We start from the raw sequence: 85,180 nt of genomic DNA, 5'->3' as shown, positions 1-85,180 counted from the left end.
GATCAGCTTCAGCTCGTGCAGGCACTCGAAGTAGGCGATCTCCGGCTGGTAACCGGCCTCGGTCAGGGTCTCGAAGCCCGCCTTCACCAGCGCGGCCGTACCACCGCACAGGACGGCCTGCTCGCCGAAGAGGTCGGTCTCGGTCTCCTCGGTGAAGGTCGTCTTGATGACGCCGGCGCGGGTGCCGCCGATGCCCTTGGCGTACGACAGGGCCAGCGCGAAGCCGTTGCCCGTGGCGTCCTGCTCGACGGCGGCGATGCAGGGAACGCCGCGGCCCTCCTCGTACTGACGGCGCACCAGGTGGCCCGGGCCCTTGGGGGCGACCATGCAGACGTCGACGCCGGCCGGGGGCTTGATGAAGCCGTAGCGGATGTTCAGGCCGTGGCCGAAGAACAGCGCGTCGCCGTCCTTCAGGTTGTCCTTGATGTCCTTCTCGTAGACCTCGGCCTGGATCGGGTCCGGGACCAGGATCATGATGACGTCGGCCTCGGCGGCGGCCTCGGCCACCGGCACCACGCGCAGGCCCTGCTCCTCGGCCTTGGCCTTGGACTTGGAGCCCTCGTGCAGACCGACGCGCACGTCGACACCGGAGTCGCGCAGCGACAGGGCGTGGGCGTGGCCCTGGCTGCCGTACCCGATGACCGCGACCTTGCGGCCCTGGATGATGGACAGGTCGGCGTCGGCGTCGTAGAACAGCTCGGCCACTGGGTTATCTCCTTGTGTGCAGGTGTTGCGTCCCACCGTATGCCGGTGGGGGGAAGGGAAGTCTCGGGGTCTCGGAATGCGGGCGGCCGGTGGTGTCCGCGGCCGCCCGTTTCCGTTGTGGTGCGGACCGTTTTCCGTTGTTACGCGGACCGGTCGAGTGCGCGCAGCGAGCGGTCCGTGATCGAACGGGCGCCGCGGCCGATGGCGATCGTGCCGGACTGGACGAGCTCCTTGATGCCGTACGGTTCCAGCATCCGGAGCATGGCGGTCAGCTTGTCGCTGCTCCCGGTGGCCTCGATGGTGACGGCCTCCGGGGAGACGTCGACGGTCTTGGCGCGGAAGAGCTGGACGATCTCGACGATCTGGGAACGTGTCTCGTTGTCGGAGCGCACCTTCACCAGAACGAGTTCGCGCTGGACGGCCTGGGTGGGCTCCAGCTCGACGATCTTGAGCACGTTCACCAGCTTGTTGAGCTGCTTGGTGACCTGCTCCAGCGGGAAGTCCTCGACGCTCACCACGATGGTGATGCGGGAGATGTCGGGGTGCTCGGTGACGCCGACGGCGAGCGAGTCGATGTTGAAGCCGCGGCGGGAGAACAGGGCGGTGATCCGCGCCAGGACGCCGGGGGTGTTCTCCACCAGGACGGAGAGCGTGTGCTTGGACATGGTCTCTTCGGTCTCTCTCGCTCAGTCGTCTTCGTTGTCGCCGAAGTCGGGGCGGACGTCCCGGGCGGCCATGATCTCGTCGTTGGAGGTGCCGGCGGCGACCATCGGCCAGACCATCGCGTCCTCGTGGACGATGAAGTCGACGACGACGGGGCGGTCGTTGACGGAGTTGGCCTCCTCGATCACCTTGTCGAGGTCGGCGGGGTCCTCGCAGCGGATGGCGTAGCAGCCCATCGCCTCCGACAGCTTCACGAAGTCGGGGACGCGGGTGCCGCGGGCCTGAGGGTTGACGTCCTCCGGGCCGGAGTGCAGCACCGTGTTGGAGTACCGCTGGTTGTAGAACAGGGTCTGCCACTGGCGGACCATCCCGAGGGCGCCGTTGTTGATGACGGCGACCTTGATCGGGATGTTGTTCAGGGCGCAGGTGGTCAGTTCCTGGTTGGTCATCTGGAAGCAGCCGTCGCCGTCGATCGCCCAGACGGTGCGGTCGGGCATGCCGGCCTGGGCGCCCATGGCGGCCGGGACGGCGTAGCCCATCGTTCCGGCGCCGCCGGAGTTCAGCCAGGTGGCGGGCTTGTCGTACTGCACGAAGTGAGCGGCCCACATCTGGTGCTGGCCGACGCCGGCCGCGAAGATCGTGCCCTCGGGCGCCAGCTGTCCGACGCGCTCGATGACCTGCTGCGGGGAGAGCGAGCCGTCCTCGGGCTGGTCGTAGCCGAGGGGGTAGGTCTCGCGCCAGCGGCTCAGGTCCTTCCACCAGGCGCTGTAGTCGCCCGTGTTGCCCTCGTCGTGCTCCTTCTGGACGGCCTGCACGAGGTCGGCGATGACCTCGCGGGCGTCGCCGACGATCGGCACGTCGGCGGCGCGGTTCTTGCCGATCTCGGCCGGGTCGATGTCGGCGTGGACGATCTTGGCGTACGGGGCGAAGCTGTCCAGCTTGCCGGTGACGCGGTCGTCGAAGCGGGCTCCGAGGGCGACGATCAGGTCGGCCTTCTGCAGCGCGGTGACGGCGGTGACCGCACCGTGCATGCCCGGCATTCCCACGTGCAGCGGGTGGCTGTCGGGGAACGCGCCGAGCGCCATCAGGGTGGTGGTGACGGGCGCTCCGGTGAGTTCGGCGAGGACCTTCAGCTCGGCGGTGGCCTTCGCCTTGAGGACGCCGCCGCCGACGTAGAGCACGGGCCGCTTCGCCGCGGAGATCAGCTTGGCCGCCTCGCGGATCTGCTTGGCGTGCGGCTTGGTGACGGGGCGGTAGCCGGGCAGGTCCATGACCGGCGGCCAGGAGAAGGTGGTCTTCTTCTGGAGGATGTCCTTGGGGATGTCGACCAGGACGGGGCCGGGGCGGCCGGTGGAGGCGATGTGGAACGCCTGCGCGATCACCCGGGGGATGTCCTCGGCCTTGGTGACCAGGAAGCTGTGCTTGGTGATCGGCATGGTGATGCCGACGATGTCCGCCTCCTGGAAGGCGTCCGTGCCGATCGCGGAGGAGACCACCTGCCCGGTGATCGCGACCAGCGGCACGGAGTCCAGGTTGGCGTCGGCGATCGGGGTGACCAGGTTGGTGGCACCGGGGCCCGAGGTCGCCATGCAGACGCCGACCTTGCCGGTGGCCTGCGCGTAGCCGGTGGCCGCGTGGCCGGCGCCCTGCTCGTGGCGGACCAGGACGTGGCGCACCCTGGTGGAGTCCATCAGCGGGTCGTAGGCCGGAAGGATCGTGCCACCCGGGATGCCGAATACGGTGTCGGCGCCGACCTCCTCGAGAGAGCGAATGAGGGACTGCGCACCCGTGACGTGCTCGGGGGCGGACTGTCCTCCGGATCGGGGCCGGGGCTGCGGGTGAGCCCCGGTGGCCTGCTCGGTCATCGGCGTTCTCTTCTCGATGCTGAGGGTTTTTGCGAGGTTTGGGCGATCTGAGCTGCTGCTCGGCAGGTGCCTGTGCAACAAAAAACCCCTCGTGCCGTAAGGCAAGCGAGGGGAGCGCGTCGGTGTGGGTCGCGGGGAGTCCGGGTCGGTCCGGACGTCACCAGCTTCAGCCGACGCGCTTTCCAAGTACGAGAATTCGGGTGCGCATGGCACTGACCCTCCCTCCGGCGCGCACTCACTGTCAAGTGGGTGGGACAGGAGTCTCATTATGTGAGCGAAGGGCCGTGCCACCACTCAGAACGGCCGGCAGTCCGGAGGGGACACCGCCGGTGACCTGACCCGGACCCGGGCCGCCGACGCTCTTGCCGTAGACCCCGGCACCGCCGCCCGCGAAGGCCGGCTCGGCCGGCCCGTGGGGCACCGGGTAGTGACCGGTCGCGAGCGCTCTGCGCAGCCGGTACTCGTCCAGGGCCCCGGAGAACGCCATGCCCTGTCCGTGGGTGCAGCCCATCGCGCGCAGGGCGACGATCTGCTCGGGCAGGTCGACGCCGTCGGCGACGGACTTCAGTCCGAGGTCGGTGGCGATGCGCAGCAGACCACTGGTGATCTTGTGCAGCCGCGCGGACTCCACGACGCCCTCGACCAGGCCCCGGTCGAGCTTGAGGACGTCCACGGGCAGGCGCCGCAGCGCCGTGATCGCCGCGTAGCCGCTGCCGAAGCCGTCCAGGGCGATCCGGACACCGACCCTGCGCAGGGCGTTCAGCCGGCGGTCCAGCTCGTCGAGGCCGACCCGTGGGTCGATGTCCGACAGCTCGATCACAAGTGAGCCCGGGGGCAGTCCGTGGCGGGTCAGCAGGGCCTCCACGGAGCCCAGCGGCATGGAACGGTCCAGCAGGCGGCGGGCGCCGATGCGTATGGCCACGGTCACGGACAGCCCGGTCGCCGCTCGCTCGGCGGCCTGCTCGACGGCCTCGCGCAGCACCCAGCGGTCGAGTTCGGCGGTCCGGTCGCCCTCCTCGGTCACCCGCAGGAACTCGGCGGGGGTGAACAGCACGCCCTGTGAGGAGCGCCAGCGCGCCTGGGCGCACACCGACGTGATCCGGCCGTCCGTCAGCGAGACCACCGGCTGGTGCAGCAGGGCGAACTCCCCGTCGTGCAGCGCGGCCCGCAGCCGGGTGGCCAGCTCGGCCTTGCGTACCACGTCCTGCTGCATCTGCGGTCGGTACAGCTCGACGCGCCCCTTGCCGCCCGCCTTGGCCCGGTACATGGCGAGGTCGGCGTTGCGCAGCAGCTCACCGGCGCCCAGGCCTGGTTCGGCGAAGGCAACGCCGATGGAGGCGTTGACCCGGACTTCGTTGCCGTCGATGAGGTAGGGCTGGGAGAGGGTCAGTCTGAGCCGGTCGGCCAACTCCCGGATGTGGCCCTCACGGGCGGCCCGGTCCCGGGCGCCGTCCCCGACGATCAGGGCCGCGAACTCGTCACCGCCGAGCCGGGAGGCGGTGTCGCCCTTGCGGACGGCCTCGTGGAGTCTGCGGGCGGCCTGGACGAGCAGCTCGTCCCCGGCCTGGTGCCCGATGGTGTCGTTGACGCCCTTGAAGCCGTCGAGGTCGATGAAGAGCACCGCCGTCCCGCGCAGGGCGGCGCCCCGGTCCGAGGCGCGGCGGCCGGAGAGGGCCTGCTGGACGCGCCGGGTGAACAGCGCGCGGTTGGGCAGGTCGGTGAGCGGGTCGTGTTCGGCGTTGTGCTGGAGCTGCGCCTGGAGGCGCACTCTTTCGGTCACGTCCCGGCTGTTGAAGATGAGGCCGCCGTGGTGCCGGTTGACGGTGGACTCGACGTTGAGCCACCCTCCCCCGCCCCCGGAACGGAAACGGCACTCGATGCGGGTGGTGGGTTCCTCGACCGGGTTGGCGGCCAGGAACCGGCGCACCTCGTGCACCACGCAGCCGAGGTCCTCGGGGTGGATGAGACCGGCCAGCTCGGTGCCCACCAGTTCCTCCGCGGGCCGTCCGTAGACCCCGGCGGCGGCCGGGGAGACGTAGCGGAGGATGCCGTTGGGCGCGGCGATCATGATGACGTCGCTGGAGCCCTGGACCAGGGAGCGGAAGTGGTTCTCCTTCTGGGCCAGTTCCTGGGTGAGGACGATGTTGTCGAGCAGCATGATGCCCTGCCGGACGACGAGCGCGAGCACGACGGTGCCGCCGGTCAGCAGGACCACGCGGTCGACGCTGCGGCCGTTGAGGACGTTGTAGAGGATGCCCAGGGTGCAGACGGCGGCCGCGAGGTACGGCGTGAGCGCGGCCAGGGACCCGGCGATCGGGCGGGCGGCCGGATAGCGGCCCCGTTCGCCGCCCTGCCCGGGTCCGGGCAGGGCGGTGGACGTGGCGGGCGGTACCGAGGGGGGCGTGGGCCGGTGACCGCTGCCGCGCTGGCCGGGCACGTGCTCGCGCACCACGCGGGTGTGGCCGCCGGTCCCCTTCTCTTCCGGCGTCGCACGCCCGCGCCGGGACGCGGCCCAGGGGGCGTACGCGAGCAGCAGGGAGCCGGCGAACCAGCCCGCGTCGAGCAACTGCCCTGAGCGGTAGCTGTTGTGGAGCAGCGGCGAGGTGAACAGGGCGTCGCACACCACGGTCAGGGCGAGGGCGCCGATGGCGGTGTTGACGGCGGATCTGCACACGGGCGACCGCCGGAAATGCAGCGCGAGCACCATGCTGACGAGGGCGATGTCGAGCAGCGGGTAGGCCACCGAGAGCGCCGCGTGCGCCACGCTGGAACCGCCCTCGGCCTTGGCCGCCTGGGCGAGCGCCAGACTCCAGGCCAGGGTCAGCAGCGAACCGCCGATCAGCCAGGCGTCTAGGCCCAGGCAGATCCACCCGGCCTTGGTCACCGGCCGCTTGGCCAGCACCAGCAGTCCCACGATGGCGGGCGGGGCGAAGCACAGGAAGAACAGGTCCGCGTAGCTGGGGCTGGGCACCGGCACCCGCAGCACGACCTCATACCACCCCCAGACCAGGTTGCCCAGGGACGCCATCGCCGAGGAGAGGGCGAAGAGCAGCCAGGCCGGTCGAAAGCGGACGCGGCGTCCGCGGGCGTAGAGGAAGCAGGAGACGGCGGCGGCGGCCGCAGCGGCGCTCAGCCCGAAGTCGCCCATGATCTTGGCGACGTACTGCGAACCCCAGCCGAGCGCGGCACCGACGGCGTAGGCCGCGCAGACCAGGGCGAGCACGAGCTGGCGGACGAGGGGCGGCCCGCCGGCGGCGGCCGACGGCCGGGGCAGCAGCGGTCCGGACGCGGCCTGGCGGCGCAGCGCTCCGTCCAGCGTGGGCACGGGCGGCGGACTCACCGGGGCCTCCCGGTCCGCACCGCTCCCGCGTCCCGCGCGCACCGGTGGACCGGCCGGTCCTGCCTTCTGCGGTCGCCCGGTCGGCGCGGGTGGGGGCAGCGCGGAGCGGGCCGGCCACCATGGTGGCCGTGCCGACCCCGTCGGCGCGCGGTCGTTGTCGTGGTCGTGCGCCAGGGTCGCCGGCGGCGGCTCCGCCGCGTCGGATCGTCGGTCCATAGGCCGTGCATCGCCCGTCGCCCCCCTCCACAGTCTGAGATGTCCATCCCCGGCGCCGTACGGTGCGCGGCGCGTCCCCTGTCGGACGATACACCAGTCTCGTCACTCAGGGACATAGGTTCTCTACGCTCCGTGACGACCAGCGGATATGCGCGCACCCACCGCATCCGGGGAGTCGCGGAGGGTGCCCGAAACCGATTACGAGCCCGTCGTCAGGATCACGTTGCGCAGCGGCTCCCGGTTCACGAACCGGGTCAACTGGTCCACCAGCAGCCGCTCGGCGCGCGGCAGGAAGGCGGAGGTCGGACCGCCTGCGTGCGGGCTGACGACTATGCCGGGAGCATGCCACAGGGGGTGGCCCGGCGGCAGCGGTTCGGGGTCGGTCACGTCGAGGGCCGCGGTGAGGCGTCCGCTCTCCAGTTCGGCGAGCAACGCCTTCGTGTCCACGACCGGTCCGCGCGCCACGTTGACGAGCAGGGCACCGTCCTTCATCCGGGCCAGGAACTCGGCGTCGGCCAGTCCCCGGGTGGCCTCGGTGAGCGGTGTGGACAGGATCACCACATCGGCCTGCGGGAGCAGGCGGGGGAGTTCGGTGAGCGGGTGCACGGGGCCGCGCTCCGTGGTGCGGGCGGAGCGCGCGACGCGCACGACCGGCGCGACCTCGAACGGCACGAGCCGGTCCTCGATCGCGGCGCCGATCGACCCGTACCCGACGATGAGGACCGTCCGGTCCGCGAGCGCGGGCCGGAACCCGCCGAGCCACTCGCCGCGGTCCTGCGCCCGCACGAAGTCCGGGATGCCGCGCAGCGACGCCAGGACCAGGGCCAGGGTCAGCTCCGCGGTGCTGGCCTCGTGCACGCCGCGCGCGTTGCACAGCCGTACCCCGGCGGGCAGGTGCCCGAGACCGGGTTCGACGTGGTCGATGCCCGCGGAGAGGGTCTGGACGACCTGGACGGAGCGCATCTCGGGCAGCGGGCGTACCCCCACCGCGCTGGGCTTCATGTAGGGGACGACGTAGAAGGCGCAGTCGGCCGGGTCGGCGGGGAAGGTCTCCTCGCCGTCCCAGTGGCGGTAGGCGGGACCTTCGGGAAGGCCCTCGATCTCGTCCGGCGGGATGGGCAGCCACACGTCAGCAGTCATGGTCAGGAGGCTATGTCAGGGGGCGGAGAGGCAAAGGTTAGGTTGGGTGGTCCGACAAGGGAGGGTCACGACCGGTGGAGCGCAGGACGATCGGCGCGACGGCACTCGCGGTGGGGGCCGTCGGACTGGGGTGCATGCCGATGAACTGGGCGTACAGCGCCTCGCGGCAGCGTGGCGACGAGTCGCTCAGGGCCGTGCACCGGGCCCTCGACCTCGGTGTCTCCCTGCTGGACACGGCGGACATGTACGGCCCGTTCACCAACGAGCTGCTGTTGGGGCGGGTGTTGAGGGAGCGGCGGTCCGAGGCCTTCGTGTCGACCAAGGTCGGTCTGCTGGTGGGTGAGCAGCACATCGTGGCCAACGGCCGCCCCGGCTATGTGCGGCGTGCCTGCGACGCGTCCCTGCGCCGGCTCCAGACGGACGTCATCGACCTCTACCAACTGCACCGCGCCGACCCCGAGATACCGGTCGAGGAGACCTGGGGCGCGATGGCGGAGCTGGTGCGGGCCGGGAAGGTGCGGGCGCTCGGCCTGTGCGCGGTCGGGGCGCGGTCGGCCCGGCGGCCGGGGGCGCGGCTGCACGACGCGACGATCCGCCAGCTGGAGCGGGTGCAGCAGGTCTTCCCGGTGAGCGCGGTCGAGGCCGAGCTGTCGGTGTGGTCCCCGGAGGCGCTGCGGACCCTGCTGCCGTGGTGCGTCTCGCGCGGCGTGGGTTTCCTGGCCGCGATGCCGCTGGGCAACGGCTACCTGACCGGCACGCTGACGCCCGGCCAGGGCTTCGAACCGGAGGACCTGCGGGCCCGGCACCCCCGCTTCACCGCCGAGATGATGGCGGCCAACCAGCCGATCGTGGCCGCGCTGCGCCGGATCGCCGCCCGGCACGGCGACGGGGTCACCGCGGCGCAGGTGGCGCTGGCCTGGGTGCTGGCCCAGGGGCGGCACGTGGTGCCGGTGCCGGGCACCAAGCAGGAGCGCTGGGTGACGCAGAACGCGGGGGCGGCCCGGCTGCTGCTGACCGAGCGGGACCTGGCGGAGGTGCGGGCGCTGCCGCCGGCGCAGGGTTCCTGGGAGTGAGACCCGCGGCGCCCGGCCGGCCGCCGCCGGATCAGGGGTTCGGGTTCGGGATTCGGCGATCGGGAACTTGGGGAGCCCCTGCGGTGTATGACAGGGAGAACCCGCCGCGTCGAAGGGACCAAGATCGTGCAACGTCGAGCCGTGCCGGCCGTGCTGACCGCCGCTCTCCTGCTGACGGCCGGCTGCTCCTCCGACTCCTCCGACGGCGCGGACCCGTCCGGAACGGACCGCGGCGCCTCCCCCACGAGTACGGCGGCGCAGTCCTCGCCCGCCGGATCACCCACCGAGCAGGCACCGCCCGCGAAGGGCTCGGTCAAGGTGCTCCGCACGGTCGCCACGGGGCTGAACAGCCCTTGGGGCCTGGCCCCGCTGCCGGGCGGCGACCTGCTGGTGTCCTCGCGCGACGAGGCCACGATCACGCGCGTCGACGCGAAGACCGGCAAGAAGACCGAGCTGGGCGAGGTGCCCGGGGTGTCCCCGTCCGGCGAGGGCGGCCTGCTCGGCATCGCGCTCTCCCCCGACTACGCCTCGGACCACATGGTCTACGCGTACTTCACCTCGGCCTCGGACAACCGGATCGTGCGCATGCTGTACGACGAGAAGAAGCCGTCCGGCGAGCAGCTGGGCGCGCCGGACACGGTCTTCCGGGGCATTCCCAAGGGTGTGATCCACAACGGCGGTCGGATCGCCTTCGGCCACGACAAGATGCTCTACGCGGGCACGGGCGAGAGCGGTGACACCGGTCTGTCGCAGGACAAGGAGTCGCTCGGCGGCAAGATCCTGCGGATGACCCCGGACGGCGAACCGGCGCCCGGCAACCCCTTCCCGGACTCCCCCGTGTACTCGTTGGGCCACCGGAACGTGCAGGGGCTCGCCTGGGACGGCAAGCAGCGGCTGTTCGCCTCGGAGTTCGGTCAGGACACCTGGGACGAGCTGAACGCGATCGAGCCGGGTGGCAACTACGGCTGGCCGGAGGCGGAGGGCAAGGGCGGCGGCTCCGGCTTCCACGACCCGGTGGCGCAGTGGAGCACCGACGAGGCCTCCCCCAGCGGCATCGCCTACGTCGAGGGCTCCGTGTGGATGGCGGGGCTGCGCGGTGAGCGGCTGTGGCGGATCCCGCTGAAGGGGACACGGGCCGCGGCCGACCCGCAGGCGTTCCTGGAGGGCGAGTACGGCCGGCTGCGTACGGTGGCCCCGGCGGGCGGCGACAAGCTGTGGCTGGTGACCAGCAACACGGACGGCCGCGGCGACGCGAAGGGCGACGACGACCGGATCCTGGAGCTGGAGGTGAAGTAGGCGGCCGGCTACTCGTCGTCCGGGGACGGGGTCACCGGGGCCTGCGCCTCCTCCTCGGCGCGCGGCCGGTGGACGACGACCTTGCCCGAGGTGAGGTCTATGGGGCCGCGAGCGGGGTCGCCGTCGCCCACGTCCTCGCGGGTCAGTTCGAGGCGGTTCTGCTCGTCGTTGGTGTGTTTGCGGCCGGGCGAGAAAAGTTCCTCGAATGCGTTGAACATCGGGCCTCCGTCGGTCGGCGTCCCTTACAGCGTAAGCCTCACTCCGTCGAACGGGACGTGAGCCGTTCGGCGGGGAAGAGCGCCAGCCGGTGGGCCACCGCCGCCGCCTCGCCGCGGCCGGAGACGCCGAGCTTGGCCAGGATGTTGGAGACGTGGACGCTGGCCGTCTTGGGCGAGATGAAGAGCTCCTCGGCTATCTGCCGGTTGGTGCGGCCGTCGGAGACCAGCCGCAGGACGTCCCGCTCCCGGCCGGTGAGGCCGAGGGCGTCGGCCGGGTCGGCGGGCCCGGAGGCGGGTACGGATTCGCCGGCGCGGCCGAGGGTGAGGCGGGCACGCCGGCCGAGCACGGCGACCGCGTCGGACAGCGGGCGCGCGCCGAGGTGGTCGGCGACGGTGTGGGCCAGGCGCAGCAGTTCCGTGGCCCGGGCGCGCTCGTCGTCGCCGCCGGTGGCCAGGAGGGCATCGGCCAGCCGGTGGCGGACGCGGGCGAGATCGTAGGGGCGCTCCAGGCATTCGAAGGCGGTGACCGCCTCCGACCAGAGCCGCGGGGTGTCGCGGCCCCGGGCGCGGTGGAGTTCGGCGCGGACCCAGCGCTCGTGGGCGACCCAGACCGGGGCGCCCGTCGTCAGGTGCTTCGCGGCCTCGGCGAGGCGGTCGAGGAGGTCGGCGCGGCCCTCTTCGGCGGCCGGCAGGGCGCGCGCGTCGGCCTCCGCCGCGGCGGCGGACAGCAGCAGGGGCCAGCCGAAGCGCTGGGTGCCGGGCGGGAAGCCCGCGTCCAGGACGCGGACCAGTTCGGCGCGGGCGTCCGGGAGGCGTCCCTCGGCCGCGGCGACGCCGATGGCGAGGGCCGCCAGCGGCAGGCGGTGCTGCGGCATCGGATCGTGGGTGCCGTAGGCGGCGCGGGCCTCGGCGAGCAGCCCGGCGGCCTCGGCCCGCTCGCCGCGGGCGAGGGCGACGACGGCGCGTTTGAGTGCGGCGCCACCGCGTGGTGCGGGGCCGCGGCCCGGTGCTCCGGCCCGGTCCGCCGCTTCGAGGGCCTCGTCCCAGCGGCCCAGGGAGATCAGCGACTCGGCGAGGTTGCCCCAGACCCAGGCCTCGGACTCCAGCAGCCCCGTCCGCCGGGTGAGGTCGATGCCCTCGCGCAGGATGCCGAGCGCGTCCCGCGAGCGGCCGACGCCTTCCAGGGACGAGGGCAGGTTGACGTGGCTGCGGGCCACCACCGCGGACCGGTCCTGGGCCACCACCAGATCCCTGACCTGGAACATCTCGGCGAGTCCCGCGTCGATCTGCCCGGCGTCCACCATCAGGCCGCCGAGGGTGAGCCGGGCGTTCAGCTCGATCTCGTCGGCGCCCACCATGCGCGCGTACTCGACGGCCCGTTCGGCCGCCGTCATGGCGTCGGGGCCGGGGCTGTGCAGCATCGACCAGTTGGCGGACATGGCGAGCACCTCGGCGTGCACCTGGGACGGCGGCAGGCCGCGGACCAGTTCCTGGGCGATGCCCAGCTCCCGCCAGCCGTCGCCGCGGCCCTGGGCCTGGACCAGCAGCGAGCGCTGGGTCCAGAACCAGGCCGCGCGCTGCGGGTCCCGGCCGCTCGCGCCCGGCGCGGTGCCCGTGTCCTGTTCGTCCTCCAGGAGGCGCAGCGCCCGCTTGGTGATCTTCATGGCGCGTTCGCGCTCCCCGCACAGCCGCCCGGCTACGGCGGCCTCGGCCATCAGGTCCAGATAGCCCAGGGGCGTGGTGGCGGGGTCGCAGCCGCAGGGAGGGTAGACCTCGGTGTAGTCGACGGGGCGCAGGGTGGCGCGTACGTCGTCGGGGGCGGAGTCCCACAGCTCCATCGCGCGCTCCAGCAGCCGCAGCTGCTCGGAGTAGGCGTGCCTGCGGCGGGCCTCGACCGAGGCGTCCAGGACGGCGGGCAGGGCCTTGGCGGGGGCGTGGGCGTGGTACCAGTAGCTGGCCAGGCGCATCACGCGCTCGGCGGCGGGCACCAGCGTGGGATCGGCGTCCAGGGCTTCGGCGTAGCGCCGGTTGAGGCGGGAGCGTTCGCCGGGGAGCAGGTCGTCGCCGACGGCCTCGCGGACCAGGGAGTGCCGGAAGCGGTAGCCGTCGCCGTCGGGCGCGGGGAGCAGGATGTTGGCGTTGACCGCGGAGCGCAGCGCCTCGATGAGGTCGTCCTCGGCGAGCCGGGCGACGGCGGCGAGCAGCCGGTACTCGACGGTGGAGCCGCCCTCGGCGACGATCCGGGCGACCCGCTGGGCGCTCTCGGGCAGGGCTTCGACTCGGACCAGGAGCAGGTCGCGCAGGGAGTCGGTGAGGCCGGTGCAGCTGCCCTCGTGGGCGGCGGCGGCCAGCTCCTCGACGAAGAAGGCGTTGCCGTCGGAGCGTTCGAAGATCTCGTCGACCTGGAGCGGGTCGGGCTCGTGGGCGAGGATCCCGGCGATCTGGCGGCCCACCTCGTCCCGGGTGAAGCGGCCGAGTTCGACACGGCGGACGGTGCGCAGCCGGTCCAGCTCGGCGAGCAGGGGGCGCAGCGGGTGGCGGCGGTGGATGTCGTCGGAGCGGTAGGTGGCGAGGACGACGAGGCGGCCGGTGCGCAGGGTGCGGAAGAGGTAGGCGATCAGGTGGCGGGTGGAGGCGTCGGCCCAGTGCAGGTCCTCCAGGACGAGGACGACGGTGTGCCGGGCGGCGACGCGCTCCAGCAGGCGGGCGGTGAGTTCGAAGAGCCGGGCCATGCTCTCCTCGTCGTGCCGGCCGCCGCCGGTGGCCGGGGCGCCCTCGGCCAGTTCGGGCAGCAGCCGGGCCAGCTCCTCCTCCTGGCCGGCGGCCGCGGCGGCCAGCTCCTCGGGCAGGTGGCGGCGCAGGGCGCGCAGCGCGGTGGAGAAGGGCGCGAAGGGCAGCCCGTCGGCGCCGATCTCCACGCAGCCGCCCAGCGCGACGACGGCGCCGCGCCGGTCCGCCGCGGCGGCGAACTCCTCGACGAGGCGGGTCTTGCCGACGCCGGCCTCGCCGCCGAGCAGCAGTGCCTGCGGCTCTCCCCCGGCGACGCACGCGCGGGCGAGCGCCTCGTTCAACGTGTCCAGTTCGCCGGTGCGGCCGACGAACACGGGACTGACGGACCTGGTCTCCACGGACCCGAGCATCGCATGGGGGTACGACAGCGGGGCACCGGTTTTCGACGAGTGGACGGCGGCGGGAACGAGGGCGGGGAGGGAGGCCGTGCGGCCTCCCTCCCCGGCTCCCCCGTTCACGCGGCCCGGGCAAACCGGGGCCGGCGCTGTCGCGGCGTATGGCTCTCCGCCTCGTCGGCGCCGTGCCGGGCCTGGCGGCGGGCGGCGCGACGGGCCCGGATCACCTCGCGGGCCAGCCGGGCCTCGTCGGCGCGGCGGATCAGTTCGGCGGAGCGGTACTGCTGGAACTCGTACTCGTACATGGTGTGCCCCTCGGCTTCTCTTCGGTTTCGGTTTCGGTTTCGGCTTCGCTCGCTTGCGATGCCTCAACCTTCGTCTCCAAGGGGGGTAGGCCACATCGGGTAAGTTCCGCATCTTCGGTGCCCCGCGGGGCCTTAGACGCGCGTGAGGGGTCTTAGGGCGCGCGCCACAGGCGGGCGACCGTCCTAAGACCCCTCAGAAGTGCCTGGTCAGCCGGTGGCGGGCAGCCCCAGCAGGACGTCCGTGTACTTCAGCACGGCCAGCAGCAGGCCGATGACGCCGAGGGCGACACCCGCCCAGGCGACCGACTTGATCCACGGGGCCTGCGGGCGGCCGGGCGCGCCGAACGCGGGACGGGCCAGCACGACGACGCCGACGATCAGCGCGACCAGGGCGAAGATGCCGCCCCACATCGCGGTGGCCTGCCAGGCGTTGCCGTAGCCCTTCTCGATCAGCGTGCCGACGTCCGACGACGAGGACGTCTGCAGCTGGCCCATCAGGGACTCGCGCGCGGAGGCCACGGTGCCGACCCAGCTGCCGGTCAGGGAGACGATGCCGAGACCGGCGGAGACCACGGCGCCCGCGCCCTGGCCGACGCCGGTTGGGGCCGCCTCGGTCCCTTCGGTGCCGTCCGTGTCCTCGTCCGTCGCCGTGTCGGCGTCCTCGGGGGTGTCGGTCTCGGCCGCCTCAGGGGCCTCGGGCGCCTTGGTGACCTCAATGGACTCGGCGGCCTCGGTCGCCTCGGCCGCTTCGGCCGCCTCGTCCGTCCTGTGCTCGTCGGTCTTCACGCCGGTCTCGTCCACTGTCTTCGTTCCCATGCCTCGCACCGTACGGACGCTGTCTGAGAGGTCCCTTAATGATCCTTGTGAGCGGCACGCGCGCGTGCTTCGCGTGCCGCACGCCACTCGGGTGCGAGCACGGCCCACACCTCCATGTCCTGGCGCTTGCCCCGGTAGGGGAAGCTCTCGCGCAGCACGCCCTCACGCATCATGCCGAGTCGCCGTGCGGCGTTGACACTCGGGGTGTTCGCCGTCGAGGCGTGCCACTCCACGCGGTGCATGCCGCGCTCGTCGAAGGCCCAGTCGATCAGCACGCGGGCACCGCGGGTGACCAGGCCGCGGCCCGTTCCGGCGGGCTCCAGCCAGCAGCCGATCTCGCAGACGCCGGTGGCGGCGTCGAAGACGCGGTAGAGCAGGCCGCCGACGAGGGTGCCGTCCAGCCACAGCCCGTGCAGGAAACCGCTGTCGGCGGCGTGCCGGTCGGCGTAGGCCTGGAGCACCTCGCGCGCGGAGTCGACGTCGGTGGCTTTCACCCCGAAGGGGATGTGCTCGGTGATGAAGTCCCGGCCCCGGTCCAGGTGGGCCAGGAACTCCTCGGCGTGCCAGGTCTCCAGGGGGCGCAGCTCGGCCCCGTCGTCACCCAGTGGTATCGCGTACATCCCGCTGCCGTTCCTCCTCCGCCAGGACGTCCGCCACCTCGGCGTCCGTCGCCGCGGCCAGCCTCTCATGGGCGGCCCGGCACTCGGGCGGCTCGATGCTGATGCGCGGCAGGAGGGCGTCCAGGCGGCGCGGCAGCCACCAGTTGGCGCGGCCGAGCAGGTGCATCAGGGCGGGCACCAGGAGGGTGCGCAGGACGAAGGCGTCCAGGGCGACCGCGGCGGCCAGCGCGATGCCGAACATGGCGATCACCCGGTCGCCGCTGAGGACGAAGGCGAGGAAGACCGAGATCATGATGACGGCCGCGGAGTTGATCACGCGGCCGGTCTCGGCGAGCCCGACCCGGACGGCCCGGCGGTTGTCTCCGGTCTCCAGCCACTCCTCGTACATCCGGCTGACCAGGAAGACCTGGTAGTCCATGGAGAGCCCGAAGAGCACCGAGACCATGATCACGGGCAGGAAGGGTTCGATCGGCCCCGCGCTGCCGAGGCCGAGCAGTTCGCTTCCCCAGCCCCACTGGAAGATCGCCACGACCACGCCGAAGGCGGCGGCCACCGCGGCCACGTTCATGGCGGCGGCCTTGAGGGGGATGCCGACGGACCGGAAGGCCAGCAGGAGCAGCAGGCAGCCGAGGCCGATGACGACGCCGACGAAGAGGGGCAGCTTGCCGACGATGACGTCGGCGAAGTCGTCGTAGCCGGCCGTCACGCCGCCGACGTGCACGTCGAGCGCGGTGCCGGCCTCGGCGCGCGGCAGCACCTCGGAGCGCAGCCGCTCGACCAGGTCGCTGGTGTCCTCGGACTGCGGTGCCGACTCGGGTACGACGGTGAGGTACGCGGCGTCGCCGCCGGAGTTGTACATCACCGGCGTCACCGAGGAGACGCCCTCGGTGGTGCGCAGGGTGGCGTCCAGGTTGTCCAGGGCGAGGCGGTCCTCGGCGCCGCGGACCTCGGTGACCAGGGTGAGCGGTCCGTTGACGCCGGGACCGAAGCCGTCGGCGAGGAGGTCGTAGGCCTGGCGGGTGGTGGTGCCCTTGGGGTCGTTGCCCTGGTCGGAGGTGCCGAGGCGCAGGCCGAGGGTGGGCAGGGCGACGACGGTGATGACGACGAGGGCGATCGCGCCGAGCAGTTTCGGGTGGCGCTCGACGAAGGCCGACCAGCGGGCGGCGAACCCGGTCGGCACCTCGGGTTCGGGGCCGTGCTCGGCGAGCCGGCGCCGCTCGCGCCGGCTCAGGGCGCGCGGCCCGATGTACGCCAGCAGGGCGGGCAGCAGCGTCACGGAGGCGGCGACGGTGAGGAGCACGGTCAGCGAGGCAGCGACGGCGACGCCGTTGAGGAAGCTCAGCCGGAGGATCAGCATGCCCAGCAGGGCGATGCAGACGGTGGCACCCGCGAACACCACGGCTCGTCCGGTGGTCGCCACGGCGTCGGCGGCGGCTTCCGCCACGGACAGGCCCCGTTTCAGTCCGCGCCGGTGTCTGGTGACGATGAACAGGGCGTAGTCGATGCCGACGCCGAGTCCGATGAGGGTGCCCAGCATGGGCGCGAAGTCGGCGACGGTCATGGCGTGGCCGAGGAGCGTGATGGCGGCGTAGGCGGTGCCGACGGAGACCAGCGCGGTGGCGATGGGCAGCAGTGCCGCGGCGACGGACCCGAAGGCCACGAAGAGCACGACCGCGGCCACGGCCACCCCGACGGCCTCGGCGAGGTGGCTGCCGCCGGACTCGGTGAGCGCTATGGCGCCGCCGCCCAGTTCGATCCGGAGCCCGTCGGTCTCGGCGGCCTCGGCGGTGTCGACCACGGCCCGTGCCTGGCCCGGGTCGAGGTCCTGGGAGGCGGCCTCGAAGGTGACGGTGGCGTACGCGGTGTCGGCGTTCTCGCTGATCAGGGGCGAGTCGGCGTCGTGGTACGGGTTGCTGACCGCGGCCACCCCGGGCAGGTCCGCGATGCGGTCCAGGGTGCGCGTCATGGCCTGTTCGACGTCGGCCGCGCGGACGGTGCCGGACGTGGTGTGCCAGACGATGGTGTCGCTGTCGCCGCCGAGGTCGGGGAAGCGGGATTCGAGCAGCCGGGAGGCGCGGTCGGAGCCGGTGCCGGGGATCCCGTAGTCGTTGGAGTACGCGGAGCCGGCGACCGTGGTGGCGGTGGCCACCCCGCCGAGGGCGAGCAGCCAGAGCAGGACGGTGACGAGGCGACGTTGAACACACCAGCGTGCGAGGGCTGCCACGAACGTGCTCCCAGGGTGTCTGATTGTGGATCTTTGACCGGGAACACCCGTGAAGCCGGGAAGACCGGGAATGGCCGTCCATGGTGTGAACAGACCGCAAAGAACGCATGAGCAATGCGGAATCACTCTTGCAGGCAGAAGTGATCCTTTGCGGACTTAGTGTCCTTATTCACAACAACGGCCCCGGGGGAACCCGCCGTGCTCGGCGCGTCCCCCCAGGGCTCGTCGGGTGTACGAGTGTCAGCCTTCGGCCACGCCCAGCTTCTCCAGGATCAGTTCCTTGACGCGGGCCGCGTCCGCCTGGCCGCGGGTCGCCTTCATGACCGCGCCGACCAGGGCGCCGGCCGCGGCCACCTTGCCGCCGCGGATCTTGTCCGCGATGCCCGGGTTGCCGGCGATGGCCTCGTCGACGGCGGTGGTCAGCGCGCCCTCGTCGGAGACGACCTTCAGGCCGCGCTTGTCGACGACCTCGTCCGGCGTGCCCTCACCGGCGAGGACGCCGAGGATGACCTGGCGGGCCAGCTTGTCGTTCAGCTCGCCCTTGGTCACCAGCTCGGCGACGCGGGCGACCTGGACCGGCGTGATCGCCAGCTCGTCGAGCGTCTTGCCCGACTCGTTGGCGCTGCGGGCCAGCTCGCCCATCCACCACTTGCGGGCGGAGGCAGCGTCGGCACCGGCGTCGATCGTGGCGACGATCGGGTCCAGGGCTCCGGCGTTGAGGATGGACTGCATGTCGTTGCCGGAGATGCCCCACTCCTCGCGGAGGCGGTTGCGGCGCACCAGCGGCAGCTCGGGCAGGCCGGACCGGATCTCCTCGACCCACTCGCGGGACGGGGCGACGGGCACCAGGTCGGGCTCCGGGAAGTACCGGTAGTCCTCGGCCTCCTCCTTCACGCGGCCCGAGGTGGTGGACCCCGTGTCCTCGTGGAAGTGGCGGGTCTCCTGGATGATCGTGCCGCCGTCGTTCAGCACGGCGGCGTGCCGCTGGATCTCGAAGCGGGCGGCGCGCTCGACGGAGCGCAGCGAGTTGACGTTCTTGGTCTCACTGCGGGTGCCGAACTTCTCCCGGCCGTGCGGGCGCAGCGACAGGTTGACGTCGCAGCGCATCTGGCCCATCTCCATGCGGGCCTCGGACACGCCGAGGGCACGGATGAGTTCGCGCAGCTCGCGGACGTACGCCCGGGCGACCTCGGGGGCCCGCTCGCCCGCTCCCTCGATCGGCTTGGTGACGATCTCGATGAGCGGGATGCCTGCGCGGTTGTAGTCGAGCAGGGAGTGCGAGGCGCCGTGGATCCGGCCCGTCGCGCCACCGACGTGCAGCGACTTGCCGGTGTCCTCCTCCATGTGGGCGCGCTCGATCTGGACGCGGAAGGTCTCCCCGTCCTCCAGCTGTACGTCGAGGTAGCCGTCGAAGGCGATCGGCTCGTCGTACTGGGAGGTCTGGAAGTTCTTCGGCATGTCCGGATAGAAGTAGTTCTTCCGGGCGAAGCGGCACCACTCGGCGATCTCGCAGTTCAGCGCGAGACCGATCTTGATGGCCGACTCGACGCCGGTCGCGTTGACGACCGGGAGCGCGCCGGGCATGCCGAGGCAGACGGGACAGGTCTGGGTGTTCGGGTCGGCACCGAGCGCGGTCGAACAGCCGCAGAACATCTTGGTCTTGGTGCCGAGTTCGACATGGACCTCGAGGCCCATGACGGGGTCGTACGACGCGAGTGCGTCCTCGTACGACACCAGGTCGGTCGTGGTGGTCACGGTGAAACTTCCCTCTCAGCCCAGCAGGACGTCGTCGTCGCCGAGACGCTTCAGCTCGCGGTACAGGATGGCGAGGTTGGTGACGACGGCGGCTCCGGTGACGACGGCGTCGAGCAGTCGCAGCGTGTCGCTCTCGCCACGGGCCTTCTTGATCTGCTTGTAGACCCCGACGGCGCCGAACGCCGACGTGGCCATCGAGACGTACAGACCGGACTTGGACTTCTTGAAGCCCTTGGCCTTGGTCAGTGCACTCACAGCGACGGAGCCTCCTCGATCAGCGGGTGGCCCCACTTTTCCACGAAGGCGGCCTCGACGGCGGCGCCGACCCTGTAGAGCCGGTCGTCCTTCATGGCGGGGGCGATGATCTGCAGACCCACCGGCAGGTTGTCCTCGGGCGCGAGGCCGCAGGGCAGCGACATGGCCGCGTTGCCCGCCAGGTTGGTGGGGATGGTGCACAGGTCGGCCAGGTACATCGCCATCGGGTCGTCGGCGCGCTCGCCGATCGCGAAGGCGGTGGTCGGGGTCGTCGGGGAGACGATCACGTCGACCTGCTCGAAGGCCCGCTCGAACTCCTGCTTGATGAGGGTGCGGACCTTCTGGGCGCTGCCGTAGTACGCGTCGTAGTACCCGCTCGACAGGGCGTACGTGCCGAGCATGATGCGGCGCTTGACCTCGGGGCCGAAGCCGGCCTCGCGGGTCAGGGAGGTGACCTCCTCGGCGGAGTGCGTGCCGTCGTCGCCGACGCGCGCGCCGTAGCGCAGGCCGTCGAAGCGGGCCAGGTTGGAGGAGCACTCGGACGGGGCGATCAGGTAGTACGCGGAGAGCGCGAGGTCGAAGGACGGGCAGTCCAGCTCGACGATCTCGGCGCCCAGCGACTTCAGCAGCTCGACGGACTCGTCGAAGCGCTGGACGACACCGGCCTGGTAGCCCTCGCCGCGGAACTGCTTGACGACGCCGACGCGCATGCCGTCGACGCTGCCGTTGCGGGCGGCCTCGACGACCGCGGGGACCGGGGCGTCGATGGAGGTGGAGTCCATCGGGTCGTGCCCGGCGATCACCTCGTGCAGCAGGGCCGCGTCCAGGACCGTGCGGGCGCAGGGGCCGCCCTGGTCGAGGGAGGAGGAGAAGGCGACCATGCCGTAGCGCGAGACGCCGCCGTAGGTCGGCTTGACGCCGACCGTGCCGGTGACGGACGCGGGCTGGCGGATGGAGCCGCCGGTGTCGGTGCCGATGGCGAGCGGGGCCTGGAAGGCGGCGAGGGCCGCCGAGGAGCCACCGCCGGAGCCGCCGGGGATCTTGGTGAGGTCCCAGGGGTTGCCGGTCGGGCCGTAGGCGCTGTTCTCGGTGGAGGAGCCCATGGCGAACTCGTCCATGTTGGTCTTGCCGAGGATGACGACGTCGGCGGCCTTGAGGCGCTGGGTGACCGTCGCGTCGTACGGCGGGATCCAGCCCTCGAGGATCTTGGAGCCGACGGTGGTGGGGATGCCCTCGGTGGTGAAGATGTCCTTGAGCGCGAGGGGGACGCCGGCCAGCGGGCCGAGCTTCTCGCCGCGCTCGCGCTTGGCGTCGACGTCGCGGGCCTGGGCCAGCGCGCCCTCGCGGTCCACGTGCAGGAAGGCGTGCACCTTCTCGTCGACGGCCTCGATGCGGGCCAGGTGGGCCTCGGTGACCTGGACGGCGGTCAGCTCGCCGGAGGCGATCTTCGCGGCGATCTCGGCCGCGGTGAGCTTGATGATGTCGCTCATGGCTTACTCCTCCCCCAGGATCTGCGGCACCTTGAAACGCTGCTGCTCCTGGGCCGGGGCGCCGGAGAGCGCCTGCTCGGGCGTGAGCGACGGACGGACCTCGTCCGGCCGCATGACGTTCGTCAGCGGGAGCGGGTGCGAGGTCGGCGGTACGTCTTGGTCGGCGACCTCGCTGACGCGGGCGACCGCGCCGATGATGTCGTCCAGCTGTCCCGCGAAGTGCTCGAGCTCTTCGGGCTTCAGCTCCAGACGCGCCAGCCGGGCGAGGTGGGCGACCTCCTCGCGCGTGATGCCAGGCATGCAGCGTTCCTCTGGGTGAGTGTGTGGTCGGGGCACCTCGGCCGGGACAAGTCGCTTGTCCCCGTCGATTCGGCCCAATCGGTTTGGCCCAATCCTATGGGGCCGGGCCCCGTGGCCGTTAAACGGTTTCCCCCCGGGGTGGCTCACCCGCGCCGCGCGTCCCGGGCGGCGCTGCTCAGGAAGTGGTTGTCGTACGGCTCCCGGACCTCCAGGAGGAGGAACATCTCGGCGGAGTGGTCGTGCCGGTCCCTCACCGCCGCGGTGAGGGAGGGGCGAGTCGCGCGGCGTGGTCGCCGCGGTCAGGTCACTCGTCGCTCGCCGCCGCGGGCAGGGCGGCGGCGGCCCGGACCCAGCCGCGCGAGCCGCGGGCCAGCAGCCAGGCCGTGGTCTCCTCCGGGGGCATCGCGGCCGCGACCAGCCAGCCCTGTACGGCGTCGCAGCCGAGGTCCCGCAGGCGCTCCCAGGTCTCATCGTCCTCCACGCCCTCGGCGACGACGAGCAGGCCGAGCGAGTGGGCGAGGTCGACGGTGCAGCGCACGATCTCGGCGTCCTCGTTGTCGATGGCCAGCCGGGCCACGAACGAGCGGTCGATCTTCAGCTCGCTGACCGGCAGCCTGCGCAGGTGGACGAGGGAGGAGTACCCCGTGCCGAAGTCGTCCAGGGACATCTTGACGCCGTGACCGGTCAGCGCGTTGAGGGTGTCGGCGGCGCGCTGCGGGTCCTCCAGGAGGACGTGTTCCGTGATCTCCAGTTGGAGCGCTCCCGCGGGGACTCCGTGCCGGGCGAGCCGGGCGGCCACCGAGCCCGCGAAGCCGGGGGTGTGGACGTCGCGCGGGGAGACGTTGACCGCGACCGGCACGAACAGCCCCTGGGCGCGCCACCGGGCGACCTGGCCGAGCGCGGTCTCCAGTACGTACTCGGTGAGGTGGGGCATCAGCCCGGAGGACTCGGCGATCGCTATGAACTCGTCCGGCGGCACCTTGCCCCGCTCGGGGTGCACCCAGCGCACCAGGGCCTCCAGGCCCGCGACCTGCCCGTCGAAGCGGACCTTGGGCTGGTAGTGCAGCTGGACCTCGTGAGCGTCCAGGGCACGGCGCAGGTCGCCGAGGAGGCCGAGCCGGTCCGGGGTGTTGGAGTCCCGCTTGGACTCGTAGACCTCCACCCCGGTGCGGTCCCGCTTCGCCTGGTACATCGCCACGTCCGCGCGGCGCAGCAGCCCCTCGGCGTCCAGCGCGTGGTCGGGGAAGACGGCGACGCCGGCGCTGGCCTCCAGGACGAGGGTGAGCCCGTCCAGGTCCATGGGGGAACTGAGCGCACCCACCAGGCTCCGGGCGACCCGGGTCGCCGACGTGGTGGAGTCGGCGACGGGCAGTAAGACGGCGAACTCGTCACCGCCGAGCCGCGCGGCCTCCGCCCCGCGCGGCAGGGCCTGCCTCAGCCGGTCGGCGGTCTGGAGCAGCAGCCGGTCGCCGGCGAGGTGCCCGAGCGTGTCGTTGACCGACCGGAAACGGTCGAGGTCGATCAGCATCAGGGCGGCGCGGGCGCCGATGCGCTCGGCGTCGTCCAGCGCGGTCCAGGTGCGCTCCAGGAGCCACTGCCGGTTGGGCAGACCGGTGAGCGGGTCGCGCAACTGCTCCTCGGCGCGGGCGCGGGCGATCCACAGGGTGGAGTCGAGGGCGATGAGCGGGATGGCGAACAGCGGCAGCAGCAGCGGCTTGGCGACGGCGACGACGCAGATCAGCGGGGCGATGCCGAGCAGCGCGACCGCGACCAGTCCCTGTCTGACCAGAGCGGTGCGGGCGACGGTGGGCAGACCGGGGCGCGGTGTCTGGAGATACCACAGCAGGGCGCGGGTGACGGCGAGGTAGGCGATGGCGACGAGTGCCACCTTGGGCGCCGCGTACACCCCCCACGTGGCCGGGTCCCAGGGGTGCTCCACGGACGGTACGGAGCCGCAGACGCCGAGGAGCAGGGCACCCGCGGCGATGCCGAGGATGTCCACCGCGCCGTGCAGGACGCCCTGCCGCCAGCGGCCCCGGCGGGCTATCCCGACCAGGACGACGACGGTGAGGCTGACCATGCCGGCCGGGACCCAGCCGTACAGCAGCAGGACGGCGAGGGTGAGGGCGGCGCCCGAACCGGTGCCGCCCCACCAGCGGGAGCGGCCGAGCATGACCAGGTGGCCGACGACGATGCCGGCCAGCACGGCCAGGGACCAGCCGACGGTGCCGGGCGGGAAGAGGGCGTGCCCGTCGCTGAACGCCCGGTAGAAACCGGCGCCCAGGACGAAGGCGGCGATCGCGACGACGGCCGCGGGCAACGCGGGCCAGGACAGGTGCCGTTCACCGTCCGGGTCGGCGAGGCCGTGGGGATGTCCTTGCGCGTGGCCGTGGGTGTGGCCGACGGCCTGCGGCACGCGGGTGCCCGTCGCGGAGGGCGGGACGCCACCATCGCGTTGCCCGAGCCACCGGCTCACGTGCCACGCGCCCACCATGCGACGCAGGCTCAGCCGTGAGCCCGCGGCGGCGCTCTCGGTCGGTTCCATTCCCGTCCCTCTCACAGCCGGCGGTGCCCACGCCACGCGGCCCCCGCCTCGACCACCTTCAACGGCTCCGCGTCGGAGACCCCTCCCCCTGTCACTCGGGGCAGGGGGGTGCCCCGACCGCAGCTGGGCACGGCGGGCGCACACCTCAACAGTAGGCCGCGGAAGGCTTCCAGGGGCACTGGTCGTCGACGGTTGCCCGAATGCCACCCGGCCACCCGTATGCATCTGATATGCGCCGATCGGGTGGCCTTCAACCGCTATTCCTCAGCCGAAAGCGCGACACCCGCCGCCTCTTCGGGTCCTTGTTCGAGCAGAACGGCGAAACCGTCCTCGTTCAGAACCGGCACTTTCAGCTGCATCGCCTTGTCGTACTTCGAACCTGGGTTGTCACCGACCACGACGAACGACGTCTTCTTGGACACCGATCCGGTCACTTTCGCGCCCCGGCTCTGGAGGGCGTCCTTGGCGCCGTCCCGGGTGAAGTTCTCCAGGGTGCCGGTGACGACGACGGTGAGTCCTTCGAGCGGGCGCGGCCCTTCGTCCTCCCCCGTCGACCGGTCCTCCAGGGGGACGCCGGCCGCCTTCCACTTGCGCACGATCTCGCGGTGCCAGTCCACCGCGAACCACTCCTTGACGGCGGTGGCAATGGTGCCGCCCACCCCGTCCGTGCTCGCCAGCTCCTCCTCGGTGGCCTGCTCGATGCGGTCGATGGAGCGGAACTCGCGGGCGAGGGCCTGGGCGGCGACCGGTCCGACGTACCGGATGGAGAGGCCGTTGATGAAGCGGGCCAGCGGGCGGGTCTTGGCCTCCTCGATGTGCCGGAGCAGCGCGAGGGTGTTCTTCTTCGGCTCGCCCGCCTTGTTGGCGAAGACCGTGGCGATCTTCTCCTCCCCGGTCTCGGGGTCGCGCTTGGGCAGCCCGCTGTCGGGGTCGAGGACGTACGCCCTGATGGGCAGCAGCTTCTCGACGGTGAGGTCGAAGAGGTCGCCCTCGTCCACCAGCGGCGGCTCGGACGGCTCCAGGGGCCCGGTCAGCGCGGCCGCCACCACCCCGCCGAAGTGCTCGATGTCCAGGCACTCCCGGCCCGCGAGGTAGGCGACACGCTCGCGCAACTGCGCCGGGCAGGCGCGGGCGTTGGGGCAGCGGAGGTCGATGTCGCCCTCCTTCATCGCCTTCAGCGGCGTCCCGCACTCGGGGCACTTCGCCGGCATCACGAACTCCCGCTCGCTGCCGTCCCTGAGGTCGGCGACCGGCCCGAGGATCTCCGGGATCACGTCACCGGCCTTGCGCAGCACCACGGTGTCGCCGATGAGCACGCCCTTGGCCTTGACGACCTCCTGGTTGTGCAGCGTGGCGAACTCCACCTCGCTGCCCGCCACGGTGACCGGCTCGACCTGCGCGTACGGCGTGACGCGGCCGGTGCGGCCGACGCCCACCTTGATGTCGACCAGCTTGGTGTTGACCTCCTCCGGCGCGTACTTGTAGGCGATGGCCCAGCGGGGCGCGCGGGCGGTGGAGCCGAGCCGGCCCTGGAGGCGGATCTCGTCGAGCTTGACGACGACGCCGTCGATCTCGTGCGCGACGGAGTGCCGGTTCTCGCCGTAGTACGCGATGAAGTCCCGTACGCCGTCCAGGCCGTCGACCACCCGGTTGTGCGGGGAGGTGGGCAGGCCCCAGGTCTTCAGCAGGTCGTACGCCTGGGAGAGCCGGGTCAGGCCCGAGTAGCCCTCCAGGATGCCGATGCCGTGGACGACCATGTGCAGCGGGCGGGAGGCGGTGACGCGCGGGTCCTTCTGGCGCAGCGAACCGGCCGCCGCGTTGCGCGCGTTGGCGAAGGGCTTGTCCCCCGCCTCGTTCAACCGGGCGTTGAGTTCCTGGAACTTCTCCATCGGGAAGTAGACCTCGCCGCGGATCTCCACGAGGTCGGGGACCTTGTCGCCCGCCAGGCGCTCGGGGATCTCGGCGATGGTGCGGACGTTGGGCGTGATGTCCTCGCCGGTGCGGCCGTCGCCGCGGGTGGCGGCGCGGACGAGGCGGCCGCGCTCGTAGGTGAGGTTGACGGCGAGTCCGTCGACCTTCAGCTCGCACAGGAAGTGGTACTCCTGCTCGCCCAGCTCCCGGGCGATGCGGTCGAACCAGGCGGCCAGCTCGTCGTCGTTGAAGGTGTTGTCCAGGGAGAGCATCCGGGTGGGGTGCTGCACGGCCGTGAACTCGGTCGCGTAGGCGCCGGCGACCTTCTGGGTCGGGGACTCGGGGGTGCGCAGCTCCGGGTGGCGCTCCTCCAGCTCCTCCAGGGTGCGCAGCAACCGGTCGAACTCCGCGTCGCTGACGACGGGCGCGTCGTTCACGTAGTACCGGAAGCGGTGCTCCTCGATCTGCTCGGCGAGCTGCGCGTGCCGCTCCCGCGCCTCGGCGGGCACGCTCGTCGTCTCCGCCTGCTTGTCGCCCTGCTTGTCGCCGGCCACCGTATGTCCTCCCGTTACTCTGGGTTGTCCGCGAGAGATTGTGCCGCCCGGACGCAGTGGGCGAGCGCGCGCCGGGCGTAGTCCGGGGAGGCACCCGCGAGTCCGCACGCCGGCGTGACGGTGACCGCCTCCGCGAGCAGCTCCGGACGCAGCCCCAGCCTGCGCCACAGCGTTCTGACACCCATGACGCTACCGGCAGGGTCTGACAATGCGGTGTCCGTGCCCGGCACGACACCGGTGAAGAGCCGGGTGCCGCCCTCGACGGCCTCACCGATCGCGTCGTCGTCACGCTCGGTGAGGAGCGAGAAGTCGAAGGAGACGCCCGCGACGCCGGCCCGCCGCAGCAGGGCGAACGGCACGTCCGGTGCACAGGAGTGGACGACGACGGGGCCGCCGTCGTGCACCCCGGCGACCTCGCGCAGCGCCGCCTCCACGACCTGGCGGTCGACGGCGCGGTGGGTGCGGTAGCCGCTGGCGCTGCGCACCTGGCCACGCAGGACGGCGGTGAGGGAGGGCTCGTCGAGCTGGAGGACGGGGCGGGCTCCCGGGACGCGGCGCCGGATCTCCGCCAGGTGCAGGCGCAGGCCCTCGGCGAGGGAGGCGGCGAGGTCGCGGCAGGCGCCGGGGTCGGAGAGGACCGCCTCGCCGCCTCGCAGTTCCAGGGCGGCGGCGAGCGTCCACGGGCCGACGGCCTGGACCTTGAGCGGGCCCTCGTAGCCCTGGGTGAACTCCTCCAGAGCGTCGAGGTCCTCCCCCAGCCAGGCCCGGGCCCGCTTGGTGTCCCGGCCCGGGCGGTCGCCGAGTCGCCAGCCGCTGGGCTCCACGCGCGCGTACAGCTCGACGAGCATGCCGGCGGTGCGGCCGATCATGTCGGCGCCGGGGCCGCGGGCGGGCAGCTCGGGGAGGAAGGGGAAGTCCTCGAAGCTGCCGGTGGCGGTTTTGGCGGCCTCTCGGGCGTCGTGGCCCGGGAGGCTGCCGATGCCGGTGGCGGGGGCGAAGGTGTCGTTCACGGGGCAAGCGTACGCAGGGGTGCGGGGCTTGATTTCGCCCCCGCCGCCCCTTCCCGTTCCCGACCCCGGGGGCTGCGCCCCCAGACCCCCGCTTTCGGCCTGAACGGCCTCGTCCTCAAACGCCGGACGGGCTGGAGCTACCGCCCCGGGCGTACCGTCAGGTCGTTGACCTCCGCGTCCCTCGGGAGGTCGAGGGCCATCAGGATCGTGGTGGCGACGGACTCGGGGTCGATCCACTTCGCGGGGTCGTAGTCCTTGCCCTCCTGCTGGTGGACCTTGGCCTGCATGGGGCTGGCGGTGCGGCCCGGGTAGACCGAGGTGACGCGGACGCCGTTCGCGTGCTCCTCCTGGCGCAGGGCGTCGGCGAGCGCCTTCAGGCCGTGCTTGGAGGCGCCGTACGCGGCCCAGCCGGCGTGGGCGTTGAGGCCGGAGCCGGAGTTGACGAAGAGGACGTGACCCTGCGCGACGCGGAGCTGGGGCAGCAGGAGGCGGGTCAGCTCGGCGGGGGCGACGAGGTTGACGTTGAGCTGGTTGAGCCAGGTCTTCGGGGTGAGGTCGCCGACCGCACCGAGGTCGACGACCCCGGCGATGTGCAGCAGGGAGTCCACCCGGTCGGGCAGCGACTGGTGCGAGAAGGCCCAGGACAGCTTGCCCGGCTCGGCGAGGTCCCCGACCAGGGTCCTCGCACCGGGGAGCGCGGCGGCCAGTTCCTTGGCGCGGCCCGCGTCGCGCGCGTGGAGCACGATCTCGTCACCGCGTTCGTGCAGGCGGCGGGCGACGGCCGCGCCGATGCCGGAGCCCGCTCCGGTGATCACATGTGTAGCCATGCCCGCCATGCTCGCACCACCGGTGTCCTACTCGATGCCCTGGCTCTCCTCCAGGTAGGCGAGCGCGCCGACCGGCTCCTCGGCGAAGAAGACCAGCTCGGTGAGGGGGCGGGGCAGGAAGCCCTCGTCCTCCATGCGGCGGAACTGCTCCTTGAGTCCGTCGTAGAAGCCCGCGGTGTTGAGCAGGACGACCGGCTTGTCGGTGTGCCCGTGCTTCTTCAGCTCCAGGATCTCGGTGGCCTCGTCGAGCGTGCCGGTGCCGCCCACCATGATGACCACGGCGTCGGCCTTCTCCAGCAGCAGCCGCTTGCGTTCGGCCAGGTCCTTCGCGATCACCATCTCGTCGGCGCCCTCGCGCGCCTTGGCCGCCAGGAAGTCCACCGAGACCCCGAGCAGCCGTCCGCCGGACTCCTGCACGCCGTCGGCGACCACCTTCATCAGACCGACGTCGGAGCCGCCCCAGACGAGGGTGTGCCCGCCCTTGCCGAGCAGTTCGGCGAACTCCTTCGCGGGGCGCGTGTAGCGCTCGTCGAGGTCGGCGGCGGAGAGGAAGACGCAGATGTTCATGGCCTCCACCGTACGGCCCGGTCCGGAGGGGAAGAACCCGCCCTGCGAGGACGCTGTAGTACGTGACGCAGACCACTGCCACCAGGAGGACGACCGTGACCAAGGGACTCAAGGGACACGTCATCACCGTCGAGCCGAGCGACCGGCACGTGCGCGTGGTGCACGGCGGGCAGGTGCTGGCGGAGAGCGACGGAGCGCTGGTGCTGCACGAGACGGGCTGCCCCGACCGGTACTACATCCCGGCCGACGACGTGCGCCTCGACCTGCTGACGCCGTCCGGCACGACCACCCACTGCCCCTTCAAGGGCGATGCCTCCTACTGGTCGCTGCCGGACGCGGCGGACCTGGTCTGGGCGTACCCGGACCCGAAGCCGGAGGTCGCGGAGATCAAGGACCACCTCTGTTTCTACGCAGTCGAAGTGTCCTGAGCGATGAATCCGGTGCCGTAGGGCAGTCTGCACAGGCATGGAGATGACGACTGTTTCGCGTGACGGCACCCGCATCGCCTACGAACGCTCCGGGCGGGGACCGGCGGTCGTGCTCGTCAGCGGCGCGATGTCGACGGGGGCCACGACGGCGCCCCTGGCCGCCGAGCTGTCGGGCCGTTTCGACGTGACCGTGTACGACCGCCGGGGGCGCGGCGAGAGCGGCGACACGGCGCCCTACGCGGTGGAACGCGAGATCGAGGACCTGGCGGCGCTGATCGAGGCGCTGGGCGGCGAGGTCTCGCTGTACGGGATGTCGTCGGGTGGTGCGCTGGTGCTCCGGGCGGCGGCGAGCGGTCTGCCGGTGCGCCGGGTCGCCGTGTACGAGGTGCCGTACGCCATGGACGACGCCGCCGCGCGGGCCGCGGCCGAGTACACCGAGCGGCTGGGCGAGGCCCTCGGGCAGGGCAGGCGCGGGGACGCGGTGGAGCTGTTCCTGCGTCACACGGGGCTGGGCGAGGAGATGATCCGGGGTGCCCGGCAGTCCCCCATGTGGGCGGGGATGGAGTCGGTGGCGCCGAGCCTCGCGTACGACGACGCCGTGCTGGGCGACGGCCGGGTGCCCCGCTCCGAGATTGCCGCGATCAGCTGCCCCCTGCTGGCCCTCGCGGGCGGCGCGAGCGACGCGTGGTGGCACGAGGCCGCCCGTGCGATCGCGGAGGCGGCTTTGGAGGGCACCTACGGCACCGTGGACCGGCAGACCCACATGGTGGAGCCGGGCGTACTGGCGCCGGTGCTGACGGAGTTCCTCGCCGGATGAGCCGGCGCCGTCGTGCGCCTCCGCGACGGCTCAGGCCGCGCCGGCCGTGGCGCGCGTCGTCGACGCGATCGTCGCCGAGCCCACCACGCGCGTGCCGTCGTACAGCACGATCGCCTGGCCGGGGGCGACGCCGCGGACCGGCTCGGTGAAGGTCACCTCCAGGGTGCCGTCGGCCAGTTCGGCGCGGACCTCGGTCTCGCCGCCGTGGGCGCGGAGCTGGGCGGTGTAGGTGCCGGGGCCGGTGGGGGCGGCGCCGCACCAGCGGGGCTTGATCGCGCGGAGGGCGTCGACGTCGAGGGCCTCGGCCGGGCCGACCGTCACGGTGTTGTTCACCGGGGAGATGTCCAGGACGTAGCGCGGCTTGCCGTCGGGGGCCGGGGTGCCGATGCGCAGGCCCTTGCGCTGGCCGATGGTGTAGCCGTAGGCGCCCTCGTGGGTGCCGAGCCGGTTGCCCGCCTCGTCGACGATGTCGCCCTCGGCCTTGCCGAGGCGGTCGGCGAGGAAGCCCTGGGTGTCGCCGTCGGCGATGAAGCAGATGTCGTGCGAGTCGGGCTTCTTGGCCACCGCGAGGCCCCGGCGCTCGGCCTCCGCGCGGATCTCGTCCTTGGTGGTGACCGTGTCACCGAGCGGGAACATGGCGTGGGCGAGCTGCCGGTCGTCGAGCACCCCGAGGACGTAGCTCTGGTCCTTGGCCATGTCGGAGGCGCGGTGCAGCTCGCGGACGCCGTCCTCGCGCAGGATCACCTGGGCGTAGTGGCCGGTGCAGACGGCGTCGAAGCCCAGCGCGAGAGCCTTGTCGAGGAGGGCCGCGAACTTGATCTTCTCGTTGCAGCGCAGGCACGGGTTGGGGGTGCGGCCGGCCTCGTACTCGGCGACGAAGTCCTCGACCACGTCCTCCCGGAAGCGGTCGGCGAGGTCCCACACGTAGAACGGGATGCCGATGACGTCGGCGGCGCGGCGGGCGTCCCGTGAGTCCTCGATGGTGCAACAGCCCCGGGCGCCCGTGCGGAAGGACTGCGGGTTGGCGGAGAGCGCCAGGTGGACGCCGGTCACGTCGTGCCCCGCCTCGGCCGCGCGGGCGGCGGCGACGGCGGAGTCGACTCCGCCCGACATGGCGGCGAGGACGCGGAGGGGACGGGTGCGCTGCGGGGTCTCAGTCATAACCCCTCCAGAGTACGGGGGAAGCGGGAACCGGAGCGCGCGAGTATGCGTTGAAGATCGCATGGGGGCGAAGCAGGGATCCACGAGCGGGTCCACACCGGGCGGGCCGGCCGGCGGCGGGTCCGCGGACGGCGACCGGCGCATCGGCCGCCGCGCGCTGATCGTCGGCGGGGCGGCGGCGGCCGTGGGCACCGGTGTGCTGGCCCGCGACGAGCTGTCCCGCCTGTGGTGGCGGATACCGGGCGTCGAGCGGCCCCGCGAGGACGGTGTGGTCGACTACGCGGGCGCGCGCTGGGTGGCGGCGTCGGACGCGAACTGGCGGCGCGCGGACCGGCCGGACGACTTCGGCATCGACATGGTGATCGTCCATGTCACGCAGGGCAGCTTCGACAGCGCGGTGCGGGCCTTCCAGGACCCGGGGCACAAGGCGGCCGCGCACTACATCGTGGGGCAGGACGGGCGCGTCACCCAGATGATCCGCGAGCTGGACGTGGCGTACCACGCGGGCAACCGCGACTACAACGAACGCAGTGTCGGCATCGAGCACGAGGGCTTCGTGGACCGCCCGCAGGACTTCACCGACGCGATGTACGCCGCCTCCGCGCGGCTGACGGCGGGGATCTGCGCCCGGTACGGCATACCCGTGGACCGCAAGCACATCCTGGGCCACGTGGAGGTGCCGGGCACCGACCACACCGACCCGGGGCCGCACTGGGACTGGGACCGGTATCTGAAGCTGGTGCGGCGGGCGGCCACGAGCGGTCCGTCGAAGCCGCCGACCAAGGCCTGACCCCTACGGCGCCCGTAGGGCAGGCCGTACGACAGCTCTTACGACAGTCCCGCCGCCCGGGCGCGTTCCACCGCGGGCCCGATCGCCTTGGCGACCGCCTCCACGTCGGCCTGGGTCGAGGTGTGCCCCAGGGAGAAGCGCAGGGTGCCGCGGGCCAGGTCGGGGTCGGTCCCGGTGGCCAGCAGGACGTGGCTGGGCTGGGCGACGCCCGCGGTGCAGGCGGAGCCGGTGGAGCACTCGATGCCCTGGGCGTCGAGCAGCAGGAGGAGGGAGTCGCCCTCGCAGCCCGGGAAGGTGAAGTGGGCGTTGGCCGGCAGGCGGCCCCCGGGCGACGGGTCGCCGCCGAGGATCGCGTCCGGGACGGCCGTACGGACGGCGTCGACCAGGTCGTCGCGCAGGGCGCCGATCTCGCGGGCGAACGACTCGCGCTGCTCGGCGGCGAGACGCCCGGCGACCGCGAAGGAGGCGACGGCGGGGACGTCGAGGGTGCCGGAGCGCACATGGCGTTCCTGTCCGCCGCCGTGCAGGACGGGCACCGGGGTGTACTCCCGGCCGAGCAGCAGCGCGCCGATGCCGTAGGGGCCGCCGATCTTGTGGCCGGAAACGGTCATGGCGGCGAGCCCGGAGGCGGCGAAGTCGACCGGCAGCTGGCCGAAGGCCTGGACCGCGTCGGCGTGCAGCGGCACGTCGAACTCGGCGGCCGCGTCGGCGAGTTCCCGGACCGGCATGATGGTGCCGATCTCGTTGTTGGCCCACATCACGGTGGCGAGCGCGACGTCCCCGGGGTCGCGGGCGATGGCCTCGCGCAGCGCCTCGGGGTGGACCCGGCCCTGGGCGTCGACCGGCAGGTACTCGACGGTGGCGCCCTCGTGCTCGCCGAGCCAGTGGACGGCGTCGAGGACCGCGTGGTGCTCGACGGGGCTGGCCAGGACCCGGGTGCGGGCCGGGTCGGCGTCGCGTCGGGCCCAGTACAGGCCCTTGACGGCGAGGTTGTCGGCCTCCGTGCCGCCGGAGGTGAGGACCACCTCGCTGGGACGGGCGCCGAGCGCCTCGGCGAGGGTCTCGCGGGCCTCCTCGACGGTGCGCCGAGCCCGGCGGCCGGACGCGTGCAGGGAGGAGGCGTTGCCGGTGGCGCTCAGGTGCGCGGTGAGCGCCTCGACCGCCTCGGGAAGCATCGGGGTGGTCGCGGCGTGGTCGAGGTAAGCCATGGTGCGGCCGATTCTACGGGGCGGTTCCGCGCGGTCTCAGACCAAGGTTGGCCTCGTCGGGCAGCGGCCGGCACGAGACGGTGAGGTGCTTCACAGGCTCCAGGACATGGTGCTGTCGGCGGACATGAAGGCGACCAGGACCAGCAGGTCGGCGACGCCCAGGCCGAGACCGAGGAGGGCCCGGCCGCGGCGGGCGGTGCCGCGCCACAGGGCGACGCCGGCCAGGGCGATCGCGATCGGGCCGAGGAATACGTTGAGGACCAGCAGGCCGAGGAGACCGAGGACGAAGGAGGCGACGGCCATGCCGTCGGTGTCGTGGATGCCGGTACGACGGGTGGTGCGGGGGCTTTCGGTGGTGCGGTCGGCCGGTGCGGTGAGCTGCATGGTGTTCTCCCTGCCGTGCGTCGGTGGAGGTGCGTCAGTGGGCGGAGGTGCTCCGCCGGCGGCCGTGCCGCTCGCGGACCGCGAAGATGCCGAGCCAGACGGCGATGACCAGGCCGGCCGCGACGGAGAAGGTCAGCGGTGCGTGGGCGACGGCGCCCAGGACCACACCGAGGAGCAGAAGGGCGACGACGAGAAACAGCATGGAACGGATCCCCCAACCTTGCGTGGACGCTTCGGTGAACGATTGTGGTTACAGTTGTTCACTGACTTCTCAGTCTAGCGCGCCGCACGGCTTTTCAATTCCAGAGAACAGTTGTTAACTGCATGGCATGAGTCACACCCCCGGCGTTCGGCAGGCGCAGAAGCAGAAGACCCGGCAGGCGCTCCTGGACGCGGCGCTCGGCCTGCTGGAGGAGCAGAGCCTGAGCAGCCTGGGACTGCGCGAGGTCACCCGTGCCGTGGGGGTCGCCCCGACCGCCTTCTACCGACACTTCCACTCCACGGCGGATCTCGGCGTGGCGCTGGTCGAGGAGGCGCTGGGGAGCCTGCACCCGATGATCCGGACCACGATGTCACCGGCCGAGGACGACGACGAACGCATCGCCCGCGCGGTCGAGTTGATCGCCGGTCATGTGGCCGCGCACCCGGCTCACGTCCGTTTCATCGCGCGGGAGCGGCACGGCGGCGTGCAGCCGGTGCGCCGGGCGATACGGGAGCAGTTGGCGCGGTTCGCCGAGGAGGTGCGGGCCGAGCTGGCCACGGACGCGTCGGCGGCGGGCTGGAGCGAGACCGACCTGCGCATGCTGGCGGGCCTCTACGTCGACCAGATGCTGATCACGGCGTCCCTGTTCCTGGAGACGCTGGACGCCCCGGAAGAGGAGCGCCGCCGGGCCGTCGAGACGGCACGGCGGCAACTGCGGCTGATCAGCGTCGGCCGCAGGCACTGGCTGGACTGAGCCCGCCGGGGGTCAGTCGAGCCGAACCCGGGCCAGCTGGCGGGACTGGGCGACCAGGCGGTCGGCGCTGTCCCAGACCTCGGCGTCCTCCTCCAGGAAGCCGCCGGCGAGGTTGCGGGTGGTGATGGAGACCCGCAGCGGGCCCGGCGCCGGGCGGCACCGCACGTGCGCGGTCAGCTCGACCGTCGGCACCCAGCCCTTGAGCCCCAGCTCGAAGGCGGTCGGGGGCAGCGCGTCCACCGCGAGGAGCAGCGAGAGCGGGTCGGCGTCGCGGCCGTCGGCGAGACCGAACCAGGCCCGCATCTCGCCCCGGCCCGAGGGCTGCCCCAGCGCCCAGCCCAGGGTGGCGGGGTCGAGCTTGAGCATCAGCCGGTCGGCGATGGCCGAGCTGCCGTCCACGGGGGCGGGGCCGTCCTCCGGACCGAAGCACTGGTCCATCGGCGGGATCGCGGGCGGCTTCGCCGAGGTGCGGACGTCGTCGGGCAGGGCGCCGAGGTCGCCGTAGGACGCGAGCACGCGGATGCGCTCGACCTCGTTGCCCTCGTCGTCGTACTGGAAGAGGGAGGCCTGGCCGGTGGAGAGGGTGCGGCCGGTGCGGACGGTCTCGGTGCGCACGACCGCCGGGCCCGGCCGGGAGGCGGTGAGGTAGTGCGCCGAGATGGTGAACGGGTCGGGGTGCGGGAGCGCGTCGCCGAGGGCCCGGCCCAGGACGGCCAGCAGGTAGCCGCCGTTGACGGCGTTGATGATCGTCCAGCCGGCCGAGAGGTCGAGGTCGTAGACGCCGGGCGCGCGCGGGGTGACGGCGGTGTCCCGGTCGAACTCGCTGTCGCCGATGGTGGCCCGTACGGCCGCTGCGGAGGCTGCTTCTGGCATGACTGCACGGTACAACAGGGCGCTACTAAGCGGTAGCTTTCTCTTCGTCGCGCTCCCGCGCCCGCAGATACGTCTCCAGCTCCGCCGCCCCGGCCACCATCGCCCGGCCACGGGCCGACACCCGGTCGTGCCACTCGCGCAGGGCGGCCTCCAACGGCTCCACTCCCCCGGCCGAACGCACCTGGGCGATCACGGACGCGATCCGCTCCAGCGGGTAGCCGCCGCGCCTGAGCTGGTGGGCGAGGCGGGCGTCCCGGACGTCGGCCTCGTCGTAGCGGCGGTACCCGGTCACCGGGTCGCGCCGTGGGCGCACCAGGCCGGCCCGCTCCCACTTGCGCAGGGTCGCGGGCCGGATCCCCAGTTCCGCCGCGAGCGCCCCGACGAACCCACCCGTCGGTCCCGGCAGACCCCCGGGGGGCTCGGGCACCAGGTCCCGCAGCGCACCCGTCACGGCCTCCAGCGTCCGCCGGTCGTCGAGCAACTGGGCGTGGCTCTCGTCGATCAGCCGGAACGCCTCGTCGAGCGCGCCCTCGTTCACGCTCCGCATCACCGCGGCCGCCGTCCCGTGGCCGTGGCCCGCCACCAGGGCGAGGAACGCGGCCAGGGCCCACGCGTGCAGCGGGGTGTAGACGCGGTAGCCACTGGCCGTCCGGGCGGCGGCCGGGAGGATGCCGGCCGCCTCGTAGTTCCTGACCGCCTGCGCCGACAGGCCGTGCGCGCGGGCCAGGTCGACGGGTCTGAGTCTTCCCCCGTTTTGAGGGTTTACGACCATCCGACCCACGCTCCTCCAGCAAAGTCTCAACCGAAAGTTCAACGATACCGTTGAAGCCATGGCTGAACGCATCCAGGACATCGCCCTGCCCCTCGACGCCGCCGCCGTCATGCGGCTCTTCCCGGCCCCGCCCCGGCTGCTCGCCCTGGGCGAGCCCACCCACGGCGAGGACCTCCTGCTCGACGTGCGCAACGACGTCTTCCGCCAGCTCGTCGAGCGGCACGGCTACCGCACGATCACGATCGAGAGCGACTGCCTGAAAGGGCTGGTCGTGGACGACTACGTCACCTGGGGCACCGGCACCCTCGACGAGGTGATGGCGCACGGGTTCAGCCACGGATTCGGCGCCGGCGCGGCCAACCGGGAGCTGGTGCGCTGGATGCGCGCCCACAACGAGGACCGGCCCGCGGGCGAGCGGCTCCGCTTCGCCGGTTTCGACGGCCCGTTGGAGATCACCGGCGCCGCGAGTCCCCGGCAGGCCCTCGCCGCGCTCCACGGTTACCTCGCGACCTGGGTGGACCCGGCCCTGCTCCCCTGCACCACCGAGACGCTGGACCGCCTGCTCGGCGCCGACGACCGGTGGACCGAGCCCGGGGCGATGACGGACCCGGCGCGGTCCGTGGGACGGTCGGCCGAGGCCGGTCAGCTGCGGACGCTCGCCCACGACCTGGTGTCGCTGCTCGACGAGCAGGCGCCGCACCTGCTCGCGACGGCCCCGCGCGACGACTGGGACCGGGCGCGCCTGCACGGACGCACCGCCACCGGACTGCTGACGTACCACTACTGGATGGCCGAGGCGTCCCCGGCCCGCATGACCCGGATGCTGGGCGTTCGGGACCGGATGATGGCGGACAACCTCCTCGCGCTCGCCGACCGGGGGCCGACGCTCGTCCACGCCCACAACGCCCACCTCCAGCGCGAGAAGAGCTCGATGCGGATGTGGCAGGGACCGATGGAGTGGTGGAGCGCGGGTGCGCTCGTCGGCGCCCGGCTCGGCGAGGAGTACGCCTTCGTGGCCACGGCACTCGGCACGATCCGGCACCAGGGGGTGGACACTCCGCCGCCGGACACCGTCGAGGGGCTCCTGTACGCGCTTGAGCAGGACCCCTGCCTCGTCGACGCCGGGCGGCTGGCCGACGCCCTCGGCGATCCGCGGCCCGAACCCCGGGTGTCCTCCTGGTTCGGCTACGCCCCGCTCGATCCCGGCCACCTGGACACGGTCGACGGCGTCGCCTTCATCAAAGACATGCCCCGTCCATAGCGGGCCTGGCCCGGGTCAGTCCCCCTCCACCACCGTCGACCGGCGGTTCCAGGCGCGCGGCGCCCGCCAGTGGAAGCGCAGGGCGAGCAGCCGCAGGACGAAGGCCGTGACGACCGCGAGCCCGCTGGTGAACGGGGTGAGCGCCTCGTAACGGATGCACAGGGCGACCATCGCGGAGCCGACGATCGCCGGGACGGCGTACAGGTCGCGGTCCCAGCGCAGCAGTGAGGGCACCTCGTTGGCGAGCACGTCGCGCAGGACGCCGCCGCCCACCGCGGTGGTCAGGCCCAGACAGGCGGAGGCGGTCAGGCCGAGGCCGTAGTCGTACGCCTTGGTGGTGCCGGCGACGCAGAACAGCCCGAGCCCGGCCGCGTCGAAGATGTTCACGCCGGTCTGGAGGCGCTCCACGTGGGGGTGGAGGAAGAAGACCAGCAGCGTCGCCAGCAGCGGGGTGAGGAAGTACCCGAGGTCGGTGAAGGCGGCGGGCGGAACCGCGCCGATCACCAGGTCCCGGAACAACCCGCCGCCCAGCGCGGTGACCTCGGCGAGGACGGCGATGCCGAAGACGTCGAAGTTCTTGCGTACGGCCAGCAGCGCACCGGAGATGGCGAAGACGAAGATGCCGACCAGGTCGAGGGTGTGCTGGACGGTGGGGCTGAAGAGTTGCTCGTACACCCTTCCATTCTTACCTGCCGAAGAGCCCCCGCCTTACAAACGAAGGCGGGGGCTCCCGGGTGGCGCACGGTGAACGAGGTCACTTCTCCTTGGCGGGAGGCTCCTCGTCGGTGCTCTCGACGCTCTCGACCCTCTCGGCACTCTCGGCGTCCTCGGCGGCGGGCTCGTCGCCGTCCGAGGCGGCATCCTCCGACGCGGCATCCTCCGACGCGGCATCGTCCGACGCGGGGCCGTCCGACTCGGGGCCGTCCGACTCGGGGGCCTCCGACGCGGGGGCCTCCGACGCCTCGACCTCCGCGGCCACCGCCGCCGAGGTCGCCGCCGACTCGGCCAGCGCGTCCTCCGACACCAGCTCCGCCGCCTCCTTGGCGGCGGTGAGCAGGACGACGTCCTGCGGGGCCTGGTCCTCGAAGTTCTCCGGGTGGTGGCAGGCCACCTGCTGGCCCGGCCGCAGCTCCTTGAGCGGCGGCTCGGTGGTCGTGCAGATCTGCGTCGCCTTCCAGCACCGGGTGTGGAAGCGGCAGCCGCTCGGCGGGGCGATCGGCGAGGGCACGTCGCCCTTGAGCAGGATGCGCTCGCTCTTCGCGCCGCGCCGCGCCGGGTCGGGGATCGGCACCGCCGACATCAGCGCCTTGGTGTACGGGTGCATCGGCGACTTGTAGAGCAGGTCGCGGTCGGCCAGCTCCATGATCTTGCCGAGGTACATCACCGCGATGCGGTCCGAGACGTGCCGGACCACCGAGAGGTCGTGCGCGATGATCACGTACGTCAGGCCCAGCTCCTGCTGGAGGTCGTCGAGCAGGTTGACGACCTGGGCCTGGATCGACACGTCGAGCGCGGAGACCGGCTCGTCGGCCACGACCAGCCTCGGGTTGAGCGCGAGCGCGCGGGCGATGCCGATGCGCTGGCGCTGGCCGCCGGAGAACTCGTGCGGGTAGCGGTTGTAGTGCTCGGGGTTGAGCCCGACCACCGACAGCAGCCGCTGCACCTCCTTCTTGACCCCGCCCTCGGGCTGGACACCCTGGAGCTTGAAGGGGGCGCTGACGATCGTGCCGATGGTGTGGCGCGGGTTCAGCGAGGAGTACGGGTCCTGGAAGATCATCTGCACGTCGCGGCGCAGCGGACGCATGCCGCCGACCCCGAGGTGGGTGATGTCCTTGCCCTGGAACTCGACCTTGCCCGCGGTCGGTTCGAGGAGCCGGGTGATCAGCCGGCCCATGGTCGACTTGCCGCAGCCGGACTCGCCCACGACGCCGAGGGTTTCACCGGAGCGGACCTCGAAGTCGATGCCGTCGACGGCACGGACGGCGCCGACCTGGCGCTGGAGCAGGCCCTTCCTGATGGGGAAGTGCTTCTGCAGCCCGGTCACCTTGAGCAGGGTGTCGCCGGGGGCCGCGTCCTTGGTGAGGGTGGCGGTCCCGGTCGACTTGCTCTCGGTGCCGTCGCTCTGCGCGGGGATGGACACCGCTTCGTCCTTGGCTTCGTCGCTCACAGCTTCGGCGCAATCTCTTCGATCCAGATACGCTCCCGCTGCTCCTGCGACATGTGGCAGGCGGCCCAGTGCTTGCTGCCGACCTCGGTCAGCTCGGGGCGGACCGTGCGGGTGACGTCGTCCTTGGGCACGTCGGCGTACGGGCAGCGCGGGTTGAAGGCGCAGCCGGACGGGAGGTTGATGAGGGAGGGCGGCGAGCCCTTGACCGGGATGAGGCGTTCCTGCTGGTCGCGGTCGAGCCGCGGCATCGAGCCGAGCAGGCCCCAGGTGTAGGGGTGCCGGGGCTCGTAGAACACCTTCTCGGCCGGACCGCGCTCCACGCACCGGCCGCCGTACATCACCAGGAGGTCGTCGGCCAGCTCGGCGACGACGCCCAGGTCGTGGGTGATGACGATGACCGCGGAGCCGAACTCCTTCTGCAGGTCCCGGATGAGGTCGAGGATCTGCGCCTGGACGGTGACGTCCAGGGCGGTGGTCGGCTCGTCCGCGATCAGCAGCTCGGGGTTGTTCACCAGCGACATCGCGATCATCGCGCGCTGGCGCATACCGCCGGAGAACTCGTGCGGGTAGCTGTCCACCCGCTTGTCCGGCTGCGGGATGCCGACCCGGTCGAGCATCTCGACCGCGCGGCGCTTGGCGGTCTTCTTGTCCACCTTGTGGTGGATGCGGTACGCCTCCACGATCTGCTGGCCGATCGTGTAGTACGGGTGCAGCGCGGACAGCGGGTCCTGGAAGATCATCGCCATCTCCCGGCCGCGCAGCTTGCGCACGTGGTCGGGGTCGGCGGACAGCAGCTCGGTGCCGTCCAGCCAGATCTCGCCGGATATCCGGGCCTTGCGCTTGCCGTACTGGCCGGCGGTGTGCAGGCCCATGATGCCGAGCGAGGTCACCGACTTGCCGGAGCCGGACTCTCCCACGATGCCGAGGGTCTTGCCCTTCTCCAGCTGGAAGGAGAGCCCGTCCACGGACTTGACCAGGCCGTCGTCGGTCGGGAAGTGGACCTTGAGGTCGCGGACTTCCAGGAAGGCGGTCGGCGCGGGCGAGCTGCCGGTGGGCTCGCCCACCGCTGCCCCGCTCTTGCTCAGTTCGGTCATGCGAGCCTCACTCGGGGGTCGATCACGGCGTACAGGATGTCCACCACGAGGTTGGCGATCAGCACCGCGAGAGACGTGATCAGGACGACACCCAGGATGAAGGGCAGGTCGTGGTTCTTGATCGCGTCCAGCACCTTCTGGCCGAGGCCGGGAAGGCTGAACGTGGTCTCGGTCAGGATAGCGCCGCCCATCAGGGCGCCGAGGTCCATGCCGAGCATGGTGAGCAGGGGGGTCAGGGTCGATCGCATCGCGTGCTTGCTGATGACGACCTGTTCCTTGAGGCCCTTGGCCCGCGCGGTGCGGATGTAGTCCTCGCCGAGGATCTCCAGCATGGTGGCGCGGGTGATCCGGGCGTACATCGCGGCGTACAGGAAGGCCAGGGTGATCCAGGGCAGGATCATGCCGCCGAGCCATCCGGTGAGGCTGTCCTCGAGCGGTACGAACTCACCGTCGATCCAGCCGAGACCGTAGGAGAAGATCGCCAGGCTCAGCAGACCGGTGAAGTAGATGGGGAGGGAGACACCCGCCAGGGCGACGACCATCGCGCCGCGGTCCCACAGCGTGCCGCGCTTGAGGGCGGAGAGCACACCGGCGGCCACGCCGAAGATCAGCCACAGCACGGCGGCACCGAGCGCGAGAGCCAGGGTCACCGGGAAACGCTCGGTCAGCACCGGCCAGACCGACTGCTCGGTCTTGAAGGAGTAGCCGAAGCAGGGCGCGGCGCATTGGGTCACGTCGCCGCCGGCCGCGTAGGTGCGACCCGCGAAGATGCCCTTGAAGAACTCCCAGGCCTGGACGAAGACCGGGTCACCCAGACCCAGCTTCTCCCGCACACCCTCGACGGCGGCGGGGTCCGCCTGCTTGCCGACGAAGTTCAGGGCGATGTCGACCCCGGCCCACTTGGGGACGAGGAAGAAGATGCAGAAGACCACCAGGATGATGACCACGAGCATCACTGCGGCGGCGAACAGCCGCCTGATGAGGTAAGCGAGCACGGGTTGCGGCCCGCTGCGTCCCGCGGGCCGCCGGAGGTTTTCCGACGGCCCGCGGTCACGCCGCGCCGGCCTTCACCTGCCTTTCGTGCCGTACGGCGGGTGTACCGGTTACTTCTTCGGGTTCTTCAGACCGATGTTCACGAAGTCGTACATACCGCTGTAGGCGTCGGTGGTGTACACGTTCGCGATGTTGCTGGAGCGCCAGTTGATGAACTTCTCGAAGACGAAGGGCAGGTAGTACGCGCCCTCCATCACCTTGTGGTTGATCTCCGTGGCGATCTGCTTCTTGCCCGCGTCGTCCTTCGCGGTCAGGTAGTCACCGAAGAGCCCGTCGATCTTCGGGTCGTTGATCATCGCGAAGTTGTTGTTCGCGCTGTCGAGGATGTAGTCGCTGTGCCACAGCGGCAGACCGTAGCCCTGCACGGACGGGAAGTCCGGGCCCCAGCCCATGATGATGATGCCGTAGCCCTTCTTCTGCACGTTCGAGGGGCTGCCGATGACGCTGGCGTACTGCGAGCCGTCGTACTGGTCGATCTCGACGTCGATGCCGACCTTCTTCAGCGAGGCCTGGAGGGACTCGGCGGTGGCGACCTCGACCGGCTTGTTGTTGCGGACCGCGATGGTGGTCTTGAAGCCGTCCGGCTTGTTGCAGGCCTTCAGCTCTTCCTTGGCCTTCTCGACGTTGCCCTTCTTGTTGGCACCGGCCATCTCGTACGGGTCGTACTTCTGGCCCTCGGAGCCCGGAACGGCGGGCGGCAGCATGTTGGTGCCGATGTCGCCGCCGGCCACCGGGCCGCCGCGCGCGGTCTGGAGGGAGACGTGGTCGGCCCCGTAGAGCACGGCCTTGCGGCAGTGGATGTTGTCGAACGGCTTCACGTTCTGCGGGAACGCCGCGTACCGGATGTAACCCGAGACCGGGTTGTCCAGGTTGGCCTTGTGCTCCTTCAGGGCGGTGGTGCGGCCCTGCGGGGACAGACCGGTCTGCGCCAGGTCGATGTCGTAGTCGCCGGCGATGAGGCGGGCGTCCATGTCGTTGGCGTTGGTGAAGAACTTGATCGTGATCTTGTCCGGGTACGCCTTGCGGACCGGGTCCGACGCCTGCTTCCACTCGGTGTTGCGGACCAGGGTCAGGTCCTTGCCGGGGTTGTAGGACTCGAACTTGTACGGACCCGAGGAGAACGGGTGCAGGCCGTACTTGGACTTGGTGTCCTTGTCCTGGCGGACCGGGGACGCCGAGGTCAGCGCGAGCATCTCCTCGAAGTCCGAGTTGGCCTCCGGCAGGTGGAAGACGATCGTCTTGTCGTCGGGCGTCTCGATCGCCTTCAGACCCAGCTTGTCCTTGGACTTGTCCTTGTACGGGCCCTGGTACTCGCCCTTGGGGTCGAGCACCTCCTTGAGGTACGTCGGGCCGCCGGACAGCACGTCCTGCGCCCAGACGCGCTCGATGCCGTACTTGACGTCCTTGGAGGTGATCGGCTTGCCGTCCTCCCAGGTGACGCCGTCACGCAGGGTGTACGTGTAGGTCTTGCCGTCGGCCGAGACCTTGGCGACGTCGGTGGCGAGGTCGGGGGTGGTCTCGGCGCCGGCGGCACCCGGCTCGGTCTTGTTCGTGACCAGCTGGCGGCTGTAGTAGCGGGAGAAGTCCCACATGAAGCCGTAGTAGCCGCGCGTGGTGTCCCACGAGTCGGCGTCCTGCGTGCTGGCGAACTTCAGCGTGCCGCCCTTCTTGGCCTCGGAGGCCTGGGCGACCTTGTTGTTGGCTGCGTCGTAGCCGGCCGCGCCGTTCTTCGAACCGCCGCCGCTGTCGTCGTCGCCGCCTCCGCCGCACGCCGCCGTGGTCAGCAGCGCGGCGACCACTGCGGCAGCGGCCAAAGCCTGCTTGCGCCGCCCTGAGGTGCGTTGGGTAGTCACGATCTCGGATCCTCCGGATTAGATGAGAGACCCCGTGCAGGTGCCACGGGTCGCTTTGCGGTACGGCAGGGTCAGCGGGAGCCCTTCGGGTCCAGCGCGTCGCGCACGCCGTCACCGAAGAGGTTGAAGGCAAGAACGGTGATGAAGATCGCCACACCGGGGACCACCATGTACATGGGGTCCGACTTGTAGTAGTCGATCGCGCTCGAGAGCATCTGCCCCCAGGACGACGTGGGCGGCTTGACGCCCACGCCCAGGAAGCTGAGCGCCGCCTCGGTGAGGATGTTGGTGGGGATCATCATCGTCGTGTACACGATGATCGGCGCCACCAGGTTGGGCAGCAGTTCCTTGAAGAGGATGTAGAACCGTCCGGCACCCAGCGACCGGGCCGCCTCGACGTACTCCCGTTCGCGCATCGAGAGTGTCTGACCGCGGACCACGCGACCGATGTAGGGCCAGCCGAAGAAGCCGATGACCACGATCATCATGAGCAGGCGCACGCCCGTGCCGCTCAGTCCGAGCATGTTGTCCGGCATGACGGAGACCAGGGCGATGATGAAGAGCAGCTGCGGGAAGGCCAGCAGGCCGTCCATGACGCGGCAGATGAGGGAGTCGACCCAGCCGCCGAAGAAGCCCGCGAGGACACCGAGGACGGTGCCGAGGACCACGGCGACCATCGCGGACAGGAAGCCGACGAGCAGCGAGATGCGTGCGCCGTGGACGATGCGGGCGAAGATGTCGCGGCCGTTGACCGGCTCCACGCCGAGCCAGTGCTCGCCGCCGAGACCGCCCAGGGAACCCGTGGGGGTACCGAACAGCGGGTCGATCATGTCCTCGTTGTACGCGTTGGGATCCTGCCCGTAGAGGGAGGTGATCAAGGGCGCGAACACGGCGACCACGACGAGGACCAGCACGACGATGCCGCCCGCGAGGGCCAGCTTGTCCCGCTTCAGGCGCTCCCAGGCGATCCGGCCCAGGGAGCGCCCTTGTACCGACTTGGCCTCGGCGCCGGCGACCGCCGCTTCCTCTGCCGCACTCGGGGCCGCTTCCGCGGTCGGCTCGTGCAATGGTGCCGTCATCTGGCAGGGACCCCTCTCAACCGGCGGTAGCCGGCCCGCACTTGCCGCTGTAGCGGCGTGATCAGTCCGTCGTACAAAGAGGCGAGCATCCACCCCTTGTTGCGGGAGTCTTCAACGCTTTGGCGATCTGTAGCCAGACTTGACGGGGAATGGATGCGCAACCGTGATGCTGTTTGAGGTGTTCCGTTATCCGGACAGTGGGTAACGGGGGCCGGACACGGGCGAGTTGGGACATCAGGGACAAGATGGCGTTTTGCGTCGCCATCTACGCGCGAAGATCGCCTCTTCCGCAGGGGGTCCGCGGGGTCTGCGGACCCCGCGGCCGTCAGTACCGGCTACCGGCCGGAGGGTATCCGTACCCGCCCGCCGGCGCCTGGGCGGGGGCCGCCGCGTGGGCCTCACGGTCGTAGAACGGGCGCGCGTTGGCGCGCAGCCACAGGGCGACCGGGTCGTGGGCGTCGGTCATCGCCACCGTCGACACCGGCAGTCCGTCCGGCACCGCGCCGACGGACTGCTGCATCATCGCGCGCACCGCGTCGACGGCCGGCGGGGAGGTGTCGTACACGTCCAGGCCGATGGCGAGGTACGGCGCCCCCAGCGCCGGCTGCACCCAGGCGCGGCGCAGCGCGCGGACCGCCGGGGTGCGGTGGGCGTTCTGTGCGAGCAGGGCGTAGAACTGGGGGATCTCGATGGCCGGTTCGGACAGCCGCAGGGGCCCGGCGGGCTGGCGGTCCAGGCCGGAGGCGATGCGGCGCAGGTCGAGCCAGGGGATGCCGACGCCGCCGCCGGGGGCGTGCGGGTTGAGCCACAGTCCGTAGTGGTCCGGGTAGAGGGCGCGGGCGACCTCCAGGCCGTCGACCACTTCGTACGAACGGTTCCAGCCGCTGGCCGAGAGCTCCTGGGCGGAGGTCACGCAGGGGGCGTAGCCGTAGCCCTCGACCTCCATGTTCCCGTACTGGGCGTCCGGGGAGCCGGCCTGGCCGTGCCACAGCAGCATCCAGACCTGGCCGGAAGTGGGGGCGGCGAGGGCGCGCAGCAGGGCCTCGTAGGCGTCGTAGCGCCCGGGCGTCACCTGGCGCAGCATGTGCTCGACCTGTCCGGTCGTGGTGCCGCTGGCGCTCACGCGTATCGCCCCTTCGAGAAGTTCCCCCGGTGTTGGGACCAGCTTAAGGCTCCGCCGGGTGCGGGGGGCCTAGGGCCTGTCTGACAATTCCCGTCTGCCGTGCGACGCCATGCACGCACTCTCGCCGCACCGGCCCCAGACCCGAGTACGGCCAGTACGCGGGTCTGGGGCCGGCACACCGAGAGCACGCACCTGACGCCGCACGGCCGCCCTTCGGGCGACGACGCGAATTGTCAGACAGGCCCTAGGAGCTCGGGGCTCCTTGCCGTCCGGCGGGTGCGGCGTCACTGTGGCTGGTCGCGCCCACGCGGCGGAGCCGCACATGTCACAGCCCCGCGCCCCTTCAGGGCGCTGTCCCTGCCCGGCGCTTACAAGTCCCGGTTGTAGAAGGGCCTGACCTTCTCCCGCATCCAGTCGCAGACCGGGTCCTGGACCGCTTCCAGGAGGACCAGGTTGACCTGCCACTTCAAGGGGGACTTGGCCAGGGCTCGGCCGAGGGCGTCCAGGGGGAGGGTGCGGGCGTCGTCCTCCCAGTGGGTCAGTTCGACGCCGACGAACAGGACCGGGTCGGCGGTCTCGACGGCGGCCAGGCAGCGGCGCGCGCTGCGGACCACGCCGGTGGCGGCGAACTCGGCGGAGGCCGCGGCCAGGAAGTCCACCGGGTCGTCCTGCCAGTCCGGCTCGAAGAGGCGGACCCGGCCGCCGGAGGAGGGCCCGTCCAGCGGGGTGCGCCCGGCCCGGCACAGCTCGGCCACGGCGGGCGGCGGCAGCGGGATGCCGACCACGCCCTCCGGGTTCACCGCGATGCCGACCTGCGGGGGCAGGCCGCGGGCGAACTCCGCGGCGGGGGCGATGGTGTACGCCATGTGCGCGCCGGCGACCTGGCGCAGCTGCTCCTCCGAGCTGAACACCGGCACGTAGGCCTGGCCGTCGATCTCCAGCGAGGGCAGGTCGAGGGGGCCGCTGTGCGGGCCGCCGCCGTTCGGCAGGGGGACCCACAGGAAGCTGCGGCCCAGGACCTCCACGATCCGGCCGCCGGCCGACGGGACGCCGAGGGAGGCGGACAGCACCTCCTCCAGCTCGTTGCCGGGCCACCCGCCGTGCGGGTGGGGGTGCGCCTGTGCCGGGAAGTCCATCTGCCTACCTACCGCCTGCCTGGTACCGCCGTTCGTGGCTGAAAGGCTAACCCGTTCGGCCCTGGAGCCCTACCGTGCGTCACCCCGTGAAGGCGATCCGCCGCAGGGTGTCGGCCGCCGACCGGTCGAGGACGACCGCCGAGGAGCAGCCCGCGGGCAGGGTGCCCTCGGTCACCGCGCGCAGCAGGCGGGAGTTGGCCGTGCGGTGCCGCAGGAACGCGTACCGCGAGACGCCCCGGCCGCGCTCGCGCTGCCCTGCCAGGGCCTCGCCGGGGGCGACGTCGAGGAGCAGCAGGTGCAGGGTGCCGTCCCGGCGGCGGGCCTCGCGGGCCAGCCAGCCGCGCACCCAGGCCTGGGTGCCGCAGTCGTGCACGACGACGCCCTCGCCGGAGCGCAGCGCGCGGCGCAGTCCGGCGTAGTGGGCGAGGCGGACCAGGGGCCGGTAGAGCGCGTACGGCAGGAGGCGCGGCATGCGGCGCTCCCAGCGGTCGCGGGTGTCCTGGGAGTCGATGCGGCCGCCGCGCACGGTGCGCCGCATCAGCGTGGACTTGCCGCTGCCGGGCAGGCCGGTGATCACCACCAGGTCCCGGGGTCCGAAGAGCAGGGCGTGCGGGCTGCGGCCGTCGCGGTCCCTCAGATCGCGGACGACGGGTGCGGTCAGTGGGGCGCATGCCTCGGGGGCCGGTGCGGCGGGCTGCTTGGGCAGCGCGAGTCCCGAGGTCGTGGCGTACGCCGTGGTCCTGTTCACCGTGATCGTCCTCCCCTGGGGCGGTACACGAGTACCTCCCCGTCGAGTGTAAAGAGAAGGTAATGCGCGGGTCTCGCGTTTTCGTTCGCTTACTGCCACAAGCCGGTTACAGATCACGGTCTGCCACGGATCGCCCGGGCGTGCAATGATGGCGGCGCCAACTGCATACCGGCCGTTTGAATCCGCGCGGGAGAGTCCCCGGCCGCGCCGGGGCGCCGAAGGAGCAAGTCCCTCCCTTGAATCTCTCAGGCCCCGTTACCGCGCGGGCGAGGCACATCTGAAAAGCGGGCCGCCCCCGACGGCGGTCCCACCCAAGGTGCAAGCCCTGATCGCCGTACTCCGGTGGCCGTGGCGAACCTCTCAGGTTCCGATGACAGATGGGGAGGACCGACCTCGCCCCGTCCTGTCCTGGGAGACGACCGACCGATGAGCAGTACCGAACTGCGCCGTACCGCGCTCGATGCCACGCATCGCGCGCTGGGCGCGACGATGACCGACTTCGCCGGCTGGGACATGCCCCTGCGCTACGGCTCCGAGCGCGAGGAGCACGTCGCGGTGCGCACCCGCGCCGGTCTCTTCGACCTGTCGCACATGGGTGAGATCACCGTCACCGGGCCGCAGGCGGCCGAGCTGCTCAACTTCGCGCTGGTCGGCAACATCGGCACCGTGAAGCCGGGCCGGGCCCGCTACACCATGATCTGCCGCGAGGACGGCGGCATCCTGGACGACCTGATCGTCTACCGGCTCGGTGAGACCGAGTACATGGTCGTCGCCAACGCCTCCAACGCCCAGGTCGTGCTGGACGCGCTGACCGGGCGGGCGGCGGGCTTCGACGCCGACGTGCGCGACGACCGCGACGCGTACGCACTGCTCGCCGTGCAGGGCCCGGAGTCCCCGGGCATCCTCGCGTCGCTCACCGACGCCGACCTGGACGGCCTGAAGTACTACGCCGGTCTGCCCGGCACGGTCGCCGGTGTCCCGGCGCTGATCGCGCGCACCGGCTACACCGGCGAGGACGGCTTCGAGCTGTTCGTGAAGCCGGAGCACGCCGTCGAGCTGTGGCGGGCGCTGACCGAGGCGGGCGAGGGCGCGGGGCTGATCCCCTGCGGTCTGTCCTGCCGGGACACGCTCCGCCTGGAGGCGGGCATGCCGCTGTACGGCAACGAGCTGTCGACCGCGCTGACCCCGTTCGACGCCGGTCTGGGCCGGGTGGTGAAGTTCGAGAAGGAGGGCGACTTCGTCGGGCGCGCCGCGCTGGCCGAGGCCGCCGAGCGCGCCGCTTCCCGGCCGCCCCGCGTCCTGGTCGGTCTGGTCGCCGAGGGCCGCCGGGTCCCGCGCTCCGGGTACCAGGTCGTCGCGGGCGGCGAGGTGATCGGCGAGGTCACCTCCGGCGCCCCGTCCCCGACGCTGGGCAAGCCGATCGCCATGGCGTACGTCGACTCCGCGCACGCGGCTCCGGGCACCGAGGGCGTCGGCGTGGACATCCGGGGCAGCCACGAGCCGTACGAGGTCGTGGCGCTGCCGTTCTACAAGCGCCAGAAGTAGACAGTGGACACGGGGCACCGCCCCTCGCGGCAGCCCCCTGAGTCACTCACCCCTCCCTCGTCACCCCCTTCACCAGCCACTTCCCCGCGTACAGGAGAATTCAGGCCATGAGCAACCCCCAGCAGCTGCGCTACAGCAAGGAGCACGAGTGGCTGTCGGGCGCCGAGGACGGCGTCTCGACGGTCGGCATCACGGAGCACGCGGCCAACGCGCTCGGTGACGTCGTCTTCGTGCAGCTCCCCGAGGTCGGCGACTCGGTGACCGCGGGCGAGACCTGCGGCGAACTGGAGTCGACCAAGTCCGTCTCCGACCTGTACTCCCCCGTCTCCGGTGAGATCACCGAGGTCAACGAGGACGTCGTCAACGACCCGTCGCTGGTGAACAGCGCCCCCTTCGAGGGCGGCTGGCTGTTCAAGGTGCGGATCACGGACGAGCCGGCCGACCTGCTCTCCGCCGACGAGTACACCGCCTTCGCCGGCGCCTGAGGAGTCACGATCGCATGTCGCTTCTGAACACACCCCTGCACGAGCTGGACCCGGACGTCGCCGCCGCCGTCGACGCCGAGCTGGACCGCCAGCAGTCCACCCTCGAGATGATCGCCTCGGAGAACTTCGCCCCGGTCGCGGTCATGGAGGCCCAGGGCTCGGTCCTCACCAACAAGTACGCCGAGGGCTACCCCGGCCGCCGCTACTACGGCGGCTGCGAGCACGTCGATGTGATCGAGCAGATCGCCATCGACCGGGTCAAGGCGCTCTTCGGCGCCGAGCACGCCAACGTGCAGCCGCACTCGGGCGCCCAGGCCAACGCGGCCGCGATGTTCGCGCTGCTCAAGCCCGGCGACACCATCATGGGTCTGAACCTCGCCCACGGCGGCCACCTGACCCACGGCATGAAGATCAACTTCTCCGGCAAGCTCTACAACGTCGTGCCCTACCACGTCGGCGACGACGGCCAGGTCGACATGGCCGAGGTGGAGCGCCTGGCCAAGGAGACCAAGCCGAAGCTGATCGTGGCGGGCTGGTCGGCCTACCCGCGTCAGCTGGACTTCGCCGCGTTCCGCAAGGTCGCGGACGAGGTCGGCGCGTACCTGATGGTCGACATGGCGCACTTCGCCGGTCTGGTCGCGGCGGGCCTGCACCCGAACCCGGTCCCGCACGCGCACGTGGTGACGACGACGACCCACAAGACGCTGGGCGGCCCGCGCGGAGGTGTGATCCTCTCCACGGCCGAGCTGGCCAAGAAGATCAACTCCGCCGTCTTCCCCGGTCAGCAGGGTGGTCCGCTGGAGCACGTGGTGGCCGCCAAGGCCGTCGCCTTCAAGGTCGCCGCGAGCGAGGACTTCAAGGAGCGCCAGACCCGTACGCTGGAGGGTGCCCGCATCCTGGCCGAGCGCCTGGTGCGGGACGACGCGAAGGCGGCGGGCGTCTCCGTCCTGACCGGCGGCACGGACGTCCACCTGGTCCTGGTGGACCTGCGCGACTCCGAGCTGGACGGCCAGCAGGCCGAGGACCGGCTCCACGAGGTCGGCATCACGGTCAACCGCAACGCCGTCCCGAACGACCCGCGTCCGCCGATGGTGACCTCCGGTCTGCGCATCGGTACGCCGGCCCTGGCGACCCGCGGCTTCACCGCCGAGGACTTCGCCGAGGTCGCGGACGTGATCGCGGAGGCGCTGAAGCCGTCCTACGACGCGGAGGCCCTCAAGGCCCGGGTGAAGACCCTGGCCGACAAGCACCCGCTGTACCCGGGTCTGAACAAGTAGACACCACACCTCCGGGTGGGGCGCCGCGTCCGCCACAAGCGGCACGTCGCCCCACCCGGAGTGCCCCACCCTCTGCACCACCCCCGTTCTGAGGAGTCCCCGTGGCCATCTCGGTCTTCGACCTGTTCTCGATCGGCATCGGCCCGTCGAGCTCGCACACGGTCGGCCCGATGCGCGCGGCCCGCATGTTCGCCCGCCGCCTGCGCAACGAGGAGCTGCTGGACTCCGTCGCCTCGGTCCGCGCCGAGCTGTACGGCTCGCTCGGCGCCACCGGCCACGGCCACGGCACCCCCAAGGCGGTGCTGCTCGGTCTGGAGGGCGACTCGCCGCGCACGGTGGACGTGGAGAGCGCCGACGACCGCGTCGAGACGATCAAATCCTCCGGCCGGATCAGCCTCCTCGGCGAGCACGAGATCGCCTTCGCCTACGACGACGACATGGTCCTGCACCGCCGCAAGGCCCTCCCCTACCACGCCAACGGCATGACCCTGTGGGCGTACGACGCCGAGGGCGCCGAGGTGCTGACCAAGACCTACTACTCGGTCGGCGGCGGCTTCGTCGTCGACGAGGACGCGGTGGGCGCCGACCGCATAGTCCTGGACGACACCGTCCTGAAGTACCCCTTCCGCACCGGCGACGAGCTGCTGCGCCTGGCCCGGGAGACGGGCCTGTCCATCTCCGCCCTGATGCTGGAGAACGAGCGGGCCTGGCGCGACGAGGACGAGATCCGCGAGGGCCTGCTGGAGATCTGGCGCGTGATGCGGGCGTGCGTGGAGCGCGGCATGACCCGCGAGGGCATCCTGCCGGGCGGCCTGAAGGTCCGCCGCCGGGCCGCGAACACCGCGCGCAAGCTGCGCTCCGAGGGCGACCCGCAGGCCCTGGCCATGGAGTGGATCACGCTCTACGCGATGGCCGTGAACGAGGAGAACGCCGCCGGCGGCCGGGTCGTCACCGCCCCGACCAACGGCGCGGCCGGCATCATCCCCGCGGTCCTGCACTACTACATGAACTTCGTGCCCGGCGCCGACGAGGACGGCGTGGTCCGCTTCCTCCTCGCCGCCGGCGCCATCGGCATGCTCTTCAAGGAGAACGCCTCCATCTCCGGCGCCGAGGTCGGCTGCCAGGGCGAGGTCGGCTCCGCCTGCTCCATGGCGGCCGGCGCCCTCGCCGAGGTGCTCGGCGGCTCCCCGGAGCAGGTGGAGAACGCCGCCGAGATCGGCATGGAGCACAACCTCGGCCTCACCTGCGACCCGGTCGGCGGCCTGGTCCAGATCCCCTGCATCGAGCGCAACGGCATGGCCGCGGTCAAGGCGGTCACCGCGGCCCGGATGGCGATGCGCGGCGACGGCTCCCACAAGGTCTCCCTGGACAAGGTCATCAAGACCATGAAGGAAACCGGCGCCGACATGTCGGTCAAGTACAAGGAGACGGCGCGGGGCGGGCTCGCGGTGAACATCATCGAGTGCTGAGGCTCAATGGTGCGGGCGGAGGGCGTCCTTCATCTCCTTGAGCTTCGCGGCTGCCGCCTCGGTCCACTCCTGCGGCTGCCCGGCGACACGGAGGGCGTCCTCGACCTCGCCGAGCTTCACGGAGGAGAGCACGCCCGCCCGCTCGACCAGGTCGTCCCGGGACACGGTGGTCAGCCACGTGCAGGGGGTGAGGCCCGGGCGCGGGAACGCGAACCGCAGAACACCTTCGAAGGGCAGGCCTTCCGCGGCGCCCACGGGCACCTCCACGCCCAGGCCGCTGATGTCGACGCCCGCCGGAGCCACGACCTGCATCGCCCGGAGCCCGGACGCCTCGTCCCCCGGCAGCAGCACCACCGGCCGTCGCTCGTCGAACTCGACCCACCAGACTTCGCCGTGTCGCACATGTCCTCCTCGCACGCGCGGTGGCCGCGGGTCACAGCGTAGCCCGCGCCGGGTACCGGACTCGGTTCCGACGATGTCTCACATCATGAGACCCGTTTTCCGAAAAACAAGACGGCTGAGATCGTTGCGGCGTACATGTTTCGCACGTGAAAGATCTGGCCATGCCCGCACCAGCTTCCGCCCCGGCACCGCAGACTCCGGTCAATCCGCGGTCGCGGGTCCTCGTCGCCAGCCTCATGGGGACGACGATCGAGTTCTACGACTTCTACATCTACGCGACCGCCGCCGTCCTCGTCTTCCCGAAGCTCTTCTTCCCGAGCAGTGACCCCACCACGGCGCTGCTGTCGTCCTTCGCGGTCTTCGGCGCCGCGATGGTCGCGCGGCCGATCGGGGCCGTCTTCTTCGGGCACCTCGGCGACCGGCTCGGCCGCAAGAAGACGCTGGTCGTCTCGCTGCTCACGATGGGCATCGCCACCTTCCTCATCGGCGCCCTGCCGACCTACGCGCAGGCCGGCTGGGTCGCCACCGCACTGCTCGTGCTGATGCGGCTCGCCCAGGGATTCGCGCTCGGCGGCGAGTGGAGCGGGGCCGCGCTGGTCGCGACCGAGAACGCACCCCGCGGCAAGCGCGCCCTGTACGGGACCTTCCCCCAACTCGGCGCCCCGCTCGGCTTCATCATCGGCAACGGCCTGTTCCTGATCATCGGGGCGCTGCTGCCCTCGGGGAGCGGCGCCGACCCCACGCAGCCGTCCGAGGCCTTCGCGAGCTGGGGCTGGCGCATCCCGTTCCTCTTCTCCGCCGTGATGGTCGCGATCGGCCTGTGGGTGCGCTCGCGGCTCGTGGAGTCGGCGGTGTTCACCCGGACCCGCGAGGCCGGGAAGGTGCGGAAGCTTCCGCTGGCCACGGTGGTCCAGGGACACTGGAAGCAGCTGGTCCTGGGCACGTTCATCATGCTGGCGACCTACGTGCTCTTCTACCTCATGACCACGTTCTCGCTGAGCTACGGGCGCGCCGCGAAGGACGCCGACGTGCCGGGACTGGGGTACAGCTACACCACGTTCGTGCTGATGATGATCTTCGGGGTTCTGTTCTTCGCCGTGTTCACCCTGGTCTCCGGCCCGCTCGCCGACCGGTACGGACGCCGCGCCACCCTGGTCTGGATCACCGCCGCCATCGTGGTCTTCGGTCTGGTCTGGGTGCCGCTGATCGGCCTGGGCACGCTCGGCGTGGTGCTGTGGCTGGTGCTCGGCTTCACGCTGATGGGCATGACCTTCGGCCCGATGGGCGCGTTGCTGCCGGAGCTGTTCCCGACGAGCGTGCGCTACACCGGATCCGGCATCGCGTACAACGTCAGCTCGATCCTCGGCGCGGCCGTCGCCCCGTTCATCGCGGTGGCCCTGTGGGAGGCCGGTGACGGCTCGCCGCTGCTGGTCGGCGTGTACCTCTCCGCGATGGCCGTGCTGACGCTGGCCGCCCTCCTGCTCTCCAAGGAGACCAAGGACGTCTCCCTGGAGGAGCGGGGGCCGGCGCCCGCCGGTGAGGACCCCCGGACGGCCCCGGCGGCGTCGTCGTCCGCGTCCTGATCCGCCCAAGGTCCGTACCGCAGGGTCCGCACCGGATCGGCTCCGGCGGTTCAGATGCCGCAGTTGGGTGCCGACCAGTACGGCGACGGGTCGAAGGCCACGTGGGTGTGGTCGTTGTGGCCGGGGTAGCCCGGGCCGAGGATCTCCGAGAAGCCGTGGGTCCTGGCCTGCTGGGCGAGCCGGCAGAAGCTGGGCGAGCCGGTGAGGTCGGCGGCGTCGCCGTAGAGGTGGCGGCTGGTGGACGAGCCGCCCACCGCGCTGTTGCAGGCGCGGGAGCGGAAGCCGCTGGAGATGGTGATCGGCACGTCGCCGAGGGCGTGCCGCATGGCCTCCAGCTTCCACATGGTCTTCAGCGCGTTCGACTTGGCGGTGGCGGCGGAGACCGCGCCGCCCGACCAGTCCGAGTTGCACTTGTTGAGCTCCGCGTAGGTGAAGTGGACGGGCGTGCAGTCCGCGTCCTGGAGCGCGTAGATCTTACTGAAGGTCGCCGGGCCCGCGACGCCGTCCGCGCCCAGGCCGTAGGCGGCCTGGAACTTCTTGACGGCGGCGGCGGTCCTGGCGCCGTACTGGCCGTCGTAGGAGAGCCGTTCGCCGGAGGTGACCCAGCCGGCGACGCGGATCTGGAGCTGGGTCACGTCGCTGCCGGAGGATCCCTGGGAGAGGGTGCGGTTCCAGGTGTAGCAGGAGTCGGCGTGCGCGGCGCCGGCGGTGGCGCCCACGCCGACCACTGCGCCAGCCATGAGCATGACAAATGAGAGAAGGAGACGTGACACGCGTCTGAACATCCCGGCCTCCCGACCGTCGAGTCGTCCTTCGAACCGGAGCCCAGCGTGCGGCACCGCGCTACGCGCGTCAATGGCGCCCCGGCGAAGCGAAGTCGACGTTTCCGCTTCCGGCGGGGATCACCCGTGCCATGGTGGGGAATAACCAACTCCCGTCCCCCCACAGCCCCTCAGGGAGGCCCCATGCTGCGTGGCATCGACGTCAGCGCGTACCAGTCCTCCAGCTACGACACCGACGGCCTCTCCTTCGTCTTCGTGAAGGCGACGGAGGGCCGTTCGTACGTCAACCCCAAGCTCGCGGCCCAGACGGAGCGGGCCCGCGACGCCGGACTCGTCGTCGGCTTCTACCACTTCCTGTGGCCGGGCAACCTGGCCGCCCAGGCGGAGTACTTCGTCTCCAAGGCCCCGGACCGCAAGGGCGACGTCCTCGCCGTCGACTGGGAGACGAACGGCGAGGGCACCCATCCGAGCAACGCGGAGAAGGACAGCTTCATCCGGAGGCTGAAGACGCTGCGGCCGGACAACCGGGTCGTCCTCTACTGCAACCGGCATTTCTGGCTGAACATCGACACCACCTCGTACGCCGGTGACGGGCTCTGGATCGCCGACTACGTCTCGGCGGGCAAGCCGCGCATCCAGGCGAAGTGGCGCTTCCACCAGTACACCGACGACCCGGTCGACACCAACGTGGCGGACTTCGCGAGCAAGGCCGCGCTGAAGGAGTGGGCCCAGAGCGCCTGAGGCCGGAGCGCCCGAGGGCGGGTTCAGCCCCGGAAGGCCGCGGGCCGCTCCGGGGACGCCTCGGCCAGCGCCTTGGTGACGCCGTCGACACCCTCGCGAAGGCCGTAGACCGGGGTGTCCGGCTGCTGGCGCCAGGAGTCGTCGATGCCGCCGGCGTCGACGGTGTCGAAGCCCAGCTCGTCGATCAGGGCGCGGACCTTCGCCTTGGCCGCCTCGTCGTCGCCGGCCACCGGGAGCGCCAGGCGGTCGGGCGCGCCGGCCGGACGCGGGCGGTCGAGGATGTCCTGGGCGTAGGTGCCGTTGAAGGCCTTGATCACGGAGTGGCCGAGGTGGCGTTCGGTCCAGCGGCTCTCGGTGAGGCCCTCGTCCTCGATGCCCGCGATCCTGCCGTCCCGCTGCTGCGGGTAGTAGTTGCCGGTGTCGATGACCGCGACGCCCTCGGCCGCGCCGTCCAGGACGCCGGACGGCAGGTCCGGGATCCGCTTCAGCGGGATGGTGACGACCACGATCTCGGCGCCCCGCGCCGCCTCCTCCACCGGTACCGGGGTGGCGCCGGTCTCCTCGGCCAGTGCGCCGAGCGTGTGCGGGCCGCGCGAGTTGGCGACGGAGACGTCGTGTCCGAGCGCGGTGAGCCGCCGGGTGAGGTTGCCGCCGATGTTGCCCGCGCCGATGATGCCGATCTTCATGATGCTGACTCGCCTGGCCCTTCGGAGGTCGTGTGTTGCCGGTGAGCACCAGCAACCTCCGAGCCGGGCGGGCTATTCCGCCGTCGTCCGGCTTTCACTCTCCCGCCGCAGCGTGCCCGGACGGCGAAGGGGCGCCCGCCGGGTGACCGCCGGGCGCCCCTCACCGTGCCGTCACTTGTTCAGGTGGGCCCAGAACTCGTCGAACGACAGCTGCTTGTCGCCGTCGAGGTCGCGGCCGGCGATGATCGCCTCGGCCACCGACTCGGTGACGTTCCAGTCGCCGCCCTGGGCGAGCGCGGTCTTGAACTCGGCCGCGGTGATGAGGCCGTCACCGTCCGTGTCGATCCGCTCGAACTGCTTGCGTGCTTCCTCGATGTCGGCCACCGGTCCGCCCCTCGTTCCGTGCATTGGGTCCATCTGACGCAGGTCAGATTAACCGGCCGTCCGAGCGCCCAGCGCGGCGACCACCCACCTGAATGGGTCCTGGTGGGCGGAGGGCGGCTCCAGGCCGTTCACGATCGCCGGCAGTTCCCGGTGGCGGGCGAGCGGCACGTTGGTCGGCGCGCACGAGGGCACGTGGGAGTCTGTGCCTTCCAGTGGGTGGAGACTCGAGGAGCGCGGTGTGGCGGAGAGCCTGCGGGAGATTCTGGACGCGGCGGCGCGGGGCGTGTTCCCCGCGGCGGACGGCGGCACGAGCGTCGTGCCGCAGTTCGGCGGCCGGGACGCGGGGGTCATCGCCTTCACGGCGCACTCGGTCGTCTTCACCGACGACGCGGACGAGGGCTGGGTGCGCAAGACGCTGGCGTCACTGGGCTGCGACCCCCTGGCCGCGACGATGAACGCCCGGTTCCTGGCGGCCTTCGCGGAGCGCACGGGCCGGGTGACGGACACGATCGACGTGCTGCTGACCGGTGCGCCGCTGCCCGGGCGCCCGGAGGTGACGCTGGAGGAGGTCGCCGACCCCGGGCATCCCCGCGTGGTCGCGGCCCGGCGGCGGCGCGACGGGGTGCGGGTGTGGGCGGCGGACGGCGGGGTGCTGGTGCTGGGCCGCGGGGTGGCCGGACGGCTGGAGGTGGCCGTGGAGGTGGCGGAGGGTGCCCGGCACCGGGGGCTGGGGCGGCGGCTGGTGACGGCGGCGCGGCGGCTGGCCGGGGATGAGCCGGTGTGGGCTCAGGTGTCGGCGGGGAACGCCCGCAGTCTGCGGGCGTTCCAGGCGGCGGGTTACCGGCCGGTGGGCTCGGAGGCGCTGTTCCTGCGGGCCTGAGTCGCGGCCGTCCCCCGGGCGGCGCCGGTCAGTGCCAGGGCTGGTAGTGCGGGTTGCTCTCGCACTCGCTCATGATCTCGGTCTTGGTCTGCCGGTCGACCGGACAGACGCCGATGACGTACTTCCGCTGGATGCCGCCGGGGAAGGCGACCTCGACCTGGTCGGCCCACTTGTGGGTGTCGCCGATGGTCTTGTTGACGTCGATGCCGCCGGGGGCGTCGATGTAGTAGTTGTAGCCGGACTTGTACCAGGTCTTGTAGAGGTCGTGGTCGTAGCTGGTCGAGACGAACGGCGATGGCTGGTTGACCAGGACGTACTTCTCGACGTCGTACTGTCCGTTCTGGACGTCCTTGGCGTGGAAGCCCTCCTCGAAGACGACCTGCGGGCCGCGGCTGTCGCTGCGGTAGAGGGTGCCGCAGGTGGTGCGCCAGACCGGCTCGGGCGTGATGCGGTCGACGTCGACGCCGCGGTCGGCGGCGGCCTTGGTCTTGTCGTCGAACTGGGGGCAGGCCGGGGCGGCCTTGGCGGGCGCGGCCGACGGGGCCGGGGCGGCGCCGGGGGCGGTGGCGGCGGTGGTGGCGAGGACCGCGGAGAGCGACAGGACGGCGGCGGCGGTCCGTCGGCGCAGGCGAGTGGTGATCATGCGGATACGATCCCGGCTGCGGACTGATGCCTTCCGGATTCTCACCCGTAGGTGGCGTGTCCGGTGAACGGGGTTGCTTTCCCCGGCAGATGGGCTCTCAGCGGTCGGGCGCTCAGCGGTCCACGACCCGCATCTCGAACCACGTGGTCTTCCCGCGCGGCAGCAGATCGACGCCCCAGCGGTCGGAGAGCTTGTCGACGAGGAAGAGGCCGCGCCCGCTGATGTCCGTCTCCTGCACCGGCATCAGACAGGGCAACCCCCGGGAGGGGTCTCGGACCTCGACACGGATCCAGCCGGGGCGGCGCCGCATGTGGAGGCCGAAGACCCGGGCGCCGGTGTGGCGTACGGCGTTGCCGACCAGCTCGGAGACGAGCAGGACGGCGTCCTCCGTGACCTTGGGGCCGAGCTGCCACTGGCGCAGGGCGACGACCTGGGCCAGCCGGCGGGCGGCGGCGGCGGACTCGGGCCGGGAGGGTAACGGAACTTCGCGCTCCGTCGGGTTGCCGAACAGCTCCAGCGCCTTGAGCGCGCGCTCGTCCTCGACCGCCGGCGACCAGCGCGCCGCGGTCGCACGTCCGGCTCCCCGCGGCTGTTCCGTACCATCCAGCCCCGCCATGCCCCCATCATGGCCGCCCCCGGGGGCCTCCGGGGGCGTTCCCGGGGAATACGCCTCCGCGGGAGCCCGGTCGGACGGCGGTCGATCGGCATATGCCACAGGCAGTTCGGGGCCGGAAACAGCCCCGTTGACCTGCGCGAACGGCTCGGCCGGAGACAAGCGGCGGACTCCCTCGACAAGGCGCGCTTAATGGTGCGTTAAGGCTGCCATAAACCGCCCCATCGAGGGACCCGGATCAGACATCGCGTCAATTGCAAGGGGGACGACGCGACTTCGGATGAAACTTGTACTTCTTGCGGGGGGTTCAGAGGAACTTGGCCTTGCCGGGGCCCTCTTCCACGAAGCTGCGCATCCCGCGCTCGCGGTCCTCGGTGGCGAACAGGCCCGCGAACCAGTTGCGCTCGACGGCGAGGCCGGTCTCGATGTCCGTCTCGAGTCCCGTGTCGATCGCCTCCTTCGCCGCGCGCAGTGCGATGGCGGGGCCCTTGGCGAGCCGCGCGGCCCAGGCGTGCGCCTGTTCGTAGACCTCGGCGGCCGGGACCACCCGGTCCACCAGGCCGAGCGCCAGCGCCTCGTCGGCCTTCACCTGACGGCCGGTGAAGATCAGGTCCTTGGCCTTGGAGGGGCCGATCAGCCGGGACAGCCGCTGGGTGCCGCCCGCGCCGGGGATCAGGCCGAGCAGGATCTCGGGCTGGCCCAGCTTGGCGTTCTCCCCCGCGATGCGGAAGTCGGCGCACAGGGCGAGTTCGCAGCCGCCGCCCAGCGCGTAGCCGGTCACCGCCGCGACCACCGGCTTGGGGATGCGGGCCACCGCCGTGAAGGAGTCCTGGAGGGCACGGGACCGCGCGATCATCGCCGCGTGGTCCATCACCTGCATCTCCTTGATGTCCGCGCCCGCCGCGAACACCTTCTCGCCGCCGTGGATCACCACGGCGCGCACGTCCTCGCGCCGGGTGATCTCCTCGGCCAGCTCCTTCAACCGGTCCTGGGTGGCGACGTCCAGCGCGTTCATCGGCGGACGGTCCAGGCGCAGCGTTCCGACGCCTTCGGCGACTTCGAGATGTACGGTCATGCTCCGCAGGTTAGCGGGCGTTCACTCGCCGCGGCAGCCGCCCCTCAGGCCTTCCACTTCTCCCAGGACATGTTCCAGCCGTTGAGGCCGTTGTCGGGGGCGATGGTGGCGTCCTCGGAGTTCTTGACCACGACCACGTCGCCGATGATCGAGTTCTCGAAGAACCAGCGGGCCGGCGCCCCCTTGTCCCAGCCGCCGCGTACGTCGCGCAGGCCGATGCAGCCGTGGCTGGAGTTGCGGTTGCCGAAGGCGTCGCCGCCCCAGTAGTTGCCGTGGATGAAGGTGCCGGAGGTGGACAGGCGCATGGCGTGCGGCACGTCCTTGATGTCGTACTCGCCGCCGTAGCCGACGGTCTCGCCGTTCATGCGGGTCACCGCGAGCCGCTCGGTGATGACCATCTGGCCGTTCCAGGTCTCGTAGCCGGGCGCGCCGGTGGTGACGGGGATGGTCTTGACGGTCTTGCCGTCCCGCACGACCTGCATCGTGTGCTTCTTGGCGTCCACGACGGAGACCTGGCTGCGGCCGACGGTGAAGGAGACGGTCTTGGCCTGCTCGCCGTAGACGTCCTCGCGGCCCTCGACTCCGTCGAGGTTGAGGTCGACGGTGACCTTGGTGCCGGCCTTCCAGTACTTCTCGGGCCGGAAGTCGAGGCGGTCGTTGCCGAACCAGTGGCCCTCGACCTCGACGGCCGGCTCGGTCTTGACGGTGATGGCCTTCTCGACGTCCTCCGGGTTGGTGATGCCCCGGGTGAAGCGGATCGAGAACGGCATGCCGACGCCGACCTTCGAGCCGTCCTCGGGCGTGAAGGTGCCGATGAAGGTGTTCTTCGGCGTCAGGGTGGTGAAGCGGGAGTCCTCGGCGGCGGTGCGGCCCTCGGAGTCCTTGGCGACCGCGTGCACGCTGTACGTGGTGGCGGCGGCCAGGTGGGTGGACGGCGTCCAGGTGGCGCCGTCCCCGGTTATCTTCCCGTCGACCTTCGTGCCCTTGCCGTCCTTGACGACGACCTCGGTGAGCCTGCCCTTCGCGGCGCCGACCTTCAGGGCGCCGCTGGTGTCGACGGCCTTGGCCCCGTTGGCGGGAGCGATGGTGACGACGGCCTCGGACTGCTCGCTCTGTGCCGCGGTGGCGTCCTTGGCCTTCTCCCCCTTGCCGTCCCCGGCCCCCGAACCCGAGCCGCTGCCACCGCACGCGGTGACGGTCAGCATCAGCAGCCCGAGTACCGCCCCCGCTATCGGACGCACGTTCACCCTTGTCTCCCCTCGCCGGGCCCGGTCCGGCCCGCACCCCTGTGCGCCGGCGCGCACCGGCGCATCGTAACCGCAGGCCAGGGGGTTGCGGGACAGGTGAATTGTCACCGTTCCGTACCGAGTTGGCGGGAGGGTGCCGCGTGGCGCGGCCGGTGTCACTTCACCGCGCTGCCCGCCTTCCATTCCTTCCACTTCATGTTCCAGCCACCCAGGCCGTTGTCGGGGGCCACGGTCTTGTCCTTGCTGTGGACCACCTCGACGACGTCGCCGACGAGGCTGCGGTCGAAGAACCAGCCGGCCGGGGTGTCGGAACCGCCGCCCTTGTCGTCGCGCAGTCCGACGCAGCCGTGGCTGACGTTGGCCCGGCCGAAGGTGTCGGCGGGCGCCCAGTAGTTTCCGTGCAGGAAGGTGCCCGAGCTGGTCAGGCGGATGGCGTGCGGGACGTCGGGGATGTCGTACTCGCCGCCGAAGCCGACCGTGCGGCTGTTCATGCGGGTGACCTCGAGCATCTCGGTGATCACCATCCGGCCGTTGTAGGTGGGCGTCGTCGGAGCCCCCGCGGTGATCGGCACGGTGGCCAGCAGGGTGCCGTCGCGGCGCACCTCCATGGTCCGCTCGACGGCGTCTACGCGGGAGACCTGGCTGCGGCCGACGGTGAAGGAGACCTTCTTGTGCTGGAGCCCGTAGACCCCCTTGGCGCCCTCGACGTCCCGCAGGGCGAGGTCGACGGTGACCTCGGTGCCGGGCTTCCAGTACTCCTTGGGGCGGAAGTCGAGGCGGTCCTTGCCGAACCAGTGGGGGCGGATCTCGGTGGCGGGCTCCGCGGTGACCGTGACGGCGCGTTCGACGGCGGCGCGGTCGGTGATCTCGCGGTTGAACTCCAGCGAGACGATCATGCCGGTGCCGACGACCGAGCGGTTCTCGGGAGCGACGTAGGCGATGAAGCGTTCCTCGGGGACCTTGGTGGTGAACGTGGTGTGCCGGGCCGAGCGGTGTCCGCCGCCGTCCAGGGCGACGGCGTCGACCGTGTACTTGGCGGCGAGGGCGAGCCGGTCGTCGTCGGGCCGCCAGCTCAGGCCGTCCCCGGAGATCCGGCCGGGCACCGGGGTCTCCTGCGCGTCCTGGGACCGGACGACCTTCACCGACTCCAGGCGCCCGTCGGGCACCCGCACCGACAGCTTCTTCTCCGGCGCGACGGCCTTGCTCCCGTCGTCCGGGGTGACGCGGATGACGTCCTCGGCGGCGGGTTGCTTGCCGAACATCTCACCGATGCCCGAGCCGATGCCGGAACCGACGCCACCGCCGTCCGAGGTGCATCCGGCGGCCCCGGCCAGCAGTCCTGCCCATGTCAGTAGGGCGGCCACAGCGGCGCCCGCGCGCCGTGCGCGCTCGTGTACGTGCCTCACATCCACCCGTAACGACCGGTCGGCCCTGGGGAAACGTGAGTGCGAGCCACCCGGTGGGCAGAACTGTGGGGAGGACGACGCGACGGGGAGCAGCGGCCGGGACGCCGCGCGCCCTCCTGCCGGACGTCGTTCCACGAGCCGTGGGAGGCTGACAGGTGTCCAGCGCAGCCGAGCGGGAGGCGGTGCCCGGGGAGCGGGCCGCCGCGGACGGGCGCCCCGCCGTCGTGGTCAATGGCGCGCGGCGCGCCGCTCCGCCGCCCGCCGTGCCGGCCCGGCCGGGCACCCCGGTGCCGCTGGGCGCCCGTTTCCGGACCGGCCCGGACCAGGTGGCGGGGACCAACTTCGCCCTGTGGGCGGGCGGGGCGGAGGCGGTGGAGCTGTGCCTGTTCGACGGGCCGGGTCCCGGTGCGCGGGAGAGCCGGGTGCGGCTGACCGAGCTGACGCACGAGATCTGGCACGGCTTCGTGCCGGGCGTCCGGCCCGGGCAGCGCTACGGCTACCGGGTGCACGGCCGCTGGGACCCGTGGACCGGCGCCCGCTGGAACCCGGCGAAGCTGCTTCTCGACCCGTACGCCCGTGCCGTGGACGGCGACTTCGGCCTGCCGCCAGAGGTGTACGGTCACGTGCGGGACTGGCCGGAGCAGCGGGTCGCGGACACCGTGCGCGACGACCGTGACTCGGCGCCGCACGTCCCGAAGGGCGTCGTGGTCCATGACGACGACGACTGGTCGGACGACCGGCGGCCCAAGACGCCGTGGGCGGACTCGGTCATCTACGAGCTGCACGTGCGCGGCTTCACCAAGCTCCACCCGGACATCCCGCCCGAGCTGCGCGGCACCTACGCGGGCCTCGCCCACCCGGCGGCGATCGCGCACCTGACGCGGCTGGGCGTGACGGCGGTGGAGCTGCTGCCGGTGCACCAGTTCGCGCACGAGAGCCATCTGCTGGAGCGCGGTCTGCGCAACTACTGGGGCTACAACTCGGTCGGCTACTTCGCCCCGCACGCCGCCTACGCCGCCTCCGGCACCACCGGTCAGCAGGTCGGCGAGTTCAAGCGGATGGTGCGCGCGCTGCACGCGGCCGGCATCGAGGTGATCCTCGACGTGGTCTACAACCACACGGCGGAGGCGGGCGAGCTGGGCCCGACGCTCTCCCTGAAGGGCATCGACAACCGCGGCTACTACCGCCTCCAGCACGACGCCCGCCGGTACGCCGATTACACGGGCTGCGGCAACACCCTGCACGTGGTCCAGCCGCACGTGCTGCGCCTGATCACCGACTCGCTGCGGTACTGGGTCACCGAGATGGGCGTGGACGGCTTCCGCTTCGACCTGGCGGCGGCGCTGGCCCGCTCGATGCACGACGTCGACATGCTCTCGCCGTTCCTCGCGGTGATCGCGCAGGATCCGGTGCTGCGCCGGGTGAAGCTGATCGCCGAGCCGTGGGACGTGGGCTCGGGCGGCTACCAGGTGGGCGCGTTCCCGCCGCTGTGGACGGAGTGGAACGACCGCTACCGGAACGCGGTCCGGGACTTCTGGCGGCACGCGCTGCCGGACGTGCGGGAGATGGGCTACCGCCTGTCGGGCTCCAGCGACCTGTACGCGTGGGGCGGGCGGCGGCCGTACGCCTCGGTCAACTTCGTCACCGCGCACGACGGTTTCACGCTCCGCGACCTCGTGTCGTACGAGCGCAAGCACAACGAGGCCAACGGCGAGGGCAACCGGGACGGCACGGACGACAACCGGTCCTGGAACTGCGGCACGGAGGGCGAGACGGACGACGCGGAGGTACGCGCGCTGCGGCGCCGCCAGCTCCGCAACCTGCTGACCACGCTGCTGCTGTCGACCGGGGTGCCGATGCTGGTCGCGGGCGACGAGATGGGCCGCACCCAGCGCGGCAGCAACAACGCCTACTGCCAGGACAACGAGACCGGCTGGGTGGACTGGAGCCTGCGGGACGACCCGGAGTGGGCCCCCCTGTTCGCGCTGGCCTCCCGGCTGATCGCCCTGCGCCACCGGCACCCGGTGCTGCGCCGCCGGGCCTTCTTCTCCGGCCGCGCGCACTCCGCGGACGGCCTGCGCGACCTGGCCTGGTTCACCGCGGGCGGCACCGAGATGACGGAGCGGGACTGGTACGCCCCCGCCGCCACCCTCGGCATGTACCTGTCCGGGCGGGACATCCCGGGCCGCGACGAGCACGGCGACCAGGTCGTGGACGACAGCTTCCTGGCCGTCCTGCACGCGGGCGGGGAGCCGGCCGGCTTCGTCCTGCCGGGCGCCCCGTGGGCGGAGCGGTACGAGGTGGTCGTCGACACCGGGCGGGAGGAGCAGGGCGAGGCACCGGACACGGTGTACCCCGCGGGAACGGAGATCACGGTCCCGGCGCGGACGGTGCTGCTGCTGAGGGCGGGGTGAGGCGGTTCAGCCGAGGATGCCCCGGTCGTACGCCGTCGCGACGGCCGCCGCGCGGTCGTTGACGCCCAGCTTGGCGTACAGGTGGGTGAGGTGGGTCTTCACGGTCGCCTCGCTGATGAACAGCTCCCGGGCGATCTCCTTGTTGGAGGTGCCGCGCGCCACCAGCGCGAGCACCTCGCGCTCGCGGGCGGAGAGGGGTTCGGCGCCGGGGGTCTTCGGGGCGCGGACGGCGGATACCAGGCGGGAGGCGACCGCCGGGGAGAGGACCGTGCGCCCCTGGGCCGCCGCGCGGACCGCGGTGAACAGCTCGTCGCGGGGCGCGTCCTTGAGGAGGTAGCCGGTCGCGCCGGCCTCGATCGCGGGCAGGGTGTCGGAGTCGGTGTCGTACGTGGTGAGCACGAGCACCCTCGCGCGGGCACCGCGCCTGGTCAGCTCCCGGATGGCGTCCACGCCCGAACCGCCCGGCATCCGCAGGTCCATGAGGATCACGTCGGGGTCGAGCGCGGCGGCCCGTTCCAGCGCCTCGGCGCCGCCCGCCGCCTCGCCGAGGACGCGGAAGCCGGACGCGGACTCGAACATGCCGCGCAGGCCGTCGCGGACCACGGGGTGGTCGTCGACGATGAGCAGGGAGATCGCGGCGTCGGCGGTCGTGGTGTCGTGGGGCGCGGCGTCATCGGTCATGGCGGACCAACGGTACGCGAGCCGAGACGGCGGTGCCGTGCCCCGGTTCCGCCTCGACGGTGAGCGAACCGGCGATGCGCTCGGCGCGGGCCCGCATGCCGTCGAGCCCGAAGCCGCCGCCGGGGGTGCGCTCCCGCGCGGTCAGCGGGTCGAAGCCCCGGCCGTCGTCGCGGATGTCGAGGGTGACCTCGTCGCCCATGTAGGAGAGGGTGACGCCGACCCGGTCGGCGGCGGCGTGCCGGGCCGTGTTGGACAGGGCCTCCTGGGCGATGCGCAGGAGCGTGGCGGCGACCTCGTCGTGGAGGTGCTCGGCGGTGCCGGTGACGGTGAACCGGGCCTGGACGCCGGTGCGTCCGCCCCACTCCGTCACCGTCTTCTTCAGCGCGTCCGGCAGTCCGTCGTCGGCCAGCGCGACCGGCGAGAGGTTGTGCACGGAGCGGCGGGCCTCGCCGAGGCTGTGCCGGGCCAGGGCGAGGGCCCGGTCCAGGTGTTCCCGGCCCAGCGCCGGGTCCGGGGCGGCCGCCACGACCTGGAGCTGGGCGATGATGCCGGTCAGGCCCTGGGCCAGGGTGTCGTGGATCTCGGCGGCCAGCCGCCTGCGCTCGTCGGCGACCCCGGCCTCGCGGGCCTGCACGAGGAGCTGGGCGTGGAGGGCGGCGTTCTCGTCGAGGGCCTGCTGGAGGGCGGTGTTGGTGCGCTCCAGTTCGGCGATGGTCTCGACGCGGGCGCGGCTGCGGGCCTCCTCCAGCGCGGCGAAGTGCGCGAAGAGGGCCACCAGCATGCTGTTGACGGTCAGGATCGCGCCGAAGAGCACCCAGCCCATGACACCGTTCGGCGGCAGCCCGCCGGACTGCGAACCCGCGAGGGTGACGGCGGTGGCGAACAGCCCGGCCCGGCACAGCCTGCGGGGCAGCAGGTACTGGGCGCCGAAGTAGCCGACTACCGCGTAGAAGGCGAACAGCGGGTTCAGCCAGGTGAGGGCGAAGCCGACGGCCCAGCGGACGGCGTAGTAGCAGGTGCCGGCCGGGGACGGCTCGGGGCGGGTGCGCGCCGCCCGGTTCCACCACAGTTGCAGCACGACGGCCGCGCCGATCAGTGCGCCGCTCGCCCGCCGCTCGCCGGTCGTCATGCCGATGGCGTCGGCGGCCGACCAGGCGACCAGCGTCCCGACGGCCAGCAGCGCGTACGGGCCCCAGCGGTGGAACGCCGCCCACCGCTCGTCGACCGCCGCCGTCCGCGTCATGGCGTCATTGTCGGACACGCGGCCGCCTTCCCCGCACACTCCCCCTCGCTCCGGTCACTCCGGTCACTCCCGTCACTCCCAGCGGAACCAGCGCGAGGCCGCCGCGGTGAGCAGCACCGTCCAGCCCACCAGCACCGCCAGGTGGGACCAGCCCGGCCAGTCGCCCGCCGCGGCCTCGTTGAGGGCCTGCGCGGCGGCGCCGAAGGGGGTCCAGCCCACGATCCGGCCCAGCAGGTCCGGCATGGCCTGCACCGGCAGCCACACGCCCGCGCAGAACATCGCCGGGAACAGCGCCGCCGACCCGATCGCACCGGCGATCTTCGTGGTGCGGGACAGCGCGGAGAGCACGGCGCCCAGGGAGAGCGCGGCGAGCACGGCGAGGAGCAGTGCCAGGAGGTAGCCGAGGGGCTGCTCGGGCAGGCCCACGTCGAAGGCGAGCCGCCCGACCGCGAGTGCGAGCAGCGCCGAGACCAGGGCGGCCGCGCCGCACACCACCATCTGGGCGGACAGCAGCGCCGCCGGGCGCACCGGCGTGGCGGACATCCGGCGCAGGATGCCCCGCTCGCGGTAGCCGGTGAGCACCTGCGGCATGCCCTGGAGGCCGCCCACGGTCAGGCCGAGCAGCACGGCCACCGGCACGTAGGCGTCGACCGGGCGCAGCCCGCCGAAGGAGGCGTCGGCCTCGCGGAAGGACGGGATGGAACCGAGGACCACCAGCAGCAGCGTCGGGAACACCAGCATCCAGAACAGGGCGCCCGGTTCGCGCCGGAACAGCCGCAGCTCGGTCCTCAGTACGGCGGTGTCGAAGACGTCGGTGGTCATGCGGGGGCCTCCGTGAGGTCGAGGAAGGCGTCGTCCAGCGTCGTGTCGGTGACCCGGAGCTGGTGGGCGGTGACGCGGGTGCGGGCGAGCAGCGTGATGACGGCGTTGACCGTCTCGTCCGTGCCGGACAGGGTGACGCGGCCGTCCTTGAACTCGGCGGAGGACAGTTCGGGCAGCGCGCGCAGGTCCGCCTCGTCCAGCGGCGCGGACGGGGTGAAGCTGATGACGGTGGCGCCCGCCGAGCGCCGGATCAGCCCGGCGGGGGTGTCCAGCGCGGCGACACGACCCCGGTCGATCACCGCGATCCGGTCGCACAGCCGCTGGGCCTCCTCCATGAAGTGGGTGACCAGCAGGACGGTGACGCCGCCCGCGCGGATGTCCTCGATGAGCTGCCAGGTCTCCCGCCGGGCGCGCGGGTCGAGACCGGTGGTCAGCTCGTCCAGGACGACGACACGGGGGTCGCCGACCAGGGCCAGGGCGATGAACAGGCGCTGCTTCTGGCCGCCGGAGAGCTTGCCGAACCGGGTGTCCAGCATCGGGACCAGGTCGAGCCGCTCGGCGAGCGGACGCCAGTCGGCGGGCTTCGGGTAGAAGGCGGCGTACAGCTCCAGGGCCTCGCGGACGGTGAGCTTGGCCTGGAGTTCGCTCTGCTGGAGCTGGGCGCCGAGGACCTCGGCGACCCGACGGTGGTCGGCGACGGGGTCGAGCCCGGTGACCCGGACCCGGCCCGCGTCGGGGACGCGCAGTCCCTCGACGCACTCGACGGTGGTGGTCTTGCCGGCGCCGTTGGGGCCGAGGACGCCGAAGATCTCGCCCTCCTCGACGGCGAAGGACACACCGTCGACGACGGGGCGGCCGCCGTAGGACTTGCGCAGGTCGGTGACTTCGATGACGGGCATGGCACCAGCCTCCCGGCGGCCGGGGGTCCGGCACATCGGCCGACGCGCTCGAAGGCGCATCAGCCGATCGGTTGATGCTCCCCTACGACCCCGGCGGGCCTCCGTACGACCCCGGCGGGACCTCCGTACGACCCCGGTGGGCGCGAAAACCCAGTGGGCAGTGTCAGTGCCAAACCGTAGGCTCGCTGCTGATGCCCACGAAACCTGCCCCCGCCACGGATCTCGCCGCGGACGCCGCCCCGGACGCCCCCGAGACACGTTCCACCGTACGTGCCCTGCTGCGGCTGTGGCCCTATGTGCGGCCGGTGCGCGCACGGTTGGGGACGGCCGCGGTGATAGCGATCCTCGCCTCCTGCGTGGGTCTGGTGATCCCGCTGGTCCTGAAGTGGATGGTGGACGGCCCGGTCGCCGACGGTGATCCGGCGGGCGTGTGGCTCGGGGCGCTGTACCTGCTGCTCCTCGGGCTCGCGGAGGCGCTGCTGTTCGGGCTGCGGCGGTGGCTGGTGGCCCGGCCGCTGGCGGGCGTCGAGGCGGGCATGCGGGCGGATCTCTACCGGCATCTGCAGCGCCTGCCGGTGGCCTTCCACGACCGCTGGGCCTCGGGGCAGTTGCTGTCGCGCGGGACGACCGACCTGATGCTGCTCCGTATGTTCCTCGCCTTCCCGCTGACGTTCCTGCTGGTCAACGGCGTGACGATCCTGGTCGGCGTGGGCATCATGCTGGTCCAGGACTGGATGCTGGGGCTGGTGATCCTGGGACCCGCCATCCCCGTGATGATCACCTGCGGGATCTTCGAGAAGAAGTACTCCGCGGTGGCGCGGCGCGCGCAGGACCAGGTCGGGGATCTGACGACCGTGGTCGAGGAGAGCGTGCTCGGCATCCGGATCATCAAGGGGTTCGGGCGGCACCGCAGCCAGGCCCGCGCCTTCCACGAGCTGTCGCACACGCTGCGGGGCACGGAGCTGCGCAAGGCGCGGCTGCTGGCGGCCATCTGGGCGGTGATCGTGACGCTGCCCGAGGTGGCGATCGGGGCGGCGTTGGTGGTCGGGGCGGTCCAGGTGGCGGACGGGGCGCTGTCGGCGGGGACGCTGGTGGCGTTCCTGTCGACGGCGCTGGCGCTGCGGTGGCCGGTGGAGTCCATCGGCTTCCTGCTGGCGATGAGCCAGGAGGCGGCGACGGCGACGGACCGGTACTTCGAGGTGATGGACGCGGAAGTTGAGTCTCCGGGGGGTGTTGGTGGCCCTGCGTCGGTGCCGGGGGGTGGGGAGCGCGGCCCGGCGTTGCGGGGTGCCTCCCCCACTCTCGGCTTCGCTCGAGCGGGGGGGCCCCCATCGCCCACCCGTGCCGCCCCTGGGGGTACCTCCCAGGCCGTTCAGGCACTGGGGGAGGCACGACTGCCCGCAGCTGGGGGGCTCAGGTTCGAGCACGTGCGGTTCCGGTATCCCGACGCCGCCCCCGACTCCCCGCCCCTCCTGACGGACGTCGACCTGCACATCCGCCCCGGCGAGTCCATGGCCCTGGTCGGTGCCACCGGCAGCGGCAAGACGACGCTGACCGCGCTCGTCCCGCGCCTGCACGAGGTGACCGAGGGCCGGATCACGCTGGACGGCGAGGACATCACCGCCCTGTCCCGCGAGGAGCTGCGCTCGATGGTCGCCGTGGCCTTCGAGGAGCCCACCCTCTTCTCCGCCACCGTCGGTGAGAACGTGCTGATGGGTGCCGGAGAGGGCGCCGGCGGCGAGGCACTGGACCGCGCGCTCGCCGTCGCGCAGGCCGACTTCGTGCACGCGCTCCCCCGGGGCACCGGCACCCAGGTCGGCGAGCAGGGTCTCAGCCTCTCCGGCGGCCAGCGTCAGCGCCTCGCGCTCGCGCGGGCCGTGGTGGGCAGACCGAGGTTCCTCGTCCTGGACGACCCGCTGTCCGCGCTGGACGTGCACACGGAGGCCGCCGTGGAGGCCGCCCTGCGGCAGGTCCTCGCGGACACCACCGCGCTGATCGTGGCCCACCGCCCCTCCACCGTCCTGCTCGCCGACCGCGTCGCCCTGCTCTCCGGGGGCCGCATCACCGCCGTCGGCACCCATCACGAACTGCTGCGCACCAGCCCCGAGTACGCCCATCTGATGTCCGGGCTCGACGGGCACGAGAACGACGAGGGACCCCAGGGAGGGGACGGCCGATGACCGCGCCCACGGCCACCGCGCCGGACAGGGAACAGCCGGAGGGCCCCGAGCCCGGGGACCCGGCCGGGTCGGGGACCGGCTCCACCGCCGCCGACGACGCCTTCGACCGGGACGTCCTGCCCAGCCCGCCGGGTGCGACCGGTGCCCTGCTGCGCTCCCTGCTGGTGCCCATGAGGGCCCGGGTCGCCCTCACCGTCCTCCTGCTGCTGCTCCAGCAGGCGGCCGTGCAGGCGGGCCCGCTGCTGGTGGCGTACGCCATCGACCACGCCGTGCCGGCCCTGCGGGACGACGACCACGGCCCGCTGATGGCGGTGGGCGCCGGCTACCTGCTGTGCTCGCTGGCGGCGGGCGGACTCCAGTACGCCTTCATCGCGGCGGCGGCCCGTGTCAGCCAGGACGTGCTGCTCGACCTGCGCGGGCGCATCTTCCGGCACGCGCAGGCGCTGAGCGTCGACTTCCACGAGCGCTACACCTCGGGCCGCCTCATCTCGCGCTCCACCACGGACGTGGAGTCCCTGCGCGAACTGCTCGACGAGGGGCTCCAGGAGCTGGTGACGGTCATCCTGTCCTTCGTCTACATCGCCGCGCTGCTGCTCTGGCTGGACCTCGGTCTCGGCGCCGTGGCGGTGGCGTCGTTCGTGCCGCTGTACGCGCTGGTGCGGCTCTACCAGCGGCGCGCGGGACGGGTGTACCGGCAGCGGTCGACGGCGATCGCGGCGGTGATCGTGAAGTTCGTGGAGACGATGAACGGCATCCGGCCGGTGCGCGCCTTTCGCCGTGAGGCCGTTAACGACGCGGACTTCGCGGTCCTGAACCACCGCCACGAGCGGACCAACGGCAACGCGCTGCTGGAGATGGCCCGTTACGTGGTGGGTTCCCGCCTGGTCGCGAACACGGCCGTCGCGGGCATCGTGCTGTGGGGCGCCTACCGGGTCGCGGACGGCACGCTGGCGCTCGGTGTGCTGGCCGCGGCGGTGCTGTACCTGCGCCGCCTGTACGACCCGATCGACCGGCTGGGCATGTTCCTGAACTCCTACCAGTCGGCGGCGGCCTCGCTGGAGAAGATCGCCGGGCTGCTGGCCCAGACGCCGTCGGTGCCGGAGCCGGCCGCGCCGAAGGAGCTGCCGCCGCTGGAGTCGGAGCACCCCGGCCGCGAGGTCGTCTTCGACTCGGTGAGCTTCGGCTACCGCACCGGCGGCGAGGTGCTGCCGCGCTTCGGGCTGACGCTCCCGGCCGGGCAGACGGTCGCCGTCGTGGGCTCGACCGGTGCGGGCAAGTCGACGCTGGCCAAGCTGCTCGCCCGGTTCTACGACCCCTCCGCCGGGCGGGTCCTGCTGGACGGCACCGACCTGCGCGACCTGGCCGTGCCCGAACTGCGGCGCGGGGTGGTGATGGTGACGCAGGAGGCGTTCCTGTTCTCCGGCACGGTCGCCGACAACATCGCCATCGGCCGTCCGGAGGCGACGCGGGAGGAGATCGAGCGGGCCGCGAAGGCGATCGGCGCCCACGACTTCATCGCCGCGCTGCCGGACGGCTACGACACCGACGTGCGCAAGCGGGGCGGCCGTATCTCCGCCGGTCAGCGGCAGCTCGTGGCGTTCGCGCGGGCGCTGCTCGCCGACCCGGCGGTGCTGATCCTGGACGAGGCGACCAGTTCGCTGGACATCCCCGGGGAGCGCGCGGTGCAGCGGGCGATGGCGACGGTGCTGAAGGGCCGTACGGCGGTCGTGATCGCGCACCGGCTCTCCACCGTGGAGATCGCCGACCGGGTGCTGGTGATGGAGCACGGCCGGATCGTCGAGGACGGCACGCCGGACGAACTCATCGCCGGTACGGGCCGGTTCGCGGATCTGCATCGCGCCTGGCGGGACAGTCTGGCGTGAGGATCGACGCGTACGAGGACCCGGGCACCCCGGGCCGCGGGGGCGGCTGGCGGTACCTGGGCTGGCTGGTCCGGCGGCAGTGGCCCCGGTGCCTGGCGGGGGCGGTGCTCGCCAGTGTCTGGATGGTGCTGCTGGCGGCGACGCCGTACCTGATGGCCCGGGCCGTCGACCATGGCCTGGAGCCGGGTGACATGGGTGCGCTGGCGCTCTGGACGGGCGCCATGGTCGCCGTCGGCGGGGTCAACGCGTGGCTGGGCATGATGCGGCACCGCACGATGACGAAGGTGCGGATGGACGCCAACTTCCGCACGGTCAAGGTGGTCGTCGGGCACGCCACGCGGCTCGGCGCGGCGCTGCGCGGGCAGGTGGGGACCGGGGAGGTCGTCACCATCGGGGTGGGCGACGTGCAGACCATCAGCACGTCCCTGACGGCCGTGGGCCCGGGCGTCGGCGCGGTCGTCGCCTATGCGGCGGTCGGCGGACTGATGCTGTCGGTGTCGGCCCGGCTCGCCCTGGTGGTGCTGCTCGGGGTCCCGGCGCTCGGGGTGCTCCTCGGCCCGCTCATGGGGCGGCTCCAGGGCAGGGAGGCGGAGTACCGGGAGCGGCAGTCCGTGCTGACCGCGCGGATCGGCGACCTCGCGGGCGGGCTGCGGGTGCTGAACGGGCTGGGCGGCAAGGGCCTGGTCGCGGACGCCTTCCGCCGGGACTCGGGCCGGCTGCGCGAGCAGGGCTACCGGGTCGGCGCGGTGACCAGCTGGATCCAGGCCCTCGGGGTGGGGCTGCCGATGCTGTTCCTGGCCCTGGTGACCTGCCTGGGCGCCCGGCAGGCCGCGCAGGGTCACATCAGTGTGGGCGAACTGGTGTCGGTGTACGGCTATGTCGTCGCGCTGGGCTGGCCGGTGGCGTTCCTCATCGAGATGGGCCACCAGCTCAGCCGCGGCGTGGTGGCCGCCCGCCGGGTCGTCGCCTTCCTGCGCCTGGAGCCGGTACCGGACACGGGCACCCGGGACGCCCCCGCCGAACCGTCGGCGCTCTACGACCCGGCCTCGGGCGTACGGATCACCCCCGGCCGCCTGACCGCCCTGGCCACGTCCCGCCCGTCCGACGCCACCGACATCCTGGACCGCCTGGGCCGCTACAGCCCGTCCGACGCGACCTGGGGAGACGTCCCGCTGACGGAGATCCCCCTCCCCCAGATCCGCGCCCGCATCCTGGTGGCGACCCCGGAGGCCGACCTCTTCGCAGGCGCCCTGAGCGATGTAGTAGGCGCTCCGGACACCGACCTCAGGGGCGCGGGCAGTGTCGATGGTCGGCTCCGCCGCGTGGGCGCGACCAGCCCCGACGCGTCCGCAGACGCACGACAGCGGCCCGGGGCAGACGAGAAGGCGCATCTCACCGCAGCCCTCCGCGCCGCCGCAGCCGACGACATAGTCCGCGCCCTCCCCGACGGCCTCGAAACCCAGGTCGCGGCCCAGGCCCGAGACCTGTCCGGAGGACAACGCCAACGCATCCGCCTGGCCAGAGCCCTCCTGACCGACCCGGAAGTCCTCCTCGCCGCGGAACCCACCTCCGCCCTGGACGCCCACACGGAGGCCACCGTGGCCGACCGCCTCAAGCACGCCCGCCGGGGCCGAACCACCGTGCTGGCCGCCACCTCGCCGCTCCTCCTCGACCGCGCGGACGTCGTGCACCACCTGGTCGACGGCAAGGTCACCGCCACCGGCACGCACCGCGAACTCCTGGACTCCGAGCCCGGGTACCGCGCCCTGGTCGCGCGGGACGGCGAAGCCGCCGAAGAAGGGGACCCGGCCCGATGACACAGCTGCCCGTAGCCGAGCGCACCGACGTCCGCCGCGCGGCGGCCGGCCTCGTGCGCACCGACCGGAGGTCCTTCGCCGTCGTCCTGGGTCTCAACGCGCTGGCCGCGCTGGCCGGTCTCGCGGGTCCGTGGCTGCTGGGCCGGATCGTCGACGAGGTGCGCGGCGGGGGCGGGGTCGGCGCCGTGGACCGGATGGCCCTCGCCATCCTGCTGTGCTCGCTGGCGCAGTTGCTGCTGGCCCGCTGGGCGCGGTACGTGGGGCACCGGTTCGGGGAGCGGACGCTCGCCCGGGTGCGGGAGCGGTACGTGGAGCGGGCGCTCGCGCTGCCCGCGTCGGTCGTGGAGCGGGCCGGGTCCGGGGATCTGACGACGCGCGGCACCGCCGACGTCACCGCCGTCGGCACGACGCTGCGCGACGCCGGTCCCGAGCTGCTGGTCAACGCGGTGCAGGCGCTGTTCCTCACCGCCGCGGTGTTCGTGCTCGACCCGCTGCTCGGCCTGGTCGGGGTGCTGGGGCTGACGCCGGCCTGGCTGGCGCTGCGCTGGTACCTGCGCCGGGCGCGGACGGCCTACCTCGCCGAGGGCGCGGCCAACTCGGACGTCGCGGAGAGTCTGGCGGCCACGGTGGCGGGGGCCCGCACGGTCGAGGCGTTCGGGCTGGCCGAGCGGCGCGTGGCGACGAACCGCCGGGCGCTGGAGGTTTCGCTGCGCGCCCGGTTCCGGACGCTGTTCCTGCGCAGTGTGTTCTTCCCGGCGGTGGACATCTCCTACGTCCTTCCGGTGGCGGGGGTGCTGCTGCTCGGCGGGGTCCTGCACATGCACGGGTCGGCGAGCCTCGGCGCGGTGGTGTCCTGTGCCGTGTATCTCCAGCAGTTGGCGGGACCGCTCGACGAGGTGCTGATGCGGGTCGAGCAACTACAGGCCGGTGCTGCCTCGTTCGCCCGGGTGGAGGGGCTGGCGCGGGCCCCGCGGGCGACGGCGGACGAGTCGGCGGTTCCGGACGGCGACCGTATCGACGTGTCCGGGGTGCGGTACGCCTACGACCGGGGCGGGGAGGTGCTGCGCGGGGTGGACCTGACGGTGCGGCCGGGTGAGCGGCTGGCGGTCGTCGGTCCTTCGGGGGCGGGCAAGACGACGCTGAGCCGGCTCCTCGCGGGCGTGGACGCGCCGACGGAGGGTTCGGTGACGGTGGGCGGGGTGCCCGTGGTCGCCCTGGGTCCGGAGCGGCTGCGCCGTCAGGTGGTACTGGTCACCCAGGAGCACCATGTGTTCCTTGGGACGGTCCGCGACAATCTCCTGATCGCCGAACCGGCGGCCTCGGACGAGGAGTTGTGGGCCGCGCTCGCCGCGGTGGGCGCCGAGGGCTGGGTGCGGGAGCTGCCCGCGGGCCTCGGCGCCGAGCTGGGCGCGAAGGGACACTCCACGGACGGTTCGCAGGCCCAGCAACTCGCCCTGGCCCGGGTGGTGCTGGCCGACCCGCACACCCTGATCCTGGACGAGGCCACGGCCCTGCTGGACCCGACGACGGCCCGGCACACGGAGCAGGCGCTGGCCGCCGTGCTGAAGGGCCGTACGGTGATCGCCATCGCGCACCGCCTGCACACCGCGCACGACGCCGACCGGGTGGCGGTGATGGAGGACGGTCTGCTGACGGAGCTGGGCACGCACGACGAGCTGGTGGCGGCGGGCGGGGCGTACGCGGCCCTGTGGGGCTCCTGGCACGGGGAGCCGTCCGCCGGTTACTGACCGACGGGACAGTAACCGGACCGGGCCAGCAACGATTCCGTTTATCGAACGTGAACGCCCGGTCAACGAACCATTTCCAGCCAACTTACTGACGCGCTCCTGACAAGTAGCGCTTTCTCCTGCCACTCTTCCGTCGGCCCCTTCACAGCGCCCCCACAGCTTCCTCACGAGCGCTGTGCCGCGGCCGGCTCACAGCACCAGGTTTCTGCGTACCGCACAGTTCCGCCCGGCCGGCCACCCGCCGACCGGTCTCCCCTGGCCGCGCAATCCGCGGCCACGCAGAAGGAGTCAGTGTTGAGCAGCAGTACTCCCCACAGACGCACCTCCCACACCACCTCCCACACCTCTCGCCGTACCACGCACCGGCGCGCCGCGGCCGTCGCGCTGGCCGGTGTCGCCGCGCTGATCGCCACGGCGGTCCAGTCCGGCACCGCCACCGCGGCCCCCGAGCCGACCCCCGCGAAGGGCAACGAGCTGGTCAGGCTCAGCCCCGCCCAGCGCGCCGAGCTGATCCGCGACGCCAACGCCACCAAGGCGAGGACCGCCGACGAGCTGGGCCTGGGCGCCAAGGAGAAGCTGGTCGTCCGGGACGTGGCCAAGGACCGCGACGGCACCCTGCACACCCGCTACGAGCGCACCTACGACGGTCTGCCCGTCCTCGGCGGCGACCTCGTGGTGGCCTCCGACGCGGGGAAGACCGAGCAGGTCGTGAAGGCCACGGCGAAGGCGCTCAGGCCGGCCACCGTGACGCCGAAGATCTCCGCCGCCAAGGCGGAGTCCCAGGCGGTGTCCGCCGCGAAGGCCGCCGGTGCCGAGCAGCCGGACGCCGACCGCGCCCCGCGCAAGGTGATCTGGGCGGCGAACGGCACGCCGGTCCTGGCGTACGAGACGGTCGTGGGCGGCCTCCAGGAGGACGGCACCCCGAACGAGCTGCACGTCATCACCGACGCCGCCACCGGCGCCAAGCTGTACGAGTACCAGGGCATCGAGAACGGCACCGGCCACACCACGTACAGCGGCACCGTGACGCTGGGCACCGCGCAGTCCGGGTCGTCGTACACGCTGACCGACAGCGCGCGCGGCAACCACAAGACGTACAACCTGAACGGCCGGACCTCGGGCACCGGTTCGCTGTTCACCAACTCCGACGACGTGTGGGGCAACGGCAGCTCCTCCGACCCGGAGACCGCCGGTGCCGACGCGCACTACGGGGCCGCGCTGACCTGGGACTACTACAAGAACGTGCACGGCCGCTCGGGCATCCGCGGCGACGGCGTGGGCGCGTACAGCCGGGTCCACTACGGCAACAACTACGTCAACGCCTTCTGGTCCGACAGCTGCTTCTGCATGACCTACGGCGACGGCTCGGGCAACGCCAACCCGCTGACCGCCATCGACGTGGCCGGGCACGAGATGACCCACGGCGTCACGTCCAACACCGCGGGACTCAACTACAGCGGCGAGTCCGGCGGTCTGAACGAGGCCACGTCCGACATCTTCGGCACGTCGGTCGAGTTCTACGCCAACAACTCCGAGGACGTCGGTGACTACCTCATCGGCGAGGAGATCGACATCAACGGCGACGGCACCCCGCTGCGCTACATGGACAAGCCCAGCAAGGACGGCGCGTCCTACGACGACTGGTTCTCGGGCATCGGCAACTCCGACGTGCACTACTCGTCGGGCCCGGCCAACCACTTCTTCTACCTGCTGAGCGAGGGCAGCGGCACCAAGACCATCAACGGTGTCACGTACAACTCGCCCACCTCGGACGGCCTCCCGGTGACCGGCATAGGCCGCGCCAAGGCGGAGAAGATCTGGTTCCGCGCGCTGACCACCAAGTTCACGTCGACCACCAACTACGCGGGCGCCCGCACCGGCACCCTCGCGGCGGCCGGTGAGCTGTACGGCACCGACAGCGCCGAGTACACCGCGGTGGCGAACGCGTGGGCGGGCATCAACGTCGGATCGCGGCCCGGTGGCGGCGACCCCGGGGACGGCACCACGTTCGAGAGCACGACGAACGTGAACATCCCCGACTACGGGTCCGCGGTGACCTCGTCCCTCACCGTCTCCGGACGCACCGGCAAGGCGCCGAGCAACCTCCAGGTGGGCGTGGACATCGAGCACACCTGGCGCGGTGACCTCCAGATCGACCTGGTCGCGCCCGACGGGTCGACGTACCGCCTGAAGAACAGCGGCTACGACCCGGCGGAGGACGTGCACGAGACCTACACGGTGAACGCCTCCTCCGAATCGGCCAACGGCACCTGGAAGCTGCGGGTCCAGGACCAGGGCCCGGCGGACACCGGCTACATCGATGCCTGGCGGCTCACCTTCCCGTAGGCCGACCGGCCCGCGGACGCACCACACCCAAGGCAGGGCGCCGCCCCGGAGGTTCGACTCCTCCGGGGCGGCGCCCTCTCCATGTCCGCCCCGACTGACGGTTTTTGCCAAGCACTTACACGTGCCTTGTTGCCACTTGACCGAGGTCACACGGCCTTCACATTCCCGCAACACACACCCGGGCAGCGATTTTCGGCCAACATCATCGCACCCTCCTGACATGTACGCGCCTTCGGTGTCAGTCTTCCGTCACCCACAGCACAACTTCGCAGTAACCGGCCGGACACCCCACGCCGTCCGGTACCCCCCACCGAAGGAGCTTGTGTGTCTTCCCTCTTCGCGCGCCACAAGCGCACCACCCTGGCCCTCGCCACCGCGGTCGCCGCCGGAGCGATGCTCACCACCGGCCTGACCGCGGGCAACGCCGCCGCCGACAGCACCGCGCCGTCGGCGCTCCCCGGCGCACCCGTCCTGCTCTCGGCCTCCGCCCGCAGCGCGCTCATACAGGAGCAGCAGGCCGACGCGGCCGGCACCGCCCGGGAGATGGGCCTCGGCGCCAAGGAGAAACTGGTCGTCAAGGACGTCGTCAAGGACCGCGACGGCTCCGTGCACACCCGCTACGAGCGCACCTACGACGGCCTGCCCGTCCTCGGCGGCGACCTCGTCGTGCACCGGTCGAAGTCCGGTGCCACCAGAGGCGTCACCAAGGCGACGAAGGCCGCCATCAAGGTCGCCACCGTGACCCCGAGGGTCGAGGCGGCCAAGGCCGAGCAGCAGGCGCTGTCCGCCGCCGAGGACGCCGGGTCGTCGAAGACCGCGGCCGACTCCGCGCCCCGCAAGGTGATCTGGGCCGCCGAGGGCAAGCCCGTGCTCGCCTACGAGACCGTGGTCGGCGGCCTCCAGGACGACGGCACCCCGAACGAGCTGCACGTCATCACCGACGCCGCCACCGGCGCCAAGCTGTACGAGTACCAGGGCATCGAGACCGGCTCCGGCAAGAGCCTCTACTCGGGCACGGTCGAACTCGGCACCACCAAGTCGGGCTCGTCCTACCAGCTCCTCGACAGCGGGCGCGGCGGCCACAAGACGTACAACCTGGCCCGCAAGACCTCCGGCACCGGCACGCTGTTCACCGACGCCGACGACACCTGGGGCACCGGCGCCGCCTCCAGCGACCCGCAGGACCAGACCGCCGCCGTCGACGCCGCCTACGGCGCCCAGGTCACCTGGGACTTCTACAAGGAGAGCTTCGGCCGCAGCGGCATCAAGAACGACGGCAAGGCGGCCTACTCCCGCGTCCACTACGGCAGCAACTACGTCAACGCCTTCTGGTCGGACCAGTGCTTCTGCATGACCTACGGTGACGGCACGGGCAACACCAACCCGCTGACCTCGCTGGACGTGGCCGGTCACGAGATGAGCCACGGCGTCACCTCCAACACCGCGGGCCTCGAGTACAGCGGGGAGTCCGGCGGCCTCAACGAGGCGACGTCCGACATCTTCGGCACCGGCGTCGAGTACTTCGCGAACAGCTCCGCCGACAAGGGCGACTACCTCATCGGCGAGCGGATCGACATCAACGGCGACGGCACCCCGCTGCGCTACATGGACAAGCCCAGCAAGGACGGCGCGTCCAAGGACTACTGGGACTCCGGTCTCGGCGGCGTGGACGTGCACTACTCGTCCGGTCCGGCCAACCACTTCTTCTTCCTGCTGTCGGAGGGCAGCGGGGCGCGGACGGTCGACGGCGTGGACTACGACTCCCCGACCCACGACGGCTCCACCGTCACCGGCATCGGCCGCGACAAGGCCCTGCAGATCTGGTACAAGGCGCTGACGGAGTACATGACGTCGACGACCGACTACGCCGACGCCCGCACGGCGACCCTGAGCGCGGCGTCCGACCTGTACGGCGCCGACAGCACGGAGTACAAGACGGTGGGCGCGGCCTGGACCGCGATCAACGTGAGCTGACCGCGCGACGCACCGGCACAACACGGCGGGGCGGCACCCGGAACCAGCGGTTCCCGGGTGTCGCCCTAGTCTTGGTACCCATGTCCTTCACGTACGACGACGTCGGCGCCACCCGCGAGCAGGGCGCCTGCCCGCCCGGCTTCCGCCCCATGCACGTACGCACCCGCCTCGGGGAGGGCGAACCGGTGTTCCGGCGGGCGGTCGAGGCCGTGCTCACCTGGGAGATGCACCGGGAGATGGGCGTCGGCATCGAGGCGAGCGCGGAGCGCGCCGCGCCCGGCGTCGACGTCACCGTCACGCTCGCCGGCATGATCAAGGCGCCCTGCCGGGTGGTGTGGACCCTGGAGGAGCCGCGCCGGGCCGGCTGGGCCTACGGCACGCTGCCCGGCCACCCGGAGTCCGGCGAGGAGGCCTTCGTGGTGGACCGCACGGGTGACGGGACGGTGTGGCTGACCGTGCACGCCTTCAGCCGCCCGGCCAAGTGGTACGCCAAGGCCGGCGGACCGGCGGCCCGCGCCTTCCAGCACGCCTACGCCCGCCGGTGCGGCACCGTCCTCAGGCGGCTGAGCGGTGGCGACGAGGAGGACTGAGCCCCGCCTCACCGCCACCGCCCGCCGCCGCCCGGCTGCTCCGGGGGTCACCGCATCAGCAGCCCCGCCGCCTCCACCAGGTCGCCCGAGGGCACCGCGACCAGACCGGTCTCCACGCCGGAGGCCAGCAGCCGGTGCGCGGGCAGGACCCGGACCGTGTAGCCGAAGGGGCCGGTGCGGTCCAGGGCGAGCGGGCCCTCGTAGGCCCAGCGGCCCTCCAGGTCGGGCCCGCCCACCGGTTTCAGCGGCGTCTTCGCCGCATCGGTGATCCGGTCCTCGGAGTCCACCCGGCCGGAGACCGCCTGCACCTCCACGTCCTGAGGCGCGAGGTCGCCGAGCTTCACCCGGACCCGCAGCGCGAGCGTGGTGCCCAGTTCGGCGCTGGCGGTGGCGGCGGAGGTCTCCACGTGGTCGACGCTCACGCCGGGCCAGGCCGCCCGCACCCGCGCCTTCCACTCGGCGAGCCCGCGCGCGGAGTCCGGGTCCATCGCACGGTGCGCATCGGCGGCGGGGGCGTAGAGCCGCTCGACGTACTCGCGGACCATGCGGCCGGCCAGCACCTTCGGGCCGAGCAGGGAGAGGGTCCTGCGGACCATCTCCAGCCACCGGTCGGGCAGCCCGCTCGCGCCCCGCTCGTAGAAGCGCGGGGTGATCCGCTGCTCCAGCAGGTCGTAGAGGGCGTTGGCCTCTATGGCGTCGCGCCGGTCCGGGTCGGTGCCCACACCGTCGGCGGTGGGGATCGCCCAGCCGAAGTCGGGCTGGTACCACTCGTCCCACCAGCCGTCGAGGACCGACAGGTTGAGGCAGCCGTTGAGCGCCGCCTTCATGCCGGAGGTGCCACAGGCCTCCAGCGGCCGCAGCGGGTTGTTCAGCCAGATGTCGCAGCCCGGGTAGAGCTTCTGCGCCATCGCCATGCCGTAGTCCGGCAGGAACACGATGCGGTGCCGCACCCGAGGGTCGTCGGCGAACCGCACCAGCTCCTGCACCAGCCGCTTGCCGCCGTCGTCCGCCGGGTGCGCCTTGCCCGCGACGACGATCTGGATCGGCCGCTCGGGATGCAGCAGCAGCTCGGTGAGCCGCTCCCGGTCGCGCAGCATCAGCGTGAGGCGCTTGTACGAGGGGACGCGCCGGGCGAAGCCGATGGTGAGCACGTCCGGGTCGAGGGCGTCGTCGATCCAGCCCAGTTCGGCCGTCCCGGCGCCGCGCTGCCGCCAGGAGGCGCGCAGCCGCTCGCGCACCTCCTCCACGAGCTGGGCGCGCAGCGTGCGACGCAGCTCCCAGATGTCCTGGTCGGGGATGTCGGCCACCGAGTCCCAGCGGTCCGAACCACCCACGGCCAGCGCGTCCTCGGCCCGCTGCACACCGATCTGCCGGGCGCCGAGCCGGAACACCTCGGGGGCCACCCAGGTCGGGGCGTGCACGCCGTTGGTGACGGAGGTGATGGGCACCTCGTCGGCGTCGAAGCCGGGCCACAGTCCGGCGAACATCCCCCGGCTGACCCCGCCGTGCAGCAGGGAGACGCCGTTGGCGCGCTGGGCGAGCCTGAGGCCCATCACGGCCATGTTGAACAGGTTCGGCTCGCCGCCGGGGTAGGTCTCCATGCCGAGCCTGAGGACGCGTTCGACGTCGATGCGCGGGAGTTCGGCGTCGGGGCCGAAGTGGCGGGCGACCAGCTCGCGGTCGAAGCGGTCGATGCCGGCCGGGACCGGGGTGTGGGTGGTGAAGACGGTACCGGCCCGGACCGCCTCCAGGGCCGGACCGAACTCCAGGCCCTCGTCGCACAGTTCCGCGATGCGTTCCAGGCCGAGGAAGCCGGCGTGGCCCTCGTTGGTGTGGAACACCTCCGGTGCGGCGTGCCCGGCGAGCCGGCAGTACGTCCGTACCGCCCGGACACCTCCTATGCCGAGCAGCATCTCCTGGAGGAGCCGGTGCTCGCTGCCGCCGCCGTAGAGCCGGTCGGTGACGCCGCGTTCGCCGGGGTCGTTCTCCTCGACGTCGGAGTCGAGCAGCAGCAGCGGCACCCGGCCGACCTGGGCCAGCCAGACGCGGGCCCGCAGCTCCCGGCCGCCGGGCAGCGCGAGGGCGACGTGCGCCGGGGTGCCGTCGCGCTCCTTCAGGGGCGCGAGGGGCAGCTCGTGGGGGTCGAGGACGGGATAGTGCTCCTGCTGCCAGCCGTCCCGGGAGAGGGACTGGCGGAAGTAGCCGTGCCGGTAGAGCAGGCCCACGCCGACGAGCGGCACCCCCAGGTCGCTGGCCGCCTTGAGGTGGTCGCCGGCCAGGATGCCGAGGCCGCCGGAGTACTGGGGCAGAGCGGCGGTGATGCCGAACTCGGGCGAGAAGTAGGCCACGGCGGCGGGGAGTCGGCCGGACTGGGCCTGGTACCAGCGGTCGCCGGTCATGTAGTGGTCGAGGTCGTCGGCCACCGCGGTGAGCCGGCGCAGGAAGCGCCGGTCCTCGGCCAGCTCCGCGAGACGCGCGGGCCGGACGGTGCCGAGCAGCCGTACCGGATCACGGCCGGACGCGGTCCAGCACTCGGGGTCGACGGACTGGAAGAGGTCGCGGGTCTCCGGGTGCCAGGACCAGCGCAGATTGCGGGCCAGATCACTGAGCGGCCGGAGGGGGTCGGGGAGAACGGGACGGACGGTCAGTCGACGGATCGCCTTCACCCTCACGACGTTACCGCGCGATGTGTCCCTTGTTGGGGCCTTCGCCCTGATGCGCCGGACAGGAACTGACGCGCACGGCGTGTCGATATGGCCGGATCTTTCCCCGTCGGCCTTCTTGTGGCGCTTCGGCCCGCAAGGAAAGCTGCACATGTCGCGACGAACGCTGATTGCGGGAGCGGCATCCGGGAAAGCGACGGTCAGATCGCGCTGTGTGTCGGGATGTCGACATACGCGCGAGTAGTTAACAAAGTGCCGGATTGCCCACCGGAAGAGTGTGGGAAGGCTCCTGCGGTACGCCCCGCACGCACCTCGCAGGACCCACCTCCCCAGCAGTCATCCGCCCACCCAGTTGACGCGGACAGGAGCGGTCATGCCCGCCACGCACCACTCGTCAGCCGCCTCCGCGGAGCGCGCCCCGGTCGTCGGGCGCATCCCCGTGCTGGACGTCCGTCCGGTCGTCCAGCGGGGGCGCAGGCCGGCCAAGGCCGTCACCGGTGAGTCGTTCGAAATCTCCGCCACCGTGTTCCGGGAAGGGCACGACGCGGTGGGGGCCAACGTCGTCCTGAGAGATCCGCGGGGCCGGCCGGGCCCCTGGACGCCGATGCGGGAGCTGGCCCCGGGCACCGACCGCTGGGGCGCCACCGTCACCGCGGGCGAGACCGGGATGTGGTCGTACACCGTGGAGGCGTGGGGCGATCCGGTCACCACCTGGCGGCACCACGCCCGGATCAAGATCCCGGCGGGCATGGACACCGACCTGGTCCTGGAGGAGGGCGCCCGGCTGTACGAGCGGGCCGCCGCCGACGTGCCGGGACGCGAGGACCGGCGTGAACTGCTGGCCGCCGTCGACGCGCTGCGGGACGAGAGCAGGCCGGCCGCGTCCCGGCTGGCGGCGGCGTTGACGCCCCAGGTGGACGCGGTCCTGGCCCGCCACCCCCTGCGGGACCTGGTCACCTCCTCCGACCCGCTCCCCCTG

71 protein-coding genes, 1 pseudogene and 1 riboswitch are annotated in these 85,180 nt (G+C 72.0%); of the genes and pseudogenes, 23 read left to right on the top strand and 49 right to left on the bottom strand.

Annotated elements, in window-relative coordinates; genetic code table 11:
• The 5 genes from ilvC to ACFYZ3_RS36780 all read right to left on the bottom strand — a co-directional run.
• Positions 1–705, bottom strand: a 705-nt coding sequence (gene ilvC, locus ACFYZ3_RS36800) for a ketol-acid reductoisomerase (RefSeq protein WP_388527311.1), incomplete at its 3' end; no start/stop codon positions are given.
• A gap of 140 nt (positions 706–845) precedes the next feature.
• The gene (ilvN, locus tag ACFYZ3_RS36795) at positions 846–1,370 is read right to left on the bottom strand and encodes an acetolactate synthase small subunit (RefSeq protein WP_003973483.1); all 525 of its coding nucleotides are present in this window, start codon (positions 1,368–1,370) and stop codon (positions 846–848) included.
• 21 nt (positions 1,371–1,391) lie between these two features.
• Positions 1,392–3,233: an acetolactate synthase large subunit gene (locus ACFYZ3_RS36790; RefSeq protein ID WP_388527306.1), complete on the bottom strand. Its 1,842-nt coding sequence runs from the start codon at positions 3,231–3,233 to the stop codon at positions 1,392–1,394.
• A 241-nt stretch (positions 3,234–3,474) separates the two neighbouring features.
• Positions 3,475–6,573 carry a putative bifunctional diguanylate cyclase/phosphodiesterase gene (locus ACFYZ3_RS36785; RefSeq protein ID WP_388527303.1) on the bottom strand — a complete coding sequence of 1,033 codons (3,099 nt, stop codon included), beginning with the start codon at positions 6,571–6,573 and terminating at the stop codon, positions 3,475–3,477.
• Between the two features lie 414 nt (positions 6,574–6,987).
• Positions 6,988–7,929 carry a 2-hydroxyacid dehydrogenase gene (locus tag ACFYZ3_RS36780; protein ID WP_388527300.1) on the bottom strand — a complete coding sequence of 314 codons (942 nt, stop codon included), beginning with the start codon at positions 7,927–7,929 and terminating at the stop codon, positions 6,988–6,990.
• A 74-nt stretch (positions 7,930–8,003) separates the two neighbouring features.
• On the opposite strand from ACFYZ3_RS36780, the gene ACFYZ3_RS36775 reads away from it, so the two are divergent.
• Complete coding sequence (locus tag ACFYZ3_RS36775; RefSeq protein ID WP_388527297.1) at positions 8,004–9,002, top strand: aldo/keto reductase; 999 nt, start codon at positions 8,004–8,006, stop codon at positions 9,000–9,002.
• Positions 9,003–9,089: 87 nt separating this feature from the next.
• A complete protein-coding gene (locus ACFYZ3_RS36770) occupies positions 9,090–10,298 on the top strand; it encodes a PQQ-dependent sugar dehydrogenase (protein ID WP_388527294.1) in 1,209 nt (402 codons plus the stop codon).
• Between the two features lie 8 nt (positions 10,299–10,306).
• Here ACFYZ3_RS36770 and ACFYZ3_RS36765 read toward each other — a convergent pair whose 3' ends face one another.
• From ACFYZ3_RS36765 to ACFYZ3_RS36695, 15 genes are all read right to left on the bottom strand, one after another.
• Positions 10,307–10,516 (bottom strand): DUF6191 domain-containing protein, encoded by a 210-nt coding sequence (locus tag ACFYZ3_RS36765; protein WP_388527291.1) that lies wholly within the window; start codon positions 10,514–10,516, stop codon positions 10,307–10,309.
• 38 nt (positions 10,517–10,554) lie between these two features.
• Positions 10,555–13,656 (bottom strand): AAA family ATPase, encoded by a 3,102-nt coding sequence (locus ACFYZ3_RS36760; protein ID WP_388527288.1) that lies wholly within the window; start codon positions 13,654–13,656, stop codon positions 10,555–10,557.
• Between the two features lie 104 nt (positions 13,657–13,760).
• Entirely contained in the window at positions 13,761–13,946 is a 186-nt protein-coding gene (locus tag ACFYZ3_RS36755) for a hypothetical protein (protein WP_388527285.1), read from the bottom strand.
• A 207-nt stretch (positions 13,947–14,153) separates the two neighbouring features.
• Entirely contained in the window at positions 14,154–14,762 is a 609-nt protein-coding gene (locus tag ACFYZ3_RS36750; RefSeq protein WP_388527283.1) for a hypothetical protein, read from the bottom strand.
• 35 nt (positions 14,763–14,797) lie between these two features.
• Positions 14,798–15,382 carry a GNAT family N-acetyltransferase gene (locus ACFYZ3_RS36745; RefSeq protein ID WP_388527281.1) on the bottom strand — a complete coding sequence of 195 codons (585 nt, stop codon included), beginning with the start codon at positions 15,380–15,382 and terminating at the stop codon, positions 14,798–14,800.
• Positions 15,360–17,606, bottom strand: coding sequence for an MMPL family transporter (locus tag ACFYZ3_RS36740; protein WP_388527278.1), 2,247 nt, complete (start codon positions 17,604–17,606; stop codon positions 15,360–15,362). Before ACFYZ3_RS36740 ends, ACFYZ3_RS36745 begins: the two co-directional genes overlap by 23 nt.
• 240 nt (positions 17,607–17,846) lie before the next feature.
• Entirely contained in the window at positions 17,847–19,361 is a 1,515-nt protein-coding gene (gene gatB, locus ACFYZ3_RS36735; RefSeq protein ID WP_388527275.1) for an Asp-tRNA(Asn)/Glu-tRNA(Gln) amidotransferase subunit GatB, read from the bottom strand.
• 15 nt (positions 19,362–19,376) lie between these two features.
• Positions 19,377–19,616 carry a hypothetical protein gene (locus ACFYZ3_RS36730; protein ID WP_007444751.1) on the bottom strand — a complete coding sequence of 80 codons (240 nt, stop codon included), beginning with the start codon at positions 19,614–19,616 and terminating at the stop codon, positions 19,377–19,379.
• A complete protein-coding gene (gene gatA, locus ACFYZ3_RS36725; protein WP_388527272.1) occupies positions 19,613–21,106 on the bottom strand; it encodes an Asp-tRNA(Asn)/Glu-tRNA(Gln) amidotransferase subunit GatA in 1,494 nt (497 codons plus the stop codon). The genes ACFYZ3_RS36730 and gatA overlap by 4 nt, the downstream gene beginning before the upstream one ends.
• A 3-nt stretch (positions 21,107–21,109) precedes the next feature.
• Positions 21,110–21,406 carry an Asp-tRNA(Asn)/Glu-tRNA(Gln) amidotransferase subunit GatC gene (gene gatC / locus ACFYZ3_RS36720; protein WP_003973500.1) on the bottom strand — a complete coding sequence of 99 codons (297 nt, stop codon included), beginning with the start codon at positions 21,404–21,406 and terminating at the stop codon, positions 21,110–21,112.
• A gap of 304 nt (positions 21,407–21,710) precedes the next feature.
• On the bottom strand, positions 21,711–23,951 hold the full coding sequence (gene rmdB, locus ACFYZ3_RS36715; protein WP_388527269.1) for a cyclic Di-GMP phosphodiesterase RmdB: 2,241 nt from the start codon (positions 23,949–23,951) through the stop codon (positions 21,711–21,713).
• 257 nt (positions 23,952–24,208) lie between these two features.
• Entirely contained in the window at positions 24,209–26,416 is a 2,208-nt protein-coding gene (ligA, locus tag ACFYZ3_RS36710) for an NAD-dependent DNA ligase LigA (protein WP_388527266.1), read from the bottom strand.
• Positions 26,417–26,430: 14 nt separating this feature from the next.
• Positions 26,431–27,426 (bottom strand): methionine synthase, encoded by a 996-nt coding sequence (locus ACFYZ3_RS36705; protein ID WP_388527264.1) that lies wholly within the window; start codon positions 27,424–27,426, stop codon positions 26,431–26,433.
• A 137-nt stretch (positions 27,427–27,563) separates the two neighbouring features.
• Complete coding sequence (locus tag ACFYZ3_RS36700) at positions 27,564–28,253, bottom strand: SDR family oxidoreductase (RefSeq protein ID WP_388527261.1); 690 nt, start codon at positions 28,251–28,253, stop codon at positions 27,564–27,566.
• Positions 28,254–28,280: 27 nt separating this feature from the next.
• Positions 28,281–28,820, bottom strand: a complete 540-nt coding sequence (locus ACFYZ3_RS36695) for a TIGR00730 family Rossman fold protein (protein ID WP_361011276.1) — start codon at positions 28,818–28,820, stop codon at positions 28,281–28,283.
• A gap of 95 nt (positions 28,821–28,915) precedes the next feature.
• On the opposite strand from ACFYZ3_RS36695, the gene ACFYZ3_RS36690 reads away from it, so the two are divergent.
• Both ACFYZ3_RS36690 and ACFYZ3_RS36685 read left to right on the top strand, forming a co-directional pair.
• Positions 28,916–29,248: a DUF427 domain-containing protein gene (locus ACFYZ3_RS36690; protein ID WP_388527320.1), complete on the top strand. Its 333-nt coding sequence runs from the start codon at positions 28,916–28,918 to the stop codon at positions 29,246–29,248.
• A gap of 37 nt (positions 29,249–29,285) precedes the next feature.
• Positions 29,286–30,065 carry an alpha/beta fold hydrolase gene (locus tag ACFYZ3_RS36685; protein WP_388527258.1) on the top strand — a complete coding sequence of 260 codons (780 nt, stop codon included), beginning with the start codon at positions 29,286–29,288 and terminating at the stop codon, positions 30,063–30,065.
• 30 nt (positions 30,066–30,095) lie between these two features.
• On the opposite strand, the gene mnmA is transcribed toward ACFYZ3_RS36685, so the two are convergent.
• Entirely contained in the window at positions 30,096–31,226 is a 1,131-nt protein-coding gene (gene mnmA, locus ACFYZ3_RS36680) for a tRNA 2-thiouridine(34) synthase MnmA (RefSeq protein WP_121713611.1), read from the bottom strand.
• Positions 31,227–31,287: 61 nt separating this feature from the next.
• Between mnmA and ACFYZ3_RS36675 the strand changes: the two genes are divergently transcribed.
• Positions 31,288–32,016 (top strand): N-acetylmuramoyl-L-alanine amidase, encoded by a 729-nt coding sequence (locus tag ACFYZ3_RS36675; protein ID WP_388527255.1) that lies wholly within the window; start codon positions 31,288–31,290, stop codon positions 32,014–32,016.
• A gap of 38 nt (positions 32,017–32,054) precedes the next feature.
• Here ACFYZ3_RS36675 and ACFYZ3_RS36670 read toward each other — a convergent pair whose 3' ends face one another.
• The 3 genes from ACFYZ3_RS36670 to ACFYZ3_RS36660 form a co-directional block, all read right to left on the bottom strand.
• Positions 32,055–33,224, bottom strand: a complete 1,170-nt coding sequence (locus ACFYZ3_RS36670) for a cysteine desulfurase family protein (protein WP_388527252.1) — start codon at positions 33,222–33,224, stop codon at positions 32,055–32,057.
• A 90-nt stretch (positions 33,225–33,314) separates the two neighbouring features.
• Positions 33,315–33,608 carry a DUF4190 domain-containing protein gene (locus ACFYZ3_RS36665; protein ID WP_361011267.1) on the bottom strand — a complete coding sequence of 98 codons (294 nt, stop codon included), beginning with the start codon at positions 33,606–33,608 and terminating at the stop codon, positions 33,315–33,317.
• 34 nt (positions 33,609–33,642) lie between these two features.
• Positions 33,643–33,810, bottom strand: a complete 168-nt coding sequence (locus ACFYZ3_RS36660; RefSeq protein ID WP_087807106.1) for a hypothetical protein — start codon at positions 33,808–33,810, stop codon at positions 33,643–33,645.
• Between the two features lie 127 nt (positions 33,811–33,937).
• On the opposite strand from ACFYZ3_RS36660, the gene ACFYZ3_RS36655 reads away from it, so the two are divergent.
• Entirely contained in the window at positions 33,938–34,564 is a 627-nt protein-coding gene (locus ACFYZ3_RS36655) for a TetR family transcriptional regulator (RefSeq protein WP_388527248.1), read from the top strand.
• A gap of 12 nt (positions 34,565–34,576) precedes the next feature.
• Here ACFYZ3_RS36655 and ACFYZ3_RS36650 read toward each other — a convergent pair whose 3' ends face one another.
• Together ACFYZ3_RS36650 and ACFYZ3_RS36645 are read right to left on the bottom strand one after the other, a co-directional pair.
• Entirely contained in the window at positions 34,577–35,437 is an 861-nt protein-coding gene (locus ACFYZ3_RS36650; protein WP_388527245.1) for a thioesterase family protein, read from the bottom strand.
• Between the two features lie 25 nt (positions 35,438–35,462).
• The gene (locus ACFYZ3_RS36645; RefSeq protein WP_388527242.1) at positions 35,463–36,209 is read right to left on the bottom strand and encodes a TioE family transcriptional regulator; all 747 of its coding nucleotides are present in this window, start codon (positions 36,207–36,209) and stop codon (positions 35,463–35,465) included.
• A gap of 58 nt (positions 36,210–36,267) precedes the next feature.
• On the opposite strand from ACFYZ3_RS36645, the gene ACFYZ3_RS36640 reads away from it, so the two are divergent.
• Positions 36,268–37,470, top strand: coding sequence for an erythromycin esterase family protein (locus ACFYZ3_RS36640; protein ID WP_388527239.1), 1,203 nt, complete (start codon positions 36,268–36,270; stop codon positions 37,468–37,470).
• A 15-nt stretch (positions 37,471–37,485) separates the two neighbouring features.
• Here ACFYZ3_RS36640 and ACFYZ3_RS36635 read toward each other — a convergent pair whose 3' ends face one another.
• The 9 genes from ACFYZ3_RS36635 to ACFYZ3_RS36595 all read right to left on the bottom strand — a co-directional run bounded on the left by ACFYZ3_RS36635 (position 37,486) and on the right by ACFYZ3_RS36595 (position 47,723).
• A complete protein-coding gene (locus ACFYZ3_RS36635) occupies positions 37,486–38,145 on the bottom strand; it encodes a trimeric intracellular cation channel family protein (RefSeq protein ID WP_003973517.1) in 660 nt (219 codons plus the stop codon).
• A gap of 79 nt (positions 38,146–38,224) precedes the next feature.
• Positions 38,225–39,610, bottom strand: a complete 1,386-nt coding sequence (locus ACFYZ3_RS36630) for a dipeptide ABC transporter ATP-binding protein (RefSeq protein WP_388527317.1) — start codon at positions 39,608–39,610, stop codon at positions 38,225–38,227.
• Positions 39,611–39,633: 23 nt separating this feature from the next.
• A complete protein-coding gene (locus ACFYZ3_RS36625; RefSeq protein WP_388527236.1) occupies positions 39,634–40,731 on the bottom strand; it encodes an ABC transporter ATP-binding protein in 1,098 nt (365 codons plus the stop codon).
• Positions 40,728–41,726, bottom strand: coding sequence for an ABC transporter permease (locus tag ACFYZ3_RS36620; RefSeq protein ID WP_109036255.1), 999 nt, complete (start codon positions 41,724–41,726; stop codon positions 40,728–40,730). The genes ACFYZ3_RS36625 and ACFYZ3_RS36620 overlap by 4 nt, the downstream gene beginning before the upstream one ends.
• A 108-nt stretch (positions 41,727–41,834) precedes the next feature.
• Positions 41,835–43,637: an ABC transporter substrate-binding protein gene (locus tag ACFYZ3_RS36615; protein WP_388527232.1), complete on the bottom strand. Its 1,803-nt coding sequence runs from the start codon at positions 43,635–43,637 to the stop codon at positions 41,835–41,837.
• Positions 43,638–43,708: 71 nt separating this feature from the next.
• Positions 43,709–44,716, bottom strand: a complete 1,008-nt coding sequence (locus ACFYZ3_RS36610; protein WP_361011243.1) for an ABC transporter permease — start codon at positions 44,714–44,716, stop codon at positions 43,709–43,711.
• Positions 44,717–45,041: 325 nt separating this feature from the next.
• Positions 45,042–45,839, bottom strand: coding sequence for an enhanced serine sensitivity protein SseB C-terminal domain-containing protein (locus ACFYZ3_RS36605; protein ID WP_388527229.1), 798 nt, complete (start codon positions 45,837–45,839; stop codon positions 45,042–45,044).
• A 368-nt stretch (positions 45,840–46,207) separates the two neighbouring features.
• The gene (locus ACFYZ3_RS36600) at positions 46,208–46,975 is read right to left on the bottom strand and encodes an enhanced serine sensitivity protein SseB (RefSeq protein WP_388527226.1); all 768 of its coding nucleotides are present in this window, start codon (positions 46,973–46,975) and stop codon (positions 46,208–46,210) included.
• Positions 46,976–47,054: 79 nt separating this feature from the next.
• Positions 47,055–47,723, bottom strand: a complete 669-nt coding sequence (locus ACFYZ3_RS36595; protein ID WP_388527223.1) for an AAA family ATPase — start codon at positions 47,721–47,723, stop codon at positions 47,055–47,057.
• Positions 47,724–47,900: 177 nt separating this feature from the next.
• Positions 47,901–47,994, top strand: a riboswitch (glycine riboswitch).
• 155 nt (positions 47,995–48,149) lie between these two features.
• Here ACFYZ3_RS36595 and gcvT point away from each other — a divergent pair.
• The 4 genes from gcvT to ACFYZ3_RS36575 all read left to right on the top strand — a co-directional run bounded on the left by gcvT (position 48,150) and on the right by ACFYZ3_RS36575 (position 52,499).
• Complete coding sequence (gcvT, locus tag ACFYZ3_RS36590) at positions 48,150–49,268, top strand: glycine cleavage system aminomethyltransferase GcvT (protein WP_388527220.1); 1,119 nt, start codon at positions 48,150–48,152, stop codon at positions 49,266–49,268.
• A 107-nt stretch (positions 49,269–49,375) separates the two neighbouring features.
• Entirely contained in the window at positions 49,376–49,753 is a 378-nt protein-coding gene (gene gcvH / locus ACFYZ3_RS36585) for a glycine cleavage system protein GcvH (protein ID WP_003973527.1), read from the top strand.
• Between the two features lie 14 nt (positions 49,754–49,767).
• Positions 49,768–51,030: a serine hydroxymethyltransferase gene (glyA, locus tag ACFYZ3_RS36580; protein WP_388527217.1), complete on the top strand. Its 1,263-nt coding sequence runs from the start codon at positions 49,768–49,770 to the stop codon at positions 51,028–51,030.
• Positions 51,031–51,131: 101 nt separating this feature from the next.
• Positions 51,132–52,499, top strand: a complete 1,368-nt coding sequence (locus ACFYZ3_RS36575) for an L-serine ammonia-lyase (protein WP_388527214.1) — start codon at positions 51,132–51,134, stop codon at positions 52,497–52,499.
• 3 nt (positions 52,500–52,502) lie between these two features.
• Here the strand turns inward: ACFYZ3_RS36575 and ACFYZ3_RS36570 are convergent, their stop codons facing one another.
• Entirely contained in the window at positions 52,503–52,901 is a 399-nt protein-coding gene (locus ACFYZ3_RS36570; RefSeq protein ID WP_388527211.1) for a type II toxin-antitoxin system PemK/MazF family toxin, read from the bottom strand.
• A 161-nt stretch (positions 52,902–53,062) separates the two neighbouring features.
• Here ACFYZ3_RS36570 and ACFYZ3_RS36565 point away from each other — a divergent pair, with 161 nt between their 5' ends.
• The gene (locus ACFYZ3_RS36565; RefSeq protein ID WP_388527208.1) at positions 53,063–54,484 is read left to right on the top strand and encodes an MFS transporter; all 1,422 of its coding nucleotides are present in this window, start codon (positions 53,063–53,065) and stop codon (positions 54,482–54,484) included.
• A 50-nt stretch (positions 54,485–54,534) separates the two neighbouring features.
• On the opposite strand, the gene ACFYZ3_RS36560 is transcribed toward ACFYZ3_RS36565, so the two are convergent.
• Positions 54,535–55,269, bottom strand: a complete 735-nt coding sequence (locus ACFYZ3_RS36560) for a D-Ala-D-Ala carboxypeptidase family metallohydrolase (RefSeq protein WP_016327308.1) — start codon at positions 55,267–55,269, stop codon at positions 54,535–54,537.
• Positions 55,270–55,449: 180 nt separating this feature from the next.
• Here ACFYZ3_RS36560 and ACFYZ3_RS36555 point away from each other — a divergent pair, with 180 nt between their 5' ends.
• The gene (locus tag ACFYZ3_RS36555) at positions 55,450–56,007 is read left to right on the top strand and encodes a glycoside hydrolase family 25 protein (RefSeq protein WP_388527204.1); all 558 of its coding nucleotides are present in this window, start codon (positions 55,450–55,452) and stop codon (positions 56,005–56,007) included.
• A 23-nt stretch (positions 56,008–56,030) separates the two neighbouring features.
• Here the strand turns inward: ACFYZ3_RS36555 and ACFYZ3_RS36550 are convergent.
• Positions 56,031–56,714: pseudogene (locus ACFYZ3_RS36550) on the bottom strand (NADPH-dependent F420 reductase); the annotation flags it as partial.
• A gap of 150 nt (positions 56,715–56,864) precedes the next feature.
• Positions 56,865–57,077 (bottom strand): EF-hand domain-containing protein, encoded by a 213-nt coding sequence (locus ACFYZ3_RS36545; protein ID WP_003973534.1) that lies wholly within the window; start codon positions 57,075–57,077, stop codon positions 56,865–56,867.
• A 238-nt stretch (positions 57,078–57,315) separates the two neighbouring features.
• Between ACFYZ3_RS36545 and ACFYZ3_RS36540 the strand changes: the two genes are divergently transcribed.
• A complete protein-coding gene (locus ACFYZ3_RS36540; protein ID WP_388527201.1) occupies positions 57,316–57,957 on the top strand; it encodes a GNAT family N-acetyltransferase in 642 nt (213 codons plus the stop codon).
• A gap of 28 nt (positions 57,958–57,985) precedes the next feature.
• Here ACFYZ3_RS36540 and ACFYZ3_RS36535 read toward each other — a convergent pair whose 3' ends face one another.
• The 5 genes from ACFYZ3_RS36535 to ACFYZ3_RS36515 all read right to left on the bottom strand — a co-directional run bounded on the left by ACFYZ3_RS36535 (position 57,986) and on the right by ACFYZ3_RS36515 (position 62,941).
• Positions 57,986–58,600 (bottom strand): ADP-ribosyltransferase, encoded by a 615-nt coding sequence (locus tag ACFYZ3_RS36535; RefSeq protein WP_388527198.1) that lies wholly within the window; start codon positions 58,598–58,600, stop codon positions 57,986–57,988.
• Positions 58,601–58,712: 112 nt separating this feature from the next.
• Positions 58,713–59,216 (bottom strand): ATP-binding protein, encoded by a 504-nt coding sequence (locus ACFYZ3_RS36530; protein ID WP_388527195.1) that lies wholly within the window; start codon positions 59,214–59,216, stop codon positions 58,713–58,715.
• 304 nt (positions 59,217–59,520) lie between these two features.
• Entirely contained in the window at positions 59,521–60,288 is a 768-nt protein-coding gene (locus ACFYZ3_RS36525) for an enoyl-CoA hydratase-related protein (protein ID WP_361011194.1), read from the bottom strand.
• 44 nt (positions 60,289–60,332) lie between these two features.
• Positions 60,333–61,535 carry an Ig-like domain-containing protein gene (locus ACFYZ3_RS36520; RefSeq protein WP_388527192.1) on the bottom strand — a complete coding sequence of 401 codons (1,203 nt, stop codon included), beginning with the start codon at positions 61,533–61,535 and terminating at the stop codon, positions 60,333–60,335.
• Between the two features lie 155 nt (positions 61,536–61,690).
• Positions 61,691–62,941 carry an Ig-like domain-containing protein gene (locus tag ACFYZ3_RS36515; RefSeq protein WP_388527190.1) on the bottom strand — a complete coding sequence of 417 codons (1,251 nt, stop codon included), beginning with the start codon at positions 62,939–62,941 and terminating at the stop codon, positions 61,691–61,693.
• Between the two features lie 155 nt (positions 62,942–63,096).
• On the opposite strand from ACFYZ3_RS36515, the gene glgX reads away from it, so the two are divergent.
• Positions 63,097–65,355, top strand: a complete 2,259-nt coding sequence (gene glgX / locus ACFYZ3_RS36510; RefSeq protein ID WP_388527187.1) for a glycogen debranching protein GlgX — start codon at positions 63,097–63,099, stop codon at positions 65,353–65,355.
• A gap of 6 nt (positions 65,356–65,361) precedes the next feature.
• Here glgX and ACFYZ3_RS36505 read toward each other — a convergent pair whose 3' ends face one another.
• From ACFYZ3_RS36505 to ACFYZ3_RS36490, 4 genes are all read right to left on the bottom strand, one after another.
• A complete protein-coding gene (locus ACFYZ3_RS36505; RefSeq protein ID WP_388527184.1) occupies positions 65,362–66,036 on the bottom strand; it encodes a response regulator in 675 nt (224 codons plus the stop codon).
• Complete coding sequence (locus ACFYZ3_RS36500) at positions 66,026–67,279, bottom strand: sensor histidine kinase (protein ID WP_388527314.1); 1,254 nt, start codon at positions 67,277–67,279, stop codon at positions 66,026–66,028. The genes ACFYZ3_RS36505 and ACFYZ3_RS36500 overlap by 11 nt, the downstream gene beginning before the upstream one ends.
• A gap of 72 nt (positions 67,280–67,351) precedes the next feature.
• Complete coding sequence (locus ACFYZ3_RS36495) at positions 67,352–68,101, bottom strand: ABC transporter permease (RefSeq protein ID WP_388527181.1); 750 nt, start codon at positions 68,099–68,101, stop codon at positions 67,352–67,354.
• Complete coding sequence (locus ACFYZ3_RS36490) at positions 68,098–69,000, bottom strand: ABC transporter ATP-binding protein (RefSeq protein WP_388527178.1); 903 nt, start codon at positions 68,998–69,000, stop codon at positions 68,098–68,100. The genes ACFYZ3_RS36495 and ACFYZ3_RS36490 overlap by 4 nt, the downstream gene beginning before the upstream one ends.
• A 191-nt stretch (positions 69,001–69,191) precedes the next feature.
• On the opposite strand from ACFYZ3_RS36490, the gene ACFYZ3_RS36485 reads away from it, so the two are divergent.
• The 7 genes from ACFYZ3_RS36485 to ACFYZ3_RS36455 all read left to right on the top strand — a co-directional run bounded on the left by ACFYZ3_RS36485 (position 69,192) and on the right by ACFYZ3_RS36455 (position 81,538).
• A complete protein-coding gene (locus ACFYZ3_RS36485) occupies positions 69,192–71,180 on the top strand; it encodes an ABC transporter ATP-binding protein (protein WP_388527175.1) in 1,989 nt (662 codons plus the stop codon).
• The gene (locus ACFYZ3_RS36480; protein WP_388527172.1) at positions 71,177–73,063 is read left to right on the top strand and encodes an ABC transporter ATP-binding protein; all 1,887 of its coding nucleotides are present in this window, start codon (positions 71,177–71,179) and stop codon (positions 73,061–73,063) included. The genes ACFYZ3_RS36485 and ACFYZ3_RS36480 overlap by 4 nt, the downstream gene beginning before the upstream one ends.
• Positions 73,060–74,880 carry an ABC transporter ATP-binding protein gene (locus ACFYZ3_RS36475; protein ID WP_388527169.1) on the top strand — a complete coding sequence of 607 codons (1,821 nt, stop codon included), beginning with the start codon at positions 73,060–73,062 and terminating at the stop codon, positions 74,878–74,880. The genes ACFYZ3_RS36480 and ACFYZ3_RS36475 overlap by 4 nt, the downstream gene beginning before the upstream one ends.
• The gene (locus ACFYZ3_RS36470; protein WP_388527166.1) at positions 74,877–76,628 is read left to right on the top strand and encodes an ABC transporter ATP-binding protein; all 1,752 of its coding nucleotides are present in this window, start codon (positions 74,877–74,879) and stop codon (positions 76,626–76,628) included. The genes ACFYZ3_RS36475 and ACFYZ3_RS36470 overlap by 4 nt, the downstream gene beginning before the upstream one ends.
• A 294-nt stretch (positions 76,629–76,922) precedes the next feature.
• Positions 76,923–78,974 carry a M4 family metallopeptidase gene (locus ACFYZ3_RS36465; protein WP_388527163.1) on the top strand — a complete coding sequence of 684 codons (2,052 nt, stop codon included), beginning with the start codon at positions 76,923–76,925 and terminating at the stop codon, positions 78,972–78,974.
• 324 nt (positions 78,975–79,298) lie between these two features.
• The gene (locus ACFYZ3_RS36460; protein WP_388527160.1) at positions 79,299–80,948 is read left to right on the top strand and encodes a M4 family metallopeptidase; all 1,650 of its coding nucleotides are present in this window, start codon (positions 79,299–79,301) and stop codon (positions 80,946–80,948) included.
• Positions 80,949–81,028: 80 nt separating this feature from the next.
• Positions 81,029–81,538 (top strand): DUF1990 family protein, encoded by a 510-nt coding sequence (locus tag ACFYZ3_RS36455; RefSeq protein WP_388527157.1) that lies wholly within the window; start codon positions 81,029–81,031, stop codon positions 81,536–81,538.
• A 47-nt stretch (positions 81,539–81,585) separates the two neighbouring features.
• On the opposite strand, the gene ACFYZ3_RS36450 is transcribed toward ACFYZ3_RS36455, so the two are convergent.
• On the bottom strand, positions 81,586–84,204 hold the full coding sequence (locus ACFYZ3_RS36450) for a glycosyltransferase family 1 protein (protein WP_388527154.1): 2,619 nt from the start codon (positions 84,202–84,204) through the stop codon (positions 81,586–81,588).
• Between the two features lie 370 nt (positions 84,205–84,574).
• Here ACFYZ3_RS36450 and ACFYZ3_RS36445 point away from each other — a divergent pair.
• Positions 84,575–85,180, top strand: a 606-nt coding sequence (locus tag ACFYZ3_RS36445; protein WP_388527151.1) for a maltotransferase domain-containing protein, incomplete at its 3' end; no start/stop codon positions are given.

Origin of the sequence: Streptomyces sp. NPDC001599, from assembly GCF_042893535.1 — a bacterium.
Classification (GTDB): Bacteria; Actinomycetota; Actinomycetes; order Streptomycetales; family Streptomycetaceae; genus Streptomyces.
Note: the sequence above shows the minus strand (reverse complement) of the source record. Positions and strands in the feature narration are given on the sequence as shown.

Excerpts from the sequence above, each read along its gene's own strand:
- ACFYZ3_RS36780 (WP_388527300.1), bottom strand. The coding sequence starts at position 7,929 with ATGACTGCTGACGTGTGGCTGCCCATCCCGCCGGACGAGATCGAGGGC.
- ACFYZ3_RS36530 (WP_388527195.1), bottom strand. The coding sequence starts at position 59,216 with ATGGCGGGGCTGGATGGTACGGAACAGCCGCGGGGAGCCGGACGTGCG.
- ACFYZ3_RS36660 (WP_087807106.1), bottom strand. The coding sequence starts at position 33,810 with ATGCTGTTTCTCGTCGTCGCCCTTCTGCTCCTCGGTGTGGTCCTGGGC.
- ACFYZ3_RS36495 (WP_388527181.1), bottom strand. The coding sequence starts at position 68,101 with ATGACCACCGACGTCTTCGACACCGCCGTACTGAGGACCGAGCTGCGG.
- ACFYZ3_RS36645 (WP_388527242.1), bottom strand. The coding sequence starts at position 36,209 with ATGGTCGTAAACCCTCAAAACGGGGGAAGACTCAGACCCGTCGACCTG.
- ACFYZ3_RS36750 (WP_388527283.1), bottom strand. The coding sequence starts at position 14,762 with ATGGGAACGAAGACAGTGGACGAGACCGGCGTGAAGACCGACGAGCAC.
- ACFYZ3_RS36560 (WP_016327308.1), bottom strand. The coding sequence starts at position 55,269 with ATGTTCAGACGCGTGTCACGTCTCCTTCTCTCATTTGTCATGCTCATG.
- ACFYZ3_RS36610 (WP_361011243.1), bottom strand. The coding sequence starts at position 44,716 with ATGACGGCACCATTGCACGAGCCGACCGCGGAAGCGGCCCCGAGTGCG.
- ACFYZ3_RS36745 (WP_388527281.1), bottom strand. The coding sequence starts at position 15,382 with ATGTACGCGATACCACTGGGTGACGACGGGGCCGAGCTGCGCCCCCTG.
- ACFYZ3_RS36670 (WP_388527252.1), bottom strand. The coding sequence starts at position 33,224 with ATGGCTTACCTCGACCACGCCGCGACCACCCCGATGCTTCCCGAGGCG.
- glyA (WP_388527217.1), top strand. The coding sequence starts at position 49,768 with ATGTCGCTTCTGAACACACCCCTGCACGAGCTGGACCCGGACGTCGCC.
- ACFYZ3_RS36770 (WP_388527294.1), top strand. The coding sequence starts at position 9,090 with ATGACAGGGAGAACCCGCCGCGTCGAAGGGACCAAGATCGTGCAACGT.
- ACFYZ3_RS36480 (WP_388527172.1), top strand. The coding sequence starts at position 71,177 with ATGACCGCGCCCACGGCCACCGCGCCGGACAGGGAACAGCCGGAGGGC.
- ACFYZ3_RS36675 (WP_388527255.1), top strand. The coding sequence starts at position 31,288 with ATGGGGGCGAAGCAGGGATCCACGAGCGGGTCCACACCGGGCGGGCCG.
- ACFYZ3_RS36500 (WP_388527314.1), bottom strand. The coding sequence starts at position 67,279 with ATGACGCGGACGGCGGCGGTCGACGAGCGGTGGGCGGCGTTCCACCGC.
- ACFYZ3_RS36535 (WP_388527198.1), bottom strand. The coding sequence starts at position 58,600 with ATGATCACCACTCGCCTGCGCCGACGGACCGCCGCCGCCGTCCTGTCG.
- ACFYZ3_RS36685 (WP_388527258.1), top strand. The coding sequence starts at position 29,286 with ATGGAGATGACGACTGTTTCGCGTGACGGCACCCGCATCGCCTACGAA.
- ACFYZ3_RS36665 (WP_361011267.1), bottom strand. The coding sequence starts at position 33,608 with ATGCAGCTCACCGCACCGGCCGACCGCACCACCGAAAGCCCCCGCACC.
- ilvN (WP_003973483.1), bottom strand. The coding sequence starts at position 1,370 with ATGTCCAAGCACACGCTCTCCGTCCTGGTGGAGAACACCCCCGGCGTC.
- gcvH (WP_003973527.1), top strand. The coding sequence starts at position 49,376 with ATGAGCAACCCCCAGCAGCTGCGCTACAGCAAGGAGCACGAGTGGCTG.
- gatA (WP_388527272.1), bottom strand. The coding sequence starts at position 21,106 with ATGAGCGACATCATCAAGCTCACCGCGGCCGAGATCGCCGCGAAGATC.
- ACFYZ3_RS36600 (WP_388527226.1), bottom strand. The coding sequence starts at position 46,975 with ATGGACTTCCCGGCACAGGCGCACCCCCACCCGCACGGCGGGTGGCCC.
- ACFYZ3_RS36555 (WP_388527204.1), top strand. The coding sequence starts at position 55,450 with ATGCTGCGTGGCATCGACGTCAGCGCGTACCAGTCCTCCAGCTACGAC.
- ACFYZ3_RS36565 (WP_388527208.1), top strand. The coding sequence starts at position 53,063 with ATGCCCGCACCAGCTTCCGCCCCGGCACCGCAGACTCCGGTCAATCCG.
- ACFYZ3_RS36640 (WP_388527239.1), top strand. The coding sequence starts at position 36,268 with ATGGCTGAACGCATCCAGGACATCGCCCTGCCCCTCGACGCCGCCGCC.
- mnmA (WP_121713611.1), bottom strand. The coding sequence starts at position 31,226 with ATGACTGAGACCCCGCAGCGCACCCGTCCCCTCCGCGTCCTCGCCGCC.
- gatC (WP_003973500.1), bottom strand. The coding sequence starts at position 21,406 with ATGCCTGGCATCACGCGCGAGGAGGTCGCCCACCTCGCCCGGCTGGCG.
- rmdB (WP_388527269.1), bottom strand. The coding sequence starts at position 23,951 with ATGGAACCGACCGAGAGCGCCGCCGCGGGCTCACGGCTGAGCCTGCGT.
- ACFYZ3_RS36765 (WP_388527291.1), bottom strand. The coding sequence starts at position 10,516 with ATGTTCAACGCATTCGAGGAACTTTTCTCGCCCGGCCGCAAACACACC.
- ACFYZ3_RS36655 (WP_388527248.1), top strand. The coding sequence starts at position 33,938 with ATGAGTCACACCCCCGGCGTTCGGCAGGCGCAGAAGCAGAAGACCCGG.
- ACFYZ3_RS36625 (WP_388527236.1), bottom strand. The coding sequence starts at position 40,731 with ATGACCGAACTGAGCAAGAGCGGGGCAGCGGTGGGCGAGCCCACCGGC.
- ACFYZ3_RS36755 (WP_388527285.1), bottom strand. The coding sequence starts at position 13,946 with ATGTACGAGTACGAGTTCCAGCAGTACCGCTCCGCCGAACTGATCCGC.
- ACFYZ3_RS36760 (WP_388527288.1), bottom strand. The coding sequence starts at position 13,656 with ATGCTCGGGTCCGTGGAGACCAGGTCCGTCAGTCCCGTGTTCGTCGGC.
- ACFYZ3_RS36455 (WP_388527157.1), top strand. The coding sequence starts at position 81,029 with ATGTCCTTCACGTACGACGACGTCGGCGCCACCCGCGAGCAGGGCGCC.
- ACFYZ3_RS36485 (WP_388527175.1), top strand. The coding sequence starts at position 69,192 with ATGCCCACGAAACCTGCCCCCGCCACGGATCTCGCCGCGGACGCCGCC.
- ACFYZ3_RS36525 (WP_361011194.1), bottom strand. The coding sequence starts at position 60,288 with ATGACCGTACATCTCGAAGTCGCCGAAGGCGTCGGAACGCTGCGCCTG.
- gcvT (WP_388527220.1), top strand. The coding sequence starts at position 48,150 with ATGAGCAGTACCGAACTGCGCCGTACCGCGCTCGATGCCACGCATCGC.
- ACFYZ3_RS36490 (WP_388527178.1), bottom strand. The coding sequence starts at position 69,000 with ATGCCCGTCATCGAAGTCACCGACCTGCGCAAGTCCTACGGCGGCCGC.
- ACFYZ3_RS36505 (WP_388527184.1), bottom strand. The coding sequence starts at position 66,036 with ATGACCGATGACGCCGCGCCCCACGACACCACGACCGCCGACGCCGCG.
- ACFYZ3_RS36695 (WP_361011276.1), bottom strand. The coding sequence starts at position 28,820 with ATGAACATCTGCGTCTTCCTCTCCGCCGCCGACCTCGACGAGCGCTAC.
- ACFYZ3_RS36650 (WP_388527245.1), bottom strand. The coding sequence starts at position 35,437 with ATGCCAGAAGCAGCCTCCGCAGCGGCCGTACGGGCCACCATCGGCGAC.
- ACFYZ3_RS36470 (WP_388527166.1), top strand. The coding sequence starts at position 74,877 with ATGACACAGCTGCCCGTAGCCGAGCGCACCGACGTCCGCCGCGCGGCG.
- ACFYZ3_RS36700 (WP_388527261.1), bottom strand. The coding sequence starts at position 28,253 with ATGGCTACACATGTGATCACCGGAGCGGGCTCCGGCATCGGCGCGGCC.
- ACFYZ3_RS36790 (WP_388527306.1), bottom strand. The coding sequence starts at position 3,233 with ATGACCGAGCAGGCCACCGGGGCTCACCCGCAGCCCCGGCCCCGATCC.